89 protein-coding genes, 1 pseudogene and 1 riboswitch are annotated in these 112,095 nt (G+C 42.0%); of the genes and pseudogenes, 25 read left to right on the top strand and 65 right to left on the bottom strand.

Annotated features, from left to right (window positions below; translation table 11 throughout):
• From KTR06_RS11205 to KTR06_RS11160, 10 genes are all read right to left on the bottom strand, one after another.
• Positions 1–568: AAA family ATPase (locus KTR06_RS11205; protein ID WP_217290355.1), on the bottom strand; the 568-nt coding region annotated here is incomplete at its 3' end.
• An 88-nt stretch (positions 569–656) separates the two neighbouring features.
• Positions 657–1,067, bottom strand: coding sequence for a HEPN domain-containing protein (locus tag KTR06_RS11200; RefSeq protein WP_049702466.1), 411 nt, complete (start codon positions 1,065–1,067; stop codon positions 657–659).
• Positions 1,064–1,378: a nucleotidyltransferase domain-containing protein gene (locus KTR06_RS11195; protein WP_015532942.1), complete on the bottom strand. Its 315-nt coding sequence runs from the start codon at positions 1,376–1,378 to the stop codon at positions 1,064–1,066. Before KTR06_RS11195 ends, KTR06_RS11200 begins: the two co-directional genes overlap by 4 nt.
• 216 nt (positions 1,379–1,594) lie before the next feature.
• Entirely contained in the window at positions 1,595–2,137 is a 543-nt protein-coding gene (locus KTR06_RS11190; RefSeq protein ID WP_008771222.1) for a transposase, read from the bottom strand.
• Positions 2,138–2,316: 179 nt separating this feature from the next.
• Positions 2,317–3,804, bottom strand: a complete 1,488-nt coding sequence (locus KTR06_RS11185; protein ID WP_120069014.1) for a fimbrillin family protein — start codon at positions 3,802–3,804, stop codon at positions 2,317–2,319.
• Positions 3,805–3,824: 20 nt separating this feature from the next.
• Positions 3,825–5,570, bottom strand: coding sequence for a fimbrillin family protein (locus KTR06_RS11180; RefSeq protein ID WP_165861929.1), 1,746 nt, complete (start codon positions 5,568–5,570; stop codon positions 3,825–3,827).
• Positions 5,571–5,703: 133 nt separating this feature from the next.
• A complete protein-coding gene (locus tag KTR06_RS11175) occupies positions 5,704–6,981 on the bottom strand; it encodes a fimbrillin family protein (protein ID WP_243636494.1) in 1,278 nt (425 codons plus the stop codon).
• A gap of 60 nt (positions 6,982–7,041) precedes the next feature.
• Positions 7,042–8,178, bottom strand: coding sequence for a DUF5119 domain-containing protein (locus tag KTR06_RS11170; RefSeq protein ID WP_243636495.1), 1,137 nt, complete (start codon positions 8,176–8,178; stop codon positions 7,042–7,044).
• Positions 8,175–9,554, bottom strand: a complete 1,380-nt coding sequence (locus tag KTR06_RS11165) for a DUF3575 domain-containing protein (protein WP_120069022.1) — start codon at positions 9,552–9,554, stop codon at positions 8,175–8,177. The genes KTR06_RS11170 and KTR06_RS11165 overlap by 4 nt, the downstream gene beginning before the upstream one ends.
• 36 nt (positions 9,555–9,590) lie before the next feature.
• Positions 9,591–9,965: a hypothetical protein gene (locus tag KTR06_RS11160; protein WP_120069026.1), complete on the bottom strand. Its 375-nt coding sequence runs from the start codon at positions 9,963–9,965 to the stop codon at positions 9,591–9,593.
• A 340-nt stretch (positions 9,966–10,305) separates the two neighbouring features.
• Here KTR06_RS11160 and KTR06_RS11155 point away from each other — a divergent pair, with 340 nt between their 5' ends.
• Entirely contained in the window at positions 10,306–10,560 is a 255-nt protein-coding gene (locus tag KTR06_RS11155; protein ID WP_120069029.1) for a hypothetical protein, read from the top strand.
• Positions 10,561–10,794: 234 nt separating this feature from the next.
• On the opposite strand, the gene KTR06_RS11150 is transcribed toward KTR06_RS11155, so the two are convergent.
• The 5 genes from KTR06_RS11150 to KTR06_RS11130 form a co-directional block, all read right to left on the bottom strand.
• A complete protein-coding gene (locus KTR06_RS11150; RefSeq protein WP_120069032.1) occupies positions 10,795–11,838 on the bottom strand; it encodes a site-specific integrase in 1,044 nt (347 codons plus the stop codon).
• A 232-nt stretch (positions 11,839–12,070) separates the two neighbouring features.
• Positions 12,071–14,422 carry a PAS domain-containing protein gene (locus KTR06_RS11145; RefSeq protein WP_120069036.1) on the bottom strand — a complete coding sequence of 784 codons (2,352 nt, stop codon included), beginning with the start codon at positions 14,420–14,422 and terminating at the stop codon, positions 12,071–12,073.
• A gap of 87 nt (positions 14,423–14,509) precedes the next feature.
• Positions 14,510–15,034, bottom strand: a complete 525-nt coding sequence (locus KTR06_RS11140) for a biotin/lipoyl-containing protein (RefSeq protein ID WP_008025626.1) — start codon at positions 15,032–15,034, stop codon at positions 14,510–14,512.
• A 29-nt stretch (positions 15,035–15,063) separates the two neighbouring features.
• Positions 15,064–16,575, bottom strand: coding sequence for an acetyl-CoA carboxylase biotin carboxylase subunit (gene accC / locus KTR06_RS11135; protein WP_008643568.1), 1,512 nt, complete (start codon positions 16,573–16,575; stop codon positions 15,064–15,066).
• Positions 16,576–16,632: 57 nt separating this feature from the next.
• Positions 16,633–18,177, bottom strand: coding sequence for an acyl-CoA carboxylase subunit beta (locus KTR06_RS11130; protein WP_008643569.1), 1,545 nt, complete (start codon positions 18,175–18,177; stop codon positions 16,633–16,635).
• 235 nt (positions 18,178–18,412) lie between these two features.
• Between KTR06_RS11130 and KTR06_RS11125 the strand changes: the two are divergent.
• Positions 18,413–18,826 (top strand): annotated as a pseudogene (locus KTR06_RS11125) (tetratricopeptide repeat protein); the annotation flags it as partial.
• Positions 18,827–18,918: 92 nt separating this feature from the next.
• Positions 18,919–20,418 carry an L-lactate permease gene (locus KTR06_RS11120; RefSeq protein ID WP_217290354.1) on the top strand — a complete coding sequence of 500 codons (1,500 nt, stop codon included), beginning with the start codon at positions 18,919–18,921 and terminating at the stop codon, positions 20,416–20,418.
• A 364-nt stretch (positions 20,419–20,782) separates the two neighbouring features.
• On the opposite strand, the gene KTR06_RS11115 is transcribed toward KTR06_RS11120, so the two are convergent.
• From KTR06_RS11115 to KTR06_RS11100, 4 genes are read right to left on the bottom strand one after another with little or no spacing between them, the layout of a single operon-like run.
• A complete protein-coding gene (locus tag KTR06_RS11115) occupies positions 20,783–21,892 on the bottom strand; it encodes an AAA family ATPase (RefSeq protein ID WP_217290356.1) in 1,110 nt (369 codons plus the stop codon).
• On the bottom strand, positions 21,867–22,601 hold the full coding sequence (locus KTR06_RS11110; protein ID WP_008025652.1) for an RNA ligase family protein: 735 nt from the start codon (positions 22,599–22,601) through the stop codon (positions 21,867–21,869). The genes KTR06_RS11115 and KTR06_RS11110 overlap by 26 nt, the downstream gene beginning before the upstream one ends.
• A 43-nt stretch (positions 22,602–22,644) precedes the next feature.
• Positions 22,645–23,265 carry a peptide chain release factor H gene (gene prfH, locus KTR06_RS11105; RefSeq protein WP_217290353.1) on the bottom strand — a complete coding sequence of 207 codons (621 nt, stop codon included), beginning with the start codon at positions 23,263–23,265 and terminating at the stop codon, positions 22,645–22,647.
• A 4-nt stretch (positions 23,266–23,269) separates the two neighbouring features.
• Entirely contained in the window at positions 23,270–24,667 is a 1,398-nt protein-coding gene (locus KTR06_RS11100; RefSeq protein ID WP_217290352.1) for an RtcB family protein, read from the bottom strand.
• Positions 24,668–25,182: 515 nt separating this feature from the next.
• On the opposite strand from KTR06_RS11100, the gene trxA reads away from it, so the two are divergent.
• The gene (gene trxA / locus KTR06_RS11095) at positions 25,183–25,680 is read left to right on the top strand and encodes a thioredoxin (RefSeq protein WP_008025658.1); all 498 of its coding nucleotides are present in this window, start codon (positions 25,183–25,185) and stop codon (positions 25,678–25,680) included.
• A 187-nt stretch (positions 25,681–25,867) separates the two neighbouring features.
• Here the strand turns inward: trxA and KTR06_RS11090 are convergent, their stop codons facing one another.
• The 15 genes from KTR06_RS11090 to KTR06_RS11020 all read right to left on the bottom strand — a co-directional run bounded on the left by KTR06_RS11090 (position 25,868) and on the right by KTR06_RS11020 (position 47,656).
• Positions 25,868–26,584: a LytTR family DNA-binding domain-containing protein gene (locus KTR06_RS11090; RefSeq protein ID WP_009039899.1), complete on the bottom strand. Its 717-nt coding sequence runs from the start codon at positions 26,582–26,584 to the stop codon at positions 25,868–25,870.
• Positions 26,581–27,690, bottom strand: coding sequence for a sensor histidine kinase (locus tag KTR06_RS11085; protein ID WP_217290351.1), 1,110 nt, complete (start codon positions 27,688–27,690; stop codon positions 26,581–26,583). Before KTR06_RS11085 ends, KTR06_RS11090 begins: the two co-directional genes overlap by 4 nt.
• Complete coding sequence (locus KTR06_RS11080; protein WP_317196095.1) at positions 27,687–28,634, bottom strand: histidine kinase; 948 nt, start codon at positions 28,632–28,634, stop codon at positions 27,687–27,689. The genes KTR06_RS11085 and KTR06_RS11080 overlap by 4 nt, the downstream gene beginning before the upstream one ends.
• Positions 28,635–28,826: 192 nt before the next feature.
• On the bottom strand, positions 28,827–31,304 hold the full coding sequence (locus KTR06_RS11075; protein ID WP_217290350.1) for a TonB-dependent receptor: 2,478 nt from the start codon (positions 31,302–31,304) through the stop codon (positions 28,827–28,829).
• 182 nt (positions 31,305–31,486) lie between these two features.
• Positions 31,487–32,029, bottom strand: a complete 543-nt coding sequence (locus tag KTR06_RS11070) for a hypothetical protein (RefSeq protein WP_032812111.1) — start codon at positions 32,027–32,029, stop codon at positions 31,487–31,489.
• A 193-nt stretch (positions 32,030–32,222) separates the two neighbouring features.
• Positions 32,223–34,307, bottom strand: a complete 2,085-nt coding sequence (locus KTR06_RS11065; RefSeq protein WP_004314817.1) for a glycoside hydrolase family 3 C-terminal domain-containing protein — start codon at positions 34,305–34,307, stop codon at positions 32,223–32,225.
• Positions 34,308–34,374: 67 nt separating this feature from the next.
• Complete coding sequence (locus KTR06_RS11060) at positions 34,375–35,946, bottom strand: PKD domain-containing protein (protein WP_004314818.1); 1,572 nt, start codon at positions 35,944–35,946, stop codon at positions 34,375–34,377.
• An 18-nt stretch (positions 35,947–35,964) separates the two neighbouring features.
• A complete protein-coding gene (locus KTR06_RS11055; protein ID WP_004314819.1) occupies positions 35,965–37,125 on the bottom strand; it encodes an exo-alpha-sialidase in 1,161 nt (386 codons plus the stop codon).
• On the bottom strand, positions 37,112–38,566 hold the full coding sequence (locus KTR06_RS11050; RefSeq protein WP_004314820.1) for a RagB/SusD family nutrient uptake outer membrane protein: 1,455 nt from the start codon (positions 38,564–38,566) through the stop codon (positions 37,112–37,114). Before KTR06_RS11050 ends, KTR06_RS11055 begins: the two co-directional genes overlap by 14 nt.
• A 19-nt stretch (positions 38,567–38,585) precedes the next feature.
• Entirely contained in the window at positions 38,586–41,870 is a 3,285-nt protein-coding gene (locus tag KTR06_RS11045) for a TonB-dependent receptor (protein WP_049702456.1), read from the bottom strand.
• Between the two features lie 25 nt (positions 41,871–41,895).
• On the bottom strand, positions 41,896–43,128 hold the full coding sequence (locus tag KTR06_RS11040; protein ID WP_008025676.1) for an MFS transporter: 1,233 nt from the start codon (positions 43,126–43,128) through the stop codon (positions 41,896–41,898).
• A gap of 6 nt (positions 43,129–43,134) precedes the next feature.
• The gene (locus KTR06_RS11035) at positions 43,135–44,775 is read right to left on the bottom strand and encodes a sialidase family protein (protein WP_211146321.1); all 1,641 of its coding nucleotides are present in this window, start codon (positions 44,773–44,775) and stop codon (positions 43,135–43,137) included.
• A 116-nt stretch (positions 44,776–44,891) separates the two neighbouring features.
• A complete protein-coding gene (locus KTR06_RS11030; RefSeq protein ID WP_212134841.1) occupies positions 44,892–45,803 on the bottom strand; it encodes a dihydrodipicolinate synthase family protein in 912 nt (303 codons plus the stop codon).
• 36 nt (positions 45,804–45,839) lie between these two features.
• Positions 45,840–46,856 (bottom strand): hypothetical protein, encoded by a 1,017-nt coding sequence (locus KTR06_RS11025; protein WP_212134839.1) that lies wholly within the window; start codon positions 46,854–46,856, stop codon positions 45,840–45,842.
• A gap of 47 nt (positions 46,857–46,903) precedes the next feature.
• Entirely contained in the window at positions 46,904–47,656 is a 753-nt protein-coding gene (locus KTR06_RS11020) for a FadR/GntR family transcriptional regulator (RefSeq protein ID WP_004314826.1), read from the bottom strand.
• Positions 47,657–48,070: 414 nt separating this feature from the next.
• Between KTR06_RS11020 and KTR06_RS11015 the strand changes: the two genes are divergently transcribed.
• From KTR06_RS11015 to KTR06_RS11005, 3 genes are all read left to right on the top strand, one after another.
• Positions 48,071–48,697 carry a hypothetical protein gene (locus KTR06_RS11015; RefSeq protein WP_004314827.1) on the top strand — a complete coding sequence of 209 codons (627 nt, stop codon included), beginning with the start codon at positions 48,071–48,073 and terminating at the stop codon, positions 48,695–48,697.
• A 300-nt stretch (positions 48,698–48,997) separates the two neighbouring features.
• Complete coding sequence (locus KTR06_RS11010) at positions 48,998–50,023, top strand: AI-2E family transporter (RefSeq protein ID WP_009039911.1); 1,026 nt, start codon at positions 48,998–49,000, stop codon at positions 50,021–50,023.
• Between the two features lie 56 nt (positions 50,024–50,079).
• Entirely contained in the window at positions 50,080–51,252 is a 1,173-nt protein-coding gene (locus KTR06_RS11005) for a glycosyltransferase (RefSeq protein ID WP_004314830.1), read from the top strand.
• A 2-nt stretch (positions 51,253–51,254) separates the two neighbouring features.
• On the opposite strand, the gene rimI is transcribed toward KTR06_RS11005, so the two are convergent.
• The 4 genes from rimI to KTR06_RS10985 all read right to left on the bottom strand — a co-directional run bounded on the left by rimI (position 51,255) and on the right by KTR06_RS10985 (position 55,877).
• A complete protein-coding gene (gene rimI, locus KTR06_RS11000; RefSeq protein ID WP_151936045.1) occupies positions 51,255–51,713 on the bottom strand; it encodes a ribosomal protein S18-alanine N-acetyltransferase in 459 nt (152 codons plus the stop codon).
• Positions 51,713–53,179 carry a RimK family protein gene (locus tag KTR06_RS10995; RefSeq protein ID WP_151936046.1) on the bottom strand — a complete coding sequence of 489 codons (1,467 nt, stop codon included), beginning with the start codon at positions 53,177–53,179 and terminating at the stop codon, positions 51,713–51,715. Before KTR06_RS10995 ends, rimI begins: the two co-directional genes overlap by 1 nt.
• Positions 53,180–53,309: 130 nt before the next feature.
• Complete coding sequence (locus tag KTR06_RS10990; protein ID WP_192918756.1) at positions 53,310–54,554, bottom strand: ABC transporter permease; 1,245 nt, start codon at positions 54,552–54,554, stop codon at positions 53,310–53,312.
• 123 nt (positions 54,555–54,677) lie between these two features.
• Positions 54,678–55,877: a pyridoxal phosphate-dependent aminotransferase gene (locus tag KTR06_RS10985; protein ID WP_007757808.1), complete on the bottom strand. Its 1,200-nt coding sequence runs from the start codon at positions 55,875–55,877 to the stop codon at positions 54,678–54,680.
• A 181-nt stretch (positions 55,878–56,058) separates the two neighbouring features.
• Here KTR06_RS10985 and KTR06_RS10980 point away from each other — a divergent pair, with 181 nt between their 5' ends.
• Positions 56,059–57,294: a fucose isomerase gene (locus KTR06_RS10980; RefSeq protein ID WP_009039914.1), complete on the top strand. Its 1,236-nt coding sequence runs from the start codon at positions 56,059–56,061 to the stop codon at positions 57,292–57,294.
• Positions 57,295–57,393: 99 nt separating this feature from the next.
• Here the strand turns inward: KTR06_RS10980 and KTR06_RS10975 are convergent, their stop codons facing one another.
• The 4 genes from KTR06_RS10975 to KTR06_RS10960 form a co-directional block, all read right to left on the bottom strand.
• Positions 57,394–58,233, bottom strand: a complete 840-nt coding sequence (locus KTR06_RS10975; protein ID WP_004314836.1) for a histidinol-phosphatase — start codon at positions 58,231–58,233, stop codon at positions 57,394–57,396.
• 65 nt (positions 58,234–58,298) lie between these two features.
• A complete protein-coding gene (locus tag KTR06_RS10970; protein WP_087321953.1) occupies positions 58,299–60,167 on the bottom strand; it encodes an ABC-F family ATP-binding cassette domain-containing protein in 1,869 nt (622 codons plus the stop codon).
• A gap of 27 nt (positions 60,168–60,194) precedes the next feature.
• Complete coding sequence (locus KTR06_RS10965) at positions 60,195–61,001, bottom strand: DUF3805 domain-containing protein (RefSeq protein ID WP_215708332.1); 807 nt, start codon at positions 60,999–61,001, stop codon at positions 60,195–60,197.
• A 52-nt stretch (positions 61,002–61,053) separates the two neighbouring features.
• Complete coding sequence (locus KTR06_RS10960; RefSeq protein WP_008019595.1) at positions 61,054–62,247, bottom strand: hypothetical protein; 1,194 nt, start codon at positions 62,245–62,247, stop codon at positions 61,054–61,056.
• Positions 62,248–62,488: 241 nt separating this feature from the next.
• On the opposite strand from KTR06_RS10960, the gene KTR06_RS10955 reads away from it, so the two are divergent.
• From KTR06_RS10955 to KTR06_RS10910, 10 genes are all read left to right on the top strand, one after another.
• The gene (locus KTR06_RS10955; protein WP_004314840.1) at positions 62,489–63,178 is read left to right on the top strand and encodes a response regulator transcription factor; all 690 of its coding nucleotides are present in this window, start codon (positions 62,489–62,491) and stop codon (positions 63,176–63,178) included.
• A gap of 27 nt (positions 63,179–63,205) precedes the next feature.
• Positions 63,206–64,987 (top strand): cell wall metabolism sensor histidine kinase WalK, encoded by a 1,782-nt coding sequence (locus KTR06_RS10950; protein ID WP_004314841.1) that lies wholly within the window; start codon positions 63,206–63,208, stop codon positions 64,985–64,987.
• Between the two features lie 48 nt (positions 64,988–65,035).
• Positions 65,036–65,449 carry a hypothetical protein gene (locus KTR06_RS10945; RefSeq protein WP_217290349.1) on the top strand — a complete coding sequence of 138 codons (414 nt, stop codon included), beginning with the start codon at positions 65,036–65,038 and terminating at the stop codon, positions 65,447–65,449.
• Between the two features lie 307 nt (positions 65,450–65,756).
• Positions 65,757–66,701: a DUF5106 domain-containing protein gene (locus tag KTR06_RS10940; RefSeq protein ID WP_217290348.1), complete on the top strand. Its 945-nt coding sequence runs from the start codon at positions 65,757–65,759 to the stop codon at positions 66,699–66,701.
• Positions 66,702–67,169: 468 nt separating this feature from the next.
• Positions 67,170–67,370, top strand: a riboswitch (cobalamin riboswitch).
• Between the two features lie 182 nt (positions 67,371–67,552).
• Positions 67,553–69,595, top strand: a complete 2,043-nt coding sequence (locus KTR06_RS10935) for a TonB-dependent siderophore receptor (RefSeq protein WP_217290347.1) — start codon at positions 67,553–67,555, stop codon at positions 69,593–69,595.
• Positions 69,596–69,618: 23 nt separating this feature from the next.
• On the top strand, positions 69,619–71,592 hold the full coding sequence (locus KTR06_RS10930) for a YncE family protein (RefSeq protein ID WP_217290346.1): 1,974 nt from the start codon (positions 69,619–69,621) through the stop codon (positions 71,590–71,592).
• A gap of 36 nt (positions 71,593–71,628) precedes the next feature.
• Complete coding sequence (locus KTR06_RS10925; RefSeq protein ID WP_120070583.1) at positions 71,629–72,414, top strand: DUF4465 domain-containing protein; 786 nt, start codon at positions 71,629–71,631, stop codon at positions 72,412–72,414.
• Between the two features lie 236 nt (positions 72,415–72,650).
• Entirely contained in the window at positions 72,651–74,024 is a 1,374-nt protein-coding gene (locus KTR06_RS10920; protein WP_008644698.1) for a tryptophanase, read from the top strand.
• 169 nt (positions 74,025–74,193) lie between these two features.
• A complete protein-coding gene (locus KTR06_RS10915) occupies positions 74,194–74,496 on the top strand; it encodes a GNAT family N-acetyltransferase (protein ID WP_004316210.1) in 303 nt (100 codons plus the stop codon).
• A gap of 8 nt (positions 74,497–74,504) precedes the next feature.
• On the top strand, positions 74,505–74,729 hold the full coding sequence (locus tag KTR06_RS10910; protein WP_004316209.1) for a (4Fe-4S)-binding protein: 225 nt from the start codon (positions 74,505–74,507) through the stop codon (positions 74,727–74,729).
• Positions 74,730–74,907: 178 nt separating this feature from the next.
• On the opposite strand, the gene KTR06_RS10905 is transcribed toward KTR06_RS10910, so the two are convergent.
• The 4 genes from KTR06_RS10905 to mutY all read right to left on the bottom strand — a co-directional run bounded on the left by KTR06_RS10905 (position 74,908) and on the right by mutY (position 78,708).
• Positions 74,908–75,540, bottom strand: coding sequence for a 4'-phosphopantetheinyl transferase superfamily protein (locus KTR06_RS10905; protein WP_117809069.1), 633 nt, complete (start codon positions 75,538–75,540; stop codon positions 74,908–74,910).
• Positions 75,541–75,583: 43 nt separating this feature from the next.
• Positions 75,584–76,936: a gliding motility-associated protein GldE gene (locus KTR06_RS10900; protein ID WP_087318756.1), complete on the bottom strand. Its 1,353-nt coding sequence runs from the start codon at positions 76,934–76,936 to the stop codon at positions 75,584–75,586.
• A 77-nt stretch (positions 76,937–77,013) separates the two neighbouring features.
• Positions 77,014–77,493 carry a single-stranded DNA-binding protein gene (locus tag KTR06_RS10895; RefSeq protein ID WP_009039928.1) on the bottom strand — a complete coding sequence of 160 codons (480 nt, stop codon included), beginning with the start codon at positions 77,491–77,493 and terminating at the stop codon, positions 77,014–77,016.
• A 174-nt stretch (positions 77,494–77,667) separates the two neighbouring features.
• Entirely contained in the window at positions 77,668–78,708 is a 1,041-nt protein-coding gene (gene mutY, locus KTR06_RS10890; RefSeq protein ID WP_008644690.1) for an A/G-specific adenine glycosylase, read from the bottom strand.
• Between the two features lie 211 nt (positions 78,709–78,919).
• On the opposite strand from mutY, the gene KTR06_RS10885 reads away from it, so the two are divergent.
• Entirely contained in the window at positions 78,920–79,195 is a 276-nt protein-coding gene (locus KTR06_RS10885; RefSeq protein WP_004300646.1) for an HU family DNA-binding protein, read from the top strand.
• Positions 79,196–79,478: 283 nt separating this feature from the next.
• Complete coding sequence (locus KTR06_RS10880; RefSeq protein ID WP_004316204.1) at positions 79,479–81,053, top strand: Rne/Rng family ribonuclease; 1,575 nt, start codon at positions 79,479–79,481, stop codon at positions 81,051–81,053.
• Positions 81,054–81,379: 326 nt separating this feature from the next.
• Here KTR06_RS10880 and KTR06_RS10875 read toward each other — a convergent pair whose 3' ends face one another.
• The 19 genes from KTR06_RS10875 to KTR06_RS10785 all read right to left on the bottom strand — a co-directional run bounded on the left by KTR06_RS10875 (position 81,380) and on the right by KTR06_RS10785 (position 105,999).
• Complete coding sequence (locus KTR06_RS10875) at positions 81,380–82,552, bottom strand: iron-containing alcohol dehydrogenase (protein ID WP_120070574.1); 1,173 nt, start codon at positions 82,550–82,552, stop codon at positions 81,380–81,382.
• A 140-nt stretch (positions 82,553–82,692) separates the two neighbouring features.
• Positions 82,693–83,703, bottom strand: coding sequence for a lysylphosphatidylglycerol synthase transmembrane domain-containing protein (locus tag KTR06_RS10870; RefSeq protein WP_120070571.1), 1,011 nt, complete (start codon positions 83,701–83,703; stop codon positions 82,693–82,695).
• Positions 83,704–83,830: 127 nt separating this feature from the next.
• Entirely contained in the window at positions 83,831–84,748 is a 918-nt protein-coding gene (locus tag KTR06_RS10865) for a phosphatase PAP2 family protein (protein WP_120070589.1), read from the bottom strand.
• A gap of 123 nt (positions 84,749–84,871) precedes the next feature.
• A complete protein-coding gene (locus KTR06_RS10860) occupies positions 84,872–85,522 on the bottom strand; it encodes a CDP-alcohol phosphatidyltransferase family protein (protein ID WP_120070568.1) in 651 nt (216 codons plus the stop codon).
• 94 nt (positions 85,523–85,616) lie between these two features.
• Positions 85,617–86,084 (bottom strand): GtrA family protein, encoded by a 468-nt coding sequence (locus KTR06_RS10855; protein WP_004311318.1) that lies wholly within the window; start codon positions 86,082–86,084, stop codon positions 85,617–85,619.
• A 14-nt stretch (positions 86,085–86,098) separates the two neighbouring features.
• Positions 86,099–86,578 (bottom strand): phosphatidylglycerophosphatase A, encoded by a 480-nt coding sequence (locus KTR06_RS10850; protein WP_004326579.1) that lies wholly within the window; start codon positions 86,576–86,578, stop codon positions 86,099–86,101.
• Positions 86,579–86,740: 162 nt separating this feature from the next.
• The gene (locus KTR06_RS10845) at positions 86,741–88,030 is read right to left on the bottom strand and encodes an inositol-3-phosphate synthase (RefSeq protein ID WP_004300682.1); all 1,290 of its coding nucleotides are present in this window, start codon (positions 88,028–88,030) and stop codon (positions 86,741–86,743) included.
• Positions 88,031–88,138: 108 nt separating this feature from the next.
• Positions 88,139–90,691: a DUF5686 and carboxypeptidase-like regulatory domain-containing protein gene (locus KTR06_RS10840; RefSeq protein WP_217290345.1), complete on the bottom strand. Its 2,553-nt coding sequence runs from the start codon at positions 90,689–90,691 to the stop codon at positions 88,139–88,141.
• A gap of 97 nt (positions 90,692–90,788) precedes the next feature.
• Positions 90,789–92,081, bottom strand: coding sequence for a PAS domain-containing sensor histidine kinase (locus tag KTR06_RS10835; protein ID WP_118219880.1), 1,293 nt, complete (start codon positions 92,079–92,081; stop codon positions 90,789–90,791).
• Between the two features lie 53 nt (positions 92,082–92,134).
• Complete coding sequence (locus KTR06_RS10830) at positions 92,135–93,484, bottom strand: sigma-54 dependent transcriptional regulator (protein ID WP_120070559.1); 1,350 nt, start codon at positions 93,482–93,484, stop codon at positions 92,135–92,137.
• Between the two features lie 301 nt (positions 93,485–93,785).
• Positions 93,786–95,264, bottom strand: coding sequence for a TolC family protein (locus tag KTR06_RS10825; RefSeq protein WP_004326575.1), 1,479 nt, complete (start codon positions 95,262–95,264; stop codon positions 93,786–93,788).
• A 129-nt stretch (positions 95,265–95,393) separates the two neighbouring features.
• Positions 95,394–98,003, bottom strand: a complete 2,610-nt coding sequence (locus KTR06_RS10820) for a PAS domain-containing sensor histidine kinase (RefSeq protein WP_217290344.1) — start codon at positions 98,001–98,003, stop codon at positions 95,394–95,396.
• 84 nt (positions 98,004–98,087) lie between these two features.
• Positions 98,088–99,341, bottom strand: coding sequence for an ABC transporter permease (locus KTR06_RS10815; protein WP_217290343.1), 1,254 nt, complete (start codon positions 99,339–99,341; stop codon positions 98,088–98,090).
• 29 nt (positions 99,342–99,370) lie between these two features.
• Complete coding sequence (locus KTR06_RS10810; RefSeq protein WP_117809076.1) at positions 99,371–100,660, bottom strand: ABC transporter permease; 1,290 nt, start codon at positions 100,658–100,660, stop codon at positions 99,371–99,373.
• 96 nt (positions 100,661–100,756) lie between these two features.
• Positions 100,757–101,383 carry a GIN domain-containing protein gene (locus tag KTR06_RS10805; RefSeq protein WP_120070550.1) on the bottom strand — a complete coding sequence of 209 codons (627 nt, stop codon included), beginning with the start codon at positions 101,381–101,383 and terminating at the stop codon, positions 100,757–100,759.
• Positions 101,384–101,450: 67 nt separating this feature from the next.
• Positions 101,451–102,116: an ABC transporter ATP-binding protein gene (locus KTR06_RS10800; protein ID WP_008644652.1), complete on the bottom strand. Its 666-nt coding sequence runs from the start codon at positions 102,114–102,116 to the stop codon at positions 101,451–101,453.
• Between the two features lie 17 nt (positions 102,117–102,133).
• A complete protein-coding gene (locus KTR06_RS10795) occupies positions 102,134–103,381 on the bottom strand; it encodes an efflux RND transporter periplasmic adaptor subunit (protein ID WP_117610451.1) in 1,248 nt (415 codons plus the stop codon).
• Positions 103,382–103,614: 233 nt separating this feature from the next.
• Positions 103,615–105,012 carry an NAD(P)/FAD-dependent oxidoreductase gene (locus tag KTR06_RS10790; RefSeq protein ID WP_120070546.1) on the bottom strand — a complete coding sequence of 466 codons (1,398 nt, stop codon included), beginning with the start codon at positions 105,010–105,012 and terminating at the stop codon, positions 103,615–103,617.
• An 81-nt stretch (positions 105,013–105,093) separates the two neighbouring features.
• Positions 105,094–105,999 carry a glucosaminidase domain-containing protein gene (locus KTR06_RS10785; protein ID WP_004314292.1) on the bottom strand — a complete coding sequence of 302 codons (906 nt, stop codon included), beginning with the start codon at positions 105,997–105,999 and terminating at the stop codon, positions 105,094–105,096.
• Positions 106,000–106,109: 110 nt separating this feature from the next.
• Between KTR06_RS10785 and cdd the strand changes: the two genes are divergently transcribed.
• The 5 genes from cdd (at position 106,110) to KTR06_RS10760 (ending at position 111,655) form a co-directional block, all read left to right on the top strand.
• Complete coding sequence (gene cdd / locus KTR06_RS10780; RefSeq protein WP_004314293.1) at positions 106,110–106,592, top strand: cytidine deaminase; 483 nt, start codon at positions 106,110–106,112, stop codon at positions 106,590–106,592.
• Between the two features lie 2 nt (positions 106,593–106,594).
• Positions 106,595–107,434, top strand: coding sequence for an AraC family transcriptional regulator (locus KTR06_RS10775; protein ID WP_008025757.1), 840 nt, complete (start codon positions 106,595–106,597; stop codon positions 107,432–107,434).
• 88 nt (positions 107,435–107,522) lie between these two features.
• Entirely contained in the window at positions 107,523–108,104 is a 582-nt protein-coding gene (locus KTR06_RS10770) for a DUF417 family protein (RefSeq protein WP_004300718.1), read from the top strand.
• Between the two features lie 99 nt (positions 108,105–108,203).
• Positions 108,204–109,577, top strand: coding sequence for an FAD-dependent oxidoreductase (locus tag KTR06_RS10765; protein ID WP_118407349.1), 1,374 nt, complete (start codon positions 108,204–108,206; stop codon positions 109,575–109,577).
• 377 nt (positions 109,578–109,954) lie between these two features.
• Entirely contained in the window at positions 109,955–111,655 is a 1,701-nt protein-coding gene (locus KTR06_RS10760; RefSeq protein ID WP_120070543.1) for an ABC-F family ATP-binding cassette domain-containing protein, read from the top strand.
• The last annotated feature ends 440 nt before the right edge of the window (positions 111,656–112,095 follow it).

Here is a 112,095-nt window from a genome sequence, read left to right as displayed (position 1 = left end):
GAGCGAACTTTATATACCCGTCCTTCGTTTTCAAAGCGCCATAAAATGGCTTCAGGGTATTTCGGAATTGCTTTTGAAGTTCTTCATTGCCGATAGCTTGTAACATAGGTTTGTCATACTCATCTACCAGAATAACGACACGTTGTCCGGTCTTCTCACAAGCACGCTGAATGATACCTGCAAAACGCAAGGAAAAAGATGTCTCGGATGGACGGGTGCCGTATTGGCTTTCCCAATATTCCAGATTATCATTCAATATCTTATCCAGACTTTCCGGAGTGTCATACTTCTCGATATTCAGGTCGAGATGCAATATAGGATATTTAATCCAATCCTTTTCCAACTTTTCTACTGCCAAGCCGGTAAACAGTTCTTTTTTTCCTTGAAAGTAAGCCTCTAAAGTAGAAATGAGCAGACTCTTTCCGAAACGGCGCGGACGACTCAAAAAGTAATAACGCCCGGTTTTTACCATTTGATACATCAATGCCGTTTTATCAATATAAAAATAACCATCCTGACGAAGGCTTTCAAAATTCTGAATACCGATAGGATAAATTTTATTGCTCATAATCTCTTCTTTTAAAAACCAACAACACATAAGTGAAGCAAGCGGATTCAAAATCCACTGGGACGGATCACCTTCTTTGTATAGATTCCTACTCTTTATCTCTTATTAATTCTTGAATACTATTTATGAAAGTCTCCGCTTGTGGATATAAGTTGTTTACCATTTCTTCGTCACAATATACAAAGTCATCATAATCTCCACTATGCCTTTTCTCAAATAATGTAGAAAAAGTTTTTCCTACTTTTACAGGAAGTTTTCCTGTCGAAATAAAGTGCAGACCAAGCATCGTCTTCACCCCATTATGAGTCTGCGTTTGAATATCATATTTTAAAAGAAGAGCTACAGTTGCATAATAGCATGCATAATACAGCCTGTTAATAGCAGCATTATAGAATGACTCACGTATCATAACCTCAGCCTCTCTCAATGTTTCATAAGCACGTTGTATCCGATAAGCGACCAGTGCTTTCTTACTTTCCTTATCTAGAATTTCTTTCATAAGACAATACCTTCGTTTATCACATTTACATAAAAAGGTGTTTTAAAAGGCCGGTTCTCCCAAAATTTCTTCAAAACAACTATCGGGCTAATACTAACACCTGTTTTCAATTCCAATTCATATAAAGGTAATGTGATAGCTTCTTCTTTAGCCAATGTCATTTTATCACCTTCCACTAAAATGAGTAAATCAACATCACTATCATGCCTGGCATCCCCACGCGCCTCAGAGCCATATAAAATAACCTGCGCATTGGGAGCAACACGTTTTAATGTTTCACGAATAGCTTCTATAATCTCCGGTCTCTTCATTTCTTACTCTTTCTAAATGCATGAATGAATCAAACTTACTACATTACAAAGATACATTTTTCTATCTAAACAACATCACATCTTACATGAAAGTTCGCCATAAAATCATTTAAAGTAGGTTTCCGTTCTCTGTTCAATCTGCTCCATTCAATCGGATTTGCAATCCGATTGCTTGAGTATCAGGATTTGTAATCCGCTCCTTAACCTCTTGCCTTCCTAAACTACAATCACCTCTAGCAGTCCTTTATCACCCGCATAACTCACCGCCGAACTATATAAATAATCTTCCTGCCGTGCAACAATCTCCTGCTTCACCGGATTATTATGAATATAATTCAATTTTTGCAGAAAGAAGTCATGCAAATAAATTAATTCGGGATGATTACCTTCTTGCCAAAAACGATACTTAGATATTTTTTTGTCATTAGCTCCGGCAAAGCGAAAACGATCCAGCATCCATTCGCGACGACTTTCTTGAGGATCGGTTTCGAGTTCTGCCATAATACGTTTACTAGTGAACTTTTTAAAATCTCGAAGAATATCCGAAACAGATGCTTCTGTTCCGGAACTGACAATCATATGCAAATGGTTACTCATTAATACCCAGGCATAAATTCTTAAGCCTTTTTTCTCCTGACAATAGGCTAGTGACTCCAGAATTATATGCTTGTATTTAGGACGGGTAAAGATATCTATCCAATCAACAACGGTAGAAGTAACAAAATATAATTCATCTAAAACTCGATTCGCAGTATCCATTGGTATACTAATTTGATTAGAGAGGATAAATGTACGATTTAAATCGAAAGAGACAAAAGATTTTAAACGTTCGGAGAAGACAGGTGGATTATAAATCCTGATACGAAAGACCAGCGGATTATAAATCCGCTGGGACGGATAACGAGTTACTTTATATTCTGAAAGTAGAAAGTGTAAGGCTAAAAGGTGAGCACCGGACGCGCATACCTGCTGGAACTTTTGCCGACATAGTAATAAGAACTGCTTCCTACCTGCACTCCCCAACATTGACTTGCACTAGGCTCGGAACTTGAGGAGTACGTCCCCGAGAAGGTTGTAGCGCCCGATATTTTACCCAATTGGGTGTTAATCCCATTACTGTTGGCACTAATCGCAAAATTTCGTACCTGCCCTGTTGTGGGATAATACCAGCCGCTTGTAATTCCGGCAGACGCGGGTGTATAATTCACACAGTAGGAACATGCTGGAAAACTCTTCGATTCACTGGCAGCAACAGCCATAATCATCCGGGTACTCTTATATCCAAGTTCAGCACCGCCACTGGTACCTGTACCGAACACGCGGGAAGCGTCTCCCCACTTTTGCGATGACTGCTGCAACGCCAACACATAACCGTGGATGGCCGTCAACTTATCTTCGTAATTCTCCACCGCATCACCGCTGCCTGTTCCTATCCGATAAACAATACCAATGCATTTGCCCTGTTCTTCAGCGGTTAACGTCTGGTCTTTTGCCACTAGCAAACCGTCCTGCATAAAGAAATCCCCTACTTGCAGCGTGTGCGTTTTCCATGTGATCACTGCATTATCCACATCATAAATTTTGTAATTTCCGGCATCGGGAATAGTGGGTGTAAATGTAAATCCTCTTTTTCTGCCTGTTGTTGCATCCGTGTAGCCACCTCCGAGTGATGTCGTGGAACCCGGCTTTACGAGAAAGCGGTACAGGCCTTTATCTACCGAGAGGAAAGGAGCGAATCCGTCGAATGCTAAATTCATAGGGGGGACAATGTAGTTTGGTAATGAGGCATTTGTGAACTCATAGATCGTACAGGAGGTTTTGATAAATGCCAGTGTCATGCGGTGCGAGAGACTGAAGGTAAGCTTCCATTTCTTGTCAGCATAGCCGCTTATCGTGCCCATGCCGGTCATGAGGTCCTGTGAGGTATATTTGGTATAGTTACCTTGGTCGGTGGCGGGAGTCCAGCCATCCACCAGCGGTTTGAAGAAACCGTCAGCATTGGTGGCGGTAGCGGTCACTTTGCCTGTCATTTCCGCCTGGTAGGGATAATAGGCATAGTAGCGGGCTATATCCTTGCCTTCGTAGGTCAGAGTGACGTCTGCGGGAGGTGTCCATGTGCCGTCAGCCTCCAGAGTGAGGCAGAGATTGTCATAACCCGTTATGACAGCATTGTTCTTCACGACATACAATCCTATCTGGTCGCCTGCGGTGAAAACGGTTTTATAACCTAGCTCCTGGGCACGTGTAGCAGGGGTATCTTCTTCCGCGGAGGCGAGATAGCCGTCGTCGGTGACGCTCACGGTGATGGTGCCTCGTCCGTCGTTGTCACTGCCTGCGCCAGGCAGGTCCGTCTCATCGGTGCAGCCCCATATACCTATAAGAAGCAGACCGAAAAATAAGGATGGGAATGGAATATGTTGTTTCATCTTTAAAAATAAATTAGTTGCTAAAAAGCCAGAATGGGCCTGACATAGTTTGGCACATCTCTGGTGTGGAAAAATCCGGGACGTTGTGCCGCATAAACGTTATAACTGTAAGCAAAATCACGATTGCCATTCTCAGTCTCGGAACTCGACCAGTAATAGCCACCCTCTTTATCATAGTCCTCTCCTCCTGCTCTCAAAATATTGGGTGCTATATTTGCCTGATTCGTCAGACTCTGTGTATATGCAATTTCACCAATAGCTTTCAATTGACCTTGAGAAGGGAGGAACCAACCGCTACTCCTTGCGGGAGCTGCCGGAGTGTAGTTCTTGCAAGCGTAAAATGCGGGAAAATTGTTCATCTGCCAGCCTTCCCATTCCTCAGCCTTCGCTACGAATGTTTCCGCCTGTTGCTGATTATAAAATCCCTGCCAGTCACTCTCATTAGCCGATATGCCCGTGACCGGAAATTGCGGAGACCCGCCTTTGTCTTCCCATAGATACTTACCCGGCGCATCCTTCAATGCCAGCACATAACCACGAACCCTTCCATACTTGAGTCCCGTATTAAGATAGGAGTCCGTATCCGTTTTATGCCTTCCCACGTGGAATACAATGCCGACAACGGTACGTGAGGTACCGCTTGCATCTGTCAACACGGGCGTGACTTCGAGCAGTTCGGTGGTACCGTCGTAATATTTGCGGTAACCGCCATCGGAGGTGGTGCCGTCGCTGTAATAGTAATCGCCTATCTTCAGGTCGTCGGCTCTATAACCGGGGATGGCAACATCACTTACCACCGCCTGTTCTCCGCCATTGCCCCATTCCGTATCCGCGGTAGCAGTCACCGAGAGGCCGCCTTTTTTCACATTGAGCTGGATACTCATCCCCTCGCCTTGTACCAGGTCGGTGGGAAAGTCGGTCTGTCTCGAAACATTACTGGATTCCCCCTCCTGCCTGTAGGTGAGGGAAATGATAGCGGAAGCCTTGTTGGGAAAGAGAAAATATGTGGCCAAATCCTTCGCCTGGGCGGCATTGGCCGGCACCGATACACTGCCACTAAGAGTTGCCATGCAGGACGTCGTATTCGTATACTTTCCCCAACTGAAGCCACTGTCATTAAATGTCAGTGTTGCCGTCATCGGGACGTTGATTATGCCCAAAGTAACTATTTTAATCGCCATCTCACTTTTAATGCTGATCTTCACCCTGCTCAAGGCATGTTTCATCGTGAACCCGATGCGGCCTCCTGCCGTATTTTCATACGTCCGGTCCAGTAACGGAACGGAGGCAAGCAGGTCCTTATGGTCTTTCGTCGAATTGGAAACAGAGTAGGTAAGTGTCGGATACCCTTTTGCCGTACTGCCCGAAAATGTCGGGTTTCTGCCGCTTGTCACTTTCTCGTCCACGTATGGGGCGTAAGCGAAGAAACTGACGCAATCCTTTTTATTGTCAGGCCAATATTTCATGGGAGAGTACGTCCACGCACCGCCGCTTTTCTCCAGCTTCTGGTTGTACATGAAATTGGGTGTGGCGGTAATTGCATTAAATCCTCCTTGTGTGAGGCTGGCGAATATTCCCACAGCGGTCAGGTTGTCCGTGGTGATTTCTTCTGCGCGAGTCTGCGCGCTTACCGAAGTGGAGAATGTAAGTGGTACGGGAAGCGATTCCACTTCGTCACCCTCCGGAGCGCAACCTGCGGCAAACAACAGGCTCAAAGCAATAACCGGAAAAAATTTCATACCGTTCATCATACTTGTTCCATTCATTTTCAACTTTCTTTTTTCAATTGTTCCATAGTGACCGGAAAGGGACATTCAACCCCGCCCGGCCTTGTAGCTCTGCCCGGTCCTTGAGTGGAACCCGGACGAACCGGTTACTCAACCGTCATCTCTTACTTGATTACTCAACTGTAACCTCGTTCTTGATGTCGGTCCACGGAGTAACTACAGCATCACTGATTTCAATCTTACGCAGGTTGATTTTCAGCGTGTACAAATAAGATTCTTTACGCTTCATGTGTCCGGCAGGCAGGTTGATGAAAGCTTCTGCATGGCTTACAATAAACTTGCCGGGATTCGATTGGTCTTTGGTAGCAATGTCGTAATGGAAACCTATTTTGATATCTCCTTGGGCGCATCCCTTGTTCTGGACCAAGTCCGTACCGCTTGTCTCTCCCACCGGAATCAGGTAAAGATAAGTTTTATCCTTGAAAAGAGGAATGGCCTTGTCCACCGTCCCTTGCGAACTACTGGAAATTCTGATCCCTTTTGTAGCCGCATTATGTCCGGTAGTAGGATTCGAAATTTCGATGCCCGGGTTTTCCACGTCCAGCATTTTGTCGAGGCTAAAGTCAGGTCCGGCAATGACAGCATCCGAACCGTAGTTCCAGTGCAATTCCGCCCATTTGGCTTTCGTGTAGAATTTAGATTTTGCATTGGCGGGTGAAGCCGGATCTATCAGCGAAAGATTACTGCCGGCAGCACTGTGGTCCGTACCTACAATCCACATGTGGGTGATATAGACGAAACTGTTCGTGCCGTCCATACCTGCGAAATCTCCGGCTCCCAACTGTGCCCTGAAGGAAATACGTGAAAGAGTATGTTCAAAAGTAAAACTTACTTTGCCGGCATTTGAGGAAGTATATTCCTTGTCACGCTGGTCGGCAACTACAAGGTCCACCATTCTGTCGAGCTTGTCTTCCGGCTTTAACTGGAAACTGATGTAAGGAATCCCCTTAACAGTAGCTTCGGAAACTGTAACTCCCGCTTTCGTACCGTTCCGCCAGTCGTCCTCGTAAGGCGCATAAGCAAAGAAGGAAATCTTATCATGTTCCCTGTTCGGCCAATATTTCACCGGAGAATAGGTCCAGGCACCATTCTTATATTCCACCATCTGGTTGTGCATGAAGCTGGGGGTCACGTTGTTTTTTACGGTTTCAAAGTCGTCCTGTCCCGTAAAATACCCCATGATACCGAAACCGCCGTACTTGTTTGGATCTGTCGGATCATCCTTCATACTTTCCGTAGTCATGTCCACTCCTCTGGTAGGCACTCCCGTATACACTCCGAATCCTACCTGCGGGTGGGCGTCCGGACTGACTTCCGTCACTTCATTCTGCGAACAGGCTGACAGCAGCAATAGCACCAACGCTGACAGCATAACATTCATTCTTTTCATTGTCTCTGTTTTTTTAAGTGATTATACATATATAAGTTTATTGCGTATTTGTTCCATTTATCAGTTGATGGGAATATCGGTATGGATGTCGTCTCCCCATCCGTCCACATCCACATCGAAGCCGGAGTCGGAACCTCCTTCGGGCTTCACATCCGGTACTTTTTCGGTAGCATCGGCTTTCAGGATAAGTGTGATAACTCCTGTCCCATCTTCATTTTCTGTGATCTTCACATTGGTACAATCGCCGGTGAATTCAGTTTTCCCATCCACGAGCAATGCTTCCAGATACAGGTTGTTATTGTCTGCGTAATTGAGACCAAACACCTCAAAGTGACAGCTTAGTGTACCGTTGAAAGGGGAACCGGGATAAAATTCAGGATTCGACGGTTCAAACTCCTGCGTCACAGTGTTGGCAGACGTCCTTCCGGTGGCAAGGAAAATAGATTCTGCCACTCCACTCAAACGGCAGGTTGCCGAACGTATGTTGTTCAATCCTTCGATATGGAGCACGGCAGCCACCTTGCGAGTCAACTTTTTCGGGACAAAGCGAAGGGTATAAATTTCATCCGTTTCCTCTTCCACCGTGCGGGAAGCAGCAGTTCTCCCGTAAGTGGTCTGGCTATAATTACCTAGCATATCCTCCGTCACGATGAAGCCTTCGAGGGTGGCGACGGCCAGTTCGTCGGGCGAGGAGATGATGGTACGTGTTTCCACACGAGTCACTTCGTCCACGCGGGTTTCCACTTTCCGGGCATACGCTTCCAGCGTTTCATAACTGTCTCCACGGAAGGCGATATTGCTAAAGTCATTGAAAGAGCGGTTGAAGATGATGGCATCATAAGTCCCCATCGGCAACCGTACGGTTTCCCCAGTGCGTTCCCCCATCTGAAAAATGTGTGGAGCACCACCGTCCCGCGGATAAAAGAGGATAGTCGAACCATAGTTCTCTTCTTCGGCAGCCAGGCCGGACTGGCTCCAATCGACAAGGATATGAAGCTCCGTCACTTCGTAATAGGTGAGGGCGCGACGTTCGCAACCCGTAAAAAGAACTACTAGGCAAAGAAGTACCAAACATAGAAACATCATCCATCTCCTATCGTCCGGCCTTTTATATATACCATTATTTATCCTGTCGCATATCCGGACAAATAATAGTGAGGTCCGTTCATCACCAGGTATGAATCGTTCACTGTTCATCGTACACCTCCTTTCCCTGCTTTCACTTTACGGTTCAGCAACCAGACGAACGAGATTTTCGCTTTGGTCGGTCCGAACCAGGTATATTTACCGTTCTCCTGCCAAAGCAAGGTCTGGTAATTGTCGCGGACGTGATAATGACGGTAATCGGTCCGCAATAAACCGATACCGATATTCAGTTCCAAATGCAGATTACGGGCTATGCGTGTCGCCCAGCCATAGCTGATACCCGCAGCTATGAAGAATTCACCTTGATAGCCGTTGTACTTCCATTGCAGATCATACTTGCCACCTCCGGCATATAGTCCGAGAAAATGCCCGGTCAGCACTTCACTATTTTCGCGTTTCTTATGGCTTCCCAACCAATAGCGGCCTTCCAGACCTCCCATAAGGATTTGCATGGAATATTTGTCACCGTCGAATAGCCACCACGGGAACATATATTCGGCGTTCACTGACCAGCGTTTGCCTATCGGTATTTCAAGTTCTATGTTGGGCATCAGGGCGGCATCGAACAACAGGTTGGTCTTTAAAGCAAAAAACGGACGTTTTTCTTTAAGTAACGGGGCGTTTGATTGCTGCTGTTGCTGTTGTTTTTGTTGTTCTTGCAACTGTTCTTGTTGTTCTTGTAACTGTTCCTGCCGATGTAACTGTTCCTGCTCTTGTTGTTCCTGCTCTTGCTGTCGCAATTGTTCCTGCCGTCTTTGTTCCTGTTCGGCCTGCTTTACCAACCGGTCTTTTTCAGTAACAGATGTCGACAATGTATCCGGCCTATCCGGTTGCAGCCACACCATACATACGGCAGCATTACGCAGATACCGCAGCAGATGGTCGCGGATATAGCGATAAGAGTTTCCACCATCTAATTGCCGCAATAACTTCTTGCAGCGGTCCACATCAGGGGTATGGTCCATTATTTGCAGCACCTTGTCCCGATTAGGCAGTTTCTCATCAGCCGCTATCATACGGCGGAGTTCCTGCCAGTTTTCTCCCTGTGGGCGGAGATGGATGCGGTGTTGATCGAGATGCGGGTACTTCCACACCAGATAGCCTTTTACGGCAACAGAACGCTTCCGGGTCAGGCGTTCGTTATAGCTCCTGTCACCTTCCGGTGAAGAAAAAGACAGGATACGGATAGAATCGATACGGTGGGTTAACGCACTGTCCGAAAGCACTTCATCCAAATGATGGAGCGTTTCGCTGTTGCCCATATATCCCTTATCCACTATCGCCCTGTCAAAACGAAAATAGAGCACCATCGACTGACTACATTTGTCTCCAATGGTATCACGTTGGGCGTAACTATTAAGCAGAAAAATGAATAATAGCCCGCAACAGACAGTAAAACGTTTGATATATACAATTAACTTATTCATAAGAACAAAGATTTCATAAGAAAGAGATTTGCTGAATTACCAGTCGGATATTTTTATTTCGGATAGGAATATACGCACCACCTCGGTAAGGATTCCCAGTTTCTTGGCTCCCTCTCCGTGATGAAAATAAGATGTTTCAGAAACCTGCCGTTCAAAATGGAGAGGTTCATCAATAATTGCCAGAAGTTCAAGTAAGGATAGTTTCTGAATAGAGCGGCATATCTCGTAGGAGGAAAGAACAAATTCTTCTTTACCCGGTAACCGACGAACTAATCCCCCGGATTCCAGTTTTCGGAATAGTTCTTTCCACACCTCCGACGATAAAGAGATATTCGCCGATTGCGTGTCGGACTGTAAAGTAATGTCATTTAATATGGCGATAGCTGTTTGTGTGAGTTGTGTTAATACCATAATTGTTTTGTTTAGACCGTTACTTACCAAGTAACAGAAAGCCTGTTTCCGGAATTTATTTTCTCTACACAAGAAATAAAAAGTGTATTTTATCTGCCATCTGCCACAAAACGGTCGCAACTATCTGATATAAAACAAATTGGAGCGTTGCAGATAGTGTGGCAGATAGGTGGCAGATGCAGGTATCTGCCACACTTGCGTCCGACAGGAGTTTAGAAGTGTGTCAATAAGGCAAACAGTCAGGGGAGAGCTGTTGAACGCCGGGTCCACTACTATGGGGAATCCAGTATCCCTATGAAGATACTCTAGTATCCTACCATGGAAACTCCAGTATCCAACCGTGGAAACTACAGTATCCTACTGTGGAAACTACAATTTCCAACGAGGAAACCAAAGTTTCAAAGCCGGAAACCGAAAGGAAGGTGGCATAGAAGAAGATACAGATAATAAGATACGCTCCGGACAGGTGGCAGATACCCGCATCTGCCACCTATCTGCAACGCTATCTGCAACGGCGCAATTTACTCTATACCGGATAGTTACAGCCGTTTCGTGGCAGGTGGCAGATAAAAATCACTTTATATTTCTTGTGTAGAGCCGTACAGTCCATTTTTGACAGTTCAAAGATGGAAAGAGGTTTCGTGTCCGTTAGCGAACAGAAGTATAATATGGTATGAAGTTATGGGGATATTGTGTTTGAAAATAGATATAATTTAATGGTTAACCGAAGATTTTATAACTTTTGTTTGGTTTTATAAGAAAATATATTGAACTTTGCCAGCGTAACAAATCCGTTACTTGGTAAGTAATAAACTTCTTTTTCAATCCGTTACTTGGTAAGTAACAACCACTGTCCAAACCTGTTACAAGGTATTTTCGATGCTACTTTTTTCTTCTTTCCACATTTTGCAACAGAGGTTATCAGTTCATCATTTGCTACGTCTACCCGTTCATTCTCAAAAGGTTTCAGGTAAGTTTCTGTTACCTTAATAGAAGAATGCCCCAATGCCTTGCAAATAATGCCGACACTTACACCGGAGTAGAATGCCAGGGTAGCCCACGTATGCCGTGGTGTGTATGAACTCAACTTAACGTCCGGCAGCAACAATGCTGCTATCTTCTCCAACTTTCTGTTGAAATTGCGAAGTGCAGATAGATAGCTGCTTTGTCCGTCCAGGATCGGGAATAGGTAGATGGAACCAGGATTCGTATTTTTAAACTTTTCCATCAGCCATGCCGCTTCCTGGGGAATGCGAACTGTCATCTGACGCCCTGTTTTATGGCGGCTATAGATAATATAATTTCCTATCACATCCTGCTTGCGAAGATGAGCGAGGTCAATAAACGGCATTCCACGGAACAAGAACATCAACCGGAAATGAACCAACGGACTCTGTAACCCTTTCGGCAATTGCTCAAAATCGGTATACAGCAACACATTCATCTGCTCCGTATCCAGGGCACGTTTGATCTGTGATTCTACTTTCGTGTACACATCATCGAAAAGTTTGGAGTCATAAGGTAGCAGCTTTTCATCAACAAGGCGGTTGTACACTGCTTTCAGATTCCGCAGGTAGGTAGAGATGCTGTTCAGACTTAAACCTTTCGGTTCTCCGTCTTTCCTTTTCCTCCCTTCCCGCCTCATCCATTCCTCATACTCCTTCAATTTGCCGGAAGTGAAAACTTTATCCACCGGTATCGGCATACCCTCACCCCAAAACAACGTGAAGGATCGCAGCGCATAGGTATACGTATGTGCCGCCGGACGCTTCCTGGCATTTTCCAATTGTTCAATTACCAACTGCATATAAGACACCAAATCAGGCATCTCCACGACTTTGGTCACTTCTGTAATTTTTTCTTTTTCATCCATAATACTCTGATTTTTATTTCCGCATTAAACGTATTACCAGCAAACAGCTACACCAAGCAGAAGGTTTACGAATGCTAAACGATGACCGAGTATAATAGCCATTGAAAAAGAAGAAGGAAAGTTGTAAAAGAGGAGAAATAGTAAACTTATCCTATCTCTGTATAAACAAAAAGCAGTAGAATTCGAAATCTGAAATTCTACTGCTTCCATCATATATTTAGATTCGAATCAATCACACAGAGAATTTCTCTAATGCTTTTTCCAATGCTTCTTTTGAAACCGGTTTAGTCACAAAATCATTGCATCCCATCTCCAAAGCCAATTCTTTATCCGTTTCAAAAGCATAAGCCGTCAAAGCAATAATAGGAACCTCTTTGGAATAAGAACGAATGATATGCGTTGCTTCCAATCCATCCATGCGTGGCATTTTTATATCCATCAGAATTAAGTCCGGTTGATACTGCTTATACATTTCAATGGCTTCCACCCCATCCTTAGCCCAAAGCAATGTATATTCCCTGCCGATCAGATTCTTCAGCAGGATGAAATTACTTTCTACATCTTCCGCTACCAAAATCTTTTTGATCTGTTGCACACGATTTACAGTATTTCCTTTAGATTCCGTCTTTGACATTTTAAAGATTTCGCCGAGTTCTCCGGCTTCTTCATAAGGAATCGTGAAATAGAACGTAGAGCCTTTACCCAATTCAGAAGTCACCCCTATTTCTCCACCAATCTTTTCGATAATCATCTGACAGATAGATAGCCCTAATCCTGTGCCTTGCGCAAAAGAGTTCAGTTTGACAAAACGCTCGAAGACATGGTCTACCTTTTCCGGTTCTATTCCTATTCCTGTATCCTTCACATATACACGAATATTTTTATCCGTCCGCTCAAAACCCAAACGAATCTCTCCTTCATACGTAAATTTACTCGCATTAGTCAGGAAATTCGTTATCACCTGCATGATACGGTTCTGATCTCCCTCAATGAATAAATTCTCATCCTCATTATCAAAAACAAGAGTTACCCCTTCTTTCACACGTTCTTTATGAACAGCATAAATTGTCCGGCAAACTTCTCCCAGATTCATTGGACGCTTGATATATTCCAGTGTCCCGGCTTCTATCTTCGATAAATCCAGAATATCATTAATCAGTTGCAACAAAATATCCGAATTCTGATTGATAATACCCGAATAGAGCTTTTTCTCTTCAGCAGTTTCGGCAGCAGGCAATAATTGAGAGAATCCTACAATTGCATTCAGGGGTGTCCGGATCTCATGACTCATATTAGCAAGGAAAGCACTTTTCAATCGGTCGGATTGCTCTGCCTTAATCCTTGCCTTTATCAGTTCCTGCTCAATATTCTGAAGATTAGTAATATCCCAAGAGATACCAATCAGCAACGGTTTGCGTCCTTCCATCGGCACAAGCGCCTTTAACGTCTGTACAATACGCGCTTCCCCGTTGGCGGAAAGATATGTTTCTTGCATATCAATACGCTTATGGGTCTGAAGTAATTCCAAATCATCCTTACGGAATTTCTCTGCGTCTCCATGACTCGGAAATACTTCATAGTCCGTATGTCCGATCGCTTTAGACGCCGAGATACCTGAATGGTCGGCAAATGCTTTGTTCCAATACAAATACCTAAAATCATTTTCCGGGTCTTTCACAAACAGATAGACTGGGATATTATTCAAAATACCATCCAGCAATAGATTTAGTTCGCGAAGTTCATCCTGTTTCTTTATAACATCAGTAATATCCTGTGTAAAGAACCAAGTCAGTTCTTCATTATTCTCACGAATCAGAAATGTAGATACTTGATGCATCCGCTCTTTATCTTCACCTTTCCGCATATAGGCAGCACGATAAGCAAAAGTGCCATCATTGTCACGTATTTCCTGAAGACGTCTTTCCCACGCCTCCTTTGTTGTCATAGAGACGGGCAGATCATATATCTTTTGGGTACCCATCTGTTGAGTAACTCCGTATTCTTCTATAAATTGCTTATTTGCATAAACCAATGTCCCGTCTTCCGATACGGCAAGAATGCTGTCACTCACTTTATCGAGTACACTCTTGAAAACCTCCAGTTGCCTTTGCGTGGTCACCCGCTCCGTTATATCACGACACATAATCAATACATACTCCTCATCCAACGGAAAGATACGATTTTCGTAATGATGATGTTCACCATTAAAATCCAATTCATGATGGGCAGTTGAAACAGCTCCCGTGCTGACAGCCTGACGCATATTGGAGTGAATATTCTGATATGCTTCCGGTGGAACCATTTCCCGCATATACATTCCCTTAAAATCTTTGTTTGATATCCCGACATGATTGGTTTCTTCATTGGAAACAACTTCAATGCCTACTTCGTTCTGATTGAAGACAGTCAGCATATCCGGCAAAGAGTCCAGAATCCTGACAGCATATTTTTCTTTGAAACTAACGGGACGATTACTTATATTCTCATTCCTAAGAATAGAAAGCTCCTTTTTGAGCTGCTCATTTTCTTTCTTTAGCGCTTCCAGCTGTTCTAATAGTGCTTTTTGGTTTTGTTCGGTGTTCATGATATATCAGAATAAATGCGTACTTATCTGCCAAAAGTAAATATTTTTTTGAAGATAAGTACGCAAAAACCAGTTTTTTTTTGAAAATCATTCAATTACCATGATCCGGTCGTTCAATGCCACCTTCATGCCATCTTCCACAAACACCTCTTTGACTACTCCATCCGTCACCGAACGTATCTCATTCTCCATCTTCATTGCCACCAATACGCAAAGCGGATCGCCACGTTTCACATTGTCTCCTTTCTTTACATACGTCTTCAGTATTACTCCCGGCATCGGTGCCTGTACTACCTGACGTCCCACAGACTCGGCAGCAGTGCGGGCATTATGTATCTTCTCCATTTCTCCCTGCAATTCAATCTGATAAAGCTCTCCCTTATTCATGATTGTATATGAATTATTGGAAGAGGGAGAAATCTGCACTCCATGCGAGTGGTGATCGATGATGATCGAATGGATAGAGTCGCCACCCATGTTATAATCGACCTCATATATCTTACCATTGACTGCAATCTTCTTGATTGGTCCGTCCTCCAGTATTTCCACCTTATATTCACTATCCGGCATGTCCTGGAGCTTGGCGTAATATGTAGCTAATGTTGTACCCATAATCTGTTCTGTTATTTTTTAGTGTCAAATCAATAATTATTAGCAGTCATCTGCAACTTACCATAATACTTCCAGAGTGATTCGCCTACTACCGGAAGCGTTGTGGCACGGGAAGCCGCTTCTTTCTCCCGCTCGTAGTGTCTCACTGCGGCAGCAATGACAGCCACTGTCGGATCGGTATTCTGACGGCGTTTCAGGTCTTCCTTATCGAAGCGCGTATCAATAAACGTTGTATCATATTCGCCTTTCAGGAAAGCTGCATTCTTCAATACACGTTGATGGAAAGGAATTGTTGTTTTAATTCCCAAAATCTTGTACTCGCGCAAAGCACGTGCCATATTGGATATGGCAGAAGCACGGGTACGTCCCCAACAACAAAGTTTCGCAATCATCGGGTCATAATGCAGAGAGACTTCGAATCCGGCATAAGCGGCACTGTCAAGACGCAGATTACGCCCTTCGGGAGCTTCACGAACAGTAATCACCCCGGGAGAAGGCATGAAGTTATTCTCCGGATCTTCCGCATAAATACGACATTCGATAGCTGCTCCGCTAAACTGAATATCATCCTGTTTATAAGGCAACGGATTTCCGGCAGCAACTGTTATCATATCCCGAACCAGGTCAACTCCCGTACATTCCTCCGTCACAGGATGTTCTACCTGCAAACGGGTATTCATCTCGAGAAAGTAGAAGTTTTGGTCTTTATCCATCATAAACTCCAATGTCCCGGCACTGTAATATCCTATTTTCTTACAGGCTTCCACAGCAACCTTCAACATCTTCTTTCTCGTTTCTTCTTTCACAAAAGGAGAAGGACTTTCCTCTATCACTTTTTGGTTACGACGCTGAATGGAACATTCACGTTCGTAAAGATGGACCACATTGCCATATTTATCTCCCATGATCTGAACTTCGATATGATGGGGATTTTCGATGTATTTCTCAATATATACCGCATCATTGCCAAAAGAAGTCCCTGCTTCGGATTGCGACAAACGAAGAGCCGTTTCCACTTCTTCTTCCGTACGTACCAAGCGCATTCCTTTTCCTCCACCTCCGGCAAGTGCTTTCAGCATAATAGGATAACCTACTTCATTGGCCACTTTCTTCACTTCATCAATCCCCTGCACAGGTGTCTCGGTTCCGGGAACAATGGGTAATCCTGCTTCACGCATAATCTTACGGGCTTCTGTCTTGATTCCCATTTTGGAAATAATGTCCGCACTCGGTCCGATAAAAATCACTCCTTCTTCTTCACAACGACGGGCAAAATCCGCATTCTCCGACAAGAAACCATATCCCGGATGAATAGCGGCTCCGGTCTTTTTGGCAATGGATAATATCAATTCCGGCTTCAGGTAGGAAGTATCTTCAGGCGATTCGGAGATGCAATAGGCTTCTTCCGCATAACGCACGTGCAAAGCTCCTCGGTCTACATGGGTATAAACAGCCACCGTCGAGATATTCATCACCCGACAGGTACGGAAGATTCGCATCGCTATTTCACCGCGGTTGGCTACTAATATTTTCTTTATCATAATCTTTTTATTCTTTTAATGAATACTCTCCATTCTCAACTCTCCACTCTCAACTTATTAAAGCGGAAGATTCGAATGTTTCTTAGGAGGATTAGACTGCCGTTTGTTGGCAAGCATCTCGAAACTTCGAATCAACCGCAAACGGGTTACCGCCGGATCAATCACTTCATCCACATATCCCAATTCCGCCGCCCGGTAAGGATTGGCAAACTTCCCGCGATAATCATCCTGAAGTTCTTTCCGTTTTTCTTCGGGGTTTCCGGCCTTATCTATATCCTTACGGAAAAGAATATTCACAGCTCCATCCGGTCCCATCACAGCTATTTCGGCAGTAGGAAAAGCAAGATTGACATCTCCGCGGATATGCTTGGAGCTCATCACATCATAAGCGCCACCGTATGCTTTGCGGGTGATAACCGTAACTTTCGGCACTGTAGCCTCACAATAAGCATAAAGCAATTTTGCCCCGTTACGAATAATTCCGCCATATTCCTGATCGATTCCCGGAAGGAATCCCGGCACATCTACCAATGTCAGTAAAGGGATATTGAAAGCATCGCAGAAGCGGACAAAACGGGCAGCTTTGACAGATGCGTTAATATCCAGCGTGCCTGCAAGTACCAATGGCTGATTAGCCACCACTCCCACTGTTTTTCCATTCAGCCGGATATAGCCGGTCACAATATTCGCAGCATATTCTGCCTGAAGTTCGAAGAAACTATTATCATCAGCCACTGCTTCAATCATTTCTTTTATATTATACGGCTGATTCGGATTGGTTGGAATCAAATTAGCCAGTTCCGGAGTCAGACGGGTCGGCGAATCGTTTGTAGCTACAAACGGAGGCTCTTCCATATTATTTCCCGGCAGATAGGAGATCAATTCACGAATATAATTAATACACTCAATATCATTCTCCGCAGAAAGATGAGCTACACCGGACTTTGTCATGTGTACGCCTACTCCGCCGAGTTCCTCTTTAGTAACTTCTTCCTGTGTCACGCTTCTCACCACATCCGGTCCTGTAATAAACATATAACCGGAGTTTTTCACCATCAGGATAAAATCTGTCAATGCAGGAGAATAAACCGCACCTCCGGCACATGGGCCCATGATCGCGCTAATCTGCGGAATCACTCCGGATGCCATAGAGTTGCGCAGGAATATCTCGGCATATCCGGCCAAAGAACGTACCCCTTCCTGAATTCGTGCACCGCCAGAGTCATTCAGTCCGATGATGGGTGCTCCCATTTGCATAGCCATGTCCATCACTTTACAAATTTTCTTAGCGTGCGTTTCCGAAAGAGCTCCACCAAATACGGTGAAATCCTGTGCAAAGACATAAACCAGGCGCTTGCCAATCATACCGTATCCCGTCACTACCCCGTCTCCGGCAAATTTCTGCTTTTCCATACCGAAATCGGTACACCGATGGGTTACCAACTTATCCAGTTCGATAAACGAACCTTTCTCCAATAATAAATCGATGCGTTCACGGGCGGTCAGTTTGCCCACAGAATGTTGTTTTTCAATGCGAGCGTCTCCGCCGCCTTTTTCTGCTTTCCTGTTCAGTTCTTCCAGGTTGCTAATAAGCTCTTTCATAGGCTGTAGTTATTAAAGTTGTATGTGTGTGTGTAAAAATAAACAGTAATATATGAAATCATTGTCATATTGATTACACAAAGTACTTTTATATAATGAACGCCTCATGTGTGGAAAATGTTAGCATTTATGCCTTAAAACATCTTTATCCATTTATTTAGGGAGCTTTTTTGGCTGGTTGCGACAACAAACTTCCCCGCTTTTCTGTTTATCGCTTATCATTTTTAATAAAACCTATACTGTTGTCAACTTCGATGTTGAACAAGGCCGCATCATTATCCGGGAAAATCCGAAATATCTTAGTTTGAATGAAATGTATCAAGTAGCCAACAGCTATCCGAAAGGCAGCAAGGATTTCGTTAATGTATTCGATATCGCCGTGCGGATGTATCCGACTGATGCCGTAGCCAACCTGAATGCAGGAGCTGTCGCTTTATCACAAAAAGACTTGAATGCAGCAGTGAAGTTTATGGAGAAAGCCGACCACAATACTGCCGAGTTCATCAACAATACCGGAGTCTACAATTTCCTTAACGGGGATATTAACCGTGCCATGGCTGCATTTGAGCAGGCAGCAAAGCTAGGTAACGAAGCTGCGCTGGCCAACTTAAAACAATTACAACAAATTCTTAGCGTGAAGATGAAATAAACAGAAAAATCTTTTTATTCAACCGACCAAAGTGGGACGTTTGTTTGTTATATCAATAATAAACGACGTTCCACTTTTTAAATCTGATAATTATGACCTTGATCCTTGCTATTATTCCGGTGTTACTGTTGATTATATTAATGGCATTCTTTAAAATGCCGGGTGACAAAAGTAGTATCATTTCTCTGATCGTGACGATGCTGATTGCTATTTTCGGCTTCGCTTTTTCAGTAGACAATCTGTTTTACTCCTTTTTATATGGGGCGTTAAAAGCCGTCTCTCCTATCTTAATCATTATCCTGATGGCTATTTTCAGTTATAACGTATTGTTGAAAACAGAAAAGATGGAGATTATCAAACAGCAATTCGCTTCTATTTCTACCGATAAAAGTATTCAGGTGTTATTACTGACTTGGGGATTCGGGGGACTACTGGAAGCGATGGCCGGCTTCGGGACAGCAGTTGCCATTCCGGCAGCCATTCTTATCAGTCTGGGATTTAAGCCTATCTTTTCGGCAACCGTAAGTTTGATAGCCAATAGTGTAGCCACCGCTTTCGGAGCGATCGGAACTCCGGTATTGGTGCTGGCCAAAGAAACGAATTTGGATGTATTGCATCTTAGCACGAATGTCGTATTGCAGTTATCCATTTTGATGTTCCTGATTCCGCTGGTTTTGCTTTTCCTTACTGACTCCAAACTTAAATCGCTTCCCAAAAATATATTTCTTGCCTTATTAGTAGGCGGAGTCTCTTTAGTCAGCCAATATCTGGCTGCCAAGTATATGGGTGCTGAATCTCCGGCCATTATCGGCAGTATTCTTTCGATTATCGTGATTGTTCTTTATGGAAAACTGACTGCTTCTAAAGAAGAGAAAGCACGGAAAAGCCATCTGAAAACAAAAGATATACTGAATGCATGGAGCATCTATTTACTGATTCTATTTTTAATCATCCTGACCAGTCCCCTCTTCCCGGGATTGCGTCATACATTAGAGAATAACTGGATAACCCGAATCAGTTTGCCCATCAATGCTTCCACCGTCAATTATACTATTTCCTGGCTGACTCATGCCGGAGTATTGCTTTTCATCGGAACTTTTATCGGTGGATTGATTCAAGGGGCTAAAGTAAAAGACCTGTTCATCGTTCTTTGGAATACAGTGAAGCAATTAAAGAAAACATTCATCACAGTGATCTGCCTTGTGGGATTATCCACGATTATGGATAGTGCCGGAATGATTGCTGTGATTGCCACGGCACTGGCTACGGCTACGGGAAGTTTATACCCGCTGTTTGCTCCGGTCATCGGTTGTCTGGGAACGTTTATCACCGGAAGCGACACCTCTTCCAATATCCTTTTCGGAAAGTTGCAAGCAAGTGTTGCAGGGCAAATTCATGTCAGCCCGGATTGGCTGTCTGCCGCAAATACAGTAGGTGCTACAGGTGGTAAGATTATCTCTCCACAAAGTATTGCTATTGCTACTTCTGCGGGAAACCAACAGGGAAAAGAAGGGGAAATACTGAAAGCGGCTATTCCTTATGCGTTAGTATATGTGGCGATTACCGGAATTATTGTTTATATTTTCAGTTAATTACCCACAGATATCTCTAGTAAGTTTACGATGTCTTTACCCTCACACCCTCTCACTATTAGCTCAAACGGCTTATTCATCATGGTTACAGGTGTGAGGGTAAGGGTGAGAGTAGGGTGAGGGTAACTTTTTACCCTCACCCTGTCTCGGTAAGCGTCTTGTCATTACTCACTGGAGAATTTCCGGTTTGACGGCAGTTCCACTTTGTTTCACTACTTGGGACAAAGTGTTTCACCGTAGGAAACAAAGTGTTTCAAGCCTTGAAACAAAGTGTTTCGCACCGGGAAACAAAATGTTTCAAGCGTTGAAACAAAGTGTTTACCTATATGAACAAGTCATTATCTGCATAGGTTCTGCAAGTTACTTATACCACATGATATATCACTTCATGCGCTTCTGTCAGCAGTGGAACCTCCAGTTTATCCAACATCTTATCCAAAACAGATTCAGGAAGTGCATATTCCCTGCTTTTATTTTGTTGACGCCAAGTGTGATAGGGCTGTTCCAGATAGACTATCTTCACTTTTGCACCATAATCAACAAACAAATCAATCAGTTGGGCACGCATCTGACGGGTTATGTTAGTAGCATTCCAAACAAAATCCTGTCCTTTGCGAAGATACGTCCTAGCCTCTTCCTTCGCCATTTGCACTACCCGTCCATTCGCCGACTTATCCGTGGGACTCAATTTGTACTTTCGACGAATGGCATCCAAACTCACCACCGGCATATCCATACCAGCAGACTGAATATAATAGTCTTTCCCCATTCCCGGAAGTCCTGACAACATCGTCACTTCACATTTAAACTGTTCGTGAGGGATATAATCAATATAACTGTCTTCTGCATGGAAGTAATGAAAGCGTGCACAATCTGTGGCAAACTCTCTCGGTTTACTCCAACAATCTTGTTCGCGACAGAAAATCTCAAACAGTTCCACAGCTTCCAACAGCCCATTCTTATCTTCACAAATACGTCCTCTGATATCAGCGTCGGCCAACATCTTCAACAATGAGGTATCTACCCGTAAAGAAGCTTCACAGAGTTTCTTTACAGAATCCGGTTTCTCCATCAGCCAAACAGGCAATCCGTGATACCGGACTAAAGACGCAATCTGTTCTCGGATATGGAACGGAGCAGGACAATCCCGGTATAAAACAGTACGGGCAGTATACTCTCCCTTTCTGGCGTGCCCTTTAGCAGATACCCGTCCCTCTCCTTCATCCACGGAAGTCGAACGCTTTTCAACATCATGCAACAATGCAGATGTCCAAATAATTTCTTTCTCCAAGGTGGGGAGAGTATGATAAGCAGAAGACTGCTGCAATGCTTCCAACACCATACGGGTATGCTCGGCCACACTTCCCTCCGCGTGATGACGAGTATCCTGCGGGACTACATTCATTTCGCGTACCCACTCGAACTGCTGTTCGAGTGAGCACCATGATTTATCTTCTATCAATTTCCAATTCATCATTATTCTCCTTTTCATTACTCAATTCCCAGACAAGCGGGGCACGTTTCCAATTACGCGTCCAATGCTCATCTGTTTTGACGTGTCCTTTTCGCACATATTTAAACACATGATGCGCAAATTCGCTTACCGGATATTCCTCGATATTGCGGCTGACTACTCCTTCACGAGTACAAGCCTCTTTCGTCCACGGATCACATGAACCGAAAACAGACGGGTCTTGTGACATATCGATGATTTCCTGTTTTAAAAGTTCCGGCGTTAAACCGGAAACAGGTTCTATCTTCAACTCCGGAACCGTAGGCAAGTCAAATAAAGCTGCATAAAACTTCACTTCTTCCCATGACAACCATTGATCCATGCAACGAACTGCAAAGATATAAAAATGCGTTTCTAATCGCTGATATTCAATAGAATGTATGGCGTATAGATTTTCTCCAAAGATTTCTATATCACCCAAATCATTCTTTATCAATTCCCAACGTTCCCGCAGTTGCCTCGTCCAGGGCGAAGTGGTGGGAGCCGCATGCGAACGGGCAAAGACACCCCACTGACTTAAACAATTATTCTCTCCATCCAACTTCTCGGTATGAACCAATGTCTTAATCCGTTGGATATCTTCCCAATACGTATGATTAATCCGGTCATCACTAGTCGTTCCGGGAGAGAACGGATAGTGATAGGTACGACCATATTTCTCTGATATCATTTTCTTCTTCTTTTTAATTAAATACTCATTCTTTTTTGCACAGCTAAACGAGTGATTCCTGAATCACCTTCACCGGATTCCCCCGCTGAAGATGATTGTGACTGACCCAGTTTTCCTGTGCCTGAATCATGGCTTGTTCCATCGTCCAGGACGAGAGTTTCACCAATAAACGTTCTGTTGCCAGTTTCTTGTTCTGCCATTGCGAGCGTTGGTCGGAAGCTACCACACTCATTCCCGTAGGAATATGCACCGCACGTACTGCCGATTCTGTCTTGTTGACGTGTTGTCCGCCAGGTCCGGAAGCACGCAAGGTTTCATAACGGAAATCATGTTCCGTAACCTCCTGACTCTCGGACAAAACAAACGAATGAACACCGACAAACCAGTTTTTCCGCTTATGATAAATGCGATACGGACTTTGAGCTATCCATAGCACCGTTCCTTCCCATTCATCCACCACTTCATCACAGGCTGCCCCTTGAAGGGAAATGACAGCCGAAAGCAAAGTACGGTTCACCGGTCCTACCTCCCGCTCTATCATTTCCACTTTCAAACCTCTCGCTTGTGCTTGTTTCACGATTCTTTCGAGCACTAAAGCCACTACCCGGCAACATTCCGCAGGTCCTCTGCCGGAAGTAATCTGTAAATAGACTTTTTCTTTCATTGCGTCATTCCTTATTCATTCGTACAATGCGAGGCATAAATTTACCCTGCACTTCCACCAGCGTCTCCTGCGTATACATCACTCTGTCAATGTCCTTGTATGCCAACGGCATTTCTTCCACACTCCCACCAATCAAAGTTACTCCTGCTTGCGACAGCAACTTCTTCAAAGCCGATTGCGTAAAACTATCTTTTGCCTTTTGGCGGGACATTGCCCTGCCGGCTCCATGAGAAGCCGAATTCAACGCTTCTTCCACCCCTTTGCCACAAACCAGATAACCCGGGGTGACCATACTTCCGGGAATCAATCCCGCTTGTCCCTTTTGCGCCGGAGTGGCTCCTTTACGATGGACGATTGCCATACGTCCCGGTGTTATTTCCTCTTTCCAAGCGAAGTTATGATGATTATTGACATTAGCGAGAGGCTTCAACCCTAAGGCTTTCGCCAAATTCAAATGAATCCGTTCATGACAGGCACGGGCATAATCACCCGCCAGATTCATACTCATCCAATACTCCTGCCCCTCTTCAGTATTCAAATCCAGCCAGGCAAAATGTTGTGCTTCACGGGGAAGCCTGCACACTTCACGTGCCAGCAGACTGTAATGTTTTGCAATAGCAGCCCCCAACCCTCGTGAACCGGAATGTGACAGCAACGCCAAGTAACTTCCTTCCGGAAGATTCAATACGTTTTTTTCTTGCAAAGTGATCTCGCCGAACTCTACAAAATGATTGCCACCACCGGAACTCCCCAGTTGACGGACGGCCTTTCCATGCAAGTCCCTCAATAAAGACGTCAGACGGAATTCCTCCCTATCCAACACTTCATGTTCCTGCTCAAAACCCAATCCGCCATCCATACCGAAATGGGTGAAGTCTTTCAAGGCTTCTTTCATCTGATAGGCATACCGTTTCAGAAAATCTGCTCCGGCATCGAATACTGTCAGACTCATCCGGCAGCCGATATCAACTCCTACGGCATACGGAATCACCGCATTATCCGTAGCAAGCACTCCACCGATAGGCAACCCGTATCCGGCATGAGCGTCAGGCATCAATGCTCCACCCACTGTTACGGGCAAGCGCATAGCCAGGTTCATCTGTTGTTTGGCAAGCGTCTCGATAAATTTACCTCCATAGGTTTTATACATCAACGGCTCATCCAGTAAATCATAAGCTATAAACTCTTTCGCTATTATAGTCGGCGAAAGGCGTTCGGCCAGCTTATTCCATATTTCATTGTTTTTGTAAGATTCGGGATGCTCGAGTATATCGCTCAATGTCATTTCAATCTGTTCTTTCGTGTTATATTTGCAATGTTTGCTCACAATATCCACCACCAGACTGCGGGCAACATTATCCCGGTATCCCAGTTTACTTAAATCTTTTAATCGTATTCCCATACTCTTTTTTCATTCGCATACAGCATTCCCTGTCAGCCTCACCGGCAAACGACGATGCAATACACGTGATACCAATGCTTAGGATACGGATATAAAATACCCTCCCACCGCATTGAAGTGATTAATTTAAAAAATAATAAATGTGATTGCAGGACTAATCAACCATTGCCGCCTGTTAGTAGAATTGCGGTCAATGTAAGAACCATCAGTTCAATATAAAAAATAATAAGTTGCAAAGCCTCATCCTCCCGACGAGACAACTTAGTCCTAATTTGAAAATATTATAACTCCAACATAATTAATACCCTTTCCATCAATTTTAAAGGGTGAATACTCATTTTATCGCGGCAAAAGTAGTGCTTATTTTTATATCTTCCAAAGATTAATAGACAAATTTTAGTGTTCAATAACTATCCGAGGGAAGTTTTGCCAAGAGTTTCTGTCAAATTGCTATTTTATGGTCCCTTTATATCGTCTATCTTTGCATCAGATAAAAACAAAAAGAAAAATAATATATGAAACGGATAAAAAGCTTATTAAGTGTCTTCGTCTTGACACTGGCAGCCACAGCTTGCGCGGGAAACAGCGGAGAAAATAAAAAAAGCAATGAACCAACAAAGGAGGACAATAAAATGGAAGTAGTAGCATTAAATAAAGCAGATTTTTTAAAGAAGGTATATAACTATGAAGCCAATCCGAACGATTGGAAGTTTGAAGGCAGCCGTCCTGCCATCGTAGATTTCTATGCTACCTGGTGCGGTCCCTGCAAAGTGATGCACCCGATTCTGGAAGAACTTAGCAAAGAATATAGTGGCAAAGTAGACATCTATCAGATTGATGTGGACAAAGAACAAGATCTGGCAGCGGCATTCGGTATCCGCAGCATCCCTACCCTATTGATGATTCCGATGAAAGAGGAACCGAGAATCATGCAGGGAGCTATGCCTAAAGACCAGCTTAAAAAAGCAATTGATGAATTTCTTCTGAAACAAAATAACGAAGCAAAGCAATAGACTTCGACTTTTTTCTCGTCATGACAACTGCCCTCTATTCGTCTTTAGAAGATGGATAGAGGGCTGTTTATATATGCCAAATGATAAGAACAAACATATTTGCATATATTCGCACTTCACTTTATCTTCTTATTTATATTTCAAATTGAAAAAATGCAGAAACATTGAATAATACTACATCACGATCTCACACTCTTTGTTTCATCACAAACCCCTCAAAGAAATCGTCGCGGTAACTATTACCGATAGCTATTTCATACGATTTTATGAATATATCATTATTGTCAAATGATTCGATGTGACCGGTATTGACAATATATGACTTATTCACCCGCAGAAAAGTTGATTTGGGTAACAAATCGAATATGGCTTTCAAACTCATACGGGTGATAATACGTTGATCGCTAAGTTGGATTATAACGTAATCTTTCAATCCTTCAATGAAGAGAATATCGGAGAAGTTGACTTTGAAATACCGGCGTTCTGCTTTCACAAAAAAATAGTCGGCAGTAACCACCGTTTCTATGGCTTCTTTCTCTTCTTTCAGTAACAAAGAATGGTAAGACAAAGCCTTATCCACAGCTTTTTGAAAACGCTCCGCTTCAACAGGCTTAATCAAATAATCTATCGCATCCACTTCGTAACTGTCCAGTGCATACTCTGTATAGGCTGTAGTGAAAATAACCAGTGTTTTCTTTGAAATCGTACGTGCAAACTCAATTCCTGTAATCCCTGGCATCTGAATGTCAAGAAAAACCAAATCAGTCACATGTTGCTCCATGAAATCGGAAGCAGTGGACGCACTATTAAAACTCCCGATTAATTGAAGGTTACTCGATTCTTCTATCAATAGCTTCATGGCTTCACGTGCCAATGGTTCATCGTCTACAATAATACAATTCATAATGTTATACTTAAAATTACAGTATACTTATTTTCATTCTCTATCTGCTTCAGCTCATACCGACCGGGATACAACAGCCCCAATCTGCGTTGAATATTCACGAGTCCTATCCCTCCGACTTTACCTTTACTAATGGCAACTTCCGGTGTGGAATTCTCGCATCGAAACTCTAATCTATCATTATCAACCTTAAACGAAACGTGCACATACGAAGGATGCTCGCTGTCAAAACTATGCTTTACCGCATTCTCCACAAAAGGAATAAACAATAACGGCTGAATCCAAATGGAATCTGTCTCTCCATGTTCCTCCATCGTAAACTGAAAATTATCACGACGGATCTTTTCCAGATTCAGATAATCATTTAAGAAACGGATATCCGATGCTAACGAGACTCTTTCTCGCGAACTGTCATTTATCTGATAGCGCAATAAATCCTCTAATTTGAAAAGTACTTTGGATGCTTCTTCCGGATTTCTCTTTATCAGGACATTGGCATTATTCAGCATATTAAAAAGAAAATGCGGATTAATCTGATTTTTAAGAAACTTCAGTTCCGACTGTAAAGTCGTGGATTCCAGTTCATCAATACGCAGGTTGTAGCGTAGCCAATGCATGAACAATGAAATAGCCGCAGAGCCTGCCATGACAAAGCCGATGGTCAGTATGCCCGAAAAAGCATTGATAAAAGTGGCAAAGCCATTGGGATCTTTTCCGGGCAGAATCACTTCAAAAAGCAAACCTTGGGTAACTGAAAGAAAAGTAATGACTGCTATATTTGTAATGACTGCCATCAACACATAACTACCCCAACGATTCTTCAACAGGAAATAAGGAACCAATACATACAGGTTTATATATATCACCATATTCATAGAAGCAAAATATGCCAGACATCCGCCCAGTCGCCTCCCAAAGGAGACTGTTTGTAAAGGCTCATACCAAAGGACGTTGATTGTTATCAAAACAACAACCAATTGCAGCAGCAAATGCCTGTATATCCGATAACGGGGACTCAATAGAAATGCAGTGACACTTTTATCATTCATGTTTCTGTCAGTGGTATTTTTATTGAAGTCATTACCATGATTGGTATCCATACTCATGACTCACCTCCTTTCAGTTCCAGCCATATACTGCCGACAGCCAATGATAATCTGTAACGGCTTCCATACAAAATATCCAATCTTTGTCTGATTCTTTCCAGCCCTTTATCGGACGACAAGAGATTTACTTCAGGACAAGCGCAAGCGAAAATAATCGTACCCTTTTCCGCTTTCAAATGAGTTTTCAATGAAACAGGAGGCTGTATCTGTTGCTCGTCTATTGCTTTGACTATATATTGTACAAAAGGGATGAAAAGCAAAGGTGGTACCAACATTCTGTTCACTTCGCCTTCGGAAGTAAATTCATAGTAAAATTGTGGTCGGGAGGTCTGTTCCAATGTCAGGTAATTAGTAAGAAATGTAATTTCGCTACTAAGCAAGACTTTGGCCCTATTGCAATCATACAACTGATAGCGGAGAAGTTGGCTTAACTTCATCAACATCTTTGAGGCTGTTTCCGGCTCACTCAACGTTAATTCTCCCGATTGATGCAATATTTTAAAAAGAAGTTCAGGGCTGATCTGTTCTTTTAACCGTTCCACTTCAGAAACGACATGGGCTTTCTCCATTTGTGAAACACGCCGGTTGTTAATCATCCACTCTTTCAGAAGAACTGTCATCGTACCTCCTATCATACACAGCGTAGATAACATAAAAGAAGAAATATAGTCCACTACCATGTGCATCGAAAAATAAGAACCTCGCGCATGGAGTTCCGGCCAATAGGAATATGCCATGTATTCTATTGACATCTGTATCAACAGAGCTACGATCATCGCAGTAGAAAGCAATGACAAATAAGTCAGATAATGTCTCTTCAACAAATATTTCGGAAAGAGTTGGAAAAGATTCAAGTAGATAACCGCTACATAAGTGAGCAGGTAAAGAAAGGTAAATGTGTAAATCCATCCGCCCAATATATCCTTATAATCCAAAAAGATAATAAAGACCTAATTGAAAGAGATCGTCCCCAGCACCAGGATAAGTACCAAATACCGCATCCATCGTAAGTCCGGACTAACGAGAAATCGATATAAAAAGGTAGATTCACTACCTGTTGCAAGTGTTTCAGTTGTCATACGCTTTATTGGGGACGAAGATAAAACATTTTTCCGGTTAGACTCTATACCGTATCTCTAAAATTCAAGTTTATAACTCACATTCGTCAATATCGTAGAATTGTCGCTGACATCTATTTTTCCAGTTTTCACATTATATTCATGACCGTAATGTTCTTTAGCACCCGTAAAGTTAAGTCCTTTCACTGCAAATTCATGTGATACTTTTCTCTTGTTGATACGATAACTGACAGTATAATTACCAATCAACATAGGAGAATATTGTTTTGAGAAAGCTTTCGTTTCGTCATATTGCACTTCTTTATCCGGATGATTCATCGTTGCCTCCAAGTCAATCGGAGAATATCGATCACCACCTTGCAAGGTTAGTTTCAGGTTGACACTAAGTATATTCTGTTTATTTCTTCCCAACATCCATTCTTTACCGATGAGTCCGTTTATCACATAATTACGGTTAAACTTCGTGTTATACCACACACCGTCCCCACCCCGGTAACGGGAATCAAACCAGGAACCCGAAATCATATAATAAAGTCCTTTCTCCAAAAAACGTTCGAAGGTAATGTCTATTCCCACATTGCGTCCTCTTCCTTTATTGACCAACGCATCTTCCACATAAAAATCAGAACGGTTAAGTACGGAGTAAGAACTATCCGCCATTACTGGGACATCATGCAAAAACTGGATATATGGTTCTATCTTCAGATTCATGCGATCAGAAATCTTGTAACCGAATGATAACATAATGTGCTGTGCTTTTGTAAAATCAAGATCTTTATTGACGGATTGATCGCCTGTACTTTTCGTTTTAACAAAATATACATCCATCTTTTCCATGCGACTGTACATTCCATAAGCCAACGCAAAGGTTGCTTTTGGAGTAGCTTGCCACTTCAGGCCAACCCGTGGTTCTACAGACCATTTATTGTTCAGAGTCAGAAGCTGTCCATAGATTCCGGCATTAAGGGTCCAACGCTCTGTTAATCCCACCGATGAACTATTGTAGGCTGAAATCAGACTTGTATTACCTTTTCCTTGAGATACAATTTCCAGTGGTTCGGCTTCATAAGGAGCAATGGAAAGATCCATTTTGTAGAACATATTGGTATAAGTGAATCCTGTCTTGTTCGTAAAACGGTTACTTAATTTACGATTAAAGGTAGTGGTAAATATCAGGTTGGTATATTTTGAATCAAGATCCATATAAGGAGTAGACTCCATCGAATGGTTGAACAAGGTTGCTCCTCCGTCGAGTTGCGAATAGGTAGCGGCTATCGTGGTCTTCAATGATGCGTCATTATTAAAGAAATAACGATGGCTGACACCTCCGGCTGCCATATATTGCTTGTCTCTTGATTCACTGCGGTCGCCCCAATAATCCCATTTCTCTGTGTTCTTTTCAAAATCACTAGTGAACTTATCAATCAGGCTCGTTCCCCAAACAGAGAACGTTCCGGCTTTCCGTGTCGGAAAGTTGAGTTTGAGGTTCAGGTCCTGATAATCCATCGTTCCTCCTTCAAGATTCAGAAGTCCGGTTGTAGAATAACGGTAATTGAAAATATACGATGCTTTATGTTTCTTGCTCAAAGGGCCTTCGGAAGCGACGTCGATTCCCATAATTCCCACCTGAATGGTATTTTCGTTCTTTTGGTTGTTGCCGTTACGCAATTTCATGTCAAAGACTCCGGATACGGCATTTCCATATTCGGCAGGAAATGCTCCTGTGAAAAAATCAGAGTTTCCAAGCACTTGTGAACTTAGAGAGGAAAGGATTCCTCCACCCAATGTAGCGATGTCTGCAAAGTGATTCGGATTAGGAATTTCGACATCCTCCAGTCTCCATTGCAACAGATGTGGGGCATTGCCATGAATAGAAATTCCATTGGAAGAAACGCTGGGAGCCACTCCGGCGAAAGCAGAAACCAAACGTGCGGGATCATCAAATCCACCTGCATAACGGCTCGCTTCTTCTACACTCAACATACGTGCTCCGGTAGTAGCCATCTTATTCATTGCTTCTTCCTTGTTCGTCCGCGCACGAATTATCACTTCGTTTAATTCGTTCACGCTTTCTTTCAAAGGTATTTCCAAATATATTTCCTTGGCGGAGGTCACCAGTATTTCTCTGAAAATGCCCGGTTCATATCCCATAAACGCAGCTTCTACGGTATGTCGGCCGACAGGAACCTGCGGTATACTGAAACGACCAAGACTGTCTGTTATCGTACCCGCCCCCTCTTTTTCAGATAGCTTTACTGTTGCATACGGTATCGGAAACTTCGAGTCTCCATCTATAACAATCCCACGGATGGTCTGCACCGGACGTCCTTTCCGTCCTGTTGTCTGGCTGAATACTGTTACAGACACAAATAAAGCGGTCAATAATAGGATCCATCCGCCATAACGATATATTTTCCGGGAAAGTTCTTCACTTAGAACTTTTTCAAAAGTTTTGAGCACTGTCCCACACTCATCTAAAGAGACGCCCGACTGAATAGATATTTTCTCTAATAATCTAGTTTTATTCATCTTCATGATTTTATTCCGTTTTAATTTCGTCACGAAGATAAGGCAGAGATCAGCACTAATTTTTCAAATGAGACGAACGCGTCCCATTTGTAGACTAAATGCAAAATTAGCAAGATGAAAAATAAAAGAAAAGAAGAATATCGCTTTTAAAGGATATATAACCCATTCTAAAGGTGGTGTGACTTTCATTAAAGTCCTTTGGTAATTACAGGCAACCCAAATAAGCCCTTTTGCAAAGTCAGAATCTTCGGCCGACCTGTCTTTGTCTTATTATAAGTAGAAGGAGATACATGCAATGTTTCTACATTCCCATTTTCAAAAGCTACCTGCAAATAATATTCTTTACGAACACCATCCGACACATAACGGTGTCTGCCGACTCTACGGGTTTTCTTGTGTGTTTCCACATATTTTTTCTGTACCATGACTTTCTCTTCATGCGTGGAAGCAGAATCGGCAAACCAGTAATTCCCCCCAAGAAACAATACACAACTGATAGCACCGACACAAACCAAATGGCAACAACAATTAATTACTTTATTATCCATTGTTGTCAGCCAAATCCATCCTTTATAGAAAGGAATTGTTGCTATCACTATTATAAGTGCCACTCCAACAGGTATCCACCAGGCAGCTAATGTATCTTCGTATACTACATAGGCAACTCCACATGAAATAATAATCACGAGAATCATCAGGATACGAAGTGCATTAATAAATATAATTTTCATGATATTGTAATATATGTCTGCAAATATACAGAATTGGCCAAATAAATAAGACAATTCCACCATTAAATAATAAATGAATGAGATATTATCAAAAAAACTACAATCTAAATCATTATCAGACTGTAGTTTTATTAACTTATGCTTAAAGGCAAATTCTATCATCGGCATCCACAAAGTAGCCCTAAAAGTATTCCTATTCTTTTATAAAAGAAAGAGTTTGATTTATATGCCTGGAGGATGTTCCTAGAAAAATTGTATATTGTCCAGTATTTGTTTTCCAACTATGTGTCTGATCATCCCAAAAAGCTAAATCCTTGGAAGTTATTATAAACTCAAGGATTCGATTTTCCCCAGGTTTCAAGGATACTTTCTCAAATCTTTTTAGTTCTTTTTCGGGACGTAATACACTTGGCTGGTTCTCTTTGATATATAATTGTACCACCTCAGCTCCTTCACACTTACCTGTATTCGTAAGAGTAACAGAACATTTTATAGTCTGTTTATCATTCATCTTGTTAGATGATAATCGTGGTTTTGTCAAAGCAAATGTTGTATAGGATAGTCCATATCCAAAAGGATAAAGCGGTTCTATCTTCTTTGTATCATACCACCTATATCCAACTAATACATCTTCCTTATAATTAACATCATACACATTAATAAGATGCTCATTTTTAAGCTCATTATAGAGTGATGCCCCTTGTGGCAAATATCCCCATGCCGGTGAATCTTTAAATGACCTTTCTATAGTCATCGGTAATTTTCCTGATGGATTTACTTTTCCGATAATAATATCAGTAAGTGCTTCAAATCCAGATTGTCCTCCATACCAACCATAAATCAAAGCTGCTAATTGTTCGTTCCATGCTGACATATCAATCGCAGACCCAGTATTGATAATAGCAATAGTGTTAGGATTATTTTTAGTGATATAGCGCATAAATGATTCGTCTTCCCTAGGTAAAGCAAACGGACGTTCTACGGCTTCTTTATCCCGTGTACCCATACTCAATAAAACAACATCAGCCTCTTTTATCTCTGCCACAGTAGGCTTTTCAATATAATATACAGTTCGCCCAAAGACTTTCTGCAAAGCATCAATCAGACTTACATTATTATACCCTATCACTTCTGCCGCACCATAGCCACGAGGTATTTCATATACAAATTTACCGGTTAATAATATTTTTCTATTTTTTGTAGGATCAAGCGGTAAAATTTCATTCCTGTTTTTAAGTAATACCACACCTTCTTCTGCAACTCGCCTCGCAGTCTGCTCATGTTCAGGATATTTACTTAACAAAGTCGTGTCATACTTAGGCCTGCTATAAAATCCCATGGCAACACAAGTAGCCAAAGTGGGCCGTATCATATCGTCTAAATCCTTCTCTGTTATTTTCTTTTCATGATATAAATCCAATACTGATACTCCAAAATTATATGAACCCGGCATTTCCAGATTTTGACCTGATTTAATAACCTTTTCCAAATCCCACACAGAATTCCAGTCACTCATAACCAACCATTTAAATCCCAGCTTTTCTCTAAGAATCTTCTTTATTACATACGAACTTTGTCCTGCCCATTCGCCATCGATCTGATTATAAGAAGTCATTACAGACATAGCTCCTGCATCTATCCCAGCTTTAAAACCCGGCAAATAGATTTCATTCATAGCACGTTCTCCGATAATGGAATTACTCCGTTTACGATAAAATTCAGTATTATTCCCGTAGAAATGCTTTAAACATGCCGCTGTACCCGTACTTTGAAGTCCGGTCACATATTGACTGACCATTTGAGATACCAAATAGGGATCTTCTCCAAAATATTCAAAATTTCTGGCACATTGAGACTGTCGATAGATATTTAATCCGGGACCTAACAAAACCTCAATTCCTCCAGCTCTACATTCTTCTCCAATAGCTTTAGCATATTGGTAAGATAACTCCGGTGAAAATGTTGAGGCTAGCAAAATGGGAGAAGGAAAAGCTGTTGAACGTTCCAGTTGCTTTACAACGTTAGGATCAGGCAAATTATTCCGGATATTAACCCCTTGTGTCGCATCCGACAAATAAACAGGAAGTATTCCTTTTTCTTCAAAACCTTTGATAAAAAACTTATTATAGCCCCTGACCATGAGCGCTTTTTCCTCAATTGTCAGCTTCTTTAATAATTCATCCGCCTTCTTGTATGCTTCACTTGTCTCCATTACCTGTTGTGCATATAAACCAATGCAATTTACAAGCATGAAAATCAATAGAAAAAGTTTTTTCATATTCTGATATTAATTGAATGTGGAACTTCTCTTTTACTGATTAAAAGAGAAGTTCCACAATTAGTTTTTAGTTATTGTATAAATCTTGTATTTCTTCTTCTGACAATATTCTGTTATACAAAATAAAATCATCCAGATAACCATTCAAGAAGTTCTCAGGTGCAAATTCTCCATTAGTAAATCGATAGTTACAACCAATATAGTATGGCCAATTATCTACCACCTTGTCAACAACCCCTTTCTTTTCAATAACTTTCTGCCCATCTATATACAAATAACTATCTCTTTTTCCATCCACTTTCTTATAAATACATACATAGTGATGCCACTCACCGTCATCCATTCGTTTACCTTCATATTCAGCCCAGTTTCCTGCTTTTCCCTTGTATTCTACACAGAAAACAACAGTTTTACCACTGGTATCAAGTCTAAACCAACTTTGTCTGGGCACAGGATCGGTATAAGTAGCACCAGGTCCCACACCTTGATGAAAGACTGCATTCTTAGCTGTCATATTTGAAACCTTCACCCAAAATGCAACTGTAAATTCACTATCCGTATAATGATTCTTCAATCCTTCTTCAGGAATAGACAAAATTGAATAATTTTGCTTGTCGCCTTGGAAGTGTGCTGCAAATCGACATTCAGCACTTTCTCCGGAAAAGCGCGCCTGAGAATTATATACACTGGAACCAGCTCCTGCCGTAAGTTCCTCAGGATTCAATTGATTTGGACCTGCATCTTTATTATCACCATCGAATGGCAAATACAATACTAACTTTTCTGCAGAAACAACATATACATAACCTTCTTTCTCTTTCGTAGAGCTATTTACTGAGTTTTTAGCTTTCAACGTCACTTTGTATTTTCCTGGATTATTATATTGCACTACAGGATTTTGTTCTACAGAACTGGCTGGAGTACCTCCTTCAAATGTCCATTCCCATTCTTCAACCGTTCCTAATGTCTTATCCAAGAAGTTAATATATCCCCCGGCATAAGTATTCCGGCATTGTGCACCAAAATCAGCGGCAATCGCATTTTTATCAATAACAGTAATATAATCCTCTCTTACTTTGTCCGAAGACGCTTTGGGATTCTTAGCTGTCAATTTAATAGTATAGATTCCCGGAGAAAGTGTCATTTGTGGATTTTGTTCTGTTGAAGTGATAACTGCTCCACCTTCTTTAGGTGTGAAACTCCATAACCACTCATTCGGATAGCCTTTGGACAAATCTTTAAAAGAAATAACATCTTCATTTGTAGCAGTAGTTTTATCTGCAGAGAAGTCAACAGTTATCTGCGACGGATAGTTAACAGTAATATATTGTTCCTTCACCATTTCGTTTGCTTCTTCTCCGCGTCCGACCGACAAGGTAACCGAATAAACTCCAGGCTTATTATATACAACATTAGGACTAAATAAGATTGAGGTTTCTGGTTCTCCACCTTCGAACCGCCAATTCCATTTAGAAGGTTCACCAGTAGATATGTCTTTGAAAGTAATACTTTCTCCGATTGTGACTTCCTGAAGATCTGATTCGAAAGCAGCTTGCAAGGACTGCAAATCATCTTCAGAACAAGCCAATAACAATATCACAACAATACACTGTAATAAATATATAGTTTTTCTTTTCATATCAGTAATGTATTAAATTCATTGTATTGATTTTATGCTAACAACTTTAAATGCCAGCCCATCCGTATATCGTTTTTCTCCTCCCTCATAGATAATAGCAATCTGTGAATCAGAGAGCTCAACTATATCAGAGTAACCAGAGTTACCTTCATAAACTGTATATTGTCCCTTCCAGTTTTTCCCATTATCCGTACTTTTTTTGATAGTCATATTAATACGTTCCGTAGCGGAAGCAGCATTCGAAAGAAAAACAGCTCCTCCTATTGATAATATACTACCCTGACACTTACAGTCTATTTGATCAATGCTAATTTGAGGTGAAGACCAAGTAAGTCCTCCATCTATGCTAGTACAACTTTTCCGATAAAAGCCTTCATCTGCTCTCATATTCAACATTAACGTTCCCTCTCCTATCTCGGCTACAGAACATTCTCCAACACCACCGACAGGAGTAGGTTCTCCTGGTTTCCATGTTTTTCCGTAATCATCAGAATAAATGATATGAGAATAACTCGTGACCTTTCCACTCTCCCGAGTTGTAAAATAGTTTGGAGCAACTAATCTTCCTTTATGTATTCCCTTTTGAATCTGAATACCATGGCACGGACCGGTAGCATACCAATCCCATTTTTCTTTTTTTACAGAAGAAGTTATTTCAACTGGTTGCGCCCAAGTAATGCCGTCATCATCAGAATATGTATAGTACGGACGTCGGCTGTCTTCTCCGGTACCATTGGTTATTGCCCCCCATTTATCAGTCTGGAAATTCCAAGTCATAAGCAGATGTATTCTACCTCTGTCGTCAACAATAGGCACGGGATTTCCACAAGTGTTTTGTCCATCATTCCATATCGTAATCTGTTTACTCCATGTTTTTCCATTATCCGACGAACGTTTGACTACAAGATCTATATCTCCGCTATCTCCATTACTTCGAGCTTTTCTAGCTTCAGCAAAAGCTAATAAAGTATTGCTTTTACTTTTAACAATAGCAGGTATTCGATAGAGTTCAAAACCATCCGTCCCTTGATTATAAATATAGTTGAATTCGGACGAAGGCACTTCTTCTTCCGGTGGAACAGGAGTTGGGTTTCCTTGTGTCTCATCATCTTTTTGACAAGCCTGTGTAAACATACTTGTAAAAAGAAATACGCATGTAATAATCTTATAGGTTTTCATATCCTTGAGTTTGTTTTAAATTAGGATTGATATTTATATCGCTCAATGGGATTGCAAGATATAATGGAATGATAATATTATCATCGACTTTTTTCTTTAAGTTCGGGACCTCCTGATAAACATCAATCGTTCCACCATAATGAAATCTAAGAAGATCGGGCCATCTTTTTCTCTCAAGATATAACTCTCTTGCACGCTCGTTCAGAATTTCTTTCTCCACTGCTATTTTATTGGTACTTCCATTATAAGTTCCAATCTTGGCACGGTCTCTGACTCTATTCAGTTCAATAATAGCCTGTGGTGTTTGATTTAACGCCGCATAAGCTTCTGCTTTAAATAAATACATCTCTGCAAGCCGATATATAACTATATCTGAGTCATAGGTGCGATCTCCTTCTGTTTTTGTTCCCTTCATCTTATTATCAAAAGTCCCTATTTCATTTCCGTCCGCATCCTTTGCAGTGATATAAGAGTCTTTGGTTCTGATATCTGCCGGATTTGCATTAAAAAGACCTATCAAAAACGGACTTGGTGCATAAGTGCTGCGAGCTCCTCCTTTAGCATAAGGAATTTCATCCTTATTGACCGCCTTTTCTACAAAAACATCTCTTGGTTTCAGACTCTGACTATACTGAGCTTCCTTTTCATAAATTTCGAAATGGATAGTCCATATCACTTCTTTCCCATATTTAGTTCCATAAATATCTGCAAAGTTATCTTCCAGTGAAAGTCCTTTACTTGCCAAATCCGCATAAGTTATGACATCTTTCAAATCTTGTTCCGATCCATTCATCACTTTTGCTTTCCATAGCAAAATATCGGCTTTCAATGCATAGCATGCCGGCTTCGATGCCCTTCCTTTTCCATTTGCATAACTTTCTTCCGGAAAAAGATCAATTGCCGTATTTACATCACTTAGAGCACGTGCCAAAACTTCCTCCGCGGGTTCTCTTGCTAACTTAGGCTTATTTGAACTTTCTGTCGGTTCCAGTTCCAAAGGGGCATCCCCCCATATCCGGGCAATACAGAAATACATATACCCTCTGATACAATACGCCTCTGCCAATAATCTGTTTTTATCAGCCTCTACACCAAAATCTATTCCGGGAGTATACTTCAGTAACATATTACAATGTTGTATTACAGAGTAATAGCTTGACCAGCTATAACCATTTTGCGATGTGAGGTTTTGCGCCCATAAATTAGAAGGGCCACCTTCCAGCCCTGTTGTAAAGGCATCTCCTCTGTCTTCAAAATGAAGAGTAGAATTCGATGTATCGCGCAATTTGGTATAAATACCGATCATATAACTTTCTACATCGCCTTTTGTATTCCAGTATCCATCTCCGGTAATGCTTGAAACAGTATCTACATCCAGTAAGTTACACGAATGTAACAAGAATAAAGAAATGCCTAATAGTATTGATTTAAATTGTTTCATAATTATGAGTCTTATTTAATTAGAAATTAATTTTTACTCCCATGTTATATTGTCTGGGTCTCGGATAAATACCATAGTCAACACCAGTATATATTTCAGGGAACATGCCATCATATTTTTTTATATAACCAATATTATACGCTCCTGCAAAAACTTCCACAGCACTGAGTCTCATCTTTCTAATCCAAGATAATGGCAACATATAACTTAAAGACACTTCCCTGAATGCCAGGTAATCTCCCTTGCTAAAATACAAGCTATTATTAGTACTACCACTTGCAGAGCTTCCGATCTGATTATCCCATCTCATATGATTTCTATATTGATAATCATAGTCACTCTGAACAGTATATTTAGGATATTTGCTTCCATCATTCGCACTCTGCCAAGAATTGGTCATTGCCTCTTTGATGGCATTATTATTATTACGTGAGCTACCCATTATCTGTCCTTTGAAGCCATTGTCTATTACATGCCCCATAGCCCAGTCCATAACGATTCGCACGGTTAGTCCTTTGTATTTCAATGTATTAATAATTCCTCCGACTTTATCGGGACGAACATATCCCATGAAAATCATGTCTTTAGAGTCCAATTGTCCATCATTATTTACATCTTCAAATATTGCATCTCCCGCATGTTTCTTTCTTCCTTGTGCGTTCGGGTCATTAGGTGCCTTGGCCGCTTCTTCTTCAGTCTGATATGTTCCCAAGTAATGAAAAGCCCATCTTCCGCCAAATCTCTCACCTTCGGCAATACCACCCACTTTTTTTGTCCCTCCAGTTGCAGGATCATAAACAAAGTTTCCTCCTACACGATGCTTTTCTTCTCCATTATCCGGTAAGTCTACTACCACTCCTTTGTTATAAGCAAATGTCAACCCTAAATCCCATGAGAAATCTTTAGTTTGAATAGGAGTAGCATTCAACTCAATCTCTACTCCTGAGTTTCTAACAGATCCATAGTTACTCTTAATGGAACTAAATCCGGTAGAACTCCATAAAGGTTCATCATACAATCTGTCAAATGTCAGTTTGTTGTAATAGTCGATTAACAGTCCTAATCTATTATTGAAAAAGCCCAAATCAACCCCGATGTCATAGGATTCTGTTGTTTCCCAGCGCAACTGCGAATTTTTCAATGTTGTATTTAATATACCGACAGAGCCCTGATAGTTGGTATCTGTAATCTTATATTCTCCTCTCGAATTAGCCACACTCAAATTGTTGTTACCTGTGCGCCCCCAACTAGCACGCCATTTCCAACGACTAACGATAGCTTCCAATGGTTTATAGAAGTTTTCCCGATGCATATTCCACCCAGCAGATACTCCCGGGAAAAATCCCCATTTATTATCTTCCGCAAATCGCGAAGAACCATCGGCACGCATACTAATAGAGAAAAGATATTTGCCATTATAATCATAATTTACACGTCCGAAATAACTCAAAGTGGCTTCCATTGTTTTAGTTGAACTTGCCCGCTGAGTACTATCTGCCGTTGCATTTAATGTCGGAATTAAATCTATGGAAGAACCACTGCCACTTGCAGAAAGCCTATAACTATAATCATGAGTATAGCTGGCACCTGCTACGACTCCAATATTATGATCTTTCACTTTCTTATCATACGAGAGCACTAAATCTCCCTGCAAATGCCTGTCAAAATTATGTTTGGCAGAAGCCGGACGAATTGTATTTCCGGTTGTTTCATTATCTGCCTGAAAATAATTTTCTATACCTTCCGTACCGAAATAATAGGCTGTAGGCTTTAATATCAAGCCAGGCAGAATATTCCAAATTGCACCTAATTGGAAAGTTGTCCTATATACATTGGTATCATCATAGTTAGTCTTATAATAAATTTCATGCAATCTGCTTCTGAAAGAAGAAATTCCTTCACCCGGAGCCGGAGTTCCATCTTCATAATACAAGCGGTAAGTTGGTGGAGTCAATATGCTTCGTGATATGGTATTAACTGTATTTCCACCTCCTACAGCATCTCTCACCTGCAAACTAGCTTTAGTAGACAGACTCCATGCTTCACTCAATTTATAGTTTCCATTAAACAAAACGCTGTAATTCTTATAATTCGTACCTCGAAGAATACCATCCTGATTCAAATATCTTAATCCTACATAATAGTTAATAGCTTCCGTCCCTCCACTAATGCTCAAATCTATTTCATGCTTCTGCCCAGTTGTAAAGGTGGCTTTCTGAAAGTCATTATCCTGAAAAATAAGTTGTTTACCTGTAACAGGATCTGCCATTGTCTGCCATCCTTCGTTTTCCAACAAGTTACTGACGTAACCTTGACCATACTTTTGAAGATAAACATCCAAAAACTCAAGCGTATTCTTTGAATTTCTAGGATTTCCGGTTGACATACCAAATGAACCGCTCAAAAATTTAGCCTGATCTTCTTTTCCATTATAAGTTAAGTCTGCCTGATTAAATTTGGCAATATTCGAACGAGATAATGTTATATAATCCCGTGCATTCAATAATGGGATTCGCTGAGGTTGTTGTTCCACTCCGTATGTGTATCGCAGACTCACAACAGGTTTCCCTTTCTGACCGGATTTAGTCTTGACAAGAATAATACCATTGGCTGCTCTGGAACCATAGATAGCAGTAGAAGCAGCATCTTTCAAGACCTCTATAGATTCTATATCTGCCGGATTCATATCTGATATATTTCTAAAACCTTGTGATATTATACCATCAATAATTATTAAAGGTGTATCACTTTCCGGCGAAGTTGAACTTCCTCCACGAATAAATAATTGAGGATCAGCTCCAGGCTGCCCACTAGAAATCTGTAAAGACAGACCAGGCACTTTTCCTTGTAACTGTAATAATGGATTCTGTCCGGGTGCCTTCTGGAATTCTTCCTTATTTATCTTAGAAATAGAATTGGTTATTAATGCCCTTGATTGTTTTCCATAGCCTATAGCTACAACTTCATCAAGCAATACAGAACTCTCTTTCAAAACAATGACAATATTTCTACGCCCTTTGACTGCAATTTCTTTTGTTTCCATTCCTACAAAAGAAACAATAAGAGTAGCGTCAGGAGAAACCATAATTGAGAATTCACCGGACGCATTGGTAATGGTACCTTTATCTACTCCTTTTACAGAAATTGAAACTCCGGGCAATTCTACCCCAGTTTGATCCTGTACTATACCAGAAACTTTAATTTCTTTAGAACTGATATCATCTGCTTGAATATTTAGGGAAATAAATAAAAAAGCAAATAACACCGATAATATTTTATTCGTATGCTTTATTGAGTTTTTCATAAAATATAAAATTAAAATTTGAAAATTAATCTTTCATATCAATTGTTTTAGGTCGCAGACAAGTGACCAGAATAACCAGCATAGCCAGTACCAATATAGCAAGCAGTGCAAAATCACGTCCCAGGTGTCCGGCATCCATTGATTCGCCTAAAAGGCTAGTAATAGCAGCTCCGGCAAATACACCACACATATTCATAATACCATAAGCGGTTGCCCTGTAACGTGCAGATACAAACTGACAAAGAATAGGCATATTATTTGCATCAAACATACCAAAACCTATTCCGAATAACACCGCTCCCATGACCAATGCAAAAATAGAATGACCATATCCGATAAACAGCAGGGAAGGTATGATAAGCCCCAAACCCAACGCACCGGTATAAACTCTTCCACGTACATTTTTTAATACCCATCGATCCGAGATGTATCCACCTGCCAATACTCCGAAGAGTGAAGATAAGGCTATAGAAATGGTAGACATAGGACCTGCTACTGAAATATCAATAGACAAGCTATCAGAAAAAAGAGTTGGTAACCAATTCTTTGCCGCCCATCCCGGAGTACCCGGCACACAGAAATAAAATAAGATAACCCAGAAGAAGACATTAGAGAATAACATTCCCAAGCTCTTCAATACCGGAATCTTTTTCATCTTCTGATTCTCCGAGACATTTCCTCTCTCTTTATCACGTAGGAAAAATGCCAGAATAATACCATAACCTACACCTATAATGCCAAACCAATGAAACGTGGTATGCCAGGAATAGATTGCTGCAAAAGTAGCTCCGAACCCACCGATAGCCTGTCCTACATATAATCCCGTCATATGTATTCCCACAGCCAGCGAACGAGTTTTATCTTTGTGAAAATCGGCAATCAGAGACAAAGCAGCAGGTAAATACAGTGCTTCACTAACTCCCATAATCCCACGCAACCAATAGAGTTGATTGAAAGTGGTGGCATAGCCCATCAGATAAGTAACTCCCGACCATACACACAGACTACCTACAATCAACCATTTACGGTTCACACGGTCACCGATGATACCCGACAAAGGACTCATCAGTCCGTATACCCACAGGAAGACAGCCATCAAACGACCAAAATTGGCAGCCGATTCCAATTCCCGGACATCCTCCATCATCGGAATTCGCATAGTGGAAAGCATTTGCCTGTCCATATAATTCAGCAAAGCAACACCCCACAATAGTCCGACTACTACCCAGGGATATATATTTGAAGTTTTATTATTCATGCCTGTTTACTTTAAAATCTCCGTTAAATCGATTTTTATAAAAGCTAAATCCGACTGACTGCTCTCATATAATATGCCTATTGAATTTTCATCTATGGACGTAATGCAGGAATATCCGGCACTGCGATATTGGTCGAAAAGAATCCAATGTTCCTTCGGCCAGGTCATTCCATCATCAAAACTCACTTTCAAAGTCAGTTTATCCCTTTTCCCATAATCATTCGGATTTACAAAGAGAAGCATGCTTTTCTTTTTTCCTTCTTCTATATATTCATGTCGGTGCAGGCTTGCCATACAGGTAGGTTCCACCAGTGCCTTTCTTGAAGTAGGATGTTCCTTCCAACTCGCTCCCAAATCGGTAGTCGTACAAATTCTCCGACCGTTCACCTCTTTATGTCCTCTGTTCCGGTTGTCGCGCATGTTCAACATCAGGGCACCATCATTCAATTGTACGACACTACATTCCGTTACATCCTGATATGCAGAGTTGCTGGTCACCCACGTCTTTCCGTGATCTTTACTATACGTAATATTTGAGAAAGGAAGTCCCTTTTCATCACGTCCTTGTGTGGGAAATACCAACGTACCATCCTTCAACGTAATCCCTTGTCCCGGTGCCGGTGCAAACAGCCACCATTCAGGATGCTTCGTCTTTGCGGTTATATTATCCGGAAAACTCCAGCTAAGACCGTCATCCGTACTTTTCGCTATCATAAACTGGCAGGTTTCTTTTAGTCCTGTTCCGGGTTGGGAGCCTTTTCCTTTCCATTGGTGTGTCCAGACCGTGCTACTTTCATTCAATCCTTCTATCCACTTGCCATCTTTATCCAGCAGGCCATGCATCCACAATCCGGCTACATAAATGTCACCTGTATTTTTATCGACTAGAATACAAGCATCGCTCACTCCATTGTATTTCTGCGGCAAGCCGCCCCATTCTCCCATATCTAATACAGTCTGAACAGGTTGCCAGGTCAATCCCTGATCCGTACTCCGATGAAGAGCAATGTCTATATTTCCTTGCAAATCACGAGAGTAGTCATAACGGGCATCAAAAATGGCTAACAAAGTTCCTTGATTGCTGGTAGCCAATCCCGGAATACGTGACGAAACACACCCATCCTGTCCTTTCTGCCGTACCGCTACTCCTACCCGCAAAGGTTTACTTCCTTTTTCCGAGATTTTCAGATTGCCTTTAGTCGTTTTAATCCGGTTACAGTTAAGCTGAATACGATGATCCAATGAAACCGTATCTTTCAACGTCACGGCTACCCAAAAAGACAAAGAATCCTGATTTACCTGTACTTTATCAGTAAATGATATTTTACGTGTAGCGGGAAGCGCTTTATATAGCAAACGGGATGTATCTATCAGTCCATTTTCTTGTGTACCATATATAGCAACAGAAACAACATCTGCCACATCTGTACTCCCTAATAAATCTAAATCTATTTGCTGAATGGTGTAAGGTTGATTGTCTGCCCTGATTAGAGTAACCTTTAATACAGGACTTGCCGGTTTCTTCACCAACACAGGAATTACCGGTCGTTCCAGCACCCATTTTATTTCTTTACCCAAAGACGTGGCTGGCAATACCAATAATAAAATCATTGAAAATATGATTAATATTTCCCTTCTTACTTTCATAGTATTTTTATTTTAGGTAATTTTGAACGCATTTAACTAGATTTGAGGGGAATGACAGAAAGTAAAATAGCTAAACCCCAGCAATATACTTTTACTGTCATCTCCTCTTTTTATATCTAAAAATCGAAGAAATTTATTGCATCCAAATCACCTTTTAATTTGTCATACTCCTCAACTGAAAAAGGTTTAATCGGTAAACGACAACTGCCGCAATCAATACCTATTAATTTCATGATAGCTTTACCTCCACGTACGCCTCCACCATATTTAATGATAACTTCCACTGTACGTATAGATTTCATTTGCCAGGCACGTGCTGTTTCCACATCATTTTGCTTCATTGATTCAAAAATGGTATGGTAAACATTGGGGATATAATTATATGTACTTCCTACGCCTGCCACAGCTCCCATTGATAAACCTGCAATCAGAATCTCGTCAAAGCCATGCAGAACTTCAAACTTATGCTGCTCCAAATCGATGCAAGCCCCCATCTCCATCAGGTTATTATGAGTAAATTTAGTACCTACCAAGTTTGGTATTTTCTTCTTACCCTCTACCAAAAATCTATCTACCGGCAAATTAACCCCTGTGATCGACGGCATATTATAGTAATAGAAAGGCAGTCCACTGGCAGACCTACAAACCGGAGCAAAAAAATCGATCAACTCATCTACCGTTCCCGGCTTGAAAAAAGACGGAGCTATTGAAGCAATGGCATCGGCTCCTGCTTTTTCCGCATGACATGCCAGTTCCATAGCACTCCGCTGACAGTTTGAACCTACATGGGCAATCACTTTGAACCGCTTACCAGCCGAAGCAACCCATTTTTCAAGAATTAATTTACGTTCATCAATCGTCAGCGAAGAGAATTCACCAGTCGTACCGCACACAAACACCCCTTTAATAGGAGTTGATGCGATCCAATCAGCATATTTTTCAATAACAGATAAATTTACATCCCCATTTTCATCCATTGGGGTGAAGGTGGCCGCAACCATCCCTTCCAGTCTTTCATAATTGTTCATAATGCATTTAATTAGATTTGATATTTCATTTTATTTCTAGAAACTTCCTTTTAGAATAAATGGCGTCCGTATTCCCGGCTGTACCTCACCACTTACGATAAATACCTGATTCCCGGCAGAAACAACATTCGTAGTAACCGGAATGCGATAAGGACATTCGAGCGAATCTACCAGAGAATTCGTACTTGTACTGACTACTCGTAACTTGCGGCTGAATCCCGGATGCTCGGAAGATGTAGGAAGAATCTCTTCCACTCCCCCAAATAGCAGAATCTTATCCTCCCCGTATGGTATACCAGTCCCCGCCATTACAGGAAAAGAACCGATCATTTTACTCCATTTTCCAATGCCTGGCTCAAATACGTACCCCTCCGTATGTTCTACCATCGCCTCATCCGGAGCATAACTTCTTCCGCTGAAAAGATAAAATAGTTCCCCTTGAGCCACGCCTACTGCATAGGAAAGAGAAGGACCATTCCAATCCGGCATTTCTTGCCATCCTCTTTCTTTATGCATCAAATCGAGCATGTAAAAATGATGAGTCGACTGTTCATTTACCATAGTCTCTTGCCCCCCAGCAATATAAATACAGTTATCACCCATTGCTCCCGTTGCATTCGCCAACGGAACTGGCAAAGATGGATAACTGACAGAGTCTATCACAAATGAATCTTCTTCTTTCTTTATCAGGAAAACGTTATCACTACACTGCGTACGATCACACCCTCCAATACACAACAATCCTTCCGGCAGACTTATTGAAACTCCATAAGCAAGCGGGCGATCGAGAAAATCATCATAAACAGTCCATTTTCCCGTTTGTAAATCATAGCTATATAAAGTAGACCACCAAGTTTTCGTACCTCCTTCCCAAGGATACTTATCCGGGAAATTAGCTCCGCCCAGCACAAGCAAATTTCCTTCCACTATCCCGGAATATGCACCTGCTAATCCGACGTTCTCCGGCATGCCGGCGCATCCTGGAAGCAGCAATGAGTTCTCCCATTGTACCTCTATCCTCTTTTCATTTTTTCTCAAACAAGATGTATTCATAAACAATATTATTAAGGATAAACATAAAATGATGAAATGTAGTCTTTTCATATCCCTTCTACCTTTTCACTACTTTCTTTTTCTGCCATCAACTCCTGACTCCGATTGACCTTGAAAATCTTATAAACCTCAAAATGTCTTTCGATGGCATCCCGGTATCCTTTTTCATCCCCTTTTTTTATAAAATCCAGTAAATCAGCATGAGTAGCTATTTTACCACTTTTACTCATTTCTATATTTATAGGTTTCAAATAATCTTTGAATTTTTCTTTCACATAGACAAGTATAGGATGAATGATTTCCTGAAATTCGGATATTATTTTATTTCCAGTGATTTTATATAGTTTCGTATGAAAAGCCGATTCACTGATTAATGCGTATTCATTATTCTCAAAAACAATTCCCATTTTCACTATCTCGCTTAATTCTTCGATGTCTTTAGGAGTTATCTTACGGAAAATATCGCTTGATATTCCTATTTCAAGTGCAATTCTGAAATCCAACAGATCTAAAATAGTTTCTTCACTCAAAACACGAGGATCTATCACTCTTTTCATCCCTCCTAAAATAGAAGGTTCAGTCAGAACCATTCCTTTGCGAGGACGTGCATGAATCAGCCCCATCATTTTCAAACGACTCAATGCTTCTCTGACAACACTCCTTGCAACTCCTAATTCTGCAGCCAGATTATTCTCATTGGGAATTGAATCTCCACGCCTTAAGTCATTCTTTTTAAAGTAAGTAAGCAGACTGTCTTCCACCTGATCGATTAATGTTGTTTGATTAATTTCTATCTTCATATTATTAGAATTTTATGATTTGTATTATTTGTCTGACAAATAATACAAATGCAATATTAAGGGATTTTTTTTAGAATACAATAATATTAGTATAGAAAAACACTCACTTATGCTGAAAAACATAATTTTCGGCACAGGACAAGAAACGTTTACTTGTTCAACACATTAGAAGATTATTCCCAAACATTGCATCAATTACTTGTCCGCCTCACATAAAACAAATACCTTTACTGCATAATTTTCATTATCCCTTTACAACAAAACAATTATTTTCTTATAGGAAAACAAATAGTTTTTTATAACAGGACAATAGACACCCTATAACAGGACGAGCAAAATTATACTAAGCAGTTTCATAAAAGCTACAGTAAAAAACAATAAAGAATACAGAGAATATATTTAATTATCAGAATAATGGCATATTACGACTTTAAGAAGAAACCGGCTCTCACTACAAAAGAGGGAGAAAAGGATGTGTTGTACCCCAGCATTGTATTTAACGGCACTATCAACACCAAACAACTATTGAAACAACTCGTTGCCCGCACCGGATACAAGCCGGGAGTGGTAGAAGGTACACTGATGGAACTTGTAGACCTCGTGGGAGAATACATAGGACAAGGCTACCGGGTAGAAGTAGGTGAGTTCGGTTATTTTTCCGGAAAGATAAAATCCCGACTGGTGAAAGATAAAAAAGACCTGCGTTCACCTTCCATTCAATTCAACGGAGTGAATTTCCTTGCTTCCAAAACATTCAAGAAGAAAGCAACGGGTAAACTGGAACGGGCTCAAAAACTATTTTTCCAAGCTTCAAGCCAACTGGATGACGAAGAACTGAAAAGAAGACTACTTGAACACGTCAACCGATATGGATTCATCACACGCACCACATATACCGAACTGACCGGACGACTGAAAAATAAAGCATTAGAGGATTTAAAGCGGTTTGCCAAAGAAGGCATAATCTGTAAAGTGGGACGTGGGAATCAAATGCTTTTTGTGAAAAACCAAGAGGATAGTCAAACAGAGCAGAATATATAACATAAAAAAAGGCTATCTATCCCAGACAGCCAATCTTTGTTAACCTTAAATCTAATACTATGAAAAACACACTACAAAGATACGAGCTTTTCGGTTATCTCCAAATTTTCAGGTCAAAGCAGTGTATCTTATAACATGGTTTAATAGAAACAACCAATCCGTTAACATTTAACATAAATCAATTGGATATTAACGAATATCCGCTCAATGAAACCAAACTGTTTTCATTTCGTTATCTCACCATAAAACAAACCTTTCCTATACCTTAATTGTTCATTATATAAACGAATTTCACATGATATGAGCACCAAAGAACAATACTGGAAATATTCCCTCATCGTCATCATCCTATTTATGGGGATCATCATCTTCCGACAAATCACTCCATTCCTGGGAGGATTATTGGGAGCACTCACTATTTATATTCTTGTACGCGGACAGATGAGATATCTGGTAGAAAAACGAAAGCTAAAACGTAGCCTAAGTGCTTTACTGATTACCGCAGAAACTATTTTTGTCTTCCTTATTCCTTTGGGACTGACCGTCTGGATGGTAGTAAATAAACTACAAGATATCAATCTGGACCCACAAACGTATATCGCACCGATCCAACAAGTAGCCGAATTTATCAAAGAGAAAACAGGATATGATGTATTAGGAAAAGATACATTGACATTCATTGTCTCCATACTTCCCCGTATCGGACAAATCATAATGGAGAGTATCAGCAGTCTCGCCATCAACCTGTTCGTCATGATCTTTGTACTTTATTTCATGTTGATTGGAGGAAAAAAAATGGAAGCATACGTCAACGATATTCTGCCATTTAACGAGACCAATACTCAAGAAGTAATCCACGAAATCAATATGATTGTTCGTTCCAATGCCATCGGTATTCCCTTGCTGGCTATCATTCAGGGAGGAGTAGCCATGATCGGTTATCTCCTTTTCGGAGCACCCAACATATTGATGCTGGGATTTCTGACCTGCTTTGCAACCATTATTCCGATGGTAGGCACCGCACTGGTATGGTTTCCCGTAGCCGCTTATCTGGCTATAAGCGGAGACTGGTTCAACGCCATCGGGATTGCCGCATACGGAGCCATCGTCGTATCACAGTCAGATAACCTGATTCGGTTTATTCTTCAAAAGAAAATGGCAGATACTCATCCACTTATCACTATTTTCGGGGTAGTCATCGGTCTGCCGTTATTTGGGTTTATGGGAGTGATCTTCGGTCCGTTGTTGCTTGCGTTATTCTTCCTTTTTGTAGATATGTTTAAAAAAGAATATCTGGACTTACGAAATAACCTCCCGTCGAGATGACGGAACTACCGAAAAATTGTGTACTTTTGCCGTTGTAAAAACGACACTAAAATTTGATGGAAACATTTACATTCAATACTGTCGAACTGATTCTTTTATCAGCGGCAGGCATTCTTTTTATCATTCAGCTCATCTATTATTTTGGTCTGTACAATCGGATACATGCCCATAATAAGGCTGTACGCAAAGAAGAGGTACATTTTTCACGAGAACTGCCTCCACTTTCCGTAATTCTCTGCGCACGCAATGAGGCTGAAAACCTGCGTAAAATCCTGCCAGCCATTCTGGAACAGGATTATCCGCAATTCGAGGTGATTGTCATCAACGATGCTTCCACAGATGAAACCGAGGATATACTGGGAATGATGGAAGAAAAATATCCTCATCTTTACCATAGTTTTACCCCTGAAAGCGCACGTTATATCAGTCATAAAAAACTGGCCCTGACATTAGGCATCAAAGCCAGTAAACATGATTGGCTGGTATTTACAGAAACAAACTGTATGCCGGCAAGTAACCAGTGGTTAAAGTTAATGGCACGCAACTTTACTCCGCAGACTCAAATCGTATTGGGATATAGCGGCTATGACCGTACAAAAGGATGGTTGCACAAACGTACCGCATTTGATACCCTCTTCCAATCCTTGCGTTATCTGGGATTCGCTTTAGCCGGAAAACCATATATGGGTATCGGACGTAACTTAGCTTACCGGAAAGAGTTGTTTTTCCAACAGAAAGGATTCTCCAAATACCTGAACCTGCAACGTGGAGAGGATGACCTATTCATCAACCAGTTGGCAACTCCTTCAAATACCCGCGTCGAAACAGACATCAACGCCACCACACGGATAAATCCTGTGTACCGATACAAAGAATGGAAAGAGGAAAAAATAAGCTATATGGCGACCGCAAGATATTATCAGGGAATACAACGATACCTTTTGGGATTTGAGACTTTCTCCCGTCTGTTATTCTATGTTTCCTGTATAGCAGGCATCGCATCCGGCGTCCTCAATTCTCATTGGTTAGTCGCAGGCATCGCACTGTTAATCTGGTTACTACGCTTCATCATGCAAATTGTCGTTATTAACCAAACAGCCAAAGAAATGGGAGGAAACCGGAAATACTATTTCTCATTACCGCTATTCGACCTTCTCCAACCTATACAGTCGCTGAATTTCAAGATTTGCCGATTCTTTCGAGGAAAAGGAGATTTCATGAGAAGATGAATTCATGGAATCAACCGTTGCATATAAATAGCATTCGAACCATCATGATAATAGCATGGCTTTATTCCTGCCGGAATAAAGCCATTTTTCATATATAGCGCAATAGCGGCAGCGTTCGTCACCTTCACTTCCAAAGTAATTTTAGCAGCCTTACATTCGTTAGCTGTCCGAATCGTTTGGTCCATCAATGCCTGTCCCAATCCTTTCCCTCTGAAATCCGGATGGACAGCTATCGAATAGATCCTTAGATAACGAGTTCCACTATGGAATAATAAGGAGACATAAGCGATTACCCTATCCCCTTCCATCATTACATAGAAAGTTCCTTTCGAGCGGCTTATCAGATAAGCAAACTGTTCTTTCGAAAAGCTATCTTCCCGAAAACATTCCCATTCTATTTCCAAAATAGCAGGAATATCACTTTGCTGTGCTTTACGAACAAATAAACCCGTCTCCATCATCAATAATGTTTCGCCTCCAAGGCCTGCTCAAAATGATTCAGTAACCGGTAATACATTTCATCACCGATGATAGCATCCTCCAGCCCGTGATCGATACTCGGATTATCATTGATTTCAATAACATAGGCTTTATCATCTACCATTTTCAGGTCGACTCCATACAATCCCTTTCCGATCAGATTCGCAGCTTTAACGGCTGTATCCAACACTACCCGAGGCACCTGATAAATAGGAATCGTATCTACCAGTCCGCAACGACTTCTGCCCGAATCATAGTGGCAGTAAATTTGCCAATGTCCTTTTGCCATATAATATTTGCAGGCATACAGCGGTACCCCATTCAACAGGCCGACACGCCAGTCAAACTCCGTAGGAGTAAATGCCTGCGCCAGTAAGATAGCCGACTTCTCAAACAGCATCTTCAGACTTGCTTGCAGTTCTTCCTCATTCGAAACCTTTTTCATGCCAATAGAATAAGACCCATCCGGTATCTTCAGAATAAAAGGAGCCCCCACCTGTTCGCTGATTTGCTCAAACGAATGATCGTTTGACTGAAAAATCAGCGTTGACTTAGGAGCAGAAATTTTTTCCTTTTCAAAAAGTTCTTTCAGGTATACTTTGTTCGTACAACGGGTGATGGAAAGCGGATCGTCAATAACGGCCATTCCGTTTTGTGCAGCCAATTGCGACAAATGGAATGTATAATGATTCAATGATGTTGTAGTACGAATGAACAAGGCATCAAATTCGAGCAAACGGATGGCGTCATCTTCCGTAATCATTTCCACATGAATATTCATCTTCTTGGCAACTTCTGCCAATTTATGCAAGGCACCTTTGTTGCTGGGCGGAAATTTTTCCTGTGGATCAACCAATACAGCTAAACTATAACGGGAAGCTTTCGCCGACTTAGGCGCACGCCATATTTTCTTATTAAAGTTATCCAATGTGTTGGCAAAGAAATCCTGCTCTTCATCATTGAGCCGATTCAGAGGAAGAAATTGAATACTTTCGATCTGATTTCTGGGATGAGTATTCAAAGCCACCCTCAATAATGGGCAAGGGTAATTCTCAAAAATAAATCGTGCAATCCGCTCCAGACCTTTCTCTCTACATTTGCCAAAGTAAATGTTCAGATACCAAATGTCGTCTTTGACATTGTTCTTCTGTATCCACTGGTAACAGAGGGCTTGCAGACTACGATCCATCCGAACACCCGTCCCGGTCTCCAACTTGTTGATTATATCAACATCCGGAATGACTTTCTGTCCTCTCGTTTGGGCTAACAATGAACAGTAATACCCTTCAGAGTTATAACTGTAATCATCGCTAAGATTAATAACTAACTTCCGGTCTTTTTCTACCGGTTTGTTTTTCAGATAGTCGGAAACAGTCAGGACACTACTTGTCTCGTAATACGGCTTCCAGTCATCCAGATTATCCAACAGGATTAACACATTATTCATAATGGTTAAAAATTAAACCTACAAGAGGATATTAAGTAAATTGGGCGCAAATATAGACATATTATTCACTCCACATCACGCAACAGACTAAATTATTTATGCAGTAGAAAACGGGTAGATAAAAAGAGGATTATTCGTATCTCATGGAGCTTGCCGGATTGATCTTGGTAATCAAAAATGAAGGACCAATCAACATCAATACAGAAGCAAACAAAGTACCCAAATTAATCAAGATAAAAAGTAAAACATTAAAAGATACCGGGACAGTATCTACATAATAAGTCTCCGGATCAAGTTTGAAAAGTCCGAATTGAGATTGAAGAATACAGAATGCCAAACCAATGGCATTGCCCCAAAGCATGCCTTTGCCAATCAGAAAGACTGCAAACCAAAGAAAGGTTCTGCGAATCGTGAAATTATTGGCTCCTAATGCTTTTAAAATCCCAATCATATTGGTGCGTTCGATGATAATAATCAGTAAACCGGAAATCATGGTGAAGCCGGCAACTCCTATCATCAAAATCAGAATCACCCATACGTTCAAATCCAATAAATCAAGCCAGGCAAAGATTTGAGGATTCAGTTGTTCGATGTTACGCACATAATACACACCTCCCAGATCATCTTGCCTGTTGTCAATATCAGTTGCGATCTCATAGGTTATATCTTCCAGTTTATCATAATCTTTCACCTGTAATTCCACACCGGTCACCTGTTCCGGTTGCCAACCGTTCAAGCGATTCACCAGATTAAGATCCGTCAGTAAAAAGAGGTTGTCGTATTCGGAGAAGTTCGTCTGATAAATTCCGGCAATCGTCAGGCGACGAGCGCGAATATCATCCTGTATATAATAGGTATATATCTTATCTCCCAGTTTCAACTTCATTTTAGTTGCCAACGCTTTCGAGATAAGCACTTGATTGGTAGATACTGAATCACTGAAAACAGGAATCTCCCCTTCTACCAAATACTCTTTTATAAAATGGGGGTCGAACTCCGGACCTACCCCTTTTAACACCATTCCTTGAAAAGCGTCATCGGTCTTAATCATACCCGGTTTGGTAGAGAAACGCTGCACATGGCTTATCTCCGGATAATCAGCAAGAGCAGTCATCATACTGTCTCCTACCGCAATCGGATGAGTTTCGTAAGAACTGACGGCATCCAGATTAGTTATCTGAATATGTGACCCGAATCCTATGACTTTATTTCTCACCTCACTTTTAAACCCGATAACTACCGCTACCGCAATAATCATCACAGCCAAACCAATAGCAATACCCGCCATGGCAATGAGGACCGCAGGACGTGACACCTGCTTTCCGCCATCGCTTTCACGATAGATACGCCGAGCTATGAAAAGTGATAGAGACATTGGATTAAGTATTAAGTATAAAGTATTAAGTATTAGACATAAAGTATTAGACAATTATAAACACGAGCAAACACACAAGAAGCTACGGTTAATACTTAATACCTAATACTTAATACTTAAATTTCATTCTGTTCTTCCCGGATATGCTTCCAAGGCCTTCTGCAAGACAAAAAGCGCACGGGTTAAATCTTCTTTCTTCAATACGTAAGCAATACGAACTTCATTAATGCCGGAACCCGGAGTGGTATAGAAACCGGAAGCCGGAGCCATGAATACCGTCTGACCTTCATATTCAAAATCAGAGAGGCACCATGCACAGAACTTGTCGGAATCATCTACCGGAAGTTTCGCTACTGTATAGAAAGCGCCCATCGGGATGGGTGAATAAACACCGGGAATACGGTTCAAACCGTCAATCAAGCATTTACGACGTTCTACATATTCATCATACGTTTCACGAGAATACTCTTCCGGAGCATCCAAAGAGGCCTCTGCAGCAATCTGTCCGATCAATGGAGGACTCAAACGAGCCTGGCAGAACTTCATGACAGCATCGCGTATCTCCTTGTTTTTGGTTATCAACGCACCAATACGAATACCACATTCTGAATAACGTTTGGATACGGAGTCAATTAATACCACATTATTCTCAATACCTTCCAAATGGCAGGCAGAGATATAAGGAGAACCGGTATATATAAATTCACGATATACTTCATCGGAGAAAAGGAACAAATCGTACTTCTTTACAAGGTCACGAATCTGATTCATTTCACGACGGGTATACAAATAACCGGTAGGATTGTTGGGATTACAAATAAGAATCGCTTTGGTACGCTCATTAATCAGTTCTTCAAACTTCTCTACTTTCGGAAGGGAAAAGCCCTCTTCAATGGTCGTAGCAATGGTGCGAATCTTTGCTCCGGCAGAGATTGCAAATGCCATATAGTTAGCATAAGCCGGTTCCGGAACGATTATTTCATCTCCCGGATTCAGGCAGGAAAGGAAAGAAAAAAGTACGGCTTCCGAGCCTCCTGATGTAATGATTATATCGTCTGCTGTAAGGTTGATATTGAATTTCGCATAATATCCTACTAGTTTCTCGCGGTAGCTACGATAACCGGCACTTGGACTATACTCCAATACCTTCCGGTCAATATTGCGTATCGCGTCAATCGCGGCCTGAGGAGTGGGCAGATCAGGCTGTCCGATGTTCAGGTGAAACACATGGACTCCACGTTGCTTGGCAGCGTCTGCCAAAGGAGCCAGCTTTCTGATAGGAGATGCAGGCATCTCGTTTCCGCGAATGGATATGGTTGGCATAATTTTAACTACAAATTACTTAATTACTATTTACTTTTTCTACTTGGAGCTGCAAATGTACGCAATAATTTGAATACAGAGACATAAAAACTTTAAAAACCTTAGCAAGGTTAAAATCGTTATGGTAATTTGAAAAGAAAGCTATACATTTGTCATACGGAAAACTTAAAACAATATCATAATGACCATACACCTTATCTCATTTGCTTCAATCCTTCACAAACAAGTCTCGCTACGTAGCTCACACGAAGCTATTTTAAGCGAAATTGAAAAATATTATACCGTAAAGCTCGTCGATTATCAAGATATGGACAAGCTTAGTAGTGATGATTTCAAAATCATTTTTATCGCTACCGGTGGGGTGGAAAGACTGGTCATACAGCAATTCGAAAACCTCCCCCGCCCTGCCATTTTACTGGCAGACGGCATGCAGAACTCTCTTGCTGCCGCATTGGAAATCTCCACATGGCTACGGGGACGTGGAATGAAGAGCGAAATACTACATGGCGAATTACCTGCTATCATCCTGCGTATTCATACACTTTATAATAATTTCCGTGCACAACGTTCCTTATTCGGCAAACGTATCGGAGTCATCGGAACTCCTTCTTCCTGGTTAGTTGCCAGTAACGTAGACTACCTGTTGGCAAAACGTCGTTGGGGAATTGAATATGTAGATATTCCATTGGAACGGATTTATGAACAATTTCAACAAATAACGGATGATCAAGTCGGAGCGTCATGTGCGGCTGTAGCATCGCAAGCTCTTGCCTGTCGCGAAGGAACTCCCGAAGATTTAATCAAATCCATGCGGCTGTACCGGGCGATAAAAAAGGTGTGTCAGGAAGAAAATCTGGAAGCACTGACATTGAGCTGCTTTAAATTGATTGAACAAATCGACACTACCGGATGCGTGGCATTATCTTTATTGAATGATGACGGGATAATAGCAGGTTGCGAAGGCGATCTTCAATCTGTATTTACGCTATTAGCAGTGAAAGCGCTTACGGGCAAGGACGGATTTATGGCAAATCCTTCCATGATTAATTCCCGTACGAACGAGCTGATATTAGCACACTGCACCATAGGACTCAAACAAACGGAGAGATACATTATCCGCAATCATTTTGAAACAGAAAAAGGAATTGCCATACAAGGGTTACTTCCAACAGGAGACGTAACGATTATAAAATGCGGCGGTGAATGTCTGGACGAATATTACTTATCTACTGGAACATTGACTGAAAATACCAATTATATTAATATGTGCCGCACGCAAGTACGCATCCGCATGAATACTCCAGCCGAGTATTTTCTGAAGAATCCATTGGGAAATCATCATATTATGCTTCATGGTAACTATGAAGATACATTGAACGAGTTTTTCCAGGCAAATGCTTGCAAAAGAACTGAATAACATCTCAAAACATCCTTAAAGAAAGCACCTCCTTAATAAACAAAATAAATTATCAGTTTATTAAGGAGGCACTTTGGAGATTGACTAAATTCTATTTCTTTATTCTATTTCTCTTTCTTCCCATTTTCCATTATGCCACTCTGCAACTGAAGTAAAACCTGCCTTCTTCAAAGCAGCCAATGCCTCGGCACGTCCATTATTAATCCGTTCCGGATAATGCGCATCACTGTTCACCTGTACTCTGATACCTAGTTCTTTCAGGAATGAAAAATATCGTTTATTGGGATAGAACGTTCCTAAATCGTGATAAGATTTAGTGTTTATTTCAACGATATAGCCATATTCGGCAATGGCGGTGAAATATTTGCGAACCAACGCATCATACCACGGTTCATCCAATAATCCCGGACGATAACAGGAAGCATTATAATGCATCTTGTCAGCATGACCGACAATATCAAATCCTCCCAATTCTACCATACGAAGCAGGTTCTTATAGTAAAGGTGGACAACAGAATCCAAGTCACCATCGAAGTGCTTGTCTACCAATTGACGGAAAAGATCTGCCGGAGTATCAATATCTACGATTTTTCCTTCCGGAGAGTACAACATATGTACGGAACCTATCCGGTAGTCAAGTGGTAGTTTTTGAAAACAGGGTAAAGAAGGGTTGCTTTCTTCGTTCAGGTAATCTATTTCAAGACCAATGGCAAGCTCTATTTTATCTGCATATTTCTTCTTCAGACGGGAAAATTCGGAAAGGTAATCATCCATTCTATCCCACTCCATCGTCCATGCAGTAGAAAACGGCAGTGGAGCATGGGAAGAAATGCCATAGGAAGTAAATCCTTCGCTAATAGCAAAACGAATAAAATCTTCCATATTGGCGCGTCCGTCACAATACAGACAGTGGCTATGATAATTGGTTAGGTTTGTCATACAAGGTTATATGTTGTCTGGGATATATTATCAAAGTTATTATCATTATCAGGCTATTCTACAAATCAGCCTTCTATTTCACTAAGTTCCAGCCATCGCATTGTTTTCTCATCAATCAGGTCATTGACTTCAGGCAAACGTTTCGATTTCTCTGTCAATTCGTCAACAGAAAGGGTACCGCTACATAAGAGTTCTTCAATCTGTGCTTTTTCTGTTTCCAATTCTGCTATCTCCTTTTCCAATTGCTCGAACTCTCGCTTTTCCTTGAAACTCATCTTCCGTTTGTCATTCAGGCGGACACGGGCAGTCTTTTCTTCCTGCGGCTTTTCAGCTTCTTTCTCCTTTTGAGCTTTCGCGTCTTTCCAGTCACGATAGTCACTGTAGTTTCCGGGAAAGTCGCGAATATCTCCCTGTCCATTGAATACCATCAAATGGTCTACTACCTTATCCATAAAGTAGCGGTCGTGAGAAACAACAATCACACAACCTTTGAAATTTTGAAGATATTCTTCAAGCACGTTCAGAGTGATAATATCGAGGTCGTTGGTAGGTTCGTCAAGCACCAGGAAGTTAGGGTTACGCATCAGGATGGTACACAGATAAAGACGACGACGCTCGCCCCCGCTCAACTTATAGACATAGCTATGTTGCGTTTCGGGAGTAAACAGAAAATGCTGTAAGAATTGCGAAGCAGTCAGTTTCTTTCCATTACCCAGTTCAATCACTTCGGCAATATCCTGCACTACATCAATCACCTTCATTTGTTCATCGAACTGAAGGCCATCCTGCGAGTAATAGCCGAAACGAACAGTTTCACCAACATCCACCGTTCCACTGTCAGGCGCAACCTGCCCCATTAATATCTTGATGAAAGTAGATTTACCTGTTCCGTTATTTCCCACAATGCCCATCTTTTCATAGCGGGCAAAGATATAAGAAAAATCATCCAGTATCTTCAAGTCACCGAAGCTCTTAAACAAGTGATCGGCCTCGAATATCTTACTACCGATATAGGATGCTTTCACCTCCAGCTTCACATTATCATTGTTGAAACGTTGCTTTGCCACCTTTTCCAATTCATAAAAAGCATCTTCCCGGTAACGGGCTTTATGCCCGCGTGCCTGCGGCATCCGGCGCATCCAATCGAGTTCCGTACGGTAAAGGTTGTTGGCACGTTCTATTTCTACACTCTTAGCTTCGATACGTTCCTGACGTTTCTCGAGATAATAACTATAGTTACCTTTATATTGGTAGATTTGTTGATTGTCTATTTCGATAATCTCCGAACAAACACGATCAAGGAAATAACGGTCGTGCGTCACCATCAGCAAACTAAGATTGGTACGACGCAGGTAATCTTCCAGCCATTCGGTCATATCCAAGTCCAGGTGATTGGTTGGCTCATCAAGGATAAGCAGATCCGGCTCGGTAATCAACGCATTGGCTAAAGCAACGCGCTTCAACTGTCCACCGGACAGTTGCTTCACTTTTTGGTCGAAGTTGCGGATTTTGAGTTGCGAAAGAATTTGTTTGGCTTTCTGTTCATATTCCCAGGCTTTCTCCTGATCCATACGCGCCAGAAGATTTTCCAATCCCGGATGACCTTCAGTCTCCATGCAACGTTCATACTCTTTTATCAGTTCCACGGTACTGTTACCGTGATGGAAACAGGCTTCAAGCACGGTCAACTCTTCGGGATACTGTGGATCTTGTTCCAGATAATCCACCCGAAGGTCACGACGGAAAACAATGTTACCGCTATCATAACCTTCTTTTCCGGCGATTATATTCAATAAAGTAGTTTTTCCGCTGCCGTTCTTCGCTATCAATCCTACACGCTGGCCTTCAGCAATGCCAAAAGATATATTTTCAAAAAGAACCAAGTCACCGAAGGACTTGGTCAGGTTATCTATCTGTAAATAAGGTACAGCCACGTAATTTAGTAATTAGTTGGTTAGTGATTAGTGATTAATAATCACGGATTTATACTCTTCAATAATGTCGCAAGGTTCTCCAGCCTTTACTTTACTCCATGCCAGTTTCAACGGGTCGATGATACGGTCTTTATATTGTAATACAGGAGCTTCCCGGTTACCGTCAATCAACGTTTTCCATTCCATACCTTCCACTTCATTCGTCAGAATTATACAGACTGTGATGCCGATTGCCAACCATTCCTCTTTCTTTTTCGAGCCAATCTTACCGCTATTAATCACTTGCTGAAGTTTCTCCAGGTCTTCTTCTATTCCCTGAAAAATTTTTTTCAATTCCTGCTTCACGGTAGATACCACCCATTCGTACGCTTCATTAATCAAATAGATTTCAGAAAGACGGGCCGGGATCAGTTCAGCAGGATACTTCTGCCCTTCTTTGCGTACCTCCAAAGTAGCAATTACATCTTCCGCCTCCTTCACAACTCCGCCTTTAGGTACAGTAAAAGAACATTCGAAAGCAATATCGTCAACTCCTGTAATCCACAAATGGGAAGTATAATACGTCCCCTCTTCCTGAAACATTTCTTTGCTATACGCACATTCCCACGTTCCGACTTTCACCAACGAAGCCGAATCATTCTCTTTCAGTTCCTGCCGGATGACATCTTTACCATAACCGGCTTTTCCTTTAAATGCGGATATACGAAAATTTCCCGTCCATACATCGGGATTATAGAAAAGAAAAGAGCCTTCGCCATCTTCAAACTCATTCCAGTCTGATGGATAGTTCATAGAAAACCATGCTCCGGGAGAGATAAATTTCTTGCCTTGCATCCTTTTATATTAAAATGATTACTTGGGCAAAAATACGAATTAAAAACGAATATCATTTACCTATCGGCTGTATTTTCCTCCGCACTTCTTTAGAAATCTCCAAAAACATATAATTCAACTTTCCGGAATGGATTCCTTCTTCGTTTTCCTTATACTTCTTATTAGCATACTGCTTCGATTTCTCGAAAGTCAGTAACGACATCTCATTCTGCGATTTGCCTACCATTGTAGAATCCAGTTGTTCATCCGGGAAAAAATCATCCAGATCGACATCACCAATCATCGTTGTCTCCAGAAAGTTTTTATTCGTGTGTGAATTATCCGTATAATATCCTACAAACATGTGCCCCGGTGTACGTACCAAGATAGGATCAATATTAATGGCGCGAAGCAACGACGCAAACAACACACTCCCATCCACACAATTAATCTGTGAAGATTCCAGTGCATCATCAAACGTACGGACACGCTGCGAGAAAACAACATTGCTCGAAAGGCTGGTATTGGAAACAGAACTATAACGGAATTTACGTTTCTGCAATATATTCCAAAGGGCATATACCTGCTTGTCTACTGCCCCTTTAGCCTTACTTTGATAACCGAGAAAGCGATTAACAATCCGAGTATTCAATGCTTCACGAAGTAACTGATCGATCATCGGATTCTCTTCATTGACATAAGCCGCAAAGAAAATACTGGTATCATGGAATTTAGTTCCATTGGCCACATACCCCAACAGACACTCATTGATGCTACGCACTGAAAAAGTACGCACCCGTTGTCCCAAATCTTTTCCGTTCATCTCCACTGTGATAGCTACGCTTACCGGCTCTGCCTGCACCTCATTTTTCAGTGCCTCATAATTCCAGATGATATCAGGATAAATCGTATATTCCGTTCTGGGCTTGTTTAATACAAATTCCGACACCGAGCGGGAGAAAAAAGGCGTTTCGGCTACTTCAATCCGCACACGACTATAAGCTGTCTTCGATTTCAACCGAACGGCAATACACGACTTCGGATTTCCCAAAGACGTCGAATCCGACGGAACAATCACTTGTGCATCAGTGGTGGCAACAGACAGAATCGCCGAAGGAAATATATTTCCTCCCAGATCGTCTACAATCTCAAAACCGGAATTGAATGAAGTATATTTAAACACAGACATACCGCCAAGGAGAATTAACAGTACCACAACAGATCCTATTATTTCCTTCCGATGTCGTTTTAAGTCAATTTTTATCATTATTTGTAGTTTCTATAGTCAAACATTTCTATTGTATCTCGCTAACAAAGATAACAAATAGCGAGCGTTTTTTCCTCTTACAATCAACAAAAACTTCCATATTCCGTATCAATTCCCGGAATTCACAGAATGTAACACGATTGTAACGTCTGTTTCATCTGCCCGTAACAAAGTCTCCTCATCTTTGCAAAGGATAAAATAAAAACGTAACTTTGTCATATCACATTAATACATATATCTTATGAACGATTACCGTATTTTAGTTGTCGACGATGAAGAAGACCTCTGTGAGATTCTGAAATTCAATCTTGAAAACGAAGGTTATGAGGTTGATACAGCAAACTCTGCCGAAGAAGCAATGAAGATGGATATCAGCAGTTATCACTTAATTCTCCTCGATGTGATGATGGGAGAAATCTCCGGTTTCAAAATGGCCAACATCTTGAAGAAAGACAAAAAAACAGCAAAAGTGCCTATCATTTTTATCACGGCAAAAGATACTGAAAACGATACTGTGACCGGATTCAATCTAGGAGCAGACGATTATATTTCGAAACCTTTCTCCCTGCGTGAAGTCATTGCCCGTGTGAAAGCAGTATTAAGACGTACGGTAACAACGGAAACGGAAAGAGCACCCGAACGTCTTACTTATCAGTCGCTCGTTATTGACATCACGAAGAAAAAAGTAAGCATCGACGATGAAGAAGTGCCATTGACTAAAAAAGAATTTGAAATATTGCTTCTACTGGTACAGAATAAGGGACGCGTATTCTCACGCGAAGACATTCTAGCCCGTATCTGGAGTGACGAAGTGTATGTGCTCGACCGTACCATCGACGTAAACATCACCCGTTTACGTAAAAAGATAGGTATATACGGCAAACGTATTGTCACCCGTCTCGGATATGGATACTGTTTTGAAGCTGAATAAGTAATAATACCGAATTAAGTAATTATTATGAACCTGCCTGTAACTCAAAAACATTTTCTTTCTTTCAGCCGGAAGCTTTTCCTTTCGGTTATTTCACTATTTCTGGTATTTGCCATTTGTTTTATTGCGTACCAGTATCAACGTGAACGGGAATATAAAATAGAACTGCTGAATACAAAACTGCAAGATTACAACAGCAGACTCTACGAACAATTGGAAGAGCAACCCCTTGATAGCGAAATAATCAGCGGTTATATCAACAAACATATTCTGGAAGACTTGCGTGTGACCCTTATTGATGCAGAAGGAAATGTTGTTTACGACAGTTATCCAAATCATAATAACCAAATAGAAAACCATCTGAATCGTCCGGAAGTACAGAAAGCAATAAAGCATGGCAACGGATATGACGTACGCCGTACTTCGGAAACAACCGGAGTTCCCTATTTTTATTCGGCCACTCGTTATAAAGATTATATTGTCCGTTCGGCTTTGCCTTATAACGTCAGCCTCATCAACAACCTGCAAGCAGATCCACACTATCTATGGTTTACCATCATCGTGACCTTATTATTAATGATTATCTTCTATAAATTCACCAACAAACTGGGCACTTCCATCAGCCAGCTCCGTGAATTTGCCATGCGTGCCGACCGAAACGAGCCTATCGAAATGGCTATGCAATCCGCTTTTCCACATAATGAACTAGGAGAAATCTCACAACACATCATCCAAATCTACAAACGATTGCACGAAACCAAAGAAGCTCTCTACATCGAACGTGAAAAGCTAATCACTCATCTCCAAATCTCGCACGAAGGATTAGGAGTATTCACAAAAGACAAGAAAGAAATTCTAGTCAACAATCTTTTCACCCAATACAGTAACCTGATTTCGGATTCCAACCTGGAAACAACAGAAGAAGTCTTTGCCATCAACGAACTAAAAGAGATTATTCATTTTATCAATAAGAATCAGCAGGAACGCTCGAGAGGAAAAGGCGAAAAACGAATGTCAGTTACCATCAACAAGAACGGGCGGACATTTATCGTAGAATGTATCATCTTCCAGGATGCCAGCTTTGAGATTTCCATCAACGATGTCACCCAGGAAGAAGAACAAGTAAGACTCAAACGCCAACTGACTCAAAATATCGCCCATGAGTTGAAGACTCCTGTCAGCAGTATTCAAGGATATCTGGAAACCATTGTCAGCAACGAGAATATTCCACGTGAAAAGATAAACGTATTCCTCGAACGTTGTTATGCACAAAGCAATCGTTTGAGCCGGCTGCTACGCGACATCTCCGTACTCACCCGCATGGACGAAGCCGCCAGCATGATTGATATGGAACGAGTGGATATTAGTGTACTGGTCGGAAATATTATCAATGAAGTATCTCTGGAACTCGACGAAAAGCATATCACAGTAATCAACTCTCTGAAAAAGAGCATACAAGTCAAAGGTAATTATTCATTGTTATATTCCATCTTCCGCAACCTGATGGACAATGCCATCGCATACGCCGGAAGCAATATTCAGATAAATATCAACTGTTTCCGTGAAGATGAGAATTTCTACTATTTCAGCTTCGCCGATACTGGTATAGGTGTATCACCCGAACATCTGAACCGTCTCTTCGAACGCTTCTACCGGGTAGACAAAGGTCGCTCACGCAAACTAGGCGGAACAGGATTGGGACTGGCTATTGTGAAGAACGCCGTTATTATCCACGGCGGCAATATCTCCGCCAAGAACAATCAGGGAGGCGGACTGGAATTCGTATTTACACTGGCAAAGGAAAAATAACCGTCCGAGCCCATACAGACCATATTCTCCTTCATCGTTTTCATTTGCTTGCTGGAATATCCACATGCAATCAAACGATTACAGCAACGCATCATTCAGTTAAAAACATTCTTTCATCATACATATAATCGACCATCCTTAAAAAAGGAATATTTAAACAGAAGAGAGGAGGATAATCCCCCCCTCTCGACAAGAACATATACAATAAGCGCAGCATTTGCAAACAAGAAAATTCACCATTTTACACGAATTGTATATTTCCCATCAAAACAAAAGCAAATTCCACAACCAACCATCTTTTTACTACCAATCATCATCCAAACCCGCACTTTTTATCATCACCCAACCATCCATAAAGAAAAGCAAACCAGCCCTCCCAAAGAGCAAAATCAAGCCTTTGCAAGTTCCCCACCGGGAAATGAAGCCTCCCTCACCGAGAAACAGAGCCTTCCTCACCGATGAACAGAGCGTCTGTCACCGAGGAACGAAGCCTCTATTTAGAAAAAAAAGTGCATATTCCTATAAAATACATACAGAATAAACCGACATTCTGCATATTCTTACATTTATTTATACCATTTTCATTTTAACCAATCTCTTTTTCATCCTTCCTCATCCCCTTACTATCTTAAAAACAGCACATTTTATACTTCATTACCTCCCTCATAAAACAGCACCCCAAAACCAAAAGAAAGACAGAAAAAGAAAGGATTATTTTGTATAAAGGAAAAAGGAAATTACCTTTGCTCTCAAAGTAAAAAAACAAATTATGAAGATGAATATAAACATTATTCCGGTTTTATGCTTCCTCCTGTTGTGCTCATGCAAAAACGGGAACGCCTCCATCCAAAGTACAAACGAAACCGTACAAGACACTATTAAATCCATCACCCTACCTGCCATCCCCACAATGATGACAGCTCCCGAACAACGAGCAGATTTTCTAGTAAAACACTATTGGGATAATGTCAACTTCGCCGACACCAATTACATCCACCATCCCGAAGTGACCGAACAAGCCTGGGCGGACTATTGCGACATACTGAACCACGTCCCTTTGGAAACCGCACAAGAAGCCATGCGGAAAACAATCGAACGAACGAACGTAGACAAAAAAGTATTCACCTACATCACCGACTTGGCTGATAAATATCTATATGACCCCAACTCCCCTATGCGTAACGAAGAATTCTACATTCCCGTACTAGACGCCATGTTGGATTCCCCCCTGTTAGAGGAAATAGAGAAAGTACGTCCCAAAGCCCGCCGGGAATTAGCCCAGAAAAACCGTATCGGCACCAAAGCCCTGAACTTCAACTACACATTAGCCTCCGGCGCACAAGGTTCCCTCTACCAACAGCAAGCAGAGTACATCCTCCTATTCATTAACAACCCCGGCTGTCACGCCTGCACAGAAACGATAGACGCCCTGAAAAATGCCCCTATCATCAATCAACTTCTGGAACAAAAGAGACTTACAGTCCTCTCCATCTATCCCGACGAAGAACTGGACGAATGGAGAAAACACCTGAATGAATTCCCCAAAAAATGGATCAACGGATACGACAAGAAATTCGCCATCAAAGAACAACAACTATATGACTTGAAGGCAATCCCCACCCTCTACCTTCTCAACAAGGAAAAGACTGTACTCCTAAAAGACGCCACCGCACAAGCCGTTGAAGAATACCTGCTAATAAGAAGCAATAATTAACATACGCAAGAAAAGGCAAAACAAGAACCAACAAATTAAACAAGCCAATAAAAAATAAGCAAAAATCCCTATTAACATACACCATACGAACCAACATAAGGCACTTGATTAACATAAAAAAATAGTGACGGTATATGCTCAAGATACTAACGGTATCCTTGCCATATACCGTCACTATTTATATCGGATAGCGTCACCATTTCTCCAAAGCCCCACGAATACCTCACACCCACCCCACAAACACCCCGCATGGTCTCCCGGCCTCGTTTTTTCAGCGTCAAGCGCAGGTGTTTTCTTCGGCGTCAAAAAGGGCAGACTGTTTGAGCGTAGCGAGTTTCTGCCCTTTAGCCGAAGGAAGCACCGGAGTAGCTGAAAAAACGCAGCCTTGATCCTTTCTTTTTGGTTCTTTCTCTTTCGTATCAAGACGAAAGAAAAAGAACATCCCTTTGGAAAAAACAAATAAACTCCCTATCTTTGTCGCGCATTGGTTTGCGACTCCCATGCGGGGGAAGCAATTAAAAGGGAATCAGGTGCAAGTCCTGAACAGTCCCGCTGCTGTAAGTTCCATATAAGTTACAAGCAATTCACTCATTGCCACTGGAGACCAATCCGGGAAGGCGTTTGTAACAGGAATAAGTCAGAAGACCTACCATGCAAATAAGTTTCACTGCTTTCGAGGAAAAAGCGTTGAGTCTAATGAACCGGACAAGTCGTCTATCATTTCATTCATCACTCTGATTCAGAGAAAGTGTGTTAAAACGGATAAACTCTGCCAAGTTTATTTATGCGTGTCCGGTCGAAGGGATTTCGCCCGGACACTTTTAAACAGTAACAGACTGAAAAAGGAATAAATGAAGAAAAGAACATTTAATAAAGTGATCTTTGCAGCATTCAGCTGCCAATTCTTATCCATACCACTTTTTGCACAACAGCAAAAGGTAGATACGACACATACATATTCTATTCCCGAAATAACAGTATCAGATATCTATCAGACCCGCGAAGTACGCTCAACCGCTCCCCTGCAAGTCTTCTCCAAAGACGCCCTGAAAAACCTGCACGCCCTGCAAGTCTCCGACGCGGTGAAACACTTTGCCGGAGTGACCGTAAAAGATTACGGAGGTATCGGCGGACTGAAAACAGTATCCATACGAAGCCTGGGAGCCCAACATACTGCTGTCGGTTATGACGGAATCACCCTGACCGACTGCCAAACCGGACAAATAGATATCGGGCGTTTCTCGCTCGACAACGTAGACCGCCTTTCTCTAAACAACGGACAAAGCGATAACATCTTCCAACCTGCCCGCTTCTTCGCGTCAGCAGGCATATTGAATATACAGACACTCACGCCGCTATTCACAAAAGGCAAAAAGACCAATATAGCCGGAGCTTTCAAAACCGGCTCCTGGGGATTAATCAATCCCTCCCTGCTACTGGAACAACAATTCAATAAGACATGGAGCATGTCAGCCAATGGCGAATGGATGTCCTCCGACGGACATTATCCGTACACACTACATTATGGAAATGCGGCAGAAGACCTGTCCTCACGTGAAAAACGAAAGAATACAGACGTACAGACATTCCGTGCCGAAGCCGGACTTTACGGCAACTTCTCCGATAAAGAACAATGGCGGTTGAAAGCCTACTACTTTCAGTCCTCCCGGGGACTACCCAAAGCTACAACCTTCTATAACGACCATTCCACACAACACTTATGGGATAAAAACACATTCATACAAAGTCAATACAAGAAAGAATTCAGCCGGCAATGGGTGTTCCAAACCTCTGCCAAGTGGAATTGGAGCTATCAACGTTATCTGGACCCCGATACCAAGAACTCTTTAAAGAAAACAGAAAACAGCTATTATCAGCAGGAATATTACCTTTCCGCTTCTGTACTATACAGACTGTTGAGCAACCTCTCTTTCTCACTTTCCACAGACGGAAGCATCAACACCATGAACGCCGATCTAGCCAACTTTGTACACCCCACACGTTACTCATGGCTAACAGCATTCGCCGGAAAATACGTAAATGACTGGTTAACAATCTCCGCATCCGCATTGGCAACCGTTATCAATGAAGATGTGAAAAAAGGTGGTAGTGCCGGCAATCACCGTAAGCTAACCCCTTATGTAAGTGCCGCTTTCAAACCTTTCCAGCATGAAGAATTCCGCATCCGCTTCTTCTATAAAGACATTTTCCGTCTGGCAAGTTTCAACGACTTATATTACGAAGAAGTAGGCAACACCCAACTAAAGCCGGAAAAGGCAAAACAATACAACATCGGACTGACATACAATAAAAATGTATGCCCATTCCTACCCTATCTGTCAGTAACCGTTGACGCCTATTATAACAAGGTGACAGATAAAATCATCGCCTACCCTACCAAGAACCTTGCCGTATGGAGCATGAAGAACCTGGGTGAAGTTGACATCAAAGGCATTGATGCCACAGGAAGCCTGTCCCTCCAACCTTGGGATAAAATACGCATCAACCTCTCGGGCAACTACACATACCAACGAGCTTTAGATGTCACCCCTCCCGATCCGAACACGTATGAATCGACATACAAACATCAAATAGCCTACACTCCCCGCGTCTCCGCTTCGGGACAGGCAGGCGTCGAAACACCGTGGATCAATCTGTCTTATTCATTCCTTTTTTCCGGAAAACGCTATGTATTAGGACAAAACATTGCCGAAAACCGATTAGATAGTTATAGCGACCACAGCATTTCTGCAAACCGTGACTTTCAGATCAGAAAAATCACGACCTCTTTCAGCGTAGAAGTATTGAACCTGATGGATAAGAATTACGAGATTGTGAAATATTTCCCAATGCCCGGACGATCCGTAAGGGCGACAATAAGAATAAGATATTAACTATTATAAAGTAAGATATTGACGTGAAAAGGAAACTAATATATATATTCTCGTGCTGGCTGTCATTCCTAATCTTATTCGTGGCATGTGATGATATGGAGGACAAACCCTTCACATCAGGCATTATAGGCGATCCGACAGAAACGGGTACCGCCGAACTATATGTATTATGCGAAGGACTGTTCAATCAGAACAATAGCTCGCTGGCACGTTTTTCTTTCGGCAACCAGCAAATGGTTCGTGACTATTTCAAAGCAGTCAACCGCCGGGGATTAGGAGACACAGCCAATGACATGGCCATCTACGGAAGCAAGATATATGTGATAGTCAATATCTCCAGTACGGTAGAAGTGATAGACTTTCGTACGGGAAGCTCATTGAAACAGATTCAGATGTTGACAGAAAACGGAAGTTCCCGTCAACCACGCTACATCGCTTTTCACAAAGAAAAGGCATACGTATGTTCATACGATGGAACCGTTGCACGTATAGACACAACCTCCCTATCCATAGAAGCTATCACATCAGTGGGACGCAACCCCGACGGTATTTGTGTACAAAACGAAAAGTTGTATATTTCCAATTCCGGCGGGTTGGACTATTCATCAGGACTGGGGGTAGACAACACGGTATCTGTTGTCGATATTGCCACATTTAAAGAAAGTAACAAACTAACAGTAGGCCCGAATCCCGGTAAAATAGTAGCAGGGCCGGACGAAACCGTTTATGTAGCCACCCGTGGCGAAGATGTAGAAGCCAGCGATTATAACTTCGTCAAGATAGACTGCCGGACAAACAAAGTTACTCAATCTAACGAGAAAGTACAAAACTTTGCCATCGATGGAGAGATTGCTTATCTATACAATTACAATTATAACACACAGACCTCTTCTATCAAGATGTTCAATCTGAAAACAGAAGAGACAATCCGTGAGAATTTCATAACTGACGGAACAGTGATAAAGACACCATACGGCATCAACATCAATCCTTACAGCAACAATGTATATATCACCGAAGCCCGTGATTACACCACCTATGGAGACTTACTTTGTTTCAACCAACAAGGACAACTCATGTTCCGTTTGAACAACATCGGACTTAACCCGAATACAATTGCATTCAGTGACAAAGCCTCACAAAGCGATATTGATGACAACGATGATGATAAGGAAAATCCTCTGGCTTTCGCCAATAAAGTATGGGAATATCGCCCTGCTCCCGGACAGTTTATCAACACTACCACTTCAGCATATAAGGAGGGCTTTACTTATGATGATATACTAGAAGAAGCAACCCGCAGAATCCAGCAAAAATCACTCCTTACATTGGGAGGATTCGGCGGTTACATTGTTTTAGGATTCCCACAATCCATTCCGAATGTAACAGGAGAGTATGACTTCAAGATAAAAGGCAATGCTTACTATAACTCCAAAACCGGAACAGGAGCATTGGGCGGAAGTGCAGAACCGGGAATCGTATTTGTATCTAAAGATGTAAATGGCAATGGAAAGCCTGATGACGAGTGGTATGAATTGAAAGGAAGCGAATACAGGCAAGACACTGAAACACGCGGATACGAGATAACCTATCACCGTCCGAATCCAGCCAACCTAAAAGTTTTTTGGAAAGACAATCAAGGCAACGAAGGATATATCTTCCGCAACAGCTTCCATAACCAAGAATCATATTATCCACTTTGGATAGAAAGTGATGAAATCACATTCCAGGGAACACGTCTAAAAGATAATGCCGTTTTAGAGAACGGATTATGGGTAGGATATTGCTATCCGTGGGGATATGCAGACAACCATCCTAACAGCAAGGAAGGAAGTAATTTCAAGATAGATTGGGCTGTGGATAGTAATGGCAGTCCGGTAGACTTGGATCAAATCGACTTCGTGAAGATTATGACCGCAGTCAATCAGGATGCAGGACAAATGGGTGAAATATCAACCGAAGTTACCACCATTGAGAACTTACATTTCAAGAAATAATCAATAATTAATTAATAACTAAAATCAGAAAAGAACATGAAGAAATTATCTTTATTATTACTGTTATCAGTATTTGTATTTTGTGGCTGTAGCGATGATGACGATACAAAAACATACGTGCTTAGCCTGCCCAATTACGAAACTCATACACTTGATATGGGCGATCAAGAAAATCCGGATGATTCATGGTCTGTTAGTAGCGACTGGGGGACAACTAACTACAAATATAATCTATTAACTGACGCTAGTGGTATCTTTGAATTTGACTGTGTATCTTCAACATACGGTTTCTATTCAGATAGTTTTGCATTTACAAATTGTACAGAAAAAGATTGCCCAGACTTCGCAACTTATGATTATCGCGCTATCACTAAAAAAGGAGTAATCAATAATACATACGTTATCGTGGGAGCTGCCGGATATAAAATTGGAAAGAATTCTGATAAAGAAGCTGCAATCCGTTTCAGAGACCACGACAATTCAAACAAATTGGAATCCTATAGAGTAAAAGGACTATATTTAACAAACTGTGTCTATGCTTACAATAGTATGAAGGAAGGTAGTTCTATATTCGAAGGAAAAGATAAATTTGGAAATACAGATTCTTTCAAAATCATCATCTATAATATGGCTAAAACTCAAAGTGTAGAGTGCACTTTAGGTGAAGGAACCCAATTTGTAACTACATGGAAATGGGTAGACCTAACTTCATTAGGCGAAACAGAGGGATTGAAATTCAATATCAAGACTACCAAAGAAGACCAATGGGGTGCAATGACCCCAACCTATTTCTGTCTTGACGGTATCACTATTGAAGACTAAATAACCAACTTGTTTGATTGGTTGAGATTAAACATCAATTGACCGCATAATTTTAAAGAGCCGGATATTCTTTTGAGAAATCCGGCTCTCTTTCTATCTACTCACTACATCTTGATATATTACCAGCCCATAGAGAAGTAAATCCAATAGCTCTCACTAACAAAAAGACACTACATATTTGCTAATCACACAAATTTTATCTACATTCGTCGTTCAAAACTATTAAATCTACGACAATGGAATTACCTTTTGCTGAATCATGGAAAATAAAGATGGTAGAACCCATCCGGAAAAGCACACGTGAAGAACGCGAGCAATGGATTAAAGAAGCACATTATAATGTCTTTCAACTCAAATCAGAACAAGTTTATATCGATCTCATTACCGATTCCGGAACCGGAGCGATGAGCGACCGTCAATGGGCGGGAATGATGCTAGGCGATGAAAGTTACGCCGGAGCAACCTCTTTCTTTAAGTTGAAAGAGATGATTACGAAACTGACAGGATTTGAATATATCATACCTACCCATCAAGGACGTGCCGCAGAAAATGTGCTTTTCTCTTATCTCGTGCATGAAGGAGACATTGTACCCGGCAACTCACATTTTGACACCACCAAAGGACACATCGAAGGACGCCATGCCACCGCATTAGACTGCACTATCGATGCAGCAAAACATACCCAACTGGAAATCCCGTTCAAAGGAAATGTAGACCCTGATAAATTGCAGAAAGCCCTGACAGAATATGCAGAACGAATTCCTTTTATCATCGTAACCATCACCAACAATACAGCCGGAGGACAACCCGTATCCATGCAAAACCTGCATGAAGTACGTGCCATTGCTGACAAATACGGCAAACCCGTACTTTTCGACTCTGCACGCTTTGCCGAAAACGCCTATTTCATCAAGATGCGTGAAGAAGGTTATCAAGACAAAACCATCAAAGAAATCACACGGGAAATGTTCTCTCTAGCCGATGGCATGACAATGAGTGCCAAGAAAGACGGAATCGTCAATATGGGTGGATTTATCGCCACACGACGTTCAGACTGGTATGAAGGCGCAAAAGGTTTCTGCGTACAATACGAAGGCTATCTCACCTATGGAGGAATGAACGGACGGGACATGAACGCTCTTGCCATCGGCCTGGATGAAAACACCGAATTCGACAATCTCGAAACACGTATCAAGCAAGTAGAATACCTTGCAAAGAAACTGGATGAATACGGAATCCCTTACCAACGACCGGCCGGAGGCCACGCCATCTTCATTGATGCACCTAAAGTACTGACGCACGTTCCCAAAGAAGAATTCCCGGCACAGACGCTGACCATAGAACTTTATCTGGAAGCTGGTATTCGTGGATGCGAGATCGGTTATATCCTCGCCGACCGTGATCCGATAACTCATGAAAATCGTTTTAACGGTCTTGATTTACTCCGCCTCGCCATTCCCCGCAGAGTATATACAGACAATCATATGAATGTAATAGCCGCTGCTCTCAAAAATGTATATGAACGTAGAGAAAGCATCACTCACGGAGTGCGTATCGCCTGGGAAGCGCCTTTAATGAGACATTTCACAGTTCAATTGGAAAGATTATAAACTTAGAAAAAATAACAAATATCAGTTGAAGAAGTAATAGAAAGGGATTGAAAAGACCAGTGCCAGTATGAACGGGCAATACTTTCTCCATTAACAAGAATAATTGTTTGCATAAAACAAAAGTGTTTCCCAAGTGTTTATATTATAATCGAACTTAATACGTAAAATTATGGCAGAAGATTATAAATTAATAGACAACGAAGAAAAACATCGATATGAATTTCAGATCGATGGCAAAATAGCCGAAATAGACTATATCAAATCAAATAATGGAGAAATATACCTTGTACATACAGAAGTACCCGCCTCATTAGGCGGCAAGGGAGTAGGATCACAACTTGCAGAAAAAGCACTGACAGACATTGAACGACAAGGTTTACGCCTGGTACCGCTTTGCCCGTTTGTAGCCGGATATATTCACAAACATCCGGAATGGAAGCGCATTGTAATGCGTGGTATTCATATTAAATAAATACAGATATGGAAAAGAAAATAGAATACACCAATGGTGAACTGACCATTATATGGAAACCGGAATTATGCCAGCATGCCGGAATATGTGTAAAGATGCTACCCAATGTCTATCATCCTAAAGAAAGACCCTGGGTGCAAATAGAAAATGCGACAACGGAAGAATTAATTGCACAAATCAGTAAATGTCCGTCAGGAGCATTGAGCTACCGACTTAACAAAAAAGAGAAGTAAACCAACCATAAAAGAACCTGTCTGAAAAGCCGTGAGTTCATAAAATCATGAGGGCGTCCGAATATAAAGTGAACCCCGAAAGTCATACAAAAACTTTCGGGGTTTATTTATTATGTCAAGACATCACACATTACAAAGAAAAGAGAAACAGGTAGAGGCACTTCATTTCCTCCCCCATTCAACTCAATGTCCATGTCAGTACAAAGTCCGGGCAGATACGATAACCGACAGAGTAAAGTTCCTGCTGCTCCGTCGCCAACTCCTGAACCTGAAACGTTCCTTGCTCTTGAGGAATAAAATGCGTCAAACGGAGTTTACGAAGGTCAGCGTCAGCGTTTTCCATCCGCTTAAAAACAGCTTCTTTTGCCGACCAATGCAATAACAGTCCCCAAGTCATATCTCCCTGATAAGGTTCCGTTTGTTCGTCAGAACGGATATACCTATCGGATACCTTGTGAACGCGTTGAGCATATTGCTCAATATCAATGCCTGCCGGAGTGAAAGAAGCAAGCATCACAGCTACATAACCTTTCGTATGAGAAATACTGATGAAAAAAGAATGATCCGTCAGATACGGTTTTCCTTCGGGAGAATAACCGATTTCCTTATCCTCCTGCAACATGGCATACAACAAAACACGAACGGACAACCATTCCATCTTACGGCGTTCGGAGACAAAACGATTCAAATCCTGTTCACAGAAAACTCTGCGCGCATCCGGCAAAAGAGCCAACAGAACCTCCAAAGACTCTTCCATCTTCCAGACAGCCCACTGTATATCATCCGTCTTATGTTGCAGAAATAACGCCATCTTACGTTTGCTTGATTATGCTTTCAAAATTATGATTCCAAGATTATTCCTTCTCTTCCGAGCCTTCCATATCCTTCGGCAGAATTGTAAACTTCACTTTCAGGATACGACGACTATCCATTTCGAGCACTTCAAACTCATAATGGTGATAAGTCACTTTCTCATGCAATGCCGGGAATTCACCTTTAATTTCGAGCAGCATACCCGCCAATGTATCCGCATCTCCCACCACCTTTTCAAACTCGTCTTCGTCTACTTTCGCAATCTTATAGAAATCCGTCAACTGCGTCTTCGCTTCAAATATCCAGGTATGGTCATTCAAGACCACGTATGTACGTTCTTCATCATCATATTCATCATGAATCTCACCCACAATCTCTTCAATAATGTCTTCCATCGTCACCAGTCCGGAAGTTCCTCCAAACTCATCCACAACAATGGCAATATGAATCTTATTCGCCTGGAAGTCACGCAACAGATCATCAATCATCTTTGTTTCCGGCACAAAATAAGCCGGACGGATCAATGACTGCCAACGGAAATTATCCCCCTTGTTGACATGAGGCAGCAAGTCTTTAATATACAATACCCCCTTGATATTATCCCGCGAACCGGAATAGATAGGAATACGCGAATAAGCATTTTCAATGATACATTGCATCACCTCCTTGAAAGAGGTACGGATATCCAGATCGACCATATCCAGACGTGATGTCATCACCTCCTTCACAGTTTCACCGCCGAAACGGATAATACCCTCCAAGATATTATTCTCTTCAGAGAGTTCCGCTTTATCTGTCAGCTCCAATGCGTGCGACAGTTCGTCGACAGAAATATTATGGCTCTTCTTTACAAAATGTTTATTCAGAAAAGTAGTTGAACGTACAAGCACAGTAGCCACCGGACGGAACAGCTTTTCCAGAAAGTAAATCCCCGGTGCCGAAAAACGGCAAAAAGCCAAAGTCTTCTGTGCCGAATAGATTTTGGGCATGATTTCGCCGAACAACAACAATAGAAAAGTCAGGATGACGGTCAGTATCAAGAACTCTGCCAATGGAGAATGAAAAACAAATACATTCATAAAGAAGAAGTTGCAGAGCATGATAATGGTTACATTCACAAAGTTGTTCGTAATCAATATCGTTGCCAGGAGGCGTTCTGAATCCCCCAACAGGGCACTTATTTTTTCATCGGAAGGATGATTCTGTTCATCAATATCATTCCGATCGGAAGGAGTAAGTGAGAAAAAAGCTATTTCGGAAGCCGAAGCAAAGCCGGAAGCAAGCAGGAGTACACCTGCCAATACTATGGCAATAATAGCAGAGATAGAAGGAGTGTTTACGGTAATACCGTTGAAAATGTCAGCCAATTGGCTTAAATAACCATCTGAGTCCAAAGAGTCTATATTTTAATTAAACAAAAGATAATGTGCCAAGAAGCTCGCGAAAACCTATTGGCACACTATCACATTATCTAGAACGGCAAATCATCTGCCGGATTATCTTGTGCGGGTTGTGCCTGCGACTGCTGCGCTTGTTGCGGCTGGCCGGCAACCGATTGTTGCTGTTGCCCCGTAGTCGGTTGTCCGGAAGCAGAAGCTCCTGCACCCGGATTAGCTCCTTTCGGAGACAGCATTTCCATATTATCCACATAAATTTCGGTGATATAACGCATAGCACCCGACTGGTCGCTATAAGAACGTGTTCTTATCTTTCCTTCCAGATACAGTTTGTCACCTTTGTGCACATACTTATCCACAATCTCCGCCAAACGGTTGGATGCAACGATATTATGCCACTCTGTTCTTTCGGGAATCTGGGTTCCATTAGCCAACGTATATCCACGATCCGTTGTAGCCAACGGGAAAGTTGCTACTGCCGAACCTGTATCGAAGTATTTTACCCGAGGATCTTGTCCTACGTTTCCTATCAATATCACTCTATTTACTGACATATCTGTATCAAGTTTATGATTCTTAAAATTAAATCTGCTGCCAAAATTAAACAGAATAACAATAGGATGCAAGATTTTAAGTATAAAATCAAGTATTAAGTTTTAAGTATTAAGTATTAGGCTGCGCCATAAACTGCATGGGTAATACTCAATACTTATTACTTATTCTAATGCTTATTCTAATGCTTGTAGCAAGTCTTGTACTAATTTAGAAACAGCGTATTGCTCCAGTTCGTCCACCCTTATTTTCAGGAAATCACTGAAAGAAGTCAAATTTTCAGACAAGGTCACTTCATATAGATTAGCATAGATAACCCGGTGAGACAATACATGCTTCACCTCCCTGCAAACCGAACGTACCACCGGTACTTCCCCCGGCGCAAAGAGTGCACGAAATTCCGGTAAAGTCAAAAAATCTTCTTCCGAAAGAGCCGTCGGAGTTTCTATCAAGGGCAGTTCGAACAGATTTTTCCAAATATCATTGCCCGTCCGTTTATTTATAAAGGTATACGCGCCCGCACGTACATAAATATAATTAAAGTAACGGTTCGTTGTCTTTGTTTTGTGTTGCTTCACCGGAAGTTTTGCCACCAAGCCTTTCGAAAGTGCCGAGCAACTGCCCACCAACGGACAGAACAAACAATCAGGCGACTGCGGAGTGCACTGAATCGCCCCGAAATCCATTATTCCCTGATTGTAAACAGCCGGATGCTTCTTATCCAGCATCTCATCCGCCAATGCTGCAAAGAGCTTTTTTCCTTCTGTCGAATCAATCGGAGTATCGATGCCGAAATAACGGGAAAGCACCCGGTACACATTACCGTCCACTACCGCATAAGGCATACCGTAAGCAAACGAACAGATCGCTGCCGCTGTATACTCCCCCACTCCTTTCAGAGCCAGCACTTCCGGATACGTTTCCGGGAAAACCCCATTCATGCTTTTGGCGGCGGCATGAAGATTGCGGGCACGTGAGTAATATCCCAGTCCTTGCCAGTATTTCATCACTTCATCCTCCTCCGCAGCGGCTAAAGTCCGCACATCGGGAAAACGTTTGATAAAACGAAGAAAATAATCATACCCCTGCGCCACCCGCGTCTGTTGAAGAATGATCTCCGAAATCCAGATCAGATACGGATCGGCAGACTCCCTCCAGGGCAGTTCACGTTTATTCTCTTTATACCACTCTACAATCGTTTTAGTAAACTCGTTCATATCCTCGTTCCTAGTGTATTATCTAACATTTATCTTGCCTATCCTATCCAAAAGGCACACAAAAGTAACTCTTTTGGTTCTAAGAAAACCCTATGCCACTATTTTTTTAGAAAAATGTGCAGAATATATTTTTTTAGGAGCTTAAAAAGCTATATATTTGCAGTCCAAAAAATTAGCAATAACATAGTAATAATATTTTTTTTAAGGAAAAATGACTAAAGCAGATATTGTAAACGAGATTACAAAGAAAACTGGAATTGATAAGCAGACAGTTCTTACAACAGTTGAGGCATTTATGGATGCAGTAAAGGATTCATTGTCTAACGATGAGAACGTATACTTGCGTGGGTTTGGTAGTTTCGTAGTAAAGAAAAGAGCACAAAAGACTGCTCGTAACATTTCTAAAAATACTACGATCATTATTCCGGAGCACAACATTCCGGCTTTCAAACCGGCTAAGACATTTACAATTTCAGTAAAGAAATAATAAACAAGAGTATTAACCCATAAAATGTGAAGCTATGCCAAGCGGAAAAAAGAAAAAAAGACATAAAATGTCTACGCACAAGCGTAAAAAAAGACTAAGAAAGAACAGACATAAAAGCAAAAAATAATTTTTAAGTCTGGATCACACAGAAATAAAGAACAAACTTGCGAAGCTAATGTCTTTCAAGTTTGTTCTTTGTTTAAGTAGCTAACCCAAAATGAACAATTTGTCAAAAAAGTTGTTCATATAAATGAGATTCAATCAATAATAAGGAAACAAAACAGTGACAAGTGAACTAGTAGTTGACGTACAGCCCAAAGAGGTCTCCATCGCCCTTCTCGAAGATAAGAGCCTGGTGGAACTTCAAAGCGAAGGAAGAAATATTTCTTTCTCTGTGGGCAATATGTATTTGGGACGTATCAAGAAATTGATGCCCGGACTGAATGCATGCTTTGTAGACGTTGGTTACGAGAAAGACGCTTTCCTTCATTATCTGGACTTGGGTCCTCAATTTAACTCACTCGAAAAGTTTGTAAAGCAGACTTTAAGCGACAAAAAGAAGCTGACCTCCATCAGCAAAGCAACCCTGCTTCCCGATCTTGACAAGGATGGAACAGTATCCAACACCCTCAAGGTAGGACAAGAAGTAGTGGTGCAAATCGTTAAGGAACCGATCTCCACTAAGGGACCGCGACTGACGTCCGAAATTTCGTTTGCCGGACGCTATCTCGTACTGATCCCTTTTAATGACAAGGTTTCTGTTTCACAAAAAATTAAATCGAGCGAAGAACGCGCCCGCCTGAAACAATTGCTGATGAGCATCAAGCCGAAAAACTTCGGTGTCATCGTCCGCACGGTAGCCGAAGGCAAACGCGTAGCCGAACTCGACGGAGAGCTTAAAGTCCTGGTTAAGCATTGGGAAGATGCGATGGTAAAAGTACAAAAAGCCACCAAGTATCCGACGTTGATTTATGAAGAAACCAGCCGCGCCGTAGGTTTGTTGCGCGACCTCTTCAACCCTTCTTTTGAGAATATTCACGTCAACGACGAGGCTGTGTACAATGAAATTAAAGACTATGTATCACTGATTGCGCCCGACCGGGCTAATATCGTGAAACTGTACAAAGGTCAACTTCCCATTTACGACAATTTCGGTATCACCAAGCAGATTAAATCATCGTTTGGTAAAACAATCTCTTACAAGAGTGGTGCCTATCTGATTATTGAGCACACTGAGGCGCTTCACGTAGTAGACGTGAACAGCGGTAACCGCACCAAGAATGCCAACGGGCAGGAAGGTAACGCACTCGAAGTAAACCTGGGAGCCGCCGACGAGCTGGCCCGCCAATTGCGATTAAGAGATATGGGTGGTATCATTGTCGTGGACTTCATCGATATGAATGAAGCCGAAAACCGTCAGAAGCTTTATGAACGAATGTGTGCCAATATGCAGAAAGACAGGGCACGGCATAATATTCTGCCGCTTAGCAAATTCGGGCTAATGCAGATTACACGCCAACGTGTGCGTCCGGCAATGGACGTCAACACGACCGAAACCTGCCCTACTTGCTTCGGCAAAGGCACTATCAAGTCGTCCATTCTTTTTACGGACACTTTGGAGAGTAAAATTGATTACCTGGTCAATAAACTGAAGGTTAAGAAATTCTCGTTACACGTCCATCCGTATGTTGCCGCTTATATCAATCAGGGACTCGTTTCCCTGAAACGGAAATGGCAGATGAAATACGGATTCGGTATCAAGATTATTCCAAGTCAAAAACTCGCATTTCTGCAATATGTGTTCTATGATACACATGGAGAAGAAATCGATATGAAGGAAGAAATCGAAATCAAATAGACAGAAAAGGCGGCCCGGTCAAAACGAGCCGCCTTTTTGTTTTATCTGAATCCGTTCCCTCAAAACACCCAGCTGATAATCCCAATAAACCGGATGGCAGGAAAAATAAATCTTCAAAAAGAGGAAAATCAAACTATATATTTTTAAATATATAGTTTATTATTTAGATATTTATAATAGTTCGGCATAGCGTTCAGAGCGTGTTTTCAAAACGAAGATAACAGACTGTTGCATAGTAAGTTATCCACTACTTCAAAGTATTCCGCTATGCGTTTGCAAAAAACAGTCCTATCCGTCCGTTGATTTTTGAGTTACATCTGTTATTCTTATAATGCCAGACGGTAAATCTCTTTACTATCCTTTTTCGTTAATTTGACATAGTTGCCAACCAACTCGCCTTTATTCCGATGAAGGCTATCTGCAAGACGGTCGATATCCGGATTTTCAATACCGAGTTCTTTGAAAGTAACAGGCAGACCGATGGAAGTAAAGAAGGTTTTCAGGCGGGAAATACCTTCAAGGGCCACCGCCTTTTTATCAGCTGAATCTGCCACTCCCCACACGCGGATTGCATATTGGGCTATCTTATCTACATTATGTTCTGTCATCCATGTCATCCAGGCAGGGAAGATAACGGAAAGTCCTGCACCATGAGTTACATTGTAAATCGCACTGATTTCATGTTCAAGGAAGTGAGAAGCCCAGTCTTCTTCACAGCCTACGCCACAGGTTCCGTTATGGGCAATCGTTCCGCACCACATCAGATTGGCACGGGCTCCGTAGTTTTCAGGGTCTTTCATGACGGTGGTTGCCTCTTTGATGATGGCAAGCAGGGTGCCTTCGCACAGGCGGTCGCCTATTTCTACTTCTTTGGTATTGGTGAAATAGCGTTCCATGATGTGCGCCATCATATCGGCAACGCCGCAAGCGGTTTGAAAAGGAGGAAGTGTGTAGGTCAATTCCGGGTTCATCACGGCGAAAACAGGACGCAATACAGAGGGAGCACGGAGACTTAATTTCTGCAATCCATCGACTTTGGTGATTACAGTGTTACCGGAACCCTCGCTTCCGGCTGCAGGAATCGTCAATACAACAGCTACTTTCAGTGCTTCCGCAATAACGGCTTTTCCGATGTAGAAGTCCCAAAAATCTCCGTCATAAGGCACTCCGGCTGCAATGGCTTTTGCCGTATCGATTACGGAGCCACCACCCACGGCAAGCATCATGTCTACACTTTCTTTCCGGCAAAGGTCGATTCCTTCGTACACTTTCGTATCTATCGGATTAGGCTGTACACCGCCCAGCATACAATAGGGAATGCCTACTTCCTGCAATGATTTCTCTACACGAGCCAACAAGCCGCTACGTATCACAGAACCGCCACCATAAACAATCATGACTTTACGTGCACCGTATTTCTGTACTAATGCTCCAGTCTGCGCTTCCGTATCCCGACCGAACACAAATTCGGTAGGGCTGTAAAAGATAAAATTATTCATTATCGTTTTCTTTATAAGTCTTTTCGTTAGTCTTTTCTATATAGATCCAAATATAACTCCTTTTGCAAACGAATCTTTCTATAAATCCTTTGATGGATTCTTTCATAGAAGGAACTTATAGGTCAGACAAAGTTATAAATTTAAGCAGAATATTTTTCTTTTGATTGTTTAAAATTTCCTACTTTCATAAGTGCAAGGCCGATTACAATCCAGACCATCTCGCGTACCCGGGTAATCAAAGCGGCATAAACTCCGTAAGCTCCGGAAAGAGAAAGACCTCCCACGGCGAGGGCAAATCCGCCTTCACGACCTCCCAATTGCATGGGTAGGAAAAACAGAAGATTGGCAAGTAAAGAAGAAAAAGCCGCAATCAGACAGCAGTCGGCAAAGCTGACATTAGTAGTCAGTACGTTCAGTATCAGCCATATTTCAAGACAACTGACTACACGGGCGGTATATTCCAACAAAAGGGCACTATAAAAGGTTTGTTTCTTTTGTTGGTGGAGAAGGGCGATTTGTTTGTCTATATTTTCCAACTTCTCTTTATGCACGCTTGCAAAGTGAAGGACTTTCTTTTTCAGAAAAGGGATGCGACTACCCATACGGACAACAGCCACAGCCATCCCATGCCGATAACCTTTTATAAAAAGAGTAGCAATCAGCAGGCAAAAGACAGTAATGGCTCCCAGAATGACTCCCATCACCCACCCCACCGGATACAGACAAACGTAAAGTAACACCGAACTTAACCAAAAGCAAAAGTGGGAAAAGATATGCATCATCACATAAAGAATCACGGAAGAAGTGGCACGTTCTATTCCGATATAGGGTTTCAGCTCCATGATGCGGTATGGCTCGCCACCCATCAGCCCGACGGGAGTCACGTAATTAAGTGCAAAACCTGTTACTGTGAATTTGTAGAGCCGGGCAAATGAAAAACCGGTCTTGCCAGTACTGCGGATGATTATGTACCACGATACTGTATTGATAAGGTAGACAAATAGCCACAGCAACAAAACCAAAGGCAAATATACCCCTGCACGCTTCAGATTCGCCCAAAGCTCCTGATAATCCATATCGAAAGTGAATATCATTATCAGGACGGCAATAATACCAAAGGCGAGGAATATATTTCGGTACTTGTTCTTCACTATTTTGTAGGACTTATATCTATTTTATATAGGTATATATCTGCTTTTATATGAGTATATAGTTACTTCTTAGATGAGTATATGCTTACTTCTTGATGGATATATATCACTCTATTCACATATAACCTCACTTTATATACGCATAATATCTTTCGAAAAATCTTTTGAACGCCGGAATTCTCATCAATACATATTCAAATACCAGCCAGCCGATTAATGCGCAAGAGATGCCAAGTAATACATCAATGATATAATGATGGCAGGAATAAATAGCTGTTCCCCAAATGCCGACCATGATAATGGAGAAAAGGGTAATCACATACCATCTGCATTTACCAATAATGGCATACACCAATGCAACTACCATATAGGCCGCGTGCAGTGAAGGCACTGCCGCAAATACATTTGCATTACGCCCGTAGATTGAATCAAAGATAGTCACTTCGAAGAATGCATCAAAGCGACCCAATCCTGCAACATTGCCCGGTGTGTTCAATATCGGTTCGAAACCGTAATTAATGGCATACCAAGGCGGAGCAGCCGGATGAATATAATAACCAGCAAAACCAATCAAGTTGACGAACAAAAATACCAACGCAAAACGGAGGTAGGTTTTTCTTTCCTTCTTGAAATACAGGCAAAGACCGAACAGGATAGGAACGGGAACCCAACAAAGGTAGAAGATTCCGGCAAAAACGTCCGCTATCGGCCAGTTGTGTACAGCGAAGTATTCGCAAGGAGTAACCAGAAGACCATTATCCATTACTCCGAAAAGGGACTTTTCGAGATGATACAGTCCGGCCACGTCAATCGGGTTCACCTCGTAGTTAGGGCAAATACGCATCCAGTCATACGAAATTCCAAAAATGGCGAAAGGTAGCAGGGCTACTGCCAGCTTACGAGTAGGCAATCCGGCAAAGAATAAGACTAAATAGAGTACCGCCATCAACAGATGCTCGGAACGAAGTCCGATGAAGATACCTGTCAATAAAAGGAAAAGAGCCATAATGACTACCACAGTCAGGGCTTCTCTTTTCGACGGCATTTGAATGTTCTTTATCATTATAACGTTTTGATTAGACGATTAGACTATTTACTATTGGACTATTTACGATGTACTATTTAGGATGTACGATGTAAATAGTAAATAGTCCAATAGTAAATTAATTCATTCTTTCATCGCTTTATAGCAATGTCTCACTCGTGCAAAAGCCGTAATATTGGCAAACAGAGCAACGAAAGCCAGAGGAACAATCAGAATCAGGATTGGTTCGAAAGCGGTAATATCTTTGAAAACACCACAGAACAAAGCTCCGAGGCTGGTTAGTACTACACGCTCCGGACGTTGCATGAATCCTACTTTACATTCGATTCCCAAGCCTTCGGCACGGGCACGCACGTAGCTTACCATCAGCGAACCGATGAGTGCCACGAAAGCAATAAGTGCATAAAAGAAATAATCTTTCATTGACAAATAGTAACAGATACCGAAGAAAGTCATCAATTCACTGTAACGGTCGAGTACCGAATCATAAAGCGCACCGAACTTGGAACTCATATTGCCCAGGCGAGCCACACGCCCATCCATCATATCGAACAATCCGGCAAACAGAATCACACCTCCTGCCCAGCCGATAATGGCCAGATCGTTTTGTCCGCCATAAATGCCGGCATACACAAACATACCTGCCGCTACTACATTGAGCACAAATCCGGTAGTGGTGATAAAGTTGGGAGTGATCCCTATTTTAATCATTCCGCGTATCAAGGGATTGATAATCTTATAAATCAGCTGTTGTAAATAATCTCTGTAATTCATCTGTTTAAATCTGTTTATATCTAAATCTTCTGTTTTTTCAATCTGTATATATCTAATTCTTTCGTTTTTTCATCAGTCTTTTCAATCCGTTTTTTCAGTTTCTTTTTCCGAATAAACTTCTGATATCTATATTCCGGTAAACAAAAAAGCGCTGCATATTATAATTCCAAAACAGTGCCACGATGATTGCCACTACCACTTTAGGGATAATGAAGAAATCTCCGAAATACAGGCTAAGCGTGTTGCGTACCCAGGGAATCTTCGCTAATGATTCCGTCAGTGCATACGTTCCCCACGTATTGAGCCAAACGCTGCAAACCCATACAAGGATAAATTTTACAGCAACGTGTGTTTTCTTTCCTTTCGATTTAAAAGTCCATTTATAGTTGATAACGCAATTAACGATTCCTCCATAGATAGCTCCCGCCAGGGTGGCATATACATAGTAGACATCAAACAGCCTGACCAGAAGAATCGTAACGAGAAAGTCTGCAATAGTTGCCATTTGAGCAGAAAGCTGCGCCCTCAAAAACATGAAGATGCCGCCTTTCTGGGAAATCATCCGTGCAACTTTTTTCAGCCAATCACCCATCTCGCTCCCACTAACAATATAAAACTATACACTCCCGCCAAAACATCGTCCATCATGACCCCTACCCCACCTTTCAGGCTTTCCATACGACGTATGCCCAACGGTTTGGCTATATCAAAGATGCGGAACAAGGCAAAAGCCGCAATCACGTACCAAAACCATTTGTCATCATTGGGAACAGCCAACAACGGTATCCACACTCCCACCATCTCATCCACTACCACACGCGAAGGATCTTCTCCCCAATAAGTCTCCAGCTTATCGGCAGCCCAAATGCCGGCGAATGTAAATACAATCACCAAAGCGGCAGTCAGCCATAATACCCAAGAGAAAGGAAGGAGAAAATAAAGTGCAATCCAAATGATAGAAGCCAGTAACGCCCCAGCCGTGCCGGGAGCAAAAGGAGAAAAACCGGAGCCAAAGCCCGTGCCTATAAAAACAGGTAGAAAGGGAGGACGCTTCATTTATTACTAATTACTAATTACAAACTACGAGTCGGTTGTGTCACGAGTCCCCCAAACGAATGGGGAATTTGTACAATAAAAAAGTAAAAGTTGAGGTTGAGCATCCACCAGTCTTTATAGGATGGTAAATCTCAATCTCAACTTATTATTTGGGGTTACTGATTAAGCTAAGTAATCAGGTTCTTTTTCACCAATCATGTTACGCAATGTCTGTTTTACCATTCTCCATTGTGTAAACAAGTCGTGTTCGGGCTGATGTTCGAAATCGTGCATCGGACTCTTGCAGAAGAATGACAACCAAGTCTGGATGCCACACATGCCTGCACGCATTGCCAAGTCGCTGAACAACACAAGGTCAAGAGCGATAGGAGCTGCAAGGATAGAGTCGCGGCAAAGGAAGTTCACCTTGATTTCCATCGGGTAGCCCATCCATCCGAAAATGTCGATGTTGTCCCATGCTTCTTTGTTGTCTTTGCGGGGAGGATAATAGTTGATACGTACTTTATGATAAACATCTCCGTAGAGATCAGGATATTTTTCAGGTTCGAAGATAGTGTCGATTACAGACAGCTTGCTGACTTCTTTTGTCTTGAAGTTGTCCGGATCATCGAGCACTTCACCGTCGCGGTTACCGAGGATATTGGTAGAGAACCAACCGTTCACACCCAGCATACGGGTTTTGAACATCGGAGCCAATACGGTTTTCATCAGTGTCTGACCACTCTTGAAGTCTTTACCGGAGATAGGTACATTCTTTTGTTTAGAGAATTCCCACATAGCAGGAGTATCCACACACAAGTTAGGAGCACCCATCACGAACGGAGCGTCTTCTGCAATAGCAGCATACGCGTAACACATACTCGGAGAAATCACGTCTGTATTGTTTTCCTTCATTGCTTTCTCTAAAGCAGCGAGTGACATGTGTTCGTCAGACAGCGGAATGTAAATTTCAGTACTTGCAGCCCAAAGCACCACTACGCGTTCGCAGTTGTTAGCAGCCTTGAAGTCGCGGATATCCTGACGAAGTTGTTCTACCATTTCCCAACGGGTAGCAGCCTTCTTCACGTGTGTACCGTTCAGACGTTTTGCCCAGTTGTGATCGAAAGCAGCCGGCATCGGTTTGATAGCTTCCAACTCTTCTTTTACTCCATTCAGGTCTTTTTCTTTCAAAACCTCGGCGTACATAGCAGCTTCGTATGCGTTGTCCGGGAAAATATCCCATCCTCCGAAAACAATGTCTTCCAAATTCGTCAAAGGCACAACGTCCTTGATGAGTTTTTCTTCGTTGTTCTCCATGCGCATTGTGGCTAACTGTGTAATAGATCCTATCGGTTTTGCCAGTCCCTTGCGAGAGGCTAGTGTACCTACAATCATCGTGGTAGCTACCGCACCACCCACTCCAACTACCAGTACGCCAAGACGCCCGGTAGCGGGTTTAATTTCTTGTTTCATTTCTATTCTATTAAAATTAAACTAAAATTGATGCAAAAATAAGATTAATTAATTACTAATACAGTCTTTATTTGTCATATAAACATTGCAATTAGCAGGATTTAACTTTTAAAAGGTCATGTGGAGACTTATTCTCAAGCCTGATCTGTCAATCCCGGGCGAATCACGATAAGTGAGCCTCCAGATATAGTCCAAACGTAACACCTTGAAAATGTTTTCAATACCGACACCCGCCTCCACATAAGGTGTTTTTCCCATTGTTTGTGTGTTCTCTATCGGAAAAGCGAACAAACCGTCGCTCAAAGCCGGGTTGTTTTTATCGCTCAAATGTCCATATAATCCACGACAGGAAACTATTTCCCTCCATTTTAGTTTTTTCAACAACGGTACCCGGTTGAACAGCCATCCGTTGAGGAAATAAGTAACATCCCACGAGAAATATTCATCGTTCATAAACTCCATCGCATTCATCAACGAGTAAGATTCCGGTTGGATGGTATAAGAAAGGTTGGCATTAGGCATGATAAGCAACGGAAAAGGTACTTTATCCCACACTTTACCTGCTTTTAGTATAACGTCGGTATAGCCGAACGCGGAAAACCAGAAGCGTTTCTGAATACCGACTTCGGTATGATTGTAGGTGTAATCGCTGCCCAACACTCCTTTTCCGGCAATGGTATGCGACAAGGTAAACACCGGTGCATCCAACGATACGGGAAAACGGTTCCATTGGGTCTGGAAGAATTTCTCGTTCGGAGCATAACGCAACTTCAACTCTGCGGCACTGATAGAGAAATCTTTTACCGGGGTGTAGGTATCTCCTTCTTTCTTTAAAAAAGGAATCAGGTAGGAGGACTCATCTTTCCGTGTACGTGCTGTCAACTGGAAAGAAAAGCCGGAATAAAACTCATTGGTATAGGTCATCTCCGCCTGCCGGAAATAGCCGATACGGTCGTCCTTCTCACGTTTCAAGGCCAGGAACACATTGTCTTTGCTTGTATACAGGTAATTTTGTCCGTACTGGTTCACATCTGATTCGTAACGCAATTTCAATGAATGGATGGGAAATTCGTTGGCGTATTCTTTCTTCTTCTTGAAAGAATATTCCAGTTCTGCTAATCCTTTCACTCTTTCATCTTTAAACCCGTAAGCCACATATCCTTTGCCAAACAGGTGCGGATTGAGCCAGGCGGTAGTCATACCTCCGGCACGGATACGGGGGCCTTCCAATGTGTTACCGCTGATAGTGGCATTCATCGGGCCGATATAGAAAAGTGGTGCTTCTTTGGAGGTGGGAATATATCCCGTAAAGAGAATGGAAAGCACTTTTTCCGTCCAGTAATATACCGGATAACTGCGTAATTGTGTCATCAGGCGGTCTACCGAGTTTTCCTGCTGGGAGATAGCGGCTTGCGGACGATTCTCCGCCCAGAATGTTTCGGGACGCGACAGGGCTTCCGTCTCTTCAATAATACGTTCGGGTTTGGTGAAGGCTTTGTCGGCTTCGGCAGTCGGCGTAAAGGTGTAGTTGCTGTAATCCGCTACACGGCGGGCAAAAATTCCGTCCTGTCCTTCGGTCAGTTTAAACTCAACAGTGATACTTTCATGATCGAGCAGACGTGTGCCGTCTTCAGCGCGCTTAAATTCCTGTTCGAGCAACATGTAGTCTACAAAGTTCAGATTTATCTTTTTGGGAAAGTTGAATACGGCACGTTTAACAAAGTAGGTAGAGTCGAGCGTCACATACAGGTGTCCGTTGAAACCGAAAGACTCGGAATTAAAAGGCGTGAAAGCAAGGTCTGCACAAGGCTCTCCGGCAATCTGCAACGTGTCCATCAGGTAATATTTATAAAAGCCTGTGCCGATACGGGACAAGGGACTGACAAACTTATTTGTAAACAGGGAAATGTTGTTTTCGTAAATGTCGACGTCTTTAAAGACTTCATTGATGGCTGCCTGCATCCCTTGTTTAGAGAGAAATTCATCAACACCGGCCTGTTTGCGTCCTTTCACCCATTGCTTCTCGGAACGGGGAGATTTCCGGTAATAGTCTGTGGCAAGCAGTTCACGGGCTGATACCGTCAGAATCGGTTTACCGGTAACGGCAGAAGTATCTACATATTCCGTCAGGAAATCAAATTTACGATATAGCCATTTTTTCTGTTTCTCTTCATCGAAGTTATTCAACGCAAAGGTGGTCTTTTCATAACGTTCGCGTTGCCAGAAGTCTTTCTCGTAGGGAGAGTAGTTGTCACGGCTTTCAATCATACGGCGGACAAATTCTACGGCAGGATTATCTTTCTTCCGGTAGTGTTCACGTTTGGGTTTGACTACCACTTCACCAAGCGCGTATTCGGTAGGCGCAAGCGCTACTTTATAGGATGCATTATGGGCAGGGCGAATGGTGCGGACATAGTCATTATAACCGATTACAGAGATTACAAGCACTGCTTCGGAGCGGTGGGTTTTGAAGTAAAAGCGTCCGTCGCTTCCGGTAGTAGTTCCTTCTGTCGTGTCTTTTAAGCGTACAGATGCATAAGGCAAAGGCTCTTTGGTCAGAGAATCAGTCACCACCCCTTGTACCACATACTGCGCACAAAGCGGAATACTGATAGCCAATAAAAGAAAGAGCGTCAATGTGCCTTTTTTCATTAATCTCATACCTTAAATCCTATTGAATTGAGCGGGGCAAAGGTAGGAGTGATTTCAAGACAAAAAAAGGTCTATTTGACGGAAGAAATGTTCTTATTTGACACAATTAGGGGAAAGTAATACGGAATCGGGTCAGTCCGTCGGCATAGGTTCGCAAAGAGAATGTGCACCCATGACGCATCAGTACTTCGCGAATAAAGATGAGTCCGATTCCCTGACCGTTCGGTTTGGTAGAGAAGAAAGGACTGAACAGTTTAGCTTCTGTTTCTTTGCTGATTCCCTGACCGTTATCTATCACTTCAACAGTGGCCGGAGCGAGGGTGCGGACTATTATTTCCCCATCGGTCTCAATGCTTTCCGCTGCATTCTTGATGATGTTTACTAGTACTTGCTCAAACAAAGCGGCATCCAGCATCACATCTTTCAGACTTTCGTCCATTTCCATGCGGAGTGTAATGCGACGGTCATTACACATTCCTTCCATAAACCGCTTGCAGGTGAAAACCAAATCATTCAGATTGACAGAAGAAAGTGTCGGTTCGGGGATTTTCACCACATCGGCAAAACGGGTGATGAAACGACTCATTGAGAAACAACGGTCGGTACATACACGCATCACGTCGCAGATGTCTTCCATTCCTTCTTCGCTGGAAAGGGCTTGTTCTACCGTATCCAGTGTGGAAGTAATGCCGGCAGTCGTGTTGTTCACTTCGTGGGCAATCATGCGAATCACTTTCTCGTATGCTTTCTTTTCCGCTTTCATCACTTCGTCAGTGAGGGTTTCTACCAAGTAGAAGGGATGCTGAAATCCACGATCAATGAAAGAAGAATGAGTACATCGGTAGATATTCGAGTCGTTCAGACGGACGGTTACCTTCTCTCCTTTCGGGAGGTTGGCTAATTCCACCGCTAACGGAGAATCAATCTCTTTCATCTTCTTGCCTTGTACGTCTTCCAAACGAACACCCAGCATTTTCAAAGCCATCGGATTCAATTCCGAAAGGTCTTCATCAAGGGAAGTTATAATCACTCCCATCGGAGAAGCTTTAATCAGCAAATCGAGAAAATTATTCTGTTCACGCAGGCGGAGACGTTCATTCTTGAGCTGTTCCATCATGCGGTTGAAGATATTCACCACACGATCGGCCTCATATTGGCCTACAGGACTAAGACGGCTACTGAAATCCTGCTCACGCAACAATTCCATACCGCTTCCGATTGTATTCAACGGCTTCACAATCTTACGATAGAAAAAGGTCAGATAAATGAGGATGAAAAGTATCAGCCCCTCCCCTATGTAGAAAAAGATTGTATTCAGTTGACTGGAAAGGAACAGCAATACACTACCTAATGCCAGCAGCAGAAAGACTAGTATGTAAAAGAATCCTTTTATACGCACGTTATCTGTGGTTACGGTTAATCTTAATTTTATTAGGCACGTGCCTAAATCTATCACATTGTTATATTATATTTTTCGAGACGACGATAGAGTGCTGCACGGCTGATACCCAATGCCGTAGCTACCTGACTCAAATTTCCTTTGTAACGGTCCAACGCCTGGAGAATGGTCTGGCGTTCTATTTCATCCAAAGTCATACCAGCCAGAGTTGCGCCTTCGGTCACTCTTGCGTCATCGTGGCGAATATACTGCGCATCAAAGTCGGAAGCATCAAGCAGCGGTTTACCACTTACCAGAATGGTACGTTCCACCAAGTTCTTCAATTCACGAATATTCCCCGGATAGGGCAAACGGCTCAAGAATTGCAGGGCATCGGCAGAGAACTCCGTACGAGGCAATCCGTTGGTTACCGCCTGACGGTCGGCAAAATGACGTGCCAGCAAGGGAATATCTTCGCGACGTTCGCGCAAGGCCGGCAGCTTCACAGTTATCAGATTGATACGATAGAAGAGGTCTTCACGAAAAGTACGTTCGCCTACCATTTTGCGCAAATCGGCATTGGTGGCTGATACTACCCGGATATCCGTCTTACGCGGACGGCTGTCGCCGAGCACTTCAAATGTCTGATCCTGCAATACACGCAGTAACTTCACCTGGCACGAAGGATCGAGATCACCTATTTCATCCAGAAAAATCGTCCCTTTGTTTGCCATTTCGAAACGTCCGATACGGTCTGCGGAAGCATCGGTAAAAGCTCCTTTCTTGTGCCCGAACATTTCACTTTCGAACAGGCTTTGAGAGATACCTCCAAGATTCACTTTCACAAAGGGGTGTTTGGCTCGCTGACTATTAATATGAATGGCCTCGGCTATCAATTCCTTACCTGTTCCGCTTTCCCCTGTAATGAGAACAGAGGCATTGGTCTTTGCTATGCGGGCAATCGTATTCAACACATCCATCAATCCCTGGCTACGCCCGATGATGTGGCTGCGGTCGAAAGAATCGCTCTGTTCCTGCGTTGGTTCCTGTGGAGTGCCCGAAAGTTGGAGTGCCGTTTCGATGCGTTGCAACAAGGCGGCATTATTCCAGGGCTTCGTTATGAAATCAAAAGCTCCTGCCTGCATTCCTTGCACGGCAAGTTGGATACTTCCCCAAGCAGTCATCAATATCACCGGTGTTTCGGGACGGAATATTTTTACTTGTTTGAGTAGGGTCAAACCCTCCTCACCCGTTGTAGAAAGAGTGAAGTTCATATCCATCAGGATTAAATCCGGAGCTACGGAACGTACTACTTCCATAGCTTCCCGCGGACCGGGAACGGTCTGTGCTTCATATCCTGCCCGCTTCAACATGAAGCTAAGCGAAGAACGCACTGCGCTGTCGTCATCAATTATCAGAATCATAGTTAAAATTGCAAGATTCCTCTACCAAGAAAACTTCTTCTGTTTTTTCAATCTTCCAAGAAGAAGTATTTCTTTTTTTATTTCTTTCTTTATTTATAATGGGGGATGAATTTTTCTGTATTATTTACGTATTTTTCATTTCCCGAGTGTTAAAATCGAGTTTCAAAGGTACTATAAATAGTTCGTAATACCAAATGAATCAGGCATAAATACGCAATAGTCTGTTTGCAGACTTGAAAAACTTTTCCCATAATCTCCGGCAAGTTCCTCCATAAGATTCAAAAGCTTTTTCCTCCCCTTTCTATTGCCGGATGATTTCATCAAAATCAGCTTCAAGTTCGGTATTGGTACGAAAATCCCATAGTGTCAGACTGCGAATCTGATAATAATAATACCAATAATAATAAAGTTCGGAAATATGTTTCTGTCTCGCATCATCTTTAGAGTTCTGCGCATCATTCAAATCCAAGGTATTGATTTTACCTATCAGGAAAGTTTCAATACTTGTTTTATATCGTTGCTGGGCTATCGCATCGGCTTCTTTGGCTATGTCCAATTGCTGTGCCTGATTATTGAAATGCTCCACCAACAGAAAAATATCCTGGTTGAAGTTTATCTGTTCCTGACGAATTTTTGAAAGCACTACATCCCGGTTACTCTTGGCTACCCGGACTTTCCCACGGCGTTTTCCCCAATCGAGAATCGGAATCTTAACGCCTACCTGAACAATCTGATTGTCCTGCAAGTTCCTGTAAACGGCCGGAAAATTCCGGTTCTCACCCGTATACCCTACGCTTGCAAACAAATCGACACTACGCAAATTTCCGCGTGCAGTAGCTACTTCATAATCGGCTTCCAACTGGCGGCGACGGATATTCTGTGCAAAAGAATTACGTTCCAATGCTTTATTTAACACCTGATTGTACTCCATCCTCGGACCATCCACAGCTTCGGGAAGAACCGGGTTTAGTACTTCATCCTCTCCTACTCCCAAAAAGGCACGGAGCTGGAACATCTTGGCATTGAGATCACTCTCTGCTTCCGTCAATGCAGCCTTCGCATTCAAAGCGGAGAGCTTCAACTGCAAGAGTTCATTCTCGGAAATCTGCCCCATTTTGCGTTTGGCAAGGGCTACTTCATAAAGGTGGTCGGCATTTGTCTGGTTCTGTTTCGCCGTGCCAAGATTTTCTTTTGCCAACAAAAGATTAAAGTAATAAGTGATAGCACGCATCGTCACTTCTTCGGTAGCAGTGATAAAAGCTGCTTTCGCTTCGGCATAACGAACCGGTTCGATGCGTCTGTTCCACTTTATATTATTGACTCCAAAGATGGGTTGTGTAAGTTGTAATGTGACAGGAACCGACATAAAATGCCGGTCTCCTCCGGCTCCCAATTGTTTGATATAGTCGAGAGAGGAAGTCAGCGAGAGTTTACCACCGGTAAGCCAGATATTTTGATCGATGGAAAGATCACCGGTAAGCCCCAATGTATTATTACGGACAAAACCGTAAGAACCGTCCGAATTTTGATAGGAACTATACGATTTGTTATAATTAGGCAGGGTTCCGGTCAAGTTGACTTCCGGCAGAAGATCGGCACGAAAGGTGCGAAACTCCCAATAGGCCGTTTTCAATTCATTCAAGGCAACAGCAGCGTCAACAGATTGAATACGCGCCATAGCAATGGCTTCATTCAAGGTTATTTCCCTTTCCTTCTGTGCCGACAATGCCAACGGCAGGCAAACGGCAGCAAGAGCAAACAATATACTTTTCTTTTTCATTATGCACAGTATTTTCCACTATGAGAGAATCAAACGATGTGCCAAAAAAGTAAAGTTTTTATTATCAACAGATTAGAAAATAAGAAAAGTGTCCATTTTCGGACACTATGCCCAAAAGTGAACGTTCGATTATTCGCAGTAGTTAGGAAGGCGCACAGTGAAACGAGTGCCTTTACCTACTTCGGAGGTGACGGAGATGGTACCATTCAGACGTTCGATGATGGTCTGACAAATACTTAATCCCAAACCTGCTCCTTGGGTGAAATTATCGACTTTATAGAATCGTTCGAATATATGACGGATACCTTCTTCAGAAATACCGACTCCGGTATCCTCCACAAAGATGCGGGTATAGCCGGGAACCTCATCGTCTTCATAGCCGAAAGTAATGAAACCGCTGCTCGTAAATTTAGCAGCGTTATTTATCAGATTATTCACGACTTGCTGCAAGCGTACATTATCTGTCGTGAGATATTTCTTATCACTTTCGGGCATACGCAACACCAGTTCTACTCCCGGTGGCATATTCAAGCGTTGAGAATCATGGACGGTCTTTAATAACAACGGCAGGTTATGCTCGGCGAACATAAATTCCATGGTTCCCGATTCGATACGTGACAAATCAAGAATATCATTAATCAAAGCCAGCAACAGGCCACAATTCTTATTAATGGTTCCGATAAACTGGGCAATCTCTTCGCTTGTAAAACCACTCGTATCGCTTAGCAAATCGGAGAAACCTACAATCGCATTCAACGGAGTCCGAATCTCGTGACTCATGTTGGCAAGGAACGCCGATTTCAGTTTGTCAGCCTGGAGGGCTTTATCACGGGCCTCTCTCATCTCCTGCTCGGCAGTCTTATATCGCTGGATACTCTGACAAACACCTAATATATTGTACAATGAATCTTGTGTCAATCCCGTGATTACAGAAGAACAATATTCCCACCATTCATACTCTCCGTTGACATTCCGCTGACGGAAATTCAGACGGGTATTGGAATCTTCCCCGGTCAATGCTCTATTAAATAACGGACTTATTTCCTTCAAATCGTCAGGATGGATAGTGCGATCCATTTCATCACGGGGAATGGTAGTAACCGACTCATCGTATCCAAGACGTTTCAAGAAACCTTGCGGAAAAATGAAACAGTTCGTTTCCATATCAAACTGCCACGGATATATGGAGCTTTCGTCTACCGCCATATCAAAGAAACGTTTTTGCATTTCCTTATCCGAAATATTCCGCGCAGAAAGTGCCATACCGGTAATTGCGTCCTTTGAATGAATCGGAACTATTTCCCCCGACACAGGGAAGTATTTATCACTATGCACTTCTTTCATGAAAGCTCCCTGCGGTATCTTCACACTTTCACCTTTTGAAGCTACCTGCTTCAGCATTTTATGAAGAATGTCCTGACCGTTATAATATACCTTGAAGATACTGCCTGCCATCATTCCTTCATAAAAACGTCCACCTGACTCATACGGCAAATGAAGCATTTGTAATAAGGAACGGTTTGTGAAATGAATGTGCAAATCGGTATCATACGTTATCACACCATCACGGATGGAATGAAATACATTATCGAACTCATTACGCTGTTCCACCAGTTTATTCTGTACCAGCAGACGGGTCTGTGCCTGAATCCGTCGTTTGGATTCACGCCGGTTGGCACGCATCAGCCACACGATAGAGGCTATCAACAATGCGAGGATAGACGGATAGAGAAGTATAAAAAGGTATTTATATTTCTCCCAATATGGTTCATTGACTATCGTTCCGCTAGAAGATACTTTATCAGGATCGATATGGAAAAAATCTAATTGCTTGTAGTCAAAGATGAATCCCTGTGTAATTTCCGTCACTCCTATATCCCGGGGAGAGGTACCTTTCAAGACCGAAGCAGCCCTTTGAGCAGCCAATGATGCAGAAGTATAGCTGTCGGCATCATAAGCGCTAAACACACCGTTAGTCAATCCTACATTTTGAGTTGAAAATACGGGAGCTTTTGAGTTTTTACCTACAAATGAAAGGAAAGGCGACCATTTAGGAGCAACAACCAAACGTTCGTAGCTGTTACGAGGGTAACAAATTGCCGCAATGATATGACTAGTCGTATGATTTTGGGTATTATAGATTTTCATTCTATAATCCGGGTTGTCTTTCTGAAAGATTTTCCACTCTTCTTCAAAATCTTCAAGCCCTTTGTTACTTAAAAAGCTGTTATCTATCACACAAACCACTTCTTTCCGTCGGGGAAATATCTTTTGTGCCTGACGTAATATGACATCGAAATCCGGATTGGCTGTGAATCCGCAAACATTGGGATGAGTGGTAATCAACTTCGTATCGGGATACTTAATACCGAAAAACACCACCGGAATCTGCAAAGGCAACGAATCTCCACATGCAAAAAGGGTATAAAAAGCTTCATCACTCGCAGTTACAATCAAATCTGTCTGCCTGTCGCGGGCACGCTGACAAAAACGACGCATGATTACCTTCTCGGAATTGAATGCCCAAAAATCTGCATCAAGATATTCCGTTGTTATGTTAACCTTTAGACCGCTCTCTTTAAACCCTTTAGCCAAGCCCTGATTAAGGTCACTGTGCCAAGGAGTCTGCGAGGTGTAAGACTGTATAAAAAGGATATTGAATGTACGTTCCGCTGCCGCCGCCTGAGTAAGAACAGCAAAGAACAGAACTATAAACATACAATAGTAGCGTCGATTCATATAATTAAAACCTGCGGTGTTTTCAATATTATGCCGACAAAGATACGTTAAATCTATTGAAAACAAATAGATAGCCCAAGTTTTTTATTCTTCGCGCAGCGCTTCGGCAGGCTGTATGCGGATTACCTGACGGGCAGGAAACCAAATACCTATAAGAATCATTAAAGACATCAGGAAGTAGGTTATGACAAATGTAATAAGAAAACGCACTACTCCCCACTCCATATACCCTTCAGTCAACTCCAGATGGCCGATATTATAACAGATGGCGGCGGCAGGCAAAGCAGCCAGAGTCAATAATAGCAATCCTTCTTTATTTAAACGTTGCCAAAGCTGCATCCGGCTGGACCCGACTGCTATACGAAGCGCAGACTCGGCACGACGGTGCTGCGTACGGAACCAGAAGGTGCCGACAATGCCCAACAGGATATTAAGCAATAAGAAGCCCATCATCCAGAAACGTATCTGTACCTGATTATAACTTCCTTGCTGGAAGTCATTCCGCAGATCTTCATAATCATGCACTTTCAGGATGAATAAGTTACCGACACTCAACTGGTTGGCGGACAATTTCATCAAATGTTCCGCAAAGTCTCTGGAAGTCCCCGGTTTCACCCGCAGACAAACTTCTACACTCGAAGGATAAAGTTCATCGTCAAGTTCGACCATTATCTTTTCAGTAAGTTCAATGGCTACATACCGGTCACTGTAGTTAGGCCAAAAGTCATTGTAACGCACTTTCTTCGAAACTCCCCCTATCTTGTACACTTTCGTAGAATCATCCACATCGACCATTTCTTTACCCAACAGCGTACGATCGCCTTTATAATCTTTGGGCCAGAAATTTTCACCAACAACTACATTGCCATTCCTTAAAGCTTGCACCAACGGCTGATAACCACGCCCATCAGCACTTTGATAACGGAAGACCTGAAAAAAGTCAGGGGTTACCGAACGTCGTAGCGGACTACTAACCAATGTATCGATACGCAACATACTACCGGAATTACTCCCGATATAGGGACGCGCATTATTGGATATTGAAACGGCCTCCACTTCCGGCAATCTCCGGAGACGATTGGTCAACTCAATAATATCTTGTCCTAAAGATGTACTCTTTTGCTCTTTCGAAAGATAGGAATTACTCTTGTCGTTTTTCAGGCTTAGTTCCAAATAATACGTATCGGTAATATCAAATCCTACCGGTTCGTAATAAGTACGCGCTGTCACATACGTCCAGTCGACCACATACCACAGGACCACAAAAACAATTAATAGTTCTGACCATAACCATCCGTTTGACCGGCGCTCGTTCCATATTTGTTTTAATAGTTGCATTTTCTTTAGAATTTAGATGAGTTGAAGAATTATCTTTCGTTGATGGCATCCACAATATTGGTGCGAGTTACTCTCCATGCCGGAATGGCGGCACTTAATAAATTGAGTAGGAAGCAAGCCAGAAATGCCAGCAGGAATACGGTAGGATCGAACAGTAAGTCGACACACATGGTCCGCAAATCTTCCACCCCATTGGATACAAAGTCTACGGAGAAAAGCATTCCTCCCAAAAGGAAAGCGGCGACATAACTTAATACCAGTCCGAGAATTCCTCCGAACAGGGAATAAAGCATATTTTCGGATAGTACCTGCATCATAAGCTCCCGTCTGGGAGCACCAAAGGCTTTTCGCACTCCTATTTCGGAGATACGCTTACGCATGCGTGACAAAGTAAGTCCGGATAAGTTGACGGCAGGAACAATCAATAAGACAAGTAATGTCAGTATGTATTGCCGTACTGCTTCTTTCACAGCAGGAGGATTGTTGGCGGAATAGCGTTGCGCGGCTACGAAATAAGTATCAGGCTGTCCGCGATAGAGTAAATCGAAATTGGGATGCCCTGCCATAAAGATAGCCCGCAAGCGGTCTGCCTCCTGACGAATAGCCGGAAAATCGTCTTTCGATTTAGCCAGTATATAGACGGCAGTCATACCCATGATATTGTCATCGCCCCAAGTGGCTGTGAAGGCACTTGTTGAACTCAAAGGAATCCAAACTTGCGCATAGGCGTACTTCGCCAATTTAGAGACCGGACGTACCACTCCGCAAACAATATAAGCCGAATGATTCAGAAGGAATGTTTTTCCAACCACTTCTGACGTTCCGAACAAACGGCGAGCCATATCTTCGGAAATCACAGCTTTTGCTGCTCCAGCATCAAAATCGGCATTATCATACGGTTTACCGGATAGAAACTCAAATTCAAATATTTTCCAGAAAGCATCGTCTGTTTGCAACACACTACAACTTTCCATCTCACCTGCCGGTTTAGCAGCCAGCATTGTTTCCTGCCAGATATTGGTTATGGAAACAACTTCGGGAATTGTCATTGCTTTGAAACAAGCCTTTGCCGTATTGTATCCGATAGGGCCATTGCTTTGCCAATTCACGTTGGACTTATTTTGAAGTCCGGCAAACCGGAAAATAAGCATCCGGTCACGATGGGTTTCCGGTGCAAAGGGAGCAATAGTCGCACGTAAAGTAATCACAATTACCATTATCATAGCAATAGCCAAAGCTGTACCAATAATGGAAATAGATGAAAGCAGTTTATTTTCTCCCAACAGATGGAATGCTTGTTTAAAATAGAGTTTTATCATGATCGTTACCAGTATAGAGTTCAGTATATTTCTTACCCGTCTTTTTTATTTTTCTTCGATTAGGTTCCACAGAAGTTCGTCAAAGAACGTTCCATATTAGAAATTCCATCCCTTCTTTGTTATATCCTTACATTTCAGGCTTTTGTGATTGATTTTACCAACACCATCCTTTTTAAAGAAAGCAGTATCAGCCTTACCTGATAAAGTGATATTACCTACTCCATCCACTTTAGCCTTGATAAGGCCACAGTCAACATTCATTTTCATATTGCCTACTCCGTCGACATCGAGTTTCAGTTCATCGCAATGAAGATTTTTCACGTTGCAATTTCCCACTCCGTCAAGTTCGAAAGCTATATTTTTAAGATTCAATTTTTCCTTTGCATCAAAGTTCCCTACCCCGTCGATTTTCACTTTACTCAAATCGGGAGCAGTGATGTAAAAAATCAGATTCTTGACATTCTTTACGTTCTTCTCTTTATAATCGATAACCAGTGTGCCGTTCTTCACCGTTACCCGGGTTTTCTCTACAAATTCAGAAGGCCCTCCCAAACGGCAGGTACATTCTGCCGATTGAGCGAAAATAATATTTCCGACAGATTGCAGGTTGATGGCAGAAAAGTCGCCTACATTATAATCTTTACTCACATTTTGTGCCGATAGCGAACAAAAAGCAACACTTAACAGGACAGCTATCGCAACGATGAAAATATTCTTTGTCATGGTGGTTTTTAATTTAGAGATGTATCAATCTGTTTTTCTATTTAGTTTCATGTATAAAACGCAGGTTCTACTGCACTTGTCGTCCGTCAAAGAAACGAATGGTACGCGAAGTCTGCTTCGCCTGTTCTTCATTATGGGTAACCATGACGATGGTGCGTCCGTCTTCTTTATTCAGTCGGTGAAGCAGTTCCATGACTTCGGCTCCCATCCTTGAATCCAAGTTACCTGTCGGCTCATCGGCAAGGATTATTTCAGGATTACCGATAATAGCACGGGCAATAGCTACACGTTGGCACTGACCACCGGAAAGTTGTGTAGGAAAATGTCTCATACGATGGCTTAACCCTACTTTTTCCAATACCTCTTGCGCCAACCGCTTTCGCTCACTACTGCCAACACGGCGATAAAGTAAAGGCAACTCCACATTATCCGTCACATTTAACGAATTAATCAGATGAAAAGACTGAAACACAAAACCAAGCGTTTTATTACGAAAAACGGCCAATTCTTTGTCTTTCATTCCTTCGGTACGTATTCCATTGATTTCCACTATTCCCATGGTAGGTGCGTCAAGTAATCCCATTATATTCAACAATGTAGATTTTCCGCACCCGGAAGGTCCCATTATACTTAGGAATTCTCCACGTTCTACCGTCAGATTCACATTTTCCAACGCTACCGTTTCAATCTCATCAGTACGGTAAATTTTGGAAAGAGAGTTCAATGTTATCATAACTTCTAGTGTTTAATTTATTTAATCTTCAGCTTATTCTTGTTCTTATATGCACTCATATCACTTACCACTACCCTGTCACCCGGTTGCAATCCACTCAAAACTTCTACATATTCAAAGTTTGAATCACCCAACTGTATCTTACGTTTGACCAGTTCATTGTCAGAGTTGCAGACAAACAATTCGTATTCACCACGCCCCACATAGAAAGAGCCATTGGCAACACGCATCACATCTTCCTTTACAGCATTCATCACATAAACATCCGTCTTCAATCCGGAGCGCAGACGACGATGATTATCTTCCTTCAACTGAACCGTGAATGATATGACGCCATTTTTGGATAACGGTGTTACACTGCTGACCGTTCCTTCCAGTTTATCGCTTCCTATCTTAACAATTGCTTTTCCTCCAGCTGCCACACGGTCGCCATACGTATCAGCAATCTCGCCTTCCACCTTAAAATGACTTAAATCAGAAATGATAGCGACTTGTCCACCTTCGGAAATCTGCGCACCAATCTGGTTGTTAATATAGGTAAGAATAGCTCTGCGCGGAGAACGGATTTGCGCGTCATCCAAAGTACGTTTCTTTTCGGAAAGACTCTTACGGAAGATATTAAAATCAAGTTCCTGTACTTTCAGTTCGGCAGCAGCCACCTCCTTCTCATTTTTATATTGTTGCCGGAGTTGTTCGTACTCTAACTGGGCAACATTATAGCTCAATTCAGCCTGGCGCACTTTATCCGTTGTTCCCGCACCGAGACTGTCCAAATAGTGTTCATTTCTCAACTCCACCTTCATCCGGCTTAATTTCATAGCCGAAACTTTGATCTGCATCGCCATATCCGAAAGCTTCGTCTGATTATTGACACGAAGCTGATCGAGCTTATACCGACGCATCTGCTCTTCGTCCAGCAACTTTTTATATTCGGTTTCCGTACTCTGAAGATCGAGTTTCAGAATCGGAGTACCTACATCTACGCTATCTCCTCCTTTTTTATAAACTTCAAGAATACGACTGTTGATTGGAGAATTGATAATTTCTTCAAATGCAGGAACCACCTTGCCGGAAGCACTGACACTTACCTCAATAACTCCTGTATCGACTGTGGAAAAGACAAGATCTTTTGCCTCCACTCCTGCCCTTAGTACAGATATAAGTACACCAATGACAACAATACTTGCCACCCCGATGGATGAATAACGAATGATCTTCTTGTTACGTTCTTTCTGACGTATTTCTTTAGGAATTTCTCTGTCCATATCTGATCGTTTACGATTTTATCATGTATCAATTTAGCATTTTATATACCAAATCTATGCCAAAACCGTAAGTAATTGATAAATAGAATGTAACAAAAAACAAAGGGTGTCCGATATCGGACACCCTGTACGAATTTACTGTTCAGAATATGAATCTATCCACCTGTCGGCGGAAGGTCAGTATACCTGGATAATGACGGATTGTCAACTACGGTATAATGACTTCTCATTGACTATTTTTTCTCTAGTTCGGAAGCTTGCTGAATCTCCTGCGGAGAGTGTTGCTTCGGTTCCTGTATCAGTTCTTTTCCCCAATGATTAGTCTCCTCCAGCTTTTCACGATCGCGAATTTCTTTTGCTTTACGGGCATAGACAATCATACGCATGGATTGATCGTAAGTGAAATAATTCCAGATCCAATTTAAGAGCACAATCACTTTATTACGAACTCCAAGGATAGAACGCAGATGAACAACCAGCCACATCACCCAAGCAAACCATCCCTGCATCTTTACTTTACTAAACTCTGCCACGGCACGATTGCGCCCGACAGTCGCCATCGAACCTAAATTGCGGTAATGGAAAGGTTTCATTTCCTGTCCTTTTTCCATACGAATCAGATTCTTTGCCAATAGTTCTCCTTGCTGGATCGCCACTTGTGCCAGTTGAGGATGCCCGTTCGGGTAATTTTCATCAGCTAACTGAATACATTGGTCGCCAATAGCAAACACATTGTTCATCCCTTCTACACGGTTGAATGAATCGACTTTAATACGTCCTCCACGCCCAATCAGAGAGGCATCCAGATTGCCGATAGTCACACCGGTAACACCACTCACCCAGATAAAAGTACGCGTGGCAATCTCTGTACCATCTTCGAGTACTACTTTATGGTCACGATAATCCACAACACGTTTATTCAACAGGATATTTACTCCCATTTCACGGAGAAACTGTTCAGCATGTGCAGAAGATTCTTCTGACATTCCGGCAAGCAATCGCGGCCCGGCTTCAATCAAATAGATATGCATCAGACTGCTGGGCATATCAGGATAATCATTCGGCAAGACAAATTTCTTCATCTCGGAAAGTATTCCGGCTACTTCTATCCCGGTAGCTCCACCTCCTACAATTACAATATTCAATAGCTCTTGTTGTTCCTGCTTTGTTGAACAGGTCAGCGCTCGTTCCAGATTAGCCAGAAGAGCGTTTCGCAATCCCATCGCTTCTGACACATTTTTCATCGGCATGGCTTCCTCTTCAATATGTTTATTACCGAAATAGTTGGTTGTAGTACCTGCTGCTAACACCAGATAGTCATATTCTGCTTTTCCGATGGAAGTCTGTATCATATTCTTTTCCGGGAAAATGGCACGTACTTCCGCCATACGGAAATAGAAATCTTTCCGATGCTGGAATATTTTACGGAAGGGGAAGGATATGGAAGTTGGCTCCATACCAGCCGAAGCCACCTGATAAATCAAAGGAGGAAACTGATGATAGTTGTTTTTATCTATCAATACGACTTGAAAGCCTGACTTTTTCAGCTTGTTAGCCAGTTTCAAGCCACCGAAACCACCGCCTACTATGACGACACGTTTCTTATTACTTTTTGCAATGTTTAGACTCATATTCTAATCATGTTTTATCAAGATAATAACACATGAATGAGTCATTAAGTTTCCGAAATTCGAAACTTTTGAGAGAAGTCTCTACCGCAGACGCAATCTATCTCCGATTTCCGGAACATACTCACCATCCTTACGATTCATCTTATACAGATTTTTGAGGCGGATACCATATTTTTGAGAGATGCCATGCATGGAATCTCCATCTTTCACAACATATACAGTATAAGGTTTGGAAGCCTTTTTCTTCTTGCTCTTCAGGTAGATGATATCTCCTTCCATCAAGGTATAATCACGCTGCAAGTCGTTGTACTTCACAAGTTTTTTCCAACTAATATCGAATTCGTTGCCTAAATCTTTAAAGGTATCACCGTTGCGGGCTACCACATAAGCGATATCATTAGCGATATACACCTGATGCGGGCTCATCAACCAAGGATTCTTTTTCAGCTTCCGTTCCGAATATACACCCTTACGGTCGTATTTATACAAGTCATAATCTTCGATAATCGTAATCAGCCGGTTAGCATAAGAAGGATCGGTAGCATAGCCTGCTTTTTTCAGTCCACGCGCCCAGCCTTTATAATCGGTGATATCCAGTTTGAAAAGAAAAGCGTAACGGGCACCTCTTCTAAGGAAGTCGGAATGATCTTCGTAAGAGTCACGCGGATGCTTATAAGCACGGAAACATTCGTTGCGCGCATCATCATCATGACGAACCGTACGTCCCCGCCAACTGCCACCACACTTAATACCAAAGTGGTTATTACTCTTTCGTGCCAACTGGCTGTATCCGGCACCGCTTTCCAGCAATCCTTGCGCCAACGTGATACTCGCCGGAATCTTATGAAGCTTCATCTGTTCAACAGCCAAATCACTATACTTATTTATATACTCGACGTAACGGGCATTCCGTTTCTGTGCCTGCACTCCTACGGCAAAGAAAAAAACAACGGTTAAAAAGATAAGTCTATGCAGTTTATTCTCCATTTTTATTCAGATGTGAATTAGATGGCACAAAAATCCGAAAAATAATTGGGATTATCAATCTCTTTCCTAACTTTGTAACATTAATTGTAGAAACCAATACCCTGACGTATATGAAAGACCTCACAATTACCGCTATTATTAAAGTATATCAATATGATGAGTTGAATGAGGGCGATCGGTCACTTATAAAGACTGCCATGGAGGCAACAGCTCGTAGTTATTCTCCGTACTCCCATTTCTCCGTAGGTGCCGCTGCGCTATTGGGCAACGGGACAGTAGTGACAGGAACCAATCAGGAAAATGCGGCCTATCCGTCGGGGCTTTGTGCAGAACGTACTACATTATTCTATGCCAACTCCCAATATCCCGACCAACCGGTTGTCACTCTTGCCATTGCGGCACGAACGGAAAAGGACTTCATCGACCATCCGATTCCTCCCTGCGGTGCTTGCCGGCAAGTGATTCTGGAAACGGAAAAGCGTTACAAACACCCCATCCGCATCCTATTATATGGCAAAGAATGTATCTACGAAGTAAAAAGTATAGGTGATCTACTGCCATTATCATTTGACGCATCAGCAATGGAGGATTAATTATGTTACAACAATATCACACGAAACTAAAAGGAACACTCGCACTTACAGACTCTTATCTGACAGAAAAAGCACTGCAAAAAGAAAAAGGGCTTTATAAATTTATATGGGTACGCAACGGAAGCATCACGGTAGAAATCGACCATCAGGAAATGACGCTTACCAAAGATGAAGTGATTTCACTCACTCATCTGCAACACCTCGAATTTAAATCGATTGATGGCGAATACCTGACTTTGCTGTTCAACAGCAATTTCTATTGTATCTATGGCAACGACCATGAAGTGTCATGCAGCGGCTTCCTGTTCAACGGTTCATCTCACCTGATCCGTTTCACACTGAACGAAAAAGAACGTAAAGAACTCGACACTATTACCGAAGCACTGGAAAATGAGTTTACCGTTTCCGACAGCCTGCAGGAAGAGATGCTGCGTATCCTGCTGAAACGTTTCATCATCCAATGTACCCGGATTGCACGTCACCGCATGAATATCACCCGTGAAAAAGAATCCGGATTCGAGATTGTCCGCCAATACTATAACTTGGTCGACGAGCATTACCGGACAAAGAAACAGGTGCAGGACTATGCCGATATGTTGCATAAATCTCCCAAGACACTATCGAACATCTTTTCTACCTGCAAACTGCCTTCGCCGCTTCGGGTTATCCACGAACGGGTGGAAGCGGAAGCTAAACGTCTCCTGCTTTACAGCAACAAAAGCGCCAAAGAGATTGCCGATATTCTGGGATTTGAAGACCAGGCTTCTTTCAGCCGTTTCTTCAAAAATATGACCGGACAGAGCGCCGTGCAATTCAGAAACACACAGGAAGGGAAAAATTGACAAGGCATACGGAAGTATTGCTATTTTGAGGGTAGTGGAAATGGACGACCTTTGCGACATAAGATAAATCCATTAAAACCCCAACAAAATGAAAGAGAAATTGATCGCTTTACTGACCTTCACTTCAAGTCTGAAAAGTTTTGGTATGAAATTTATCCGCGTTGCCATCCTGGTAGTATTTGTATGGATAGGCGGATTGAAGTATTTCCATTATGAAGCCGACGGGATTGTTCCGTTTGTTGCCAACAGTCCTTTTATGAGTTTCTTCTATGCTAAAGGTGCACCCGAATACAAAGAACATAAAAATGCGGAAGGTGCTTTTGTCCCGGAAAATCGTGCATGGCACGAAGCAAACCGCACTTATACTTTCTCTTACGGACTGGGAGCTCTTATTATGAGTATCGGCATACTGGTATTCCTGGGAATCTTTTTCCCAAAAGTGGGATTGGCAGGCGACACCCTCGCCATTATCATGACGCTCGGCACACTTTCTTTTCTTGTCACCACCCCGGAAGTCTGGGTTCCCGACTTGGGAAGCGGAGAATTCGGTTTCCCATTACTATCCGGTGCAGGGCGGTTGGTGATTAAAGACATTGTGATCCTGGCCAGTGCCGTAGTGTTATTATCCGACTCGTCACAACGCGTACTCAAAACACTTAAAAAAGACTAAGACAACCACTAAAGAGGATTCTGACTTCTTGCCATTGCGGAACAAATCGTATTTTCAGACTGTTATATAGTCTCATACAAATCATTAATACAAGAAGTTATGAAACAATATGATGCAATTATTATAGGATTCGGCAAGGCAGGGAAAACCCTGGCTGCCGAACTTTCCAACCGCGGATGGCAAGTGGCCATCGTAGAACGTTCCAACATGATGTATGGAGGAAGCTGTCCGAATGTAGCCTGTATCCCAACAAAGACGCTGGTACATGAAGCCGAGGTTTCCGCTTTGCTTTACCACGATGATTTTCCGAAGCAGGCGAATATGTACAAACAGGCCATCGGCCGAAAGAACCGCCTCACTTCCTTTCTTAGGAATGATAATTACGAAAGACTAAGTAAACGTCCTAATGTGACTATCTATACCGGAACGGGGTCTTTCATATCCGCCGATACCATAAAAGTGGAACTTCCCGAAGGAGAAATCGAACTGAAAGGAAAAGAGATATTTATCAACACGGGATCTACTCCCATTATCCCTGCAATAGATGGTATTCAGCAAAGTCAGCACGTATATACCAGTAGTGCGCTTTTGGACTTAAGCGTACTTCCTCATCACCTGATTATCATAGGTGGAGGATATATCGGACTGGAGTTCGCTTCTATGTATGCCGGTTTCGGCAGTAAAGTGACGATACTCGAAGGAGGAAACAAATTTATGCCTCGTGAAGATCGGGATATTGCAAACAGCGTCAAAGAAGTGATGGAGAAGAAAGGTATTGAAATCCATCTGAACGCTCGTGCGCAGTCTATCCATGACACGAATGACGGAGTGACACTAACTTACTCGGACGTATCCGACGGTACTCCTTATTATGTAGATGGAGATGCCATTCTTATCGCAACGGGACGTAAACCGATGATTGAAGGATTGAACCTGCAAGCAGCGGGTGTAGGAGTTGATGCCCACGGAGCTATCATCGTAAACGATCAGTTACGCACTACTGTTCCTCATATATGGGCAATGGGAGATGTGAAAGGCGGATCGCAATTTACATATCTCTCGCTGGATGATTTCCGGATTATCCGCGATCAGCTCTTCGGCGACAAGAAACGTGATATCGGAGACCGTGATCCTGTGCAATATGCAGTGTTTATTGATCCGCCATTGGCACATATCGGAATCAGTGAAGAAGAAGCTCTGAAAAGAGGATATTCATTTAAGGTTTCCCGGTTGCCGGCTTCCTCCATCGTCCGTACCCGTACATTGAGACAGACTGATGGTATGCTAAAAGCTATCATCAATAATCATAACGGGAAGATTATGGGCTGTACTCTATTCTGCGCCGATGCTTCAGAAATCATCAATATCGTAGCTATGGCGATAAAGACAGGCCAGACGTCTACATTCTTGCGCGATTTTATCTTCACGCATCCCAGTATGAGTGAGGGATTAAATCAACTGTTTGATGTATAAGAATAAGAAAGAGTATAACTCACTTCTAAAACAGAGCCTCTGAATAGGGTAAACAGAGGCTCTATTTGGAGTAATCGGAGGCTCTGAATGAGGTAAACGGAGCCTCTAAATAAATGAAGTTCATTCTTTTTCAGTCTTAATAGAGTGAAATCTAATAGAAAGTGTTATCTTTGCAGCCAAGTTAAACTATATACCTACCACAATGAGAATTACTAAGTAAGACAACACTTCTAAGTAAACATCACTTTTCTTATATGCTTTTTCTATTTTGTTAAGCATCACGAAATCCGTGTTGTTTAGCCAGTATTGTGTTTGTCGTTCCCCCTATCCTGTGTTTTTTTTCACTCTATTTTCAACCTCAAACCCAATAGATCATCATGTCTATCAGTATCCAACAAATCAGCTATATCCATCCGGATAAAGAAGTATTATTCAGTGACCTCAATTTCGCCATCAGTAAAGGGCAGAAATTGGGATTAGTCGGTAACAATGGTTGTGGCAAATCTACTTTGCTACAAATTATTGCCGGACAGTTATCACCCTCTTCCGGTGTCATTGTCCGCCTGGACGACCTATATTATATCCCGCAACATTTCGGGCAATATGATTCACTGACCATTGCACAAGCTCTTCAAATAGAGCGTAAACAGCAAGCTCTGCACGCTATCCTGGCAGGAGATGTCTCAAACGAGAATTTCACCATTCTAAATGATGACTGGAATATCGAAGAACGTTCCATCGCCGCTCTCGATTTATGGGGATTAGGACAGTTTACGCTATCCTACCCGATGAATCTGCTTAGTGGCGGCGAAAAGACCCGCGTATTCCTGGCAGGTATGGACATTCATCATCCATCTGTCATACTTATGGATGAACCGACCAATCATCTCGACTCTTCCGGCAGACAACGTTTATATGACTGGGTAGAGAAATATCGTTCCACCCTGTTGGTGGTAAGTCATGACCGTACTCTGCTCAATCTTCTCCCCGAGATTTGCGAACTAGAGAAGCATCAAATCAATTATTATGGCGGAAATTACGAATTCTACAAAGAACAAAAAACGCTGATGCAGGAAGCATTGCAACAACGTATTGAAGAAAAAGAAAAGGCACTACGTATTGCCCGTAAAGTGGCTCGCGAAACGGCCGAACGCAGGGACAAACAGAATGTACGCGGCGAAAAGAGTAATATAAAAAAAGGAGTTCCACGCATTGTATTGAACGCACTCCAAGGGAAATCCGAGAAGAGCACTAGTAAACTGACTGGCGTTCATCAGGAAAAAGCCGAGAAGTTAACAGATGAGCGCAACCAGCTTCGAGGTTCGCTCTCTCCGACTGCTGCATTAAAAACCGACTTCAATAGTTCCTCGCTTCATACCGGGAAAATATTAGTGACAGCAAAAGAGATTAATTTCAGTTATCATTCCAATTCGATTAACAATAATATTCTGACAAATGATGAAATAAATTTGTCTGACACAGGTTATCATCCCAATCCGAATAGCAATGATATTCAGGAAAATAGTATCTCAAAACAACAGCTTTGGCAAGCTCCTGTCAGCTTTCAACTAAAGAGTGGAGACCGCCTCCGTATAGAAGGAGCCAACGGTAGCGGGAAAACAACTCTATTGAAATTAATCACCGGCCAACTTCAACCACAGGAAGGAACCCTGACACGGACGGACTTTAGCTATGTCTATTTGAATCAAGAGTATTCGATCATTGACGACCGGAACAGTATTCTTGAACAGGCTTACGCTTTCAACAGCCGGAATCTGCCGGAGCATGAAATAAAGATTATTCTAAACCGTTACTTGTTTCCTGCATCCGAATGGGACAAATCCTGCCGGAAACTTAGTGGTGGTGAGAAAATGCGTCTCGCTTTCTGCTGTCTGATGATTAGTAACAATACCCCTGATATGTTTATCCTGGATGAACCTACCAACAATTTGGACATACAAAGTATTGAAATTATCACTGCTACTATCAAAAATTATGCAGGTACTGTGATAGCAATCTCACACGACAATTATTTTATTCAGGAAATTGGTGTCGAACAATGCATTTTATTGAGTTAGTCTATTGATATTTTATCCAGGGCAACCGCACCAAAATTTAATTCATATCCGCACAGTTTTGAATAAAATAATGGAGTATTCTGGAAACGTTGTGGTAAATCTGAAAAAGATGATTGAGTTTTTAAGATTCCCCGTTATCTTTTTATTATAAGATACGGGTCAAAGGTGAGGGTTGGTGAGGGTAGATTTATAACTTTCGTATTTTTTTTTATAGATAAAAAAGGAGATAGTATAGAAAATAATAAAATAAAAAGTTATAAATCTACCCTCACCAACCCTCACCTTTGACCCATTCATTAGCGCACCGTTTAACTCGTTTCAGTACAGTTCTTAATTAAATGGGAATTTATCGGTTAAATGAGATTTTAGCGGTTAGGCTGAAAGCCTTACAATTATATATTTATTGGGATGCCCTGAAAGGGCTTAATTATATAGCGTAG

Source organism: Bacteroides sp. MSK.20.12 (assembly GCF_019052435.1).
In the GTDB taxonomy this organism is placed as follows: domain Bacteria; phylum Bacteroidota; class Bacteroidia; order Bacteroidales; family Bacteroidaceae; genus Bacteroides; species Bacteroides xylanisolvens.
Note: the sequence above shows the minus strand (reverse complement) of the source record. Positions and strands in the feature narration are given on the sequence as shown.

Coding starts and splice junctions, on each gene's coding strand:
- KTR06_RS11200 (WP_049702466.1), bottom strand. CDS start 1,067: ATGAAAGAAATTCTAGATAAGGAAAGTAAGAAAGCACTGGTCGCTTAT.
- KTR06_RS11195 (WP_015532942.1), bottom strand. CDS start 1,378: ATGAAGAGACCGGAGATTATAGAAGCTATTCGTGAAACATTAAAACGT.
- KTR06_RS11190 (WP_008771222.1), bottom strand. CDS start 2,137: ATGGATACTGCGAATCGAGTTTTAGATGAATTATATTTTGTTACTTCT.
- KTR06_RS11185 (WP_120069014.1), bottom strand. CDS start 3,804: ATGAAACAACATATTCCATTCCCATCCTTATTTTTCGGTCTGCTTCTT.
- KTR06_RS11180 (WP_165861929.1), bottom strand. CDS start 5,570: ATGAATGGAACAAGTATGATGAACGGTATGAAATTTTTTCCGGTTATT.
- KTR06_RS11175 (WP_243636494.1), bottom strand. CDS start 6,981: ATGAAAAGAATGAATGTTATGCTGTCAGCGTTGGTGCTATTGCTGCTG.
- KTR06_RS11170 (WP_243636495.1), bottom strand. CDS start 8,178: ATGAACAGTGAACGATTCATACCTGGTGATGAACGGACCTCACTATTA.
- KTR06_RS11165 (WP_120069022.1), bottom strand. CDS start 9,554: ATGAATAAGTTAATTGTATATATCAAACGTTTTACTGTCTGTTGCGGG.
- KTR06_RS11160 (WP_120069026.1), bottom strand. CDS start 9,965: ATGGTATTAACACAACTCACACAAACAGCTATCGCCATATTAAATGAC.
- KTR06_RS11150 (WP_120069032.1), bottom strand. CDS start 11,838: ATGGATGAAAAAGAAAAAATTACAGAAGTGACCAAAGTCGTGGAGATG.
- KTR06_RS11145 (WP_120069036.1), bottom strand. CDS start 14,422: ATGAACACCGAACAAAACCAAAAAGCACTATTAGAACAGCTGGAAGCG.
- KTR06_RS11140 (WP_008025626.1), bottom strand. CDS start 15,034: ATGGGTACAACATTAGCTACATATTACGCCAAGCTCCAGGACATGCCG.
- accC (WP_008643568.1), bottom strand. CDS start 16,575: ATGATAAAGAAAATATTAGTAGCCAACCGCGGTGAAATAGCGATGCGA.
- KTR06_RS11130 (WP_008643569.1), bottom strand. CDS start 18,177: ATGAAAGAGCTTATTAGCAACCTGGAAGAACTGAACAGGAAAGCAGAA.
- KTR06_RS11120 (WP_217290354.1), top strand. CDS start 18,919: ATGACCTTGATCCTTGCTATTATTCCGGTGTTACTGTTGATTATATTA.
- KTR06_RS11115 (WP_217290356.1), bottom strand. CDS start 21,892: ATGAATTGGAAATTGATAGAAGATAAATCATGGTGCTCACTCGAACAG.
- KTR06_RS11110 (WP_008025652.1), bottom strand. CDS start 22,601: ATGATATCAGAGAAATATGGTCGTACCTATCACTATCCGTTCTCTCCC.
- prfH (WP_217290353.1), bottom strand. CDS start 23,265: ATGAAAGAAAAAGTCTATTTACAGATTACTTCCGGCAGAGGACCTGCG.
- KTR06_RS11100 (WP_217290352.1), bottom strand. CDS start 24,667: ATGGGAATACGATTAAAAGATTTAAGTAAACTGGGATACCGGGATAAT.
- trxA (WP_008025658.1), top strand. CDS start 25,183: ATGAAACGGATAAAAAGCTTATTAAGTGTCTTCGTCTTGACACTGGCA.
- KTR06_RS11090 (WP_009039899.1), bottom strand. CDS start 26,584: ATGAATTGTATTATTGTAGACGATGAACCATTGGCACGTGAAGCCATG.
- KTR06_RS11085 (WP_217290351.1), bottom strand. CDS start 27,690: ATGAGTATGGATACCAATCATGGTAATGACTTCAATAAAAATACCACT.
- KTR06_RS11075 (WP_217290350.1), bottom strand. CDS start 31,304: ATGAAGATGAATAAAACTAGATTATTAGAGAAAATATCTATTCAGTCG.
- KTR06_RS11070 (WP_032812111.1), bottom strand. CDS start 32,029: ATGAAAATTATATTTATTAATGCACTTCGTATCCTGATGATTCTCGTG.
- KTR06_RS11065 (WP_004314817.1), bottom strand. CDS start 34,307: ATGAAAAAACTTTTTCTATTGATTTTCATGCTTGTAAATTGCATTGGT.
- KTR06_RS11060 (WP_004314818.1), bottom strand. CDS start 35,946: ATGAAAAGAAAAACTATATATTTATTACAGTGTATTGTTGTGATATTG.
- KTR06_RS11055 (WP_004314819.1), bottom strand. CDS start 37,125: ATGAAAACCTATAAGATTATTACATGCGTATTTCTTTTTACAAGTATG.
- KTR06_RS11050 (WP_004314820.1), bottom strand. CDS start 38,566: ATGAAACAATTTAAATCAATACTATTAGGCATTTCTTTATTCTTGTTA.
- KTR06_RS11045 (WP_049702456.1), bottom strand. CDS start 41,870: ATGAAAAACTCAATAAAGCATACGAATAAAATATTATCGGTGTTATTT.
- KTR06_RS11040 (WP_008025676.1), bottom strand. CDS start 43,128: ATGAATAATAAAACTTCAAATATATATCCCTGGGTAGTAGTCGGACTA.
- KTR06_RS11035 (WP_211146321.1), bottom strand. CDS start 44,775: ATGAAAGTAAGAAGGGAAATATTAATCATATTTTCAATGATTTTATTA.
- KTR06_RS11030 (WP_212134841.1), bottom strand. CDS start 45,803: ATGAACAATTATGAAAGACTGGAAGGGATGGTTGCGGCCACCTTCACC.
- KTR06_RS11025 (WP_212134839.1), bottom strand. CDS start 46,856: ATGAATACATCTTGTTTGAGAAAAAATGAAAAGAGGATAGAGGTACAA.
- KTR06_RS11020 (WP_004314826.1), bottom strand. CDS start 47,656: ATGAAGATAGAAATTAATCAAACAACATTAATCGATCAGGTGGAAGAC.
- KTR06_RS11015 (WP_004314827.1), top strand. CDS start 48,071: ATGGCATATTACGACTTTAAGAAGAAACCGGCTCTCACTACAAAAGAG.
- KTR06_RS11010 (WP_009039911.1), top strand. CDS start 48,998: ATGAGCACCAAAGAACAATACTGGAAATATTCCCTCATCGTCATCATC.
- KTR06_RS11005 (WP_004314830.1), top strand. CDS start 50,080: ATGGAAACATTTACATTCAATACTGTCGAACTGATTCTTTTATCAGCG.
- rimI (WP_151936045.1), bottom strand. CDS start 51,713: ATGATGGAGACGGGTTTATTTGTTCGTAAAGCACAGCAAAGTGATATT.
- KTR06_RS10995 (WP_151936046.1), bottom strand. CDS start 53,179: ATGAATAATGTGTTAATCCTGTTGGATAATCTGGATGACTGGAAGCCG.
- KTR06_RS10990 (WP_192918756.1), bottom strand. CDS start 54,554: ATGTCTCTATCACTTTTCATAGCTCGGCGTATCTATCGTGAAAGCGAT.
- KTR06_RS10985 (WP_007757808.1), bottom strand. CDS start 55,877: ATGCCAACCATATCCATTCGCGGAAACGAGATGCCTGCATCTCCTATC.
- KTR06_RS10980 (WP_009039914.1), top strand. CDS start 56,059: ATGACCATACACCTTATCTCATTTGCTTCAATCCTTCACAAACAAGTC.
- KTR06_RS10975 (WP_004314836.1), bottom strand. CDS start 58,233: ATGACAAACCTAACCAATTATCATAGCCACTGTCTGTATTGTGACGGA.
- KTR06_RS10965 (WP_215708332.1), bottom strand. CDS start 61,001: ATGCAAGGCAAGAAATTTATCTCTCCCGGAGCATGGTTTTCTATGAAC.
- KTR06_RS10960 (WP_008019595.1), bottom strand. CDS start 62,247: ATGATAAAAATTGACTTAAAACGACATCGGAAGGAAATAATAGGATCT.
- KTR06_RS10955 (WP_004314840.1), top strand. CDS start 62,489: ATGAACGATTACCGTATTTTAGTTGTCGACGATGAAGAAGACCTCTGT.
- KTR06_RS10950 (WP_004314841.1), top strand. CDS start 63,206: ATGAACCTGCCTGTAACTCAAAAACATTTTCTTTCTTTCAGCCGGAAG.
- KTR06_RS10940 (WP_217290348.1), top strand. CDS start 65,757: ATGAAGATGAATATAAACATTATTCCGGTTTTATGCTTCCTCCTGTTG.
- KTR06_RS10935 (WP_217290347.1), top strand. CDS start 67,553: ATGAAGAAAAGAACATTTAATAAAGTGATCTTTGCAGCATTCAGCTGC.
- KTR06_RS10925 (WP_120070583.1), top strand. CDS start 71,629: ATGAAGAAATTATCTTTATTATTACTGTTATCAGTATTTGTATTTTGT.
- KTR06_RS10920 (WP_008644698.1), top strand. CDS start 72,651: ATGGAATTACCTTTTGCTGAATCATGGAAAATAAAGATGGTAGAACCC.
- KTR06_RS10915 (WP_004316210.1), top strand. CDS start 74,194: ATGGCAGAAGATTATAAATTAATAGACAACGAAGAAAAACATCGATAT.
- KTR06_RS10910 (WP_004316209.1), top strand. CDS start 74,505: ATGGAAAAGAAAATAGAATACACCAATGGTGAACTGACCATTATATGG.
- KTR06_RS10905 (WP_117809069.1), bottom strand. CDS start 75,540: ATGGCGTTATTTCTGCAACATAAGACGGATGATATACAGTGGGCTGTC.
- KTR06_RS10895 (WP_009039928.1), bottom strand. CDS start 77,493: ATGTCAGTAAATAGAGTGATATTGATAGGAAACGTAGGACAAGATCCT.
- mutY (WP_008644690.1), bottom strand. CDS start 78,708: ATGAACGAGTTTACTAAAACGATTGTAGAGTGGTATAAAGAGAATAAA.
- KTR06_RS10885 (WP_004300646.1), top strand. CDS start 78,920: ATGACTAAAGCAGATATTGTAAACGAGATTACAAAGAAAACTGGAATT.
- KTR06_RS10875 (WP_120070574.1), bottom strand. CDS start 82,552: ATGAATAATTTTATCTTTTACAGCCCTACCGAATTTGTGTTCGGTCGG.
- KTR06_RS10865 (WP_120070589.1), bottom strand. CDS start 84,748: ATGCCGTCGAAAAGAGAAGCCCTGACTGTGGTAGTCATTATGGCTCTT.
- KTR06_RS10860 (WP_120070568.1), bottom strand. CDS start 85,522: ATGAATTACAGAGATTATTTACAACAGCTGATTTATAAGATTATCAAT.
- KTR06_RS10855 (WP_004311318.1), bottom strand. CDS start 86,084: ATGATTTCCCAGAAAGGCGGCATCTTCATGTTTTTGAGGGCGCAGCTT.
- KTR06_RS10850 (WP_004326579.1), bottom strand. CDS start 86,578: ATGAAGCGTCCTCCCTTTCTACCTGTTTTTATAGGCACGGGCTTTGGC.
- KTR06_RS10845 (WP_004300682.1), bottom strand. CDS start 88,030: ATGAAACAAGAAATTAAACCCGCTACCGGGCGTCTTGGCGTACTGGTA.
- KTR06_RS10840 (WP_217290345.1), bottom strand. CDS start 90,691: ATGAGATTAATGAAAAAAGGCACATTGACGCTCTTTCTTTTATTGGCT.
- KTR06_RS10830 (WP_120070559.1), bottom strand. CDS start 93,484: ATGATTCTGATAATTGATGACGACAGCGCAGTGCGTTCTTCGCTTAGC.
- KTR06_RS10825 (WP_004326575.1), bottom strand. CDS start 95,264: ATGAAAAAGAAAAGTATATTGTTTGCTCTTGCTGCCGTTTGCCTGCCG.
- KTR06_RS10820 (WP_217290344.1), bottom strand. CDS start 98,003: ATGAATCGACGCTACTATTGTATGTTTATAGTTCTGTTCTTTGCTGTT.
- KTR06_RS10815 (WP_217290343.1), bottom strand. CDS start 99,341: ATGCAACTATTAAAACAAATATGGAACGAGCGCCGGTCAAACGGATGG.
- KTR06_RS10810 (WP_117809076.1), bottom strand. CDS start 100,660: ATGATAAAACTCTATTTTAAACAAGCATTCCATCTGTTGGGAGAAAAT.
- KTR06_RS10805 (WP_120070550.1), bottom strand. CDS start 101,383: ATGACAAAGAATATTTTCATCGTTGCGATAGCTGTCCTGTTAAGTGTT.
- KTR06_RS10800 (WP_008644652.1), bottom strand. CDS start 102,116: ATGATAACATTGAACTCTCTTTCCAAAATTTACCGTACTGATGAGATT.
- KTR06_RS10795 (WP_117610451.1), bottom strand. CDS start 103,381: ATGGACAGAGAAATTCCTAAAGAAATACGTCAGAAAGAACGTAACAAG.
- KTR06_RS10790 (WP_120070546.1), bottom strand. CDS start 105,012: ATGAGTCTAAACATTGCAAAAAGTAATAAGAAACGTGTCGTCATAGTA.
- KTR06_RS10785 (WP_004314292.1), bottom strand. CDS start 105,999: ATGGAGAATAAACTGCATAGACTTATCTTTTTAACCGTTGTTTTTTTC.
- cdd (WP_004314293.1), top strand. CDS start 106,110: ATGAAAGACCTCACAATTACCGCTATTATTAAAGTATATCAATATGAT.
- KTR06_RS10775 (WP_008025757.1), top strand. CDS start 106,595: ATGTTACAACAATATCACACGAAACTAAAAGGAACACTCGCACTTACA.
- KTR06_RS10770 (WP_004300718.1), top strand. CDS start 107,523: ATGAAAGAGAAATTGATCGCTTTACTGACCTTCACTTCAAGTCTGAAA.
- KTR06_RS10765 (WP_118407349.1), top strand. CDS start 108,204: ATGAAACAATATGATGCAATTATTATAGGATTCGGCAAGGCAGGGAAA.
- KTR06_RS10760 (WP_120070543.1), top strand. CDS start 109,955: ATGTCTATCAGTATCCAACAAATCAGCTATATCCATCCGGATAAAGAA.